We start from the raw sequence: 87,708 nt of genomic DNA, 5'->3' as shown, positions 1-87,708 counted from the left end.
GCCCCGGCCGGGGCCGGCGGGGCGGGGGGCGCGCCGGCCTTCGCGAAGGAGACCGCGGCCCCGGCCGGTTCGGCGGCCCCGGTTCCGGCTCCGGCCCCGGTTCCGGCCCCGACCGCCGCGTCGGCTCCGGCCCCGGCGGCGCCCGTGCGGAGCGAGTGCTCCAGCGCCGAGTTGAAGCCGAGCACCTCGTCCACGGCCCCGGTGAGCGCGGCCCGGGCCGCGGCGTCCTGCGGTGCGGCCTCGGCGGCCTCCAGCGCCTGCTGCCAGCGCGGCAGGCGCTGCAGTTCGTGGCGCACCCGGGCCACCGCCTCCGGGTCCAGGGCCGTGGCCCCGTCCTGCCGCAGCAGCGCACCGACCACGATGTCGGCCGACACGGCCCCGTCCCCCGAAACCATCGTCAATCTCCTGTCCGAGCCGTTGAGTTCGGCCACCAATGTGGCAGCCCCCGGCCACCACCCGCACCGGCCTGCGGGAATGGAGACGGAACCGCAACCCGAGCGGTTGCGCCCGGCTCGGATCGTTCGCAGCGGGCCGCACGGAGGTCGTCCGGAGATCGTCTGGAGATCGGGCGGAAGTCGGGCGGTGTGGCGCGGGGCTTCGCGGGAGTCCTGCGGGGGCCGGTCGAAGGGCGGCGGCCCGGATCCCCCCGCGCCCCTCCACCCCCACCCCTCGGAGGAGAGCTCTCACGGCACGCGGGCACGAGCGAGCGTGGATCGCGGAGGGCGCCCCGGCCGGCCGGTTCAGGCGCCCGGCGCGGGCTCCGCGGCGAGCCGGCCGGTGCGGACCGCGGCGAGCAGTGCCGCGTGGTCGGCCTCCGACTGGTCGGCGTAGGCGACCGCGAACCGGGCCACCGCGTCCTCAAGCCGGTCGTCCCGGCCGCAGTAGCCGGCGACCAGCGCCGCGTCCGCGGTGTGGGCGTGCGCGCGGGCCAGCAGTGCGCCGGTCAGCCGGCCGTAGTCGTCCAGCTGGGCGGGGGACAGCGCCGCCGGGTCGACGCTGCCCTTGCGGTTGCGGAACTGCCGTACCTGGTAAGGGAGTCCGGCGACGCTGGTCCAGCCCATCAGCGGGTCCGACACCACCTGCATGCGCTTCTGCCCGAGCACCACCCGGCGCCCCTCGTGCCCGCCCCCGTCCGGCACCGGGAACCCGGCCCGCACCAGGTGCGGCAGCAGCACCGACTCCCGGGCCTCCTTCACCTGCAGCACCAGCGGCCCGCCCCGCCGGTCGGTCAGCAGCACCACGTACGAACGGGTGCCGACACTGCCGGTGCCCACCACCCGGAACGCCACGTCCTGCACCCGGAACCGGGCCAGCAGCGGGTGCAGCTCCGCCGGGACGGTGTGCCGGTAGAACGCCAACGAGCCCGCCACCAGCTCGGCCTGACGGTCCGTCACCTCACTGAGCACCGGCGGGGCCGCGACGAACCGCCAACCCCCGTCCTCGGTGCGGACGGTGGAGCGCGCCGCGAACTTCGCCCCGGTGTTGCGCAGCGCCTTCGCCGAGACCGCCGCCAGCAGCCCGCTCAACTCGTGCGCGCCCGCGAACTCCACCAACTGGTGCTCCGCGATGGCGTCCCAGGCGTTCCAGGCGTCCAGCGCCGGGAGCTTCGCCAGCTGCCGCACCGTCCGCCGGTAGGTCGCCGCCGCGTCGAACGCCGCCTGCCGGCAGGCGACTTCGTCCGCGCCCGCCTGCCGCCCGGCCAGCACCAGGCTGGCCGCCAACCGCTTCAGGTCCCACTCCCACGGGCCCGACACCGTCTCGTCGAAGTCGTTCAGGTCCAGCGCCAGCCGACCCCTGGCGTCCCCGTACAGGCCGAAGTTGGCGGCGTGCGCGTCCCCGCACAGCTGCGCGGCGATCCCGCTCACCGGGGTGGTCGCCAGGTCGTGCGCCATCAGGCCCGCCGAACCGCGCAGGAAGGCGAACGGCGAGGCCGCCATCCGCCCGACCCGCAGCGGCACCAGGTGCGGCAGCCGGCCCACGTTCGCCGACTCCACCGCCGCGACCACCTCGGGGCGGGACGCCGAGAGCACCAGCCGCCCGTGCGACTCCAGCGGCACCCGTTCGCGCAGCAGCTTGCCGCGCCGCTTCGGGCCGTCCGCGAGCGAGAGCCCGGTCAGTTCCAGCAGCGCCGCCGACGGACGGGCCGGCACCGCCGAGGCGTCCCCCGCGAACCCGTCCACCGCGAACTCCCTTGACAGCCAACGCCCCTGTGCGTCCGCCGCCTCCGGACCCTCCGCCCACGCCTCGACCGCCGACACCCGAAAATCCCCTCCGCCCACGGCGGGGACCGCCCCCACCAGCGGCGACGCTACCGCTCCGCCCCACCGCCACCGCGCCCGGGTCCGCCCACCGGTCCCACTAGCATGCGGACCATGGCACACGACATCCGCAACCTCGACCCGGCCTACCTCGCCTTCTGGCGCGAGTACCAGCTGTGCACCCTCACCACGCTGCGCCCCGACGGCACCCCGCACGTCGTTCCGGTCGGGGCGACCTTCGACCCGGACACCGGCACCGCGCGGGTGATCAGCGACGGGGGGAGCCGCAAGGTCCGCAACGTGCTCGCCGCCGGCGAGGCCGGGCAGCGGGTCGCGCTCTGCCAGGTCGACCGGGCCCGCTGGGCCACCCTGGAGGGCCGGGCCGTGATCCGGCGGGACGCGGAGTCCGTCGCCGACGCCGAACGCCGCTACGCCGAGCGCTACCGGCAGCCCCGGGAGAACCCCGGGCGGGTGGTGATCGAGATCGCCGTCGACCGCGCGCTCGGCCGGGCCTGACCGGACGCCGGAGGAAGCAGCGGCAGGGAACAGCGGCAAGAAATAGCGACGGGGAACAGCAGGTCAGTGAGATCCGAAGGGGCGGGTGCCGTCGCCGTCACCACCTGGTGGGGCGCCAGCCAGCCCGCCCCCGGCGCCGACCTCGACTTCTGGGCCTGCACCTGGCCGCGAACGCGCGCGGCACCCTGCTGCTGGTACTGGCCCGGATCGAACGCGGCCGGGCACTGGCACTGTTCGCCCTCGGCTACCCGCTGGTCGAGCTCGTCCCCGCCGTCATCAGCTGGTGGGGCCACGGCCACGGCCACGGGCCCTGGCCCGCCGTCGTCCGGCACGGCATCCCCGCGCTCTACCTGCTCGCCGGCGCCCTGCTGTCCGGCCTCGCCATCCGCCGCCCCCGCCCCTGGATCACCCTCACCCCGGCCGGCGAACACGCCCTGCGCGAGCAGGTCGCCCAGCTCAAACGCCTGATCCGGCAGATCGAGGCCGCCGACGGCACCTGACGCCCCGCCGGGCCCCGCCGCATCCGGCCGCATCCGGCCGGGTCCGGCCCGGTCGTGCCCCGCCGGCTCAGTCCCGGCCCGGTCCCGGCTCAGCCCCCGGCCCGGGCGCAGGCCAGCAGGGCACCGAGCGCGGCGGCCCCCTCCAGCAGGGCCAGCGAACGGGCGGTCAGCCCCTCGTCCCGGGCCGCCAGCGCAGCCGTGACCGCCACCGGGCCACGGGCGCCGCGCAGTTCGGGCAGCAGGGCCCGCAGCGGCCCGATCCGGTGCCCGGCCAGGCGCAGTTGGTGGACGATCCGGGCGTCGCGGACCTGGGCCGGGGAGTAGCGCCGGGTGCCCCGCACCGGATCGCGGTCGGGAACGACCAGCCCCTCCGCGTCCCAGTGCCGCAGCGCGGAGGGGCGCACGCCCAGGGCGGCGGCCAACTCCGAGACGCCCATCGCGTCCGAGGCGCGCACCTCGCCGATCGGCTCCCCGACGATCGCCCCCGCCGCCTCCCGGGCCAGCCGCAGCCGGGTCCGCTCCGCGTCCAGCCGGGCGTGCGCCGCGTCCAGCAGCGCCAGCGCCTCCGCCCGGGGCGGCCGGTGGAAGGCCCGGACGATCCGCCCGGCCTCGGCCGGGCCCGCACCCGCCGCCAGCGCCCGGTAGGCCAGCGCGGAGTGCAGGTGCACCTCCGTGTGGACCCGGTACCCGGCCGGGGTGCGGTCGGCGGGCGGCAGCACCCCGTCCCGCTCCAGGTTGCGGACCAGCTGCACCGAGCACCCGGCGCGCCGCGCCACGTCCACCGTCCGCAGCACCCCCGAGTTGAGACTTTGCACCCGGATTCCCGCCTTTCGACCGCCGAAGTCTCCACAAGTACGTGAATGCCACGCTAGAGCACATGACCATGGACGAGATCATCGACTTCACGGCCGGCCTCGACGGCGTCCTGACCCTGCGCCCCGCCCCCGGCGACGGCACCCCGGAGATCAGCTGGGGCGATGCCTTCTTCTACTACGCGCCCGACGGCACCCTCCCGAGGACCGGCCAGCCGTTCGCGACGGTCGTCACCAAGGACCACCCCGACGACACGGCCTCCCGCCTGGACCGGCCCGGCGCCTACCGGGTCAACATCGCCGCCGGGAAGGAAGAACTCGCCCGCCGGACCGGCCCGGCTCCGGCCCCCGGCACCGACGGCACCGAGAACATCGACGACTCCGACGACCTCGACGACACCGTGATCGCCCACCCCGGCTACGCCGCCGCCGGATGGCTGGCCGTGGTGAACCCGGCCGGGCGCACCGCCGGTGCCGTCCGCGAACTCCTGTGCACCGCACACCGGTTGGCTCGTGCCCGGCACGAGCGGCGGGCCCGGCCGGGGGAGTGACGGCGGGTCGGCGGTAGGAGTGGGAGCAACTGGGGTTGACTGTGACAGCGTAGTCAACCTATGTTGCTCCCATGCCGCTGGATGACACCCCCCTCCCCGCCGACCCGGCCGACGCCCTGGCCGCCGTCGCCGCCCTGCGACGGCTCGCCGACCGACTGGAGGACGCCGCCGTCGAACAGGCCATGCGGGCGGGCTGGAGCTGGCCGCAGGTCTCCGAGGCGCTCGGCGTCACCCGGCAGGCCGTCCACAAGAAGCACGCCAAGCGGCTGATCGCCGGGGGCGTCACGCTGAGGAGGCGCGGCGAATGAGCGCGTTCGACCACTACCTGCACGCGGTCCTGCTCCGGGCCGGCGACGAGGCCAGGCTGGACGGGTCGGCCAGTACCGACGCGCACCACCTGCTGCTCGCCCTGGCCGCCGCCCCCGACCGGCAGCATCCCGACCGGCAGCCCGACGCCGCCGCCCGGCTGCTGGCCGCCGCCGGGCTCGACCGGGACACCGTGCGGGCCGCGCTGGACCGGGAGTTCGGGCACAGCCTGCGGACGGTCGGCGTCAGCCCGGACGCCCACGGCCTGCCCGCCCCCACGCCGAGCGGTGAGCGGCCCCGGCTGGGGGCCTCCAGCAAGCTCGCCATGGAACGCGGCTTCACCACCGCCCGCAAGAAGGACCTCACCCCCGCCCACCTGCTGCTCGGCATCCTGCGCGCCGAGGTCGGCACCGTGCCCAGGGCGCTGGCCCTGTCCGGCATCGACCGCGCCGAGCTCGCCCAGCGGGCGCAGGCCGCGATCGACCGCCGGGCCACCGACGGCTCACCCGACCGATGACCGGTCCTGCCGACCACCGGACCTGCCGTCGGTCGGGCCGACCGACTACCGAGCCGGCCAACCAGTAGAACGGGACGACGACCGAGTCGGCTGATGACCGGTTCTGCCGTCGGTCGGGCCGACCGACTACCGAGCCGGCCAACTGGAGAACCCGCTGATGGCCAAAGCGGCTGAGGGCGAGTCGGCTGATGACCGGTTCTGCCGGTCACCGGACCTGCCGTCAGTCGAGCTGGCCGACTACCCGGCCGGCCAACCGCCGAGCCGGTCGACTGCCGAGTCGGCTGATGACCGAGCCGGCCAACCGCCGATCCTGCCAACCGCCGAGCCGGTCGATGATCGAAGCGACCGACGACCGGGCCGACCGGCCGCCGACGGGCCGGCCGAGAACAGAGAAGAGAAGGGGGCCAACTGCCGTGCCACGACAGGACACCGGTGCCGGGGGTGCCGATCGGACGGAGGTCCGGCGGCTGCTCGAACGGGCTGTCACCGAGGGCGGGATCCCCGGCATCCTGGTCGAACTCCACGACGGTCCCGAGTGCTGGCGCGCCACCGCCGGGGCGGCCGACACCGCGACCGGACGGGGGCGCACCCCGCAGGACAGGTTCCGGGTCGGCAGCATCACCAAGACCTTCACCGCCACCGTCGTCCTCCAGCTCGCCGCCGAGGGGCGGATCGGCCTGGACGACCAGCTGACCGACCAACTGCCGCTCCCCGAAGCCGAACTGGCCGCCGGGGCGACCGTCCGGATGCTGCTCGACCACACCAGCGGCGTCCCCAGCCACACCGACGACCCGGCTGCCCTGGAGCGGTACGCCACCCACCCGCCCGGGACGCTGCTGCGGGTCGCCGCCGAACGCCCGTTCGCGTTCGCCCCGGGCACCGGCTGGGCCTACTCCAACACCAACTACGTCCTGGCCGGGCTGCTGGTCGAGCGGGTCACCGGCCGCACCCTGGCCGCCGAGATCGACCGGCGGATCAGCCGTCCGCTCGGCCTGACCGGCACCCGCCTGCCCGCCGCCGACGAGCACGGCCTGCCCGCCCCGCACGCCCGCCACTACACCAGGCTCTTCCGCACCGACCCCGGCGCGCCCGTGCTGGACGCCACCGAACTCGACCCCGCGCCGTTCTGGGCCTCCGGCGACCTGGTCTCCACCGCCGCCGACCTGAACCGCTTCCTCGCCGCCCTGCTGACCGGACGCCTGCTGCCGCCCGCCCAGCAGGCGCAGCTGCTCACCACCGTCCCCACCCGCGACTGGCTCCCCGGCGCCGCCTACGGCCTCGGCATCTGCGCCCTCACCCCGCCCGGCGGCGCCGGGACCCTCTGGGGGATGGGCGGCGCCACCTTCGGCTCCTGGACGTACGCCTTCGCCAGCGCCGACGGCGGCCGCCGGCTCACCGTCAACACCAACGGCGACTGGACCGATCCGGCGAGCGGCTGGGACGACCCGATCGGCGTCTTCACCGACCTGCTCGCCCTCGCCTTCTCCCCGGAGCCGACGGACGGGACGCTCAGGCCCGGGCCGTGACCACGTGGAAGGTGACGGTGGCCAGGAAGTGCCCGGTCGCCAGGTGGGTCAGCCAGCGGTCCGCGTCCTCGTCCGTGAAGTAGCCCGCCGCCACCGCCCGTCGGGTGACCCGCTGCAGGCCCAGCACCCGGTCGGCGGCCGACACCTCGCGGAACACCGGGGTGAGCGGCCGCACCTCCACCACGTCCAGCCCGGACTCGGCGGCCAGCCGCGGGAGTTGGCTGCCGATCCGGGCGTTGCGCACCGCCTGGTCGGTGACGTACCGGGTGTACGCGGCGGTCAGTGCGGCGTCCGGGTGGTCGACGGTCAGCGTCCCCCAGTCCGGCTCGCCCAGCACCAGCAGCCCGCCCGGCCGCAGCACCCGGCGGGCCTCGCGCAGCGCCAGCGCCGGATCGGCCACGTGCTGCAGCACCCGGTCCGTCCGGGCCCGGTCGCAACTCCCGTCCGCCAGCGGCAGTTCGTGCAGGTCGCCCAGCCGGACGTCGACCTGCAGCAGGTGCCCGGTCCGCTCGGCGGCGGTGTCCACCGCCTCCCGGTCGTGGTCCACGCCCAGCACGGTGCCGGTCGGGCCGACCGCCTCGGCCAGCGCCGACAGGTCGGCGCCAGGGCCGCAGCCCAGGTCGACCAGGGTTTGTCCGCGTCCGACCGCCAGTGCCGCCAGCATCACCGACTTGTACTCCCGGCCGAGTTCGGAGACGGCCAGCCGGTCCAGGTAGGCGATCGGATCGGGCGGCACGGACTCGAACACACGGGAGGTCATGACGGGAAGTCAACCAAACCAACCCCCGTCAGGGAAGATCCCCCCGCGGACCGGGGCCAGGGCAAGGGGCGTACGCCGTCACGAGGAGCGCACCCCCGCCCGGCGCGGGGAGCCGGCCCGGAAACCCGGGTGCGACGGTGCGCCCCCGTCCGCCAGGACGTACTCCGCCGACGAACGGAGAGGAGAACCCGGTGTCCTCGTACGACATGCTCGTCGTCCTGCCCCCGACGCCGCCCGCACAGTACCGCGAGGCCGCGGTCGCCCACGCGATGAACACCCGGACGGGCAGGAGCCCCGGTGACGACGGCCGCCGCCACGTCGACGAGGCCGGTCGCGGCTACTTGCTCGCCACCAGCAACCCGCCGCTGCGCGGCCCGGCCGGGCGCGGCGGCGTGTCCGGCCTCAGGACACCAGCGGCCCGTCCGCCGACTCGGTGAGCGTCACCGTGCACAGCCCGCCGCGCTCCGCGACCACGTCCGTCACCGTCAACTGGGTTCCCGGCAGCAGGATGTACTCCTCCTCCTCGGTGAACGCCGAGAACTGCCGGATCCCCACCGCCCGGGCCGGGCGCACCTCGAACAGGGTGCGCTTGCCGCGGCTGCCCAGGAACGAGCGGGCCACCGCCGGGCGCGAGGTGCACGAGGAGACGCCCCACCAGGTCACCGTCCGGCCCAGCGGGTACTGCGCCCGCAGGTCCAGCGCGACGCCGCGCCACAGCGGCTCCGGGCGGACCGGCAGCCGGCCCACCGCGTCGAACAGCAGCCGCAGGTACGGCAGGTACGGGGTCAGCCGGGCCCGGTCCGGGTGGCGCAGGGCCGCGTTCAGCTCGCGGTAGAACGCCGACTCGCAGGTGTACAGGTGCAGCGCCGCGACCGCCTCCGCGTCCAGCCCGCCCGCCGTAGAGCCCGTCGCGGAGCCCGCCGCGGCGTCCGCGTGCCGCTTGCCGAACTCGTGCGCCGAACCCACGTGCCGCTCCAGGCCGCGCAGCAGCGCCGCGACCGGCTCCACCGCCTCCCGGAAGCCCAGCCGTTCCAGGTCGAACACGCCCGTGACGGGCGGCAGTTCGAGCCCCTCGTCCTTCACCGAGGCGAGCCGCTCCAGGTACAGCTGGTGCTGCTCCATGGTGGAGGCGATGAACGCCCCCATCCGGGAGGCCGTCCCCTCGTCGGTGCGGCCCTCGGCCGCCGCCGCGGCCTGCCAGCCCGCGCTGGGCAGCCAGTCCACCGGATCCGCGCCCAGGCCCTCCAGGGCCGCGTTCACCCGGGCGAAGTGCTCGCCGTCGCAGAAGACGTCACCCTGCGCCGCCGGGTTCGGGTGGTCGATGTGCCGCACCCGCACGTCCGGGTAGCGCCGGGCGATCCACTCCACCGACTGCTTCAGCGCCCGCGCGTGCGTCCCCCACCAGGCGAACACCACCCCGCGGTCCTCCTCCGGGCCCTCCTGCTTGGCCCGCAGGATCTCCTCCACGATCGTCGTCGCCACCGGCTTCCAGAACTTGGTGTGCGCCGCGGGGGAGGTCGAACCGTCACTGCTCGCCGTCAGCGCCGCGTTCAGCAGCAGCACGCCCTGGGTCAGCATCGCCTGGAACCACTCCGGCGGCTGCACGGTGCCGTGCTGCGCCAGCAGCGCCCGCAGGTCGGCGATCGGCGTCTTCTTCGGGACGCCGTACTTCCACATCGCCGCCGCCTTGATGATGCAGCGGATGCTCACCACCCGGCCGAACTGGCTGTCCGCCCAGTTCTGGAAGGTGTTGTCGAACATCGCGATGCCGGTCGCGCTCTCCGGCCGCGGGTACGGGTTCTGCCCGAACACCACCACCTTCCACTTGCCCGGCGGGTTCGGCTTCAGTGCTTGGAAGGTCAACTCCCTCACCGGCACCACGTCCTGAGGACGGTTCGGCCCGATGAACGAGGCCGCGTCCCGGTGCAGCTCGATCGACCGCTTCAGCACCGGGAACCACTCCTCGCCGCCGCCCGCGAACAGCTCGGCGAGCGCCAGCGGGTCGTTCGGGTCGGCGGCGGACGGGGTGGGCTCGGACATGGCGGACTCCAACCGGGAGAGGGGAGGGGAGGCGGTGCGATCGAAGATCACGCTAGGCCACGCCGCCGACAGACCGCCGGCCCGGCCCTGTCGGTGCCCACCGATAGCGTCGGAACCGACAACGAGCCCCCGGCCGAACGGAGTTCGCCCGCATGACCGTCAAGCACGCCCCGAAGCCGCTGCGCGTGGTGCTGACCGACCTCAACACCGACGTGGTGGCCGCCTGGCGCACCGCGTTCGCCGGCACCCCGGGCGTGGAGATCCGCACCGGCTCGATCCTCGACGTGGACGCCGACGCCTGGGTCACCCCCACCAACTCCCGCGGCCTGATGAACGGCGGCCTCGACGCGGTGATCAAGCGGCACCTCGGCGCCGGCATCCAACTGCGCGTCCAGCGCGCCATCCGGGACGGCCACGGCGGCGAACTGAAGGTCGGCAGCGCCGTCTGCGTGCCCTCCGGCGCGGCCGTGCCCCGCTTCCTGATCTCCACCCCCACCATGCGCACCTCCACCCAGGACGTCAGCCAGACCCTGAACGTCGCCCTCGCCTGCGCCGCCGCCTTCCAGGCCGTGCACCGGCAGAACGCCGCCACCCCCGGCAGCATCGCCTCGGTCGCCCTGGTCGGCCTCGGCGCCCAGACCGGCCAGGTCCCGGCCCGGGTCTGCGCCAACCTGATGTGGACGGGCCACTCCCTGTTCGAGGACCACGAGTTCACCGACGCGGACGACCTGCGCGCCACCGTCACCGGCCAGCTCGACGACCTCCTCGCCGCCGACCGCCCGCACCGCCTCACCGTCCCCGCCACTGCCCGGGGCACCCGCCGCCGCTGACCCGCAGCCGCCCCGCAGCCGACCCGGAGCGCCCTGCGGCCGGCCCGGGGCGCCCCGGCCTGGCCGGTCAACTCGCGCCGCTGCCCTGTCACTTGACGGACCCCGCAGCAGGGTCGGGAGTTCACCCGGGTCCGTGACCATGAACGGTCATGAGCAACCTCAGTCGCCGCATCTTCCTCCTCGGCGGGCTCACCACCGCGGGTGCCGCCGCCCTCCAACTCGGTGCCACGGCCAGCTCCTCGGCCGCCGCCACCCCCTTCCCGTTCACGCTCGGCGTCGCCTCCGGTGACCCGGACGACAGCAGCGTGGTGCTCTGGACCCGCCTGGCCCCCGCCCCGACCAACGCGGACGGCCAGGGCGGCATGCCCGACGCCGACGTCGCGGTCGACTGGCAGGTGTCCACCAGCGAGAGCTTCGCCACCCTGGTCGGCTCCGGCACGGTCACCGCCCGCTACGCCCAGGCCCACTCGGTGCACGTGCTGGCCGGCGGGCTCGCCCCGGACGCCGAGTACTACTACCGGTTCCGGGCCCAGGGGTTCATCTCCCCGGTCGGCCGCACCCGCACCGCCCCGGCGCCCACCTCGGTCGGGCGCGACTTCACGATGGCCTTCGCCTCCTGCGCCCACTACGAGAGCGGCTACTACACGGCGTACCGCCGGATGGCCGACGACCGCCCCGACCTGATCCTGCACCTGGGCGACTACATCTACGAGGGCGGCGCCACCACCAACGGCGTGCGCCAGCACCTCGGCAGCGAGATCGTCTCGCTGGCCGACTACCGCCGCCGCTACGCGCTCTACCGCACCGACCCGGACCTGCAGGCCGCGCACGCGATCGCGCCCTGGCTGGTGGTCCCGGACGACCACGAGGTGGAGAACAACTACGCGAACATGGTCCGCGCCGACAGCAGCCCCGTCCTGACGGCCGCCCAGTGGACGGCCCGGCGCACCGCCGCCTACCAGGCGTACTTCGAGAACATGCCGCTGCGCGCCGCCGCCACCCCCGTCGGGAACAGCATCCAGCTCTACCGCCGGGTCCGCTGGGGCACCCTGGCGACCTTCCACATGCTCGACACCCGCCAGTTCCGCGACGACCAGGCGTGCGGCGACGGGTCGAAGGTCTGCGCCGACGCCGACCTGACGAGCCGTTCGATCACCGGCGCCGCCCAGGAGGCGTGGCTGCTGGACGGCCTCGGCCAGCACCTGAGCACCTGGGACCTGATCGGGCAGCAGGTGTTCTTCGCCCGCAACGTGAACGCGGCGGGCGCGATGAACATGGACGCCTGGGACGGCTACCGGGCCAGCCGGGCCCGGATCCAGCAGGGCATCACCGATCGGGCGGTGCGCAACCCGGTGGTGCTCACCGGCGACGTGCACGCCTCCTGGGGCAACGACCTGAAGGCCGACTACGCGAACCCGTCCTCGGCCACCATCGGCTCCGAGCTGGTCTGCACCTCGATCACCAGCGGCGGCAACGGCAGCGCCACCACGGCGGTCCCCAACGGGGCGCTCAACCCGCACCTGCGGTTCTACTCCGACCGGCGCGGCTACGTCCGCACCCGGATCACGCCCGCGCAGATCACCGCCGACTTCCGCTCGGTGGCGACGGTGACCGAGCACGGCGCGGCGGCCACCACCGCCCGCACCTTCCACATCCACGACGGACAGCCGGGGTTGGCCGATGCGTAAGCTCTCCGTGCTCGGCGCGTTCGCCGCCGCCTGCACCGCCGTACTGGCCCTGGTCGGCCCGGCCTCGGCGGCCGGCCCCACCTCCTGGACGACCGTCAACAGCGCCGCCACCGGTGACCAGGACACCTCCGCGGTCGCCGCCGACCGGATCGGCGACACCGCGGTGGTCTGGGAGGACGACCGCGACGCCACCGACCCGGCCGACGACGCGCACACCGACGTGTGGGTGCGGATGTTCCGCAACGGCACCTCCGCCTACGAGCAGAAGCTCTCGGCGGGCGGCACGGCGGGCACCGCCTGGCGCCACCTGCAGCCCGACGTGGGCCTCGACGACCGGGGCAACGCCGTCGTGGTCTGGGCGGAGGACCCGGACGGCAACGGCTACTACAACGTCGTCTACCGGGTGCTCTCCCCGACCGGCGCGCTGCTCGGCTCCGGCCGGGCCAACGCGGACGCCGACGGCCAGCAGATCCACCCGCACGTCGCGGTCGACCCGGACGGCGCGCCCGGCAGCGCCACCGCCGTCGCCTTCACCGTGGTCTGGGAGGACGTCCAGACCGGCGCGGCGGCCACCGTGAAGGCCGCCGGGTACACCGGGACGGCCACCAAGGCGTACGAGGTGACGGTCAACGCCACCGGCGGCGCGCACCACAACCCCGACGTGGCGACCTCCGCCTCGGGTAACGCCGTCGTGGTCTGGGACGAGGACACCGACGGCAACGGCTACTACCAGATCGGTCTGGTGGGGCTGGCCAAGGCGAACGGGGCCGTCACCCTCACCCGGCGCAGCGCCAACAGCGTCAGCGCCGGGCAGCAGCAGCACCCGGCGGTGGCCGCCGACTTCAACGGCGACTTCGCGGTGGCCTGGGAGTCCGACCACACCGGCACCCGCGGCGTGTGGGCCCGCTCGTTCACCGCGGCCGGCACCCCCGGCGCGGCCGAGACCGAGGTCTCCGCCGGCACCGGCGCGGGCAGCCCGGGCATCGGCATCGACGACCAGCGCGAAGTCGTGGTCGGCTGGAGCGTCGCGGGCACCGACCCGGCGGTGTGGGCCCGGGGCCTGAACCCCGACGGCAGCTCCACGGGCCGGCTCCCGGCCCAGTCGGTCAGCCAGACCACCACCGGCCGGCAGGAGCAACTCGCGGTGGCTTCCTCCCCGTTCGGCACGCTCACCCTGGCGTACACCGACGACGCCGACGGCAACGGCTTCGACCAGGTCCGGCTCTGCCTGGGGGCGAGCAACTCGGACTGGTGACACCGGCCCGACCACCCGCCGGGGCCCCCGCCGTGGGGCCCCGGCGGCGTTCCGCGGGCGGGTCAGCCCTCGGGCGAGGGGCGGTGCCGGGCGTTCAGCAGGGCGAGCAGGCGGACGAACTCGGTCCGCTCGGCGGGGGAGAGCGGGTCGAGCAGTTCCTGCTGGGCGGCGGTGACCAGGGCGTCCAGCCGCTGCAGCCGGGCCCGCCCGGCGGGGGTGAGGGAGACGACGTTGCGCCGCCGGTCGACCGGGTCGGGGTCACGGACCAGGAAACCGGCGTCGGCGAGCTCGTTCAGGACGGCGACCATGTCGCTGCGGTAGACGCCGGTGCGGCGGCTGAGCTCGGACTGGCTGGCGGGGCCGGTCTCGGCGAGCGCGACCAGGACCGCGAAGTGCCACTTGCGGGCGTCCTCGGCGGCCAGCCGGTCGTTCACCAGCCGGTCGGCCGCGGCGGCGGCCCCGGCCAGCAGGCGGCTGGGGACGGCGCGCAGCCGCTCGGGCGTGGCGTCGTCGGGGGCGGGGCTCATGCGGGGTCCTCCACTGTTGCGTTAGTGCCACTAACAGTCTACATTCGTTAGTGCGGCGAACGTTTATGGCGCTAACGAAAGCGCCGCCGACCGCACCGAGGTGACACCGTGATCGAGCCCTACCGCATCCACGTCCCGCAAGCCGACCTCGACGACCTCGCCGACCGCCTCGCCCGCACCCGCTGGCCCGACGAGATCGACGGCGCCGGCTGGGACTACGGCTTCCCGCTGGCCCGCCTCCGGGAACTCGCCGAGCACTGGCGCACCCGCCACGACTGGCGCGCCCACGAAGCCCGGCTCAACCAACTCCCGCACTTCACCACCGAGATCGACGGCCAGCGGATCCACTTCCTGCACCTGCGCGCCGAGAACCCCGACGCCCTCCCGCTGGTCCTCACCCACGGCTGGCCCGGCTCCTTCCTGGAGTTCCTGGACGTCCTCGAACCGCTGCGCCGCGACTTCCACCTGGTCGTCCCGTCCATCCCCGGCTTCGGCTTCTCCGGCCCCACCCGCGAACGCGGCTGGGACGTCGCCCGGGTCGCCCGCGCCTGGGCCGAACTGATGGACCGGCTCGGCTACCGGCGCTACGGCGCCCACGGCGGCGACTTCGGCGCGGGAATCTCCACCGCGCTCGCCGCGCACGCCCCCGACCGGGTGGTCGGCGTCCACGTCACCTACCTGCCGCTGCCGCCCGACCCGGCGGCCGGCGAACTGTCCGCCGCCGACGAGGCCCGGCTCGACACGGTCCGCGCCCTCCAGGCGAACCGGCCGCCGTACCAGGCCCTCCAGGCCACCGCCCCGCAGACGCTCGGGTACGCGCTCACCGACTCCCCGGTCGGCCAACTCGCCTGGATCGCCGAACGCTTCGCGCACTGGACCGACCCGGCCACCCCCGTCGACGACGACCGCCTGCTCACCAACGTCGCCCTGTACTGGCTGACCGCCACCGCCGCCTCCGCCGCCCGCCTCACCCGGGAGACCCCGCGCGGCGCCACCCCCTGCCCCGCCCCGCTCGGCGTCGCGGTCTTCGCGCACGACATCACCCTGGCCGTCCGCCCGCTGGTCGAACGCCGCTACCGGGTCGCGCACTGGTCGGAGTTCGACCGGGGCGGGCACTTCGCCGCGATGGAGGTGCCCGCCCTGCTCGCCGGGGACGTCCGGAAGTTCTTCACCACCCTCCCGGAGGCCACCCTCCCCGAGACCGACCTTCTGGAGGCCGCCCTCCCGGCGCCCGCCGCTACCGGCGCAGCACGCTCAGTTCCAGGCGCAGGTCCGCGTAGCGGGCCGCTTCGTCCTTGAAGTGCGGCACCACCTGCTTGGCGACCGCGTCCACCGCCGCGAGCAGGGCGTCCACCTCGGCCTTGGTGGTGGTCAGCCGGCGGGAGACGGCGGTCGCCTGGCCGACGTCGCGGCGCAGCACGGTGTCCAGGTGCTGCAGCGCCTTCCGCTTCTCCGGCGCCAGGGCCGCGGTGTCGGCGGCGTGGGTCGCCACCAGCTGCCAGCGGGTGGCGACGTCGGCCAGGATCGCCCGGGGGAGGGCCTGGGCCAGGGCGTCCCAGTCCTGCGCGGTGGTGGCCGGGACGGGCAGCGCGGTGAGGGCCCGCAGGAGCGGTTGCAGGGCCAGCCGTTCCTGCGGGCGGTCGTTCTCCACCAGCCAGTCGACGATGTCGCGCAGCCGCGACGCGTAGGCCGGCTGGTAGAAGCCGGCCGGGGCGACGGCCGCCAGCACCGCCTCCAGGATCCGCCCGCCGAGCCGCTGCACGTCCTCCCCGAACACGCCGCGCCACACCATCAGCGCCCCGGACGAGGCGTCGCAGGAGACGTGCCCGCCGTCGGCGGCCACCGGCACCACCTCCAGCCGGGACAGCAGCTGCTTCGCCCGCTCCAGGCAGTCCGAGATCCCGCGCACCGCCCCCTTCCCGAGCCAGCTCAGCCCGTGGGACCCGAGCCCCGAGTACCTGGCGGCGATCAGGCCCTCGCTCACCAGCTTCTGCTCGAAGGCCACCAGGGCGGCCTGGTCCGGGTCAGCGGACCAGGCCCTCTGCCGGGCCGCCAGTTCGGAGTCCGGGACATCGACCTCGGCGTGCGCGAGCGCGCCGGAGCCGCGGATCCACGCGCGGTTCAGCACCAGGTCGACCCAGGCCAACGCCGCCCCGAGGACGGTCCGCCCCGCCACGCTCCGCAGGTGCTCGCGCTGGGCCGGCAGCGGGCCGAGCTTGCCGTAGCGTCCCGGCCGCCCGAGCGCGCCCTCGGCCAGCCGGGCCGCCAGTTCGGCGTAGCTGTCCGCGTTGACCGCGGTCAGCGCGGGCGTCAGGTACCCCCAGGCCCACTCCGACCGGTACGCGTAGTCCTTGACCGGGAAAGCCCCGCCCTCCCGCAGCGTGTGGGAGAGCTCGTGGAGCACCGTCAGGGTGTTCAGGTGCGAGGACGTGACGGACTCCACCAGCTCCGGGCGCAGCTCCAGTCGGAGCAGCTGCGGGTTCGCCCCCGCGGTGATGGACGTGTTGGCCCCGACCGAGGGCGACAGTCCGGCCTCCGTCTGGACCAGGTCGCCCAGCGCCGCCAGCTCTCCGGACAGGGCCCGGAACCGGCGGCCGAAGTCGGCCTCCTCCGGCCCGCCGGGGGCGGCCCCGACGAGTAGCGCCCGCAGGTCGGCCGCGGTGAGTCGGCCGACCAGGGCGGTGATCTTGGCGTCCATGTCCTGGACGACCAGCTTCTGCTGGTCGGAGAGCTTCTGGGGCAAGGGGAGTCCTTCGCGGCTCGGTGCGGCAGGTGCGGCGTCCCCGAGTCTCGCCCACGGCGATGGACGTTCGATAAACGCGAGTTGACGACCCGTCAGGTAACGAGCGGATCGGTCAACTGGCTCTCGCCGTCGAAGGAGCGCGCCGCGCCGAACACCCCCTCTGGGTCCGGGCGGCGGCCCAGCAGCCGGTGCGCCGGCGCCAGCCCGTCCGGCTCCATCCGGCGGGTCAGGCCCAGGTGCGGCATCCAACGGCCCGGCGGATACGGCGGGTTGGGCTCCGGGGCGATCGCGCCGCACACCGCCAGGGTCAGGTGCGGGCGGTGCCCCGGGTGCGGGTTGTCCACGAGCGAGTCCGCCCACCGTCGGCCGGCTGCCGCCACACCGTCCGCACCGCCCGGTCGAACGCCGGATCACAGGTCAACTCGATGGTCCGCATGCCACCACGGTGGAACCGGCCCCCGGCGGCACCCGTACGCGCCCCGTGTGATGGGCTGTGCGGATGCGCACCACCGACCGGCGCCCGCCGCGCCGCCAGCACCCCCGCCCGGACGGCCACCGGACGCCCCTGGAAAGGGAAGTGACGTCCCGTCGGCCCGGCGCACCGGACGCCGCCCGGCGCCCCTCGCGGGGCTCGGGGGACACCCCGGGGGAGCGGCGGGCCCGGGCCGGGTGGCTGGCGGCCGCGGGCGCGGTGCTGCTGCTCGGTCTGGCCCTGCCCGCCCTGGTGCCGGACGGCGCGGCCGCCCTGCTCGGCGGGGCGCTGTACACCGCGCTGTTGCACACCGTGCTGATGGCCGCCGCGCCCCGGCTCGGCCCGTGGACCGCCGCCGGCACCGCGCTCGCCGCCAGCTGGGCGGTGGAGCTGTTCCAGGTCACCGGCCTGCCCGCCGACCTCGGCGAGCACAGCCGGCTCGGCCGGCTCGTCCTGGGCACCACCTTCGACCCGTCCGACCTGCTCGGCTACGCCCTCGGCGCGGCGGCGGTGCTCGCCGCCCACCACGCGCTCCGCCGCCGGGCGTGCGGGCGGACCCGCGAGCGGGACCGCCATCCGGCCGGGCGGTTCGACGCCCCGGAGGTCAAATAGGTACATTTGGGACATTCGGGAGCAGTAGCCAGGCTTCGCGCGTCCACGCACAGAAGACAGAAGGCCGAACGCCTTCGGAAAGGGTCTCCATGCACCCCGCCCTCACCCCCGCCGCCCTCGCCGAACTGCGCCGGCCCCGCCCCTACCCCGCGGTGTCCATCCTGATGCCCACGCACCGCCGCGAGCCGGACAACGCGCAGGACCCGGTCCGCCTGCGCAACCTGGTGGCGGAGGCGAAGGAGAAGGTCCAGGCCGACCCCGAGGTCTCCCGCGCCGACCGGATCGACGTCCTGGAGCAGCTGGACAAGGCGCTCGCCGAGGTCGACCTGGTGCACGCCGAGGACGGCCTGGCGATCCTGGTGGCGCCCGGCGAGCACCAGGTCTGGTCGCTCGGCCGCACCGCCCCCGCCCGGGTGGTCCTGTCCGACACCTTCCTGACCCGCAACCTGGTCGCCTCGCAGATCGCCGAACGCCCCTACTGGGTGCTCGCGGTCGCCGCCGACCGGGTGGTCCTGTGGGGCGGCGACAAGGAGCGCCTCACCGAGGCGAAGACCCACGGCTTCCCGCTGGTCCGGGTGTACGACAACCCCGACCCCGAACGCCAGGAACGCATCGGCGACACCCCCAGCACCTTCCGGGACGAGGAGACCAAGACCTTCCTGCGGCAGGCCGACAACGGGATCGCCAAGCTGATCGCCGCCGACCCCCGCCCGCTGTACGTGGTCGGCGACGCCCCCGCGCTCGCCCTGCTGGACGCCGCGGGCCCGATCACCAAGGCCACCACCTCCCAGATCCCGTACGGCGGCCTGGCCCAGGGCACCGCCGAAGCCGCCCTCAAGGTGGTCGAACCCGCCCTGCGCGCGCACGCCGACCAGGAGATCACCGACGCCCTCGCCCGCCTCGACAAGGCCCGCGGCCGGACGGCCTTCGCCGCCGGGATCGACGAGGTCTGGCAGACCGCCGCCGAGGGCCGGATCGCCCTGCTGGTGGTCGAGGAGAACTTCCGCACCACCGCCCGCGACGACGGCGACCACCTCGTCCCCGCCGAGGAGGGCCAGAGCGGCGCCCGCGAGGACGTCGTCGACGAGGTCATCGAACGCGCCCTCGACACCGGAGCCACCGTCAGCTTCGTCCCCGACGGCACCCTCTCCGACGCCGGCCGGATCGCCGCCGACCTGCGCTACTGAGCCCACCCGCACCACCGGCCCACCCGCACCACCCGCAGCCGCCGGGGGCCCGCACCGGACGCGTTCCGGTGCGGGCCCCCGGCGGCTGCGGGCGTCCGGCTCAGCCCGTCGAGGCCCCCAGCAGCACCCCCACCGCGTACGTCACGCCCATCGCGACCCCGCCGCCCAGCACGTTGCGCAGCACCGCCCGGCGCGGGTCCGCCCCGCCCAGCCGGGCACTCGCCCAGCCCGTCACCACCAGCGCCGCCAGCACCGCCAGCACCGTCACCCACACCCGCACCGACTGCGGCGGCAGCACGATCGCCAGCAGCGGCAGCAGCGCACCCACCGTGAACGCCGCGAAGGACGCCCACGCCGCGTGCCACGGATTCGTCAACTCGTCCGGATCGATGCCCAGTTCGGTCTCCGCGTGGGCCGCCAGCGCATCGTGCGCGGTCAGCTGCACCGCCACCTGCCGGGCCAGCTCCGGATCCAGCCCCTTCGCCTCGTACAGGCCCGCCAGCTCGGCCAGCTCCGCCTCCGGCGTCAACCGCAGCTCCCGCCGCTCCAGCGCCAGCGCCGCCTGCTCCGCGTCCCGCTGGGTGCTCACCGACACGTACTCGCCCGCCGCCATCGACAGCGAACCCGCCAGCAGCCCCGCCAGACCCGCCGTCAGCAACTCGGTCGACGAGGCGTTCGCCCCCGCCACACCCACCACCAGGCCGGCCGTCGACACCACGCCGTCGTTCGCCCCCAGCACCGCCGCCCGCAGCCAGTTCAACCGCCCGCCCAGCGCACCCCCGTGCGCCTCGTCGTGGTCCGGCGGCGGAACGGGGCCGGGGCCCTGGGTGCGGGAAGCGGTCATGCCGCCAGTCTGCCCGCCCGACACCGATCCACCCCGCACCCCGGGCGGTCCGCCGGAAAACGCGTTGCCGCAGGTGGTGACGGTGCGTCAGGATGGCGGGCATGTGCTTCCGAGGAGGGACGGGCAGCCGGCACCACGTGTGCCCGCCCTGCCGGGCGTCCTACAAGCGGCACGGGCGGCGGGCGGAGACCTGCCCGCGCTGCCGCGGCCCGCTGATCGACGCCGGGCAGGACCTGCACGTCCCGCGCCGCTCCGACACCGCCGCCTGGCGGGCGCTCACCGCGCTGCTGCAGTCCGGCGTCCGGTTCGCGTCCGGCTGCTGCGACGGGCCCGGCTGGCGCCCGCGCACCCCGCGCGAGGTCCGCGAGCGCCTGACCGCCTCGGCTGGCACCGGCCTGCCCGTCGCCCGCGCCCTGATCACCCGGGACGTCGCGGACCTCACCGAGCTGCGGCGCGGCGCGGGACGGGTGCCGAAGGCGGGTCGGCCGCCGCGCTGACGTGCGGGCGGCGCACCGGCCGGACGGCCCCGGCCGTGCCGGGTGGTTCGCGGTCCGACCGCCCCCGCCGTCGGACCCGGCTCGCCCGTCACCCCTCACCCGGGCCCGGTTCCCGGGCGGCAGGCAGCAGGAGCAGGCGGCCGGACGGCCTCGCCGCCGGCGCTCAGCCGGCCGCCGCGCCGAGCAGCTCGCGCTGCGCCCGCCGCGTCGTCAGGCCCAGCGCGTGCAGCGCCAGGCGGCCGGGGCCGACCGGCTCGCAGTCCAGGACGGCCAGCGGCAGGCGCGCCGCCAGCGGGCCCGGTCCGTCGTCGGCCAGCCGCCGACGGACCTCGCCCGCGTACCGGGAGAACGGGGGGAACTCGCCCGCCGGAACGGGGAAGCGCGGCCAGGCGTACGACACCAGGGCCTGCTCGACCGCCGCCGCCAGGGCGCCGGGCGTGACGCCGGGCAGCGGTTCGGGCAGGGCCAGCAGCAGGTGCCCGGTGGTGACCTCGTTGTGGCCCCGGGCCACCGCCAGGGCGCATGCCGCGTCCAGCAGGTCGTCCAACGCCTCAGCGTCGTCGGTCAGTTGGGGAGTGCGTTCCGTCATGCCGGTCAGGCTCCCCCGGGCGCGGCCGCCCGGTCAACCGGACCAGGTCAGAGCGTGGTCGGGGCCGGGTCGCCCTGCGGGCTGCCGGTCCACCAGTTGCCCGGGGCGGCGGGGTCGCGGCTGGTCCAGTACTCGATGATCGCGCTCTCGAACTCCCCGGCGGACAGCGTGCCGTCGCCGTCCCGGTCCAGGTGCGCGAACGCCGTGTCCGCGTCACTGCGGCGCAGCTGCGGGAAGTGGCCGCGCTGGAAGGCGAAGAACTCGTCCGCGTCGACCAGGCCGTTGCCGTCCGCGTCCGCCACCGCGAGGAAGGCCCGGGCCAGCGCCCCGAGCGTGGCCGCCGCGGCCGCCGGGTCGTCGGCCAGCGAGGCGGTGGACGCCAGGAACTCCGCCCGGTCCATCGCCTCCGCCCCGGCCGGCAGGTGCGGCAGGTGCAGCTCCCGCCAGATCGCCACGTACGCCCCGACGATCCGCTCCTCCTGCGCCGACCCGGCCGGGTGCCCCAGCGACTTCGCCACCGACTGCCCCATCAGGACGTGGTCCTGCTCGGTGAGCCGCCCGTCCCCGTCGGCGTCCAGGTGGTCGAAGCCGTGACTGATCTTCGCGATGAGCAGGTCGTCGGACACGATTACCCTCCGGTGGGCGATAACTGACGGAGCGTCATCCTATCCGCCGCCCCGGCCCGCCCGCCGCAGGGGCGGCCCCGTCATCCGGCGGGCCACCGGTCGGCGTCCTCCACCTCCGCGCGCAGCGCGTGCGCCCGGCGCAGCGCGTACGCGAAGAGCGCGGGGGCCGTCTCCGCCAGCGACTCCAGCCGGACGACGGCCTCCCCGGCGCAGGCGACGGCCTCCACCCGCCCGCGGCCGGTCAGCAGCCCGCTCCGGGCCCGGGCGAGCAGGGCCGTCACGAGGGCGATCCGGTGATTGTCGCTCTCCGGGGGGTCGAGCCGCCGGGCGGCGGCCAGCGCCTCCGCCGTGTCGGCGAGCGCCTGCTCGGCCGGCCCGCGCTGGGCCCGGGCGACCCCGAGCGCGGCCAGCGCGTTGACCGCCTGGGCGGCACGCGCGGCCGCCTCCGCCGCCGGCAGGCCCCGGTAGATCCGCACGGCCCGTTCGGCGTCCGCGACCGCTCCCGGGTGGGGCGGTTCGCACTCCGTGCGCACCTGGGCCCGGGAGCCGAAGGTGTCCGCGACGATGCCCTCGTACGCCTCCACTCCCAGGCCCTCGATCGCCAGGGCGGCGGCGACGGCCCGGTCCAGGTGCGCCAGCGCCGCCTCCGCCCCGTCCACCTCGACCGACAGCGAGCCGAGCAGGCCCAGCGACAGGGCCGTCCCGGCAGAGCGAGCCGGATGCGCCGCGGGCATCCGCTCGAACGACTCGGCGACTTCGCGGAACAGCGCCAGGGCGCGGGCGGACTCCCCGGCCGCCCACAGCGCGTTGGCGTGCGAGAGCGCGCTGAGGGCCGGGGCGGGCATCCGGGCGTCCCGCTCGGCGGGCGGCAGGGCCTCCCACAGCGCGACCGCCTCCGCCACGTGGTCGGCGGCCTCCGGACGGCGACCCAGCTGGGTCAGCAGGTCGCCGGTGCCGGACAGGGCGGAGGCGAGGCGGGCCCGGTGCTCGTCGGTCGGCTGCCGCTCCAGCTGGAGGCGGCGCAACCCCACCGCTTCGGTGGTGACTTCGAGGGCTTCGGCGTGCTTGCCCGCAGAGGCGAGCTGACTGCGGAACAGGTCGAGGGACTCCAGCAGCCTGTCACGGTGGCGCTCGGGGTCGATCCGCTCCAGCGCGCGCCGTGTGTCCACCACCAGCCGCAGTGCCGCATGCGCGGCCTCGTGCCGACGGGCCAGGCCCAGGACTGCGGCGAGGACGCCCAGCAGGGCGGCCGACTCCGGTAGGGCCGCGGTCGGGGCGGCGGCCGCGACCGCGGCCCCGGCGGCGTCCGCCGCCTCCTCCAAGCGGCCTAACCGGTGCAGGCACAGGGCCTGGGTGGTGACCAGTCGGGCGAACAGCGGATTGAACGAGTCGGGCTGCGCCTCGGCGAGTATCCTGCTCGCCGCCACGCCCTGCTCGGCCACCAGCAGCGCCTCGGTGTCGCGGCCGGCGTCGCGGTGCACCGACGCGATGTTGTTCAAGCAGCGCGCGAAGTCCGCCTGGACACCGGCCGGCCGGGGCTCGGGGACGGACCGGTACAGCAGGACGGCCTGTTCCAGCAGGGCGAGCCCCTCCGCACCCCGGCCGACGTCGCCGAGCCGCAGGGCCAGGGTGTTCAGGGCCATCGCGTGGTCGGCGGCGAACGCCTCGGGGTGGGCCCGGTGCAGCTCCGCGTAGAGGACGACAGCCCGCTCCGCCGCCTCGATCGCCTGCTCCGCCGCTCCCGCGTCGCTGAGTTCGTTGGACCAGGTGTTGAGGGTCATCGCCAGGGGCTCGCGGTACGCCCCGGGCTGTTCCTCCGCCAGCTCCTGGTAGTGCCCGACGGCCTCCTGGGAAGTGGCGAGGGCCTCGCGGCCGAAACCGGCCCGACTCAGGCCGATGGAAAGCGAGTTGAGGCCCTGGGCCAGCTCGCCCCGGTAGGCGGCCGGCCGGCCCTCGGCGAGTCGGCGCCGCAGGGCGACCACCTCCCGGGACACCTCCAGCGCCTCGGCCGGGTGGCCGGTGTCGCCGAGGCAGTTCGCCAGGGTGCCGAGCAGCTTCGTCAGCAGGGGCCGGTGGGCGTCCGGCCGCTGCCGGGCCAGCGGGCGCAGCAGCGCGAGGGCCTCCCGGCTGCTGCGCAGGCACTCCTCGCCCCGGCCCCAGCCGCGCTGGATCAGGGCGAGGTTGTTCAGGGCGAGGGCCAGGTCGGCCACGGCCGCCTCGGAGGCGTCCGCCGCCCGCCGGCGCCGACACTCGACCACTGTCGTCCAGTCCGCCAGTGCGCGGGCGAGGCCGCCGAGGTTGCCGCGGGCGGTGGCGCGGGTGCCCAGCGCGGTCAGCAGGTGTTCGGGCCGGTCCAGTTCGCCCTGCCGTTCGAGCAGTTCGAAGCCCTGGACGGCGAGGTCGGCTGAGGCGAGGGCCTGGCCCCACAGCCCCAGTTGGGTCTGGAAGGCCGCCTGGTTGTTGAGGCAGTCCGCCAGCGATCTCCGCAGGGCGATCCCGTGCGGTGTCCCGGGATCGTGCCGGGCCGTTGCGGCGGTCAGCGTCTCGACAGCCTCCCCTGCCGTCGACAGGGCCCGGAGGTGGTCCCCGATCTCGGAGTACCGCTTGGACAGCTCGCGCTGCGTCCGGGTGCGGGCCAGGAGTTCTTCGGGAGTGTCGATGTCGTTCCCGCCGGGCACCTGCAAGGTCCGTTCGAGCAGGCGCACGGCCCAGGGGGCGAGGTTGTACGAGGAGTCGGGCAGCGCCTCGACCCAGGAGGCGAGCCGCTCGGGGTCGGAGTACGGGGAGTCGAGCAGTTGCAGCAGGGCGTCGGTCAGCGGTGCCGCCTCCTCGACGTGGGTGGCGGCGGCGATCGCGGGCAGGGCCAGGACGTCGGGTGAGGCAGTGCACAACTCGGTTACCCGCGGGGCGAGTTCGGCGCGCAGCGGGCGGTGCTGGGCGGCCCGGGTCAGTACGGTCAGCAGCCGTTCGGCGTCGCCGGGCGCCAGGTCGGCACTCAGCGCGGGGAGCAGGTAGGGCCGTCCCAGCACCCGCTGCCCGGCGAAGCGCTCGGCGATCCGGTCGGGCTGGACGGCCCCCCACGGGCCGGTCGCCGCCCCGGCGGGAGGGTAGGCGTCGGTGAGGCACTTCTCCACGGTCCCGCGCCGGGCGTCGTCCGAGAGCCCCCGAACGCGCCGCAGCACGGCGTCCGCCCGGGCGTGGTCGCCGGGGTCCAGCAGGGCCGTGGCGGCGAGCGCGTCCCGGAACGCCTCCGCCTCCGGGCCGGTCGGGCCGACCCCGTTGCCCGCCAGGATCCCGTTCCAGTGCCGCTCCTCGTGCAGGAGCAGACGCGTCTCCGCGTCGTCGGGGTTTTCGGCGGGAACCTCCAGCAGCCCGCTGCGGGAGGGCCGCGGAGCCGTCGGCAGCGGACTGCCCGCGTCCAGCAAGTCGGCCAGCACGGTCATGTGCAGGGTCAGCGGGTTGGCGTAGCGGGCGTCCCCCAGGTCGCGCGGCGGCAGCGCGGCTGCCGCCGCGGCCCAGTCGACGTGCGCGCGGCCGGGCAGTAGGCGCAACTGCCCGGCGAAGGCGTCCGCGGCCCACCGGTACAGCGCCGGCCGCTCCCCGGCGTCCGCCACCAGCGCGGGCAGCACGACCCGGGCGACCCGCCCCAGCGCCTCCGCCACTGCCTCGCCGCGCTCCTTGGCCCGGTCGCGCCACTCGCCATCCGTCCGGGCGATCAGTACGACCTTGAACGGGAGGTCACGGCCGGGGGCCGACTCGATCAGCTTCGCCAACTGGCCGATCCGCTGCTCCGCGTAGTCGAGCACCACCAGGACCCGGTGGTGGGTCTCGGCCAGGGGAGCCAGGTCCGGGCCGTCCTCCCCGGGCGCCCCGGACGCCGCCCACACCGCGGTCCACCGGCCGTGCGCGGGGTCGGTGATCAGCCGTTCAGCCAGTTCGCGCACCAGCCGGGTCTTGCCCTGGCCGCCGGGCCCGTGTACCAGCAGCACGGCCACCCCGGGCTGCGCGCACCAGTCGACCAGGTCCTCCAGGAGCTCCCCGCGGCCGTGGAAGGGGACCACCTCCCGCTCCGGGCGCAGCAGCGCGGCCGGAGAGTTACCGGACCGGTTCGGATCGGTGGACTCGGGGTCGGTCAGCGGGACGAACTCCACGGGTTCCAGCCGTAGCGAGTCGGCCCCGTACTTCTCCAGGGCCGCGCGGAACGCGTCGTCCTTCGTCGCACGGAAGAGGTAGTAGGCCGGTACGGCTTCGATCGCGGAGTGCTCGTAGAAAGCGGCCTCGCTCGCGACCACGCCGATCAACAGGCCGTTCGACAGCAGCGCGGCCCCGGAGAGGCCGGCCCAGGGCAGCTCCCTGCCCGTCCAGCCCGAAGGGAACTTGGCGTTGTCGAGCACGTAGCGGTTGCCGACGGAGGAGTCACCTGGATTGACCGACCCCGTCAGCTGGGAGGTCTCCACGAAGCCCTTGGGCTCCCCGGGCGATCGGCCGTCCGGGGAGCCCGTGTACTGGGCCACCTCGGGAACGCCCATCACCTCGCACCGCTGCCCCGTCCGCAGGGTGACGAACTCGCCCCAGCGGACGCCCGCCGAGGCCGGCGGGGTCCACCCGTCGTCGTCGACGTGCAGCAGTGCGGCGTCGTCGCGCCCGCCCGGGCTTCCCCGCCACACCACGGTCGCCCGGAAGTCCCGGCCGGTGCCGGGGCGGCGCAGCGACACCGTCGCCGCGGTGCCCACGACGTGTGCGGAAGTCAGTACCAGCCCGGGGCCGACCAGGTAGCCGGAGCCCCGGGTGCCCAGCCGGTAGACGATCACCACTCGGTCCTTCAGCACGCTTCCCCCCGCGCTCCACCGCCCCGGTCGCGTCTCAGCCCTCGTAGTAGCCGTCGAGGTCCTCCGGCGGGCGCGTGCCGCCGCCCTCGCTGGAGATCAGGAAGTCCGCCCGGCCGGCCTGCCGGGGCGTCAGGGTGAAGGAGATCCGGTGGGTCCTCCCGCGCGAAACGCTTCCCCCGGCCTCCGCGGACAGCGCCCAGACCTTGAACTTCCCGCCGGCCTTCGCGTCCGCCCGGAGCTCGACCTCGAACGTCATCTCGATCGGACCGACCTCGAAGAGCAGTTCCTGCCCGGTCCCGAGTCGCTGGGCCTTCAGCAGTTCGTTCCGCACGGCGGCCACGGCGTCCGCCAGTTCGATGTCCAACGTCATTCTCCCCTGGTCGAGTTGACGGCTCGATGGTCACCCTAGGGGGAGCGCGCGGGGCCGGCCGGGCGGACCCGTGAAGTAGGTCATTCCGATTTCGAAACGCCCGGGGGCTCAGTGGGCGGCCAGCGCGTCCGCGGACTTGGACCAGTTGTCGTGCAGCTTGGTGAGGTAGGCGCCGGCCTCGGGGCCGGGCTTGGTGCCGCGGGCGAAGGCGAGCATGTTGCCCGCGCCGGTGTTGTAGCCCAGCGCCATCAGCTCGTCGCGGGACAGCGAGGTGGCGGGGTGGGCCGGCAGTTGGGCGCCCAGGTCGTGCAGGTGCCAGGCGGCGGCGCGGACGGCGAGTCCCGGGTCGTCGGGCAGGTCCTCCCAGGGGCGGTCGGCGAAGGGGCGGTTCCGGCGGGTCTCGTCGTAGGCGGCGCGGTGCATGTTGGCCACGCCGAACGAGGCGTCGGGCTTCATCTTCTGCCAGGCGCGCTCGACGTCCGGGCCGTGCGGCTTGTACGCCTCGTTGAACAGGATCGCCATCACCAGTTGCGGGTTCACCCCGGCCTCGGCCGCGTACTGCTCCACCTGGGCGGCGAAGCGCGGCGGCGAGTAGTCGCCCAGCTGCCCGGTGGCGGCGGGCGAGGGCGAACCGGCGGGGGAGGAGCCCGGGCCGGCGGTGGTGGCGGAGCTCGCGGCCGGGGCGGCGGCGGGCGGCGGGGCGGGGTCGCCGCCGCGCTCGTAGGCCCAGATCCCCAGGACGGCCAGGGCCAGGACCAGCCACGGCCACTTCGCGCCGCGTTCCGCCACCGGTGGCTCCTTCCGTCCGTCGGATCGTGCGTGCCGCCGCGGATTCCGTGCCACCGGGCGACCGGTGGCCGTGTCCTGGCGCCGGGCTGTCGCGTTCTGCCAGATGTCGCCCGGTGCCGGGCGGCACCTGGGGGCGAGCTTACGTACCCGGAGCGGATTTGTATGCTTCGCCCGAACCTCTACAGCTATGTAGAGGAACCGGGAGGCGCCCGCCCGGCGTCTGACAGCCCGGAACGGTCGGACGCCGCAGGCACGGCGCGGCAGTGGACGAGAGGTGTCGATGACGGGGAGAAGGACCGCGGGCGCGCGCGACGACGCGCCGCTGTGGCGGGACGAGCGGAACGAGCGGGACGAGCAGGACGAGCAGGACCGGACGGACGCACGGAACCGGCGAGACGCCCAGGGCCCCCGGCCGGACGGGCGGGCCGGGGGCGGCACCGGGAGCGCCCGGCCCGGCCACCCCGTCCCCGCACAGCGCGGCCCGCACCGGGACGAGCGGCGCACCCCCGGCCCCGACGGCGGCCCCGACGGCCGACCGGCCCGGCGGGCCGCCCGCGGCGGAGCCGCCCGGGAGGCCGCCCGCGGCCCGGAGTCGAACCGGATGCCCGCCGTCCTGCCCGCACTCGGACTGCCGGTGCTCGGCGCGCTCGCCGACGAACTGCTCACCCCCGGCCTCGGCCCGGTGTACGCCGGGTGCGCCGTCCTGGGAGCGGTCCTGGCCGCCCTGGTGAGCAGCCGGGCCGGCTGGTGGTGGGTGGTCAGCGGCGCGCCCGTGGTGACCCTGGCCACCGCCTGCGGCGCCGACTACCTGGCCCGCGGCGACGAGTACCACGGCGCCGGACTGGGCACCGAGGGCCTCAAGCTGGTCAGCGCCCAGTTCCCGTGGATGCTCGCCGCCCTCGCCGCCGCCCTGCTGGCCGTCGGCCTGCGCAAACTCCGCGCCCGGAGGTCCCGCCGTGACTGAACGCCGCACCCCGCGCCGGGTCGTCCGCCGCCGCCCCGCCCCCGGGGTGATCGCCGGACGCGCCCTCGCCTGCGGCCTCTCGCTGACCGTCCTGGGCATCAGCGGCTTCGCCTGGTACACCACCGAGCAGCTCAACGGCGTCAACCGCTCGCACGCCCTCGACCAGGCCAAGAAGAACGCGCCCCCGCACCTCGACTCCTCCGTCAACATCCTGCTGATCGGCCTGGACAGCCGGAAGGACATGGACGGCAACGACCTCCCCAAGGAGTTCGTCCAGGACGAACTGCACGCGGGCTCCAGCGAGATCGGCGGGTACAACACCAACTCGCTGATCCTGCTGCACATCCCGCCCAGCGGGAAGGCCCAGGCGGTGTCCGTCCCGCGCGACGACTGGGTGCAGACGTACAACGCGGACGGCACCGAGGGCAAGATGCACAAGGTCAAGGAGGCGTACGGCTACGCCAAGGACGCCGCCGAGGAGAAGCTCCGGGCCAAGGGCCTCAAGGGCGCCGAACTGGAGCAGCAGAGCCGCGAGGCCGGGCGCTCCGCCACCATCCAGACCGTGCAGAAGCTCCTCGACGTCCCGATCGACCACTTCGCCGAGGTCAACCTGATCGGCTTCTACGACATCGCCAAGGCGCTCGAACCGATCCCGGTCTGCCTCAACAAGGCCGTCGACGACCCGATCGTCTCCCGGGTCACCGACAGCAAGGGCAACGTGATCAAGCCCGGCGGCGGCACCGGACTGAAACTCCCGGCCGGCGTCAGCCAGTTGAACGCCGCCGACGCGCTGTCCTTCGTCCGGCAGCGGCACAACCTCACCAACGGCGACCTCGACCGCACCCACCGGCAGCAGGCGTTCATCGCCTCCGTCGAGTACAAGCTCAAGCAGCAGGGCGTGATCGGCGACCTCGGCAAGATGCAGGACCTGCTGAACGTGGTCAAGAAGGACGTGGTGATAGACGACCAGTGGCAGATCCTCGACTTCGCCCAGCAGGCGCCCAACCTGACCGGCGGCAACGTCGAGTTCAACACCCTGCCGATCGACAAGTTCGCCACCATCGGCGGCCAGGAGGTCAACCAGGTCGACCCGGTCAAGCTCCGCCGGATCGTCAAGCAGCTGTTCGGCCAGCCGCTCGACGCCGACCCGGCCCCCGCCGGTACGACCGGACCCAGCCCCAGCCCCAGCGAGGCGCCCGCCGCCGACGCCACCGTCGACGTGCTCAACGGCTCGTCGGTGACCGGCGCCGCCGGGGACGAGTCCAAGGCCCTGACCGCCCTCGGCTACCGGGCCGGGAAGACCGGCACCGCCGACACCCACCCCAAGGCCACCACCGTCAAGTACGGCACCGGCGCCCAGGACGCCGCCCGGCAGATCGCCGCCCGCTACGGGGCCACCGCCACCGCCTCCACCGCGATCGCCCCCGGCCACGTCCAGGTCCTGCTCGGCACCGGCTACACCCCCGTCACCGCCACCCCCGGCGCCGACGGCGGCACCGGCCAGCCCGCCCCCACCGCCACCCTGCAGATGCAGGGCCCGCCGGTGAAGGCCGGCGGCGTCCCCTGCGTCGACTGAGCCGGGCCCGCGACCGTCCTCCGCACCGGCTCCCGTCCCCGCCGCCGGGCCCCGCCCGCTACCAGGGCGTGGCGGCCTTCACCAACAGCAGCAGCGCGACCGCCGCGTTCAGCGCCGAGACCGCCGAGACCGCCGTCCCCGCCGCCGCCACCATCGCGGCCAGCCCCGCCGGAGAAGCCGGCGGCGGCCAGGACTCGCCCAGCGCCGGACTCAGCAGCGCCGTCACCCGGCGCGGCACCGGACCCGGCGACGCGAACGCGGCGAAGGACGGGGCCGGACCACTGCCCCGGGTCACCAGCGCCGCCCGGGCCACCGCCCGCGCCGTCAACCGCCGGTCGCCCACCGAACCCGCCGCCTCCTCGTCCGCCCAGCGCTCCGTCGCGTACCCCACCGCCTTCTGCAGCGGCCGCAGGAACGGGTTCACGCAACTCGCCAACTGCGCCGCCAACAGGAAGCGGTGGTGCCGGTTCGCCAGGTGCGAACGCTCGTGCGCCAGCAGCGCCCGCTGCTCGTCCGCGTCCAGGCTGTCCATCATCGCCGTCGACACCACCACCCGCCCCGGCACGCCCGGCACCGCGTACGCGTACGGCTCCGGGTCCGGCAGCACCGCCAGGTCCGAATCCAGCGGCATCGGCGCCAGCACCCGCTGCGCCCGGGCCCGGATCCGCAGGTGCCGGCGCAGCGAACGCGAACACGCCGTCAGCACCGTCACCAGACCCACCACCGCCGTCGTGCCCACCGCCTCGTGGAACGGCACCGCCGTCCGGATCTCCGGGTCCGACCAGCTGTCCGGCAGCGGGTTGCCCGGGATCTGCGCGGTGCCCACCACGAACAGCAGACCCAGCGCCAGCGTGCTGCACACCGCCATCGTCACGCCGATCCAGGACAGCAGCCGCACCGCGTTGCGCGGATGCAGGTGGTGCTCGGCCAGCCGCGCGATCGGCAGCGAGGTCAACGGCAGCACCAGCGGGAGGAAGACGAAGAAGCCCATCGCTCAGCGCCCGTCGTTCCGGCCCCCGGCACCGGGGGAGGGCTCCGCCGCGTTCAGCAGCGCCCGCAGCACCTGCTCGTCCTCCGGCGTCAGCGCCGTCACGAACGAGGCCAGCACCGCGTCCCGGTCCGGCTCGGTGTCCAGCAGCCGCCGCATCCGGCGGGCCGTCAGCCCCGCCGCGTCCGCCGCCGCCGACCACACGTACGCCCGGCCCGCCCGGCTGCGCACCACCGCCTGCTTCGCCAGCAGCCGCGACAGGATCGTCATCACCGTGGTGTACGCCAACTCGCCGCCCAACTGCTCCTGCACCCAGGACGCCGTCACCGGCCCCGGCGCCCGGTGCAGCACCGACAGCACCTCGGTCGCCAACTCGCCCTGCCCGCGCCGCCGGGGACGCCCGCCCTCGCCGCCCTCGCCGTGCCCCGGGTCGACACCCGCCAACTCCATGGGAGACTCCCTCCGGCACGGCCGCCCCGCGCCCGACTCGGACAGTTCGACCCTCATCCTAGGCCCTGCCCCCGGACCTCCCCGCTGGTCGCGGGCCTCCCCGCCCCCCGGCGGGGAGGCGGCGACCAGCAGCCGTTCGACGGCGGCGGTGTGCCGCTCCTTCACCCGTTAGGGTGTGCCGAACCATCCGCAAGATCAGATACCGCCCCGTGGAGAGCACGTGTCGCACCGCCGCGCCCGCGAATCGTCCGGACGCCGTCCCCAGGGCCGCCGCGCCGTCCTGCTCTCCGCCGCCGCCGTCCTGGTGATCGGCGCCGGCGCCGCCGCCCTCGCCGCCGGCGGCGGGGACGACCACCCCGCCTCCGCCGCACCCGCCGCCACCGCCGACGGCGCCACCGCCACGCCCGAACCCGCGCCCGGCGAGAGCACCGGAGCCTCCGCCTCGCCCAGCGCCTCCGCGTCCGCCTCGGCGTCCGGGTCCGCGTCCGCGTCCGCCTCCGCGTCGGCCTCCGCCTCCGGCAGCGCCTCCGCCCCGGCACCGGCCACCGCGTCCGCCTCCGCCGCCGGGTCGAGCCCGGCGGCCAAGGGCGCCGCCACCCCGCCCGCCGCGCCCGTCGCCAAGCCCGGCACCGCGCCCGCGACCTTCACCGGCCTGGCCTTCGACACCTGCACCGCACCCGCCCTCGCCACCATGAACGCCTGGCGGGGCGCCAGCCCCTACGGCGCCGCCGCCGTCTACATCGGCGGCAAGAACCGCGGCTGCGCCCAGCCCCAACTCACCGCCGGCTGGGTCAAGTCCGTCAGCAGCAGCGGCTGGAAGCTCGTCCCGCTGTACGTCGGCGCCCAGCCCCCGTGCCAGACCGGCAACAGCCCCGAGAAGCTCACCGCCGACACCGCCGTCCCGCTCGGCACCACCGACGGCAACGACGCCGTCGCCAAGGCCGCCGCCCTCGGCATGCGCCCCGGCAGCACCCTCTACCTCGACGTCGAGGCGTACAACACCGCCGACACCTCCTGCGCCGACGCCGTCCTCGCCTACGTCCGGTCCTGGAACCGGGCCGTGCACGGCTCCGGCTACTGGGCCGGGTTCTACGGCTTCTCCTCCTCCAGCGCCGCGGGCATCGCCAAGGCCGCCGGGGAGAACACCCCCGACCTGCCCGACGCCATGTGGTACGCCAAGTACGACGGCGCCGCCGACACCACCGGCAGCTTCCCCTTCGCCGCGGGCCTGTGGAGCGGGCACCGCCGCGCCCACCAGTACCAGGTCAACCAGAAGGAGACGTACGGCGGCGCCACCGTCACCGTCGACCGCAACGCCTGGGACGCCCCGGTCGCGATCGTCGGCTGAGCCCGGCGGGGCCCGCCGCCCGCCCCGAGCCCGCCCGCCCCGAGCCCGCCCGCCGACCGCCGGTTCCGTCCGTTCACCCGGGGGACACCGGGCGAACGGCCGGGCGTGGGCGGCGGTTCGGACCCGGCTGGCAGGGTGCGGCGGTCGACCGGGACGGACCCGGCCGACCTCCCCGAGAGGCTCCCCACCGTGAAGCGCACCGCTGCCCTCGCCGCAGCCCTGGCCACCGCCCTGGCCGCCACCCTCGCGACCGCCGGCACCGCCGCCGCCCAGGGCGCCGCCCGGGCCGACTCCTACGGCACCAAGACCCCGTACGCCCCGCAGCAGGACCTCCGCCGCTACCAGCCCGTCCCCGCCGGCTACGTGCCGGTGTTCACCGAGAACGTCGCCCGGCACGGATCGCGCGCGATGAGCGACAGCGAGGACGGCGACGCCGTGCTCGCCCTGCTCGACCAGGCCGAGCAGGCCGGCGGCCTGACCGGCCTCGGCGCCCAACTCGCCCCGCAGGTACGGGCGCTGCTCGACGCCGGCGCCTCGATCGGCTACGGCAACCTGTCCGCCCGGGGCGCCGACGAGCAGCGGCGGACCGCCCTGCGGATGGAACAGCGGCTGCCCGGCCTGTTCGACGCCATCGCCGCCCAGGGCGCCCCGATCGTGGTCGAGACCTCCGGCGTCGCCCGGGCCACCGCCAGCGCCGACGCCTTCACCGCCGGACTGGTCGAGGGCGAACCCGCCCTGGCCGGCTCCGTCGGGGCCCCGATCACCGACAAGAACCTGCTCTACTTCCACAAGCAGCCGCAGAACGCCGCCTACCAGGCGTACGTCGCGAACGACCCGCAGCTCGCCGCCGCCCTCGCCGCCGTCGACGCCGACCCGCGCACCGCCGAGGCCGCCCGGCACACCGTCGGGCGCCTGTTCACCGCCGCCTTCGCCGCCACCCTCACCGCCGAGCGGCAGACCGCCTTCGCCCGCTCGCTGTACGCGCTCTACAGCGCCGCGCCCGACCTGTCCGTCGAAGCCCGCGGCACCGACCTGGACCGGTTCCTGACGCCCCCCGACGCCCAGTGGTTCGGCTACCTCGACGACGCCGAGGAGTTCTACCAGAAGGGCCCCGGCTTCACCGGGCGCACCATCACCTACGAGATGGCGGGCGTCCTGCTCGACGACCTGTTCGCCCAGGTCGAGCACAAGGCCGCCGGCACCAGCAGCGCCGGCGCCGTGCTGCGCTTCACCCACGCCGAGGAGATCGAGCCGCTGGCCGCCCTGCTCGGCCTGCCCGGCAGCACCCGGCAGGCCGACCCGGCGCACCCCTACAGCTACGCCGACAACCCGTGGCGCGGCGCCGAGGTGGCGCCGATGGCCGCCAACCTCCAGTGGGACCTGTACCGGACCGCCGCCGACGCCGCGGGCAGGCCCGGCTACCTGGTGCGGATGTTCTACAACGAGAAGGAGACCGCCTTCAAGGACGCCTGCCACCCGATCGCCAAGGGCTCCTCCTTCTACGACCTGGACGAACTGGAGCGCTGCTTCGGCCGGAGCTGACCCCGCCACCGGAACGGGGGCCGGGGCGGCCCACGGGGACGGCCGTTCGGTGCGCGTAAGGTGGAACCGGCTGGTGCCCGTCGGCAGGACCGGCAGGTGACGCGGCGTCGGCACCGCCGTACGGCTGAGCACTGACGGAAGGACGACCTGCGCCATGGCAGTTGACATCCGGGTGGAGCCCCTGGGCGACCGCGAGTACCTGGTCCGGGTCGAGGACGGCCCGGTCGGGGCCGAGACGCGGATCCGGGTCACCGACGGGGTGCTCGAACGGCCCGGCCTGGCCGGCGGCGACGAACGGCGCATCGTGCACGAGACGGTGGCGTTCCTGATCGAGCGCCAGCCCGTCATCGACATCCCGCCGATGATCGACCTGGACGACCTGGCCGACGCGTACGGGGACGCCTTCCCGGAGGAACTGGCCCGCCGGCTCGCCCGGGCGTAGCGGCCGAAACGCCCGGGCGCGGCACCCGTGCGCCCGGGCCGTTCGTGGGCAGGACGAACGGGGTGTCACCGATCGGGCCCGGCGTCGTTGTCCTGACGTGCAGGTTCGAGAGGCGTTGCGGCGCGCAGCGGGTTGCCGGGTACCAAGTGAAGAATCGTTTCTCCGCTGTGCGGGGCGGGAGACGAACGGCGGTGGGGCCAGGTGAACCCGGACCAGGAACCCGCCCCGCCCGCCGTCCCCCCGCAACGCTGCACCACCACCCGGCCCACCGTGCACCTGGTCGTCGAAGTGGTCGTCACCCCCGGACTCCACGTCCCGGTCGCCGCCCGCCTGCGCTACCGCGCCGACGAGCCCTACACCGTCCACCTCGACAACCACGTCGACCTCCCCCACCCGGTCACCTGGGCCCTCTCCCGCGACGTCCTGCTCGCCGGACTCACCCGACCCGCCGGACTCGGCGACATGTCCGTCACCCCCGGCCACGGCCCCGACCACGGCCACGTCCTGCTCGCCCTGCACGGAGAGGAGACCAGCGCCCTGCTGCGCCTGCCCGCCCCCGCCCTGCGCGACTTCCTGCGCCGCACCGAATGCGTGGTCCCGGTCGGCTGCGAACGCGACCACGTCGACCTCGACGCACTCGTCCGACGGCTCCTCGACGACCACGACGACCACGACGAGGAGGGGTGACCCACCGTCGACCCCGCCCCCGCCCCTACCGCTGCTCCCGTCCCTACCGCTGTTCCCGCCCCTGCTCCCGGAGCCGCAGCGCCGCGTCCAGTTCGTCGAACAGCGCGGTCGGCGCGGAACGCCCGTGCCGGGCCGCGATCACCGGCCACAGCCGGCGGCCCAGCTCCAGCGCACCCCGCAGCGCCCCCAGCAGACCCGGCGCCGACGCCGCCGAGGTCGCCGCCCGCAGCCCCGCCACCGTCCCGGCCGACAGCTCCCGCTCGGCGCCCCGCGACGGGGTCAGCCAGTGCTCCACCGCCCCCTCCGCCAACCGCGCCATCCACAGCAGGTGCCGCTGCGCGTGCCCCAGCGCGTCCCAGGCCCGCAACTCCTCGCCCCGGGCCGTCAGGTGGAACGCCAGCACCAGCCAGTTCGCGAACGGATCGCAGTACTCCGCGATGATCCGGGGCTGCTCCACCGGCGGAACGTACCGCAACGGCAGCCCCGCCAGCACCGGCCGCAGCGCCCCCCTGCGGTCCACCAGCACCATCCGCTCGACCTCCGCGCCCCGGGCCGGCCACTTCGCCACCTCCGCGATCCCCTCCACCGTCGCGAAGTGGAACTCCCCGCGCACCAGCCCCGGGAAGAACGCCACGTACGAGCCGAACTCGTTCAACAGGCCGTAACTCAGCGGCGCGATCCGCGAGCACCACCCGTGCGGATCGACCTCGGCCAGCCGGGCCTCGGTGAAGAACAGCCAGAACTCGATGTCGCTGTGCTCGTCCGCCTCCCCGGCCGCGAACGACCCGTACATCAGCGCGGCGTCCAACTCCCGGTCCGCCTCGCACACTTCACGGACCCGCCCGATCAACTCCTGCTGGAACAACATCCTCCCACCCAAGCACCGGCCGCCCCCGCCCGGCAACGCGATATCCCACCCTCCGGGTGGTCCGGACGGACTGGTCGACCGCCTGCACGCCAGGGCCCGCACCGACGCCCGGCCCTCCGTCGCCCACCGCCTGCGCCACCTGTTCGGCCCGGCGGCCTGCCCGGACTGCGACACCGCCTTCCGGATCGCCGACCGGGTCGCGGCGTACTCGACGTACTGAACGCGCTCGACGTACTGAACGCGCCGCACGTGCCGCACGCGCGGCCCCGCGCCGGGCGGGGCTTCAGGCCGGGAGGGCGGCGCGGAGCAGGTCGCGGGACGGGGCGTCGAAGGCGACCAGGCGGACCAGGGTGACGTCGGTCGGGGTGGTGGTCAGGGTGTCGACGGCGATCCGGGCGGCGAGGTCGGGCGGGAAGCCGTACACGCCGGTGGCGATGGCGGGGAAGGCCAGGCTGCTGACACCGAGCCGGTCGGCGACGGCCAGGCAGCGGCGGTAACAGGACGCCAAGGTCCGGGCCTCGCCGTACCCGCCGCCGTCCCAGACCGGGCCGACGGTGTGGATCACGTGCCGGACGGGCGGGAACAGGTCGAACGCCGGGGTCGCCACCGCGTCCCCCGGTTCGCACGGGGCCAGCGCCCCGCCCGCCTCGGCCAGCCGGGGCCCGGCCGCCCGGTGGATCGCCCCGTCCACCCCGCCCCCGCCCAGCAGCGACTCGTTCGCGGCGGTGACGACCGCCTCGGTGTCCTGCTCGGTGATGTCGCCCAGGACGACCTCGATGCGCGCTCCCATGCCCCCACTCTCCCGCAGCCCGGCCCGGGAGGGTCCGCCGATCGCTGTGGGCGGACGGCGGACGGCGGAGGGACCGGGTGCCGGGGCCGGGAAGGGGCGGGCCCCGGCCCCGGCGGGTGTCAGCAGGGGATGACGGTGTCGATCCGCGCCGGGTGGGGGCCCAGCGGGTAGGAGGACACCGAGAAGCCGCCCCGGACGGGGACGTCGCAGGGGACGGTGCCGATGAGGTCGCCGACCTGCTGGGCGGAGCCGGTGAACAGGACGTACTGGCTGACCGTGCCGGCGGGGGCGGTCCCGGTCAGGCTGACGGTGACGTCCTTGCGGTACGGCAGCGGGGTGCCGGGGGAGGGCGGGCCGGCCAGGCCGAGGGTGCCGTACAGCCGGACCTGGTCGCCGGTCCGGTCCGCGCAGATCTGCGTGGCCAGTCCGCCCTGGAGGACGGACGGGCTGCACGCGGTGGTGGTCCGCGGGGTGTCGGAGGTGGTTGCCGCCGCCGGGACGGTGAGGGCCGCCGACAGGGCTGCCGCACCGGCCAGAACGGCCAGGGGCTTGGTCATGAGGGTTCTCCCGTTGCTACGCCAGCCGGGGCCGTCCCGGCTATGCAATGTCATATTGCATCATAAGTGGGGGCGGAAGGTGGCCGAACGGCTACGGAACGGAGTACTCCGTCCAACGAGAAGGTCCCGCCCGGCCCGGCCCGGATCGAAGCGGATTGCGTGATTTGCGCGGGTCCGGGGCCCTCCCGCACGCTCTAGGCATGACCTCACCCGTGTACCGGGGCCCCGCCCTGCTGCTGGCCGACGGACTGGAGATCCCGGTCCAGGCCGAACTCACCGGCAACGTCCCGGAGGTGGGCCTGCCCGGCTGGACCGGCATGCTGGAGAGCGGCGACACCAGGTTCAGCGCCGGCGCCGTCCGTTTCGGCCGACTGCGGCTGCCCGGCGGCTGGGAGGGCGGCTTCGCGGTGATGCGCCGCCTGCTCGGGGTCTCCACCGTCTGGGTGCGCGGCAACGACGTCGAGGCGTCCCCCGCGGACTGGCCGGACGCGACGCCGGAGCAGCCCGACGCGGCACGGGTCCGGCCGGACGCGGTGCGGACCCGGCCGGATGCGGTGCGGGCCCGGCCGGGCGCCGAGGGGGAGCGTCCCGCGACGGGCTGAACCCGGCTCGTCGGGTGGGAGACATCCATCAATTGTCGATGATCAAACAGTTGATGATCCTCGCCCCGACGGACGTCAATCAATTGATCAGTCAGTCACCGCCCGGTCGTCCGCGTGCGCGCCGAACTCCGCCGAGCGGATCTCGGCGATCTGCTCGTGCCGGGCGATCCGGTCGGTCCAGGCGGTGTCGACGCCGAAGGCGGTGCCCGCGAAACCGAGCCGCCCGATCGCCTGCGGCACCTCGGGGTCGCCCGGTGCCAGCAGCCGCACCGGCTCGCCGAGGGCCGTGGTGTACGGCGGGACGAAGTACTCGGGCGGCAGCACCGTGCGGGTGTGCACCAGGGCGGCGACCGCGACCACCGAGCCGGTGCCCACCACCGCCTCCTGCAGCACGCTGACCGAGGTGGCCAGGTAGCAGGCGCGCTCCACGGTGCAGCCCAACAGGGTCGCGTGCGGGCCGACGAACACGTGGTCGCCGACCAGCACCGGCTGGTCGGCGGCGACCGCGGAGGCGCGCAGGACGGCGTTCTCGCACACCACCGCCGCCTCGCCGACCTCGATCCGCGAGCCCTCCGCGTCCAGCACCGCGCCGTACATCACCCGGGCTCGCGGACCGATCCGGACGTCGCCGACCAGGGTGGCCGTCGGCGCGACGTAGGCGGTGGGGTGGACCCGGGGGACGGCGCCGCGGTGCTCGAACCGTCGGCCCTGCGCGTGTGTGGTCATGGGCGCGATCATCGCGCACCGCCGACCGGCCGGCTGGCGGGAATCGGACACGCTGTGCGGGCCGCCGCACCGGCGCGCCGCCCACCGTCCGCGCCCCGGGCGTTGCGGGAGCGAGGCCGTGAGCGGGTGCCGGGGCGAGGTCGGAGCGGGCGCGGCTGCGGCGGCAGCTGACGCGTCGTCCGAACACGTGGACGGCCGGCCGGTGGGGCCGGGCAAAGCTTGAGCGTGGTCCGAGGGCGAACCGGTGTCGCGGACGGGGGTCGGCGCGCTACGGTCTGTGGTCTGGAGGTGGCCGATGGCGGAGCAGCAGACTTGCCCGGGCTGCGGCGGGGCGCGCGGGACGGAGAAGACGGAACACACGGTGGAGACCGATCCGCAGGGGAGACAGCAGCCGGTGCGGCGCAGCTACTGGTCGCCCTGCACGGTCTGCGGCGGCTCGGGGGTGGTGCAGCGATGAGACTGCTCTTCGTCTGCCAGACCTGCGGCTGCCACTACCTGGTGCCGGTGGGCCTGGACTACCCCGACGGCGGCCGGGCCAGCGCGGTCTGGTGCTCGACCTGCCAGCACGCCGCCGCCGAACGCGGCGCCACCGAACCCGCCGAACTCGCCGCCGTCGCCGTGCTGCTGGCCGTCCGCGCGCTCAAGGCCGCCCTCGCCGCGCGGTCCGCCCCCGCCGACGGCGCGCCGGTGACCAGGCCCGACCGCCGCCCCAGCCGCCCCGCGATCAGCTCCCGGGGCCGCACCCACCCGGCCGCGGCCCGGACCAGACTGGCCTGAGCGGCCAGGCCCGCGCCGAGTCGTGCGGCCGCGCCGAGTCGTGCGGCCCGCGCTGACTCGTCAGGCCCGTCCGAACGGGCGGGCCGCCAAGCGGAATCCGGCCGTCAGTTTGCTTGCTGGGCAATTCGGCTGGCGCGGTGTCAGTCCGACGGGAGGTCAGTCGGACGAGGCGGTCGGTCCGTCCGGCCGGGGCGATCGGGGGAGGGGCGGCGGACCGTGCGCGGGCCGAGCGGCTCCGCGCCCAGGGCGGCGACGCGTCCGCGCAATTCGCGGTCGGCCGTCACCACCAGCAGTCGGCGGTCCGGCGCGGACGCGGCCTCCGCCGCCACCAGTTCCACGATCCGGTCGTCGCCGCTGCCCGGCGCGGACACCACCCGCACCCCCGGGACCCCGGCCACGTCGCGCGCCGCGCCCTCCACCACCAGCACCACCGCCAGCGGCCCCGGCACCCCGGGGACCCCGTCCGCCGCCGTCTCCACCAGCGCGTCACGCAGCCGCTCGGCCGCGCCCGGCCGGTCCCGCCACCACCCGTCCGGGACGGAGCCGACCACGTTGGCCCCGTCCACGACCAGCAGCGGGAGTGATGCCCCCGGGGGCGCTTCCGGTGGTGCCACGGGTCGGCCGTGCCGTTCCGGGGACTGCTGCGAGTGCTGCTGCTCCACGTCTCGTTCCACGGCCGTCAGCCTGCCACGGGAAGCCGGGGGAGCGGGGGACGAGTACGGGGTGGGTACGGGGGTCGGGGCGGGGGCCGGAGCGGGAAATCGCGAAGGCGGGGAATTGCGGAGACGGGGAAAAGGCCGGGTAAAGGCCGAATACGGACCTTGGTGCGGACCAAGCTTCGGAGGGCGGTATTGTCTCTGCGGCAAACTCGCACGTGCATTCGTTTCCGATCGGACCCCCCATGAACCACGGCACCATGGCCCACCTCAACGGCTTTCAGTACGGGTGGGTGAACCCCGTGGTGGCGTACCTCATCGCCTGCGCGGGGGCCGCCATCGGCCTGCGCTGCACCGCCCGGGCCATGACCCTGAAGCCGCAGAAGCGCTTCGGCTGGCTGGCGTTGGCCGCCGGGGCGTTCGGGTGCGGCATCTGGTCCATGCACTTCATCGCGATGCTCGGCTTCATGGTCGACTCCTCCAGCCTGGTCTACGACATCCCGCTCACCCTGCTCAGCCTGCTGGTGGCCGTCGTCGTGGTCGGCCTCGGCATCGGCGTCGTCGGCTACCGGGGCAAGAGCACCGGCACCCTGCTGCTCAGCGGCCTGCTCACCGGCTGCGGCGTCGCCGTCATGCACTACCTCGGCATGGCCGCGATGCAGGTCGAGGGCAAGGTCTCCTACGACAGCCTGCTGGTCGTCGCCTCGGTGCTCATCGCCATCGCCGCCGCCACCGCGGCGCTGTGGATGACGCTCAACGTCAAGGGCCTGCCCTCCGCGCTCGGCGCCGCGATGATCGCCGGTGTCGCGGTGGTCGCCATGCACTACACCGCGATGGCCGCCGTCACCGTCGACCTCGACGGCCGCCCCCTCGGCGGCGGCACGCCCGCCTCGCAGTTCATCCTCCCGCTCGCCGTCGGCATCATGGTCGTCCTCGCCGTCGCGGGCATCGCGATCGCCCTCTCCCCGCAGGACCCGGAGCCGGGCGAGCGCCCCGCGGTCGAACCGATCCGGGTCGACCTGTTCGGGCAGGACCGCCACTGACCGCACCGCGCTCCGCACCCCGCACCACCACCGGCAGGGCCCCGGAACGGACGGACGACCGTCCCCGGGGCCCTGCCCGTGCGTCAGGGCCCGACCGGCGACCGGCGACCGGCGACCGGTGACCGGCTGACGACCGACCGGCGACCGGCCGGACCGGCCTGCGGTGGCCGGAGCGCCCCGCCCATCGTCGGCGCCCCAACGTGACGGGCCGGGACGGCAGTTCGGCGTCCAGTCGGGTGCCCCCGTTCCGGCGGGCGGTGCGCGGGGCGGGGGATGGCCGGATCCGACAGAACGGTGTCATTGCGGACGCCGTCCGGGGCGGCCGAGGATGGGGGCATGCCCAGCAACCGCCGCGTGGTGATCGCGGTCTTCCCGGACGTCGACCTGCTCGACGTCACCGGCCCGGCCGAGGTGTTCGCCCTGGCCGGGCGGGAGAGCGGCGGCCGGGCCGGGTACCGGGTGGAACTGGCCGGCCCGGCGGAGGGGCTGGTCCGCACTTCGGCCGGGGTCCGGCTGGCGGTCGACCTGACGTTCGAGCAGGTCACCGGGGCCGTCGACACCCTGCTGGTGCCGGGCGCGGTCGAGCCAGGAGCGGACGGGGCGGGTCCCCGGGCGCGGATCGACCGGGAGGTGGTCGCCTGGGTGGAACGGCTCGCGCCGTCCGCCCGGCGGGTCGCCTCGGTCTGCGTCGGCGCGCACCTGCTGGCCGCCGCGGGGCTGCTCGACGGCCGGCGCGCCACTACCCACTGGTCGACGGCGGCCCAACTCGCCGCCGACCACCCGGAGGTGACGGTCGACCCGGATCCGATCTTCGTCCGATCCGGCAGGATCTGGACCGGCGCCGGGATCAGCGCCTGCATGGACCTCGCCCTGGCCCTGGTCGCCGAGGACCACGGTGAGGAACTGGCGATGTCCGTCGCCCGGCACCTGGTGATGTACCTCAAGCGGCAGGGCGGCCAGAGCCAGTTCTCCGTCCCGCTCAGCACCCCGCCCACCGCCCGCCGGGACATCGACGACCTGCGCCTGCACATCGCCGAACACCCGGACGCCGACCTCTCCGCGGCCGCGCTGGCGGCCCGGATGTGCCTCAGCGAACGCCACTTCGCCCGGGTGTTCCGGCAGGAGACGGGTACCACCCCGGCGGCGTACGTCGAAGCGGTGCGACTGGAAGCCGCCCGGCGCCTCCTGGAGGGCACCGACCGGCCGCTCGAACAGGTCGCCGCCGCCAGCGGCCTCGGCTCCGTCGAGACCCTGCACCGCACGCTGCGCCGCCGCCTCGGCACGACACCGGCCGCGTACCGCAAGCGCTTCCGGGTGACCGGCGGCCCGTAGGCGGCAAGCCGCGCACCCCTGATTCCGCCTTCCGGCACCATGACGAGGAGATGAGTGACATGAGCACGCAAGAAGTGTCCAGCACGCTGCGCACCGTGATCGGCCTGGACGGCACGCCGCCTCGGCTCGCGGAGTCGACGCTGGTGCTGATCGACTACCAGAACACCTACCGCGAGGGCGTCATGGCCCTGGAGGGCGCCGAGGAGGCGCTCGCGGCCGGGGCCCGGCTGCTGGCGGCCGCCCGGGCGGTCGGCGCGCCGGTGGTGCACGTGGTCAACGACGGCGGGCCGGGGACGCCGTACGACGTCCGGGCCGAGATCGGGGCGATCAGCCCGCAGGTCGCGCCGGTGGCCGGGGAACCGGTGGTGGTGAAGACCTTCCCGGACGCGTTCCACGGGACCGACCTGGCGAAGGTGCTGGCCGACGCGGACGGGGAAGGGCCGCGCCGCGACCTGGTGCTGGCCGGGTTCATGACGCACATGTGCGTGGCCTTCACCGCCCAGGGCGCGTTCCGCGAGGGCCGGCGGCCCGCGGTGGTCGCCGAGGCGTGCGCGACCCGCGCCCTGCCCGGGCCGGACGGCCGGGTCGTACCGGCGGCGCACCTGCACGCCGCGGCGCTGGCGACCGTCGGGGACCTGTACGGGACGGTGCTGGCCGAGGTCGCCGACCTCACCGCGCCGGTCGGGCCCACCGCGCTCGCCGGGGACCGTCCGACCGGATGACCGTCCGACGGACGGCCGCGCGGTCGAGCAGTCGTGCGGTCGAGTGGTTGAGCAGTCGAGTGGACGAGCTGTGGAGCGTGCGTGTCGGTGGCCACGGCTATCGTCCTCCCGAGCCGGTCCGGCGGTTGTCACGTGCGAGGGGGAAGCGATGGGCGAAGCAGGAGACGTGCGGGAGGCGTGGGCCCGGGTGACCGGGTGGCTCGAACGGAACGACCCCGCGGTCTTCGCCGCCCTCGGCGGTCCGGGCAGCCGGGAGGCCCTCGACCGGGCCGAACTGCGGATGGGCCTGGAGCTCCCGGCGCAGCTGCGGCAGTGGCTCCTGCTGAACGACGTGGATGCCGACGGGCGCACCGATCGCCGGGCCGGCCGGGTGCGGCGGGGGTGCCCGCTGCCCGGCCTGGGCGGGCACCTCCTGCTCGGCCTGGCGGACATCCAGCGGGTCTACCTCGGCAAGACCGACCCGGAGCGGAGCACGCCCGCCACGGACCCCGACCGCCCGGTCTGGCGTCGGGAGTGGCTGCCCGTCGTCGCCGAGTGCGACGCCCTCCACGGGACGTTCCTGAACACGGCCGACGGGACGGTCGGGACGTGGGGCGAGGCGGACGGGCCGTTGGAGGGGGAGTACGCCTCGCTGGCCGCCTTCTTCCACCGGACGGCGGACCTGCTGGAAGGAGTCAGCACCGGGGACTGGAGCGGCCCCGGTGCCCGCGCCCGGCGCGCCCCGCGCCAGGCACTCCGCCCGGACCCCGAGGGGGTGCGCCGATGGGCCCTGGGCCTGGAGCGGCCGGAACCGAGCCGGTCCGCCGGCGAGCCGGAGCCGTTCGAACCGGACGATCTCCCGACTCCGGGCACCAGCCGAGTGGTCATTCGTCTGACCGGCTCCAGGCTCGGCGGACCCGGCGGACCCAGCGGGATCAGCGGCTGAGGGACAGCCGCCCGGCGCCGTAGTGCCGCTGGGCGTAGGCGGCCGCGGTGGTGGCCGCGCCGAGGGTGAGCCAGCCGAGCGGGCCGGTGGCCAGGACGGCGCCGGTGAGCAGCAGCGGGCCGGCGGCCTTCTCGGTGGAGTGGGCCATGCCCGCGACGCCGAGGTACTCGGGGCGGGCCCGCTCGGGGGCGAGGGCCACCGACAGCTCCCAGGAGACCACCGAGCGGACCAGTTCGGCCAGCGTCACCAGCACCGCGGCGAGCAGCAGCAGCGCGGAGGCGGCCGGCACCCCCGTCCGGTGGGCCAGCGCCGCCGCCGCGCAGCAGCCGAGGATCGCGAACCCGTACAGCGGGACCACCCGGACCGCCTGGCGCGGGGTGCGCACCAGCGCGGAGACCCGCAGTTGGGCGAGCACCACGACGACGGTGTTGATCGCCAGGAAGGCCGGGATCAGGGCGTGCGGGGCGCGGGTGGAGTGGATCAGCCACAGCGGCAGGCCCACGTTGAGGATCGCGTCGTCGATGGTGAGCACCGCGTCCAGGGCGACGAAGCGCAGGTAGCCGGCGTCCCGCCAGGGGTTGGGCCGGGGCTCGCGGTCCGGGGCGGCCGGTTGCTCGGCGGACCCGGCCCGGCGCGGCTCGTGCAGGGAGGCGACCAGCGCGCCCGCGACCAGGAAGGAGAGCACGTCGGCGACCACCAGTGTCCGGTACGCGGCCGCGGTGCCCACCGCCAGGCCGATCGCGGCCAGGCCGGCGCCCGCCGCGTACCCGGCGTTCATCGCGGTGCGCGACAGCGCCCGGTAGGCCGACTGCCGCTCGCCCGCCACCTCGGTGGCGTACAGGATCTCCATCGAGCGGGCCGCCCGGTCGCCCAGCGTGGCCAGCCCCACCACCGGCAGCAGCGCCGCGAACGAGGAGCACGCCAGCACCGCCGCCAGCGCCGCCACCCGCAGCAGGTGGCACCCGATCAGCACCCGCCGGGCCCCGTGCGCGGCGGCCAGCCGCCCCGCGAGCGGGGTGCCGGCGATGCCCGCCACCGAGGACAGGCCCAGCAGCAGGCCGATCTGGGCGGCCGTCAGCCGGCTCAGCTCGGTGAAGTACAGCACGCAGACCGCCGACCAGACCCCGGTCCCGGTGCGGTCGACGAACAGCGTCAGCAGCATCGTCCGCCCGTCCCGCCCGCCCGGTGGCCGGCGCAGCTGGGCCACCAGTCCTTCGCTCCGCGCTCGCTCGCCCATGGTGCTCCCCGTTCTCCGCAGCGGGCCGTTCGTCCGTGCGGGGAGCAACTCTGCCCGAGAAGTCTCTCGATATCAAGATGCTTGATGTCGAGACGATTCCCCGGCCCGGGGTGAGTACGCTCGGCGCATGACCGATCACGAACACGCGGAACACCCCGGCGCCGTCGGCCCGGTGACGGCGGACGACCTCGCCGAGGGCGTCCGGCTGGTCGTCGCCCTGCTGGGCGGGCCGGCCGCGGCGGCCGCCGACTGGGACCGGCCCGCCGGGACGCTGGAGTGGAGCTGCTGGGAGACCGCCGAGCACCTGGCGGACGACCTGTTCGCCTACGCGGCCCAGCTCGGACCGCAATCGCCGCCCGCCGAGGACTCCGTGCCCTTCGTCTACCGGCGGGAGGCGCCCGGCAAGCCCGCCAGCGTGGTCTTCGCCCAGCGGGAGGCCGGACCGCGCGGCCTGGCCCAGGTGCTGGAGGCGTGCGGGGCGCTGCTGGTGGCGATGGTCCGCACGGCCCGGCCGCAGGACCGCGCCTTCCACGGCTTCGGGACGGCGGACGCCGAGGGCTGCGCCGCCATGGGCCTGGTCGAACTCTTCGTCCACGCCCGGGACCTGGCGCTCGGCCTGGGACTGGAGTGGACGGCCCCCGCCGGGATCACCGCCCGGGTGCTGCACCGGCTCTTCCCCGGCGCGCCCACCGGCACCGACCCCTGGCCCACCCTGCTGTGGGCCACCGGCCGGGGCGACCTGCCCGGCCTGGAACGCCCCACCGAGTGGCGCTGGTACAGCGCCCCGCGCGACTGAGCACCGCCCCGCGCGACTGAGCACCGCCCCGCACGGCCGGGCGCCGGCCCCCGCCCCGGCCCCCGCCCCGGCCCCCGCGCGGGTCACAGCAGCGGCTGGATGTCCCCCGTGGTGACGGTCGGGCCGGTGCCGCGGGTGCTCAGGTCGCCCGGGGGGATGCCCGGGTGGTGGCGGGAGTCGCCCGGGGTGGCGGGGGACGGGTCGGCGAGCGAGATCCGGGAGACGATCCGGTAGCGGTCGCCCCGGTAGAGCGAGTGGACGTACTCGACGGGGCCGCCGGAGGCGTCGGTGGTCAGCCGCTCGAAGCGCAGCGCGGGGGAGAGGGCGGGGACGGCCAGCAGCCGGGCCTCGCGGTCGCTGACCACGGTCGGCTCGATGGCCTGCACGGCCTGGTGGACGTGCACCCCGCGGGCGGCCATCAGCTGGTAGAGGTCGCCGCGCTCCAGGTCGGCGGGGGCCAGGCCGGGCAGCAGGGCGGCCGGGATGTGCAGGTGCTCGATCGCCATCGGCTCGCCGTCCACCAGCCGCAGCAGGACGATGTGCAGGATCGGCGTCGGCGGTGAGAGCCACAGCTTGCGGCCGATCGCCGCGCCGGCCGGCATCGAGCTGAACTCCAGCACCCGGCTGGTCCAACTCCCCGACGCCCGGGGCACGCTGAAGGACGGCCCGCCCCCGCCGGACGGGGTCAGCTCCTGGACGATCTTGGCGGGGGCGACGAACATGCCGCGCCCGTGCTCGCGCACCAGCAGCCCCGCGGCCACCAGTTCGTCCACCCCGGCGCGCAGCGTCGGCCGGGAGACGCCGAGTTGGGCGCAGAGCGTCCGTTCGGAGGGGACCGGGTCGCCGGGGGTCAGCGACTCGACCAGTTCGCGCAGGTACTCCCTGACCTGATCGCGCTTCAATCCCGCTCCGCCGGACGAATCCGTCGCCATCGTTCCATCCCTTCGCTTCGAACTGGTCAGACCATACCAGACCAGTTCGCGGACCTTACCAGTGCCGCCCCGGGCCCCGGAAGCCCCGAACTGGAAGGTTTCCTTGCAGGTCGGAGGCCCGATGAAGTGGGCGCGGGGGCCTTGACGAGCCGTGGCGGCTGTGCGAACTTCTCTTACCACCGACCGGACCAGTTCACTCTACTGGTAAACAGTCGGCCTCCTTCGAGCACCCCAGCGCACGTCAGAACCCCCCACAGGCGTTCCCAGTCACCTTGAGGCGGCACCCACCGTGAGATCCACCGCACTTCCGACCACCCTGCGCTCCGCGATCGCCCTGCTGCTCGGCGCGGCCACCCTGACCGCCTGCTCCTCCGGCTCCGGGGCCGGCTCCCAGGAGACGGCCGGACCGGCCGAACTGACGGTCTGGATCATGAAGGACAGCGTCACCGACACCTTCCTGAAGGACTTCGAGACCGACTTCGAGTCCTCCCACCCCGGCACCACCCTGAAGGTGCAGATCCAGGAGTGGGACGGCATCGGCCAGAAGGTCACCAGCGCGCTGGCCAGCAACGACGCCCCCGACGTGATCGAGGTCGGCAACACCCAGGTCGCCCAGTACGCGGCCAGCGGCGGCGTGCACGACCTCAGCGACAAGACCGCCGAACTCGACGGCGCGCACTGGATCCCCGGCCTCGCCGAACCCGGCAAGATCGGCGGCCAGCAGTTCGGCATCCCCTGGTACGCCGCCAACCGGGTGGTCATCTACCGCAAGGACCTGTTCCAGCAGGCCGGCATCACCACCCCGCCCAAGACCCGGGAGGAGTGGATCAGCGACACCCAGAAGCTCAACACCGGCGGCAACGAGGGCATCTACCTGACCGGCCAGACCTGGTACGTGCTGGCGGGCTTCCTCTGGGACGAGGGCGGCGACCTCGCCGCCAAGGGCTCCGACGGCAAGTGGGCCGGCACCCTGGACACCCCGCAGGCCAAGGCCGCGATCGGCTTCTACCAGCAGCTCCAGGCGCTCGGCAAGGGCCCCAAGGACGCCGACGAGGCCAAGCCGCCGCAGGCCGAGGTGTTCGCCCAGGGCCACACCGCGCAGGTGATCTCCACCCCCGGCGGCGCCGCCGCCATCCTCAAGGCCAACCCGGAGCTCAAGGACAAGCTCGGCTTCTTCCCGATCCCCGGCAAGACCGCCGACAAGCCCGGCGCGGTGTTCACCGGCGGCTCCGACCTGATCGTCCCCGAGTCCTCCCACCACCAGCAGGCCGCCTACGAAGTGGTCAAGGCACTGGCCGGGGACAAGTGGCAGACCGAGATCGCCAAGCAGATGAACTACGTCCCCAACCGGACCACCCTGGCCTCCGTGCTCAGCGGCGACGAGGGCGCCGCCGCGATGGCGGCCGGCGCGGTCAACGGCCACGCCACCCCCAACTCGCCCGACTGGGCCGCCGTCGAGGCCGACAACCCGATCAAGCAGTACATGACCCAGGTCCTCACCGGCGCCGACCCGGCCGCCGCGGGCAAGACCGCCAGCCAGGCCATCACCAAGGCGCTCAGCGGCAACTGACCCCGGCCAGGCCCCGCCCGGCCCGCCCGGTCGGGCCCCCGCCCGGCCCGCCCCCGGGTCCGCAGCACCGTCGAACAGGAGTACACCCCGCCGTGCCCACCAACGCGTCACCGCCGCTCCGCACCCGGATCCGGCCCTACCTGCTCATCGCCCCGACCCTGGTGGGCGCGGCGTACCTGCTGCTCTACCCCGTCGCCCGCAACCTGGTGATCTCCCTCCAGCACTTCCGGCTGGCCGAACTGATCCGCGGCGGCGCCCCCTTCGTCGGGTTCGACAACTACACCACGCTGCTCACCGACCCCAAGTTCTGGACCGTCGCGCTGCGCACCCTCGGCTGGACCGCCCTCAACACCGTGCTGATCACCGGCCTCGGCACGCTGGTCGCGCTGATGCTGGTCCGGCTCGGCAAGCGGATGCGGCTGGCCGTGATGAGCGCCCTGGTGCTGGTCTGGGCCACCCCGGTGATCGCCGCCACCACCGTGTTCCAGTGGCTCTTCCAGTCCCGCTTCGGGGTGGTCAACTGGGCACTTGACCAGTTGGGCCTGCACGGCTACCACGACTACGCCTGGTTCGCCCACTCCGGCGCCACCTTCACCGTCCTGGTGCTGCTGGTGGTCTGGCAGTCCGTCCCGTTCGCCGCGCTCACCCTCTACGGCGGGCTGACCACGATCCCGAACGAGCTCTACGAATCCGCCCGGATCGACGGCGCCGGCGCCTGGCAGACCTTCCGGCTGGTCACCGTCCCCGTGCTGCGGCCGCTGTTCGCCCTGGTCACCTCGCTCGAAGTGATCTGGACCTTCAAGTGCTTCGCCCAGATCTGGGTGGTCAGCCAGGGCGGCCCCAACGGCGCCACCACCACGCTGCCCGTCTACGCCTTCCAGATCGCCCAGAACCTGCACAAGTACGACCTCGGCGCCGCCGCCTCCACGCTCACCGTACTGATCCTGCTGGCCGCCCTCGTCAACACCCTGCGGCGGATGCACCGCCAGGAAGGAGCCGAGGCGTGAACCCCCTCGCCCCCCGCCAGCTCCTCGCCCCCCGCCGACTGCGCCGGCTGCCGCTCAACCTCGCCGCGCTCGCGGTCCTGGTCACCGCCGCGTTCCCGGTCTACTGGATGGTGGTCACCGCCTTCAAACCCACCGCCGAGATCCAGTCCGCCACCCCCGCCTTCCTGCCGCTGCACCCCACCCTCGAACACTTCTCCACCGCGATCCACGCCCCCGGCTTCGGCGGCTACTGGCGCAACAGCCTGCTGGTCACCCTCAGCGCCGTCCTGCTCTCCCTGGTCGTCGCCCTGCTCGCCGCGTACGCCGTCGGCCGGCTGCGCTGGCGCGGCCGCCGGGCGTTCCTGCTGCTGGTCTTCACCGCCCAGATGGCGCCCTGGGAAGCCCTGCTGATCCCGATGTACGTGATCGCCCGCGACACCGACATGCTCGACAACCTCAGCATGCTCACCCTGGTCTACTTCATGACCACCCTCCCCTTCACCATCGTCACCCTGCGCGGCTTCCTCGCCGCCGTCCCCGCCGAACTGGAGGAGGCCGCCCAGGTCGACGGCTGCACCCGGGCCGCCGCCTTCCGCCGGATCACCCTCCCGCTGCTCGCCCCCGGCCTGCTCGCCACCTCGCTGTTCGGCTTCATCACCGCCTGGAACGAGTTCGCCTTCGCGAACACCCTGATCATCAAGAACCAGGACGCCCGCACCCTCCCGGTCTGGCTCTCCTCCTTCGCCAACGTCTTCGGCACCGACTGGGGCGCCACCATGGCCGCCGCGAGCCTCTTCATGCTCCCCGTCCTGCTGGTCTTCCTGTTCCTGCAGAACAAGGTCACCACCGGCATGACCGCCGGCGCGGTCAAGGGCTGAGCCCCCGCCCGGCCGCCCCGGCCCCCGTCCCACCCGCAGGACCCCGCCCGCCTCCCTACCCCCGGAAGAAGACCACCCCGTGATCCTGCCGACCCCGGTCGATCTCGTTCCCGCTGCCGGACGGTTCACCCTGACCGAACGGACCACCGTGCGCGCTGACGGCGAGGCCGCCGCCGTCGCCGACCTGCTGCGCGACCTGCTGCGCCCCGCGACCGGACTGCCGCTGGCCGCCGGGGCGGAGGGCACCGTGCTGCTGGCCCTGGACCCCGCCGCCGGGCCGGAACTGGGGGAGGAGGGGTACCGGCTGACGGTCGACCCGTTCCAGGTGACGCTGCTCGCGGCCCGCCCGGCCGGCCTGCGGCACGGGGTGCAGACCATCCGCCAGCTGCTGCCGCCCGAGGCGCTCTCGCCGGAGCCCGCGCCCGGCGTCGAGTGGAGCCTGCCCGCCGTGCGGATCACCGACCGGCCCCGGCACGCCTGGCGCGGGTTCATGATCGACACCGCCCGGCACTTCCAGCCCCTCGAACGCCTGCTCGCCGCCGTCGACCGGATCGCCCTGCACAAGCTGAACGTGCTGCACCTGCACCTGACCGACGACCAGGGCTGGCGGCTGCCGGTCGACGCCTACCCCCGGCTCACCGAGGTCGGCGCCCGCCGCGAGCGCAGCATGGCCGGCCACGCCGGCTCCACCGCGTACGACGCGCTGCCCCACCAGGGCGCGTACACCAAGGCCGAACTGCGCCGCCTGGTCGGGTACGCCGCCGAACGCGGCGTCACCGTCGTCCCCGAGATCGACATGCCCGGCCACACCCGGGCCGCCCTCGCCGCCTACCCGCACCTGGGCAACCAGCCCGGCCGGCAGCTCGACGTGTGGACCGACTGGGGCGTGTGCGAGACGGTGCTCGGCGTGCACGAGGAGGCGCTCGCCTTCTGCCGCGCCGTGCTGGACGAGACGATGGAGCTGTTCCCCTCCCGCTACGTCCACCTCGGCGGGGACGAGTGCCCCACCACCGAGTGGGAGAACAGCCCCGCCGCCCGCCGCCGGGCCGCCGAACTCGGCCTGGCCGCCCCCGCCCAGCTGCGCGGCTGGTTCCTCGGCCAGGTCGGCCGGCACCTGCTGGACGCCGGACGCGTCCCGGTCTGCTGGGCCGAGACCGACGGCGCCACGCTGCCCGTCGAGTTCACCGTGATGCCCTGGCGGGACGCCGAGCACGGCCGGGAGGCCGCCCGGCGCGGCCACGACGTGGTGATGGCCCCGCACCGCGCCACCTACCTCGACTACCCGCAGAGCGAGCTCCCCGACGAACCGCTCGGCCAGGCCGGGTACGTCGTCGACCTGCCCACCGCGCACGCCCACCAGGCCGCCCCCGCGCACTGGGACGAGAGCGAGCGGGCCCGGGTGCTCGGCACCCAGGCCCAGCTGTGGAGCGAGTTCGTCAGCACCCCCGAGCACTTCGACTACCTCGCCTACCCCCGGCTGTGCGCCATCGCCGACCGGGCCTGGAACCCCGACAGCGACTACGCCCGGGACTTCCTGCCCGCCCTCGCCGCGCACCGCCCCCGCCTGGCCGCCCTCGGCGTCCACCGCACCGGACGCGTCCCCGACGCGCCCTGACCGGCCCCGGCCGCCCCGACCGACCGGCCCCGGCCCGACCGGACGCGCCCTCGACGCGCCCCGGCGGACCCCCCACAGACCCGGCCGCCGACCCACCGTCAGCGGCCGCCCGCAGCACGCGGACCACCTCCGCCGCCGCACCCCGCACGTGCACCGCCGGAACGTCCCTCCGCCCCGCCGCACCGCGGGGCACTCCCCCCACGGAAGGAACCACCGTGTCCGCACGCCCCCGCACCACCAGCCGGCGCGCCCGGCTCGCCGCGGCCGCCGCGATCGCCGCGGCCGGCCTGGCCGCCACCGCGCTGACCGTCGCCCCGGCCTCGGCCGCCGACGCGTTCAGCGTCCAGTACCGCACCAGCGCCTCCGGCGCGACCGCCGACCAGTCCGAGCCCTGGCTGCAGGTCACCAACACCGGCAGCAGCACCGTCGCGCTCAACCGGATCACCCTGCGCTACTACTTCAAGGCCGACGGCCCGTCGACCACCTACCGCTTCGCCTGCTCCTGGGCGGTCAAGGGCTGCGGCAACATCACCGGCACCTTCGGCACCCTGGCCAACCCCACCGCCACCGCCGACCGCTACCTGGAGATCGGCTTCACCGCCGGAGCCGGCTCGCTCGCCCCCGGCCAGTCCACCGGCGACATGCAGCTGCGCTTCTACCGCTCCGACTGGCAGACCCTCACCCAGTCCGACGACTACTCCTTCAGCGGCACCCAGACCGGCTACGCCAACTGGCAGAAGGTCACCCTGCAGGAGGACGGCGCGCTGATCTGGGGCACCGCCCCGGCCGGCAACAACCCCTCCCCGTCGCCGAGTTCGTCCCCCAGCTCCTCCCCGTCCGGCTCGACCTCCACCCCGCCGGTCGACCCGAACGCGCCCGTCCTGTTCGACGACTTCTCCTACAACACCAGCGCGGACGCCGCCGTCCAGCAGCACGGCTGGACCGTCAAGTCCGGCCAGGGCGGCCCCGGCGTCTCCGGCGCCACCTGGTCCCCGGCCGACGTCACCTTCCCCACCGTCGGCGGCAGCAAGGTGCTCAACCTGCGCCTGACCACCGACGGCACGGCCTCCGGCACCAAGGAGACCGAGATCCAGACCACCGCGCGGAAGTTCAAGAACGGCACCTACGCGGCCCGGGTCAAGTTCGCCGACGCCCCCAACAGCGGCCCCGACGGCGACCACGTCAACCAGACCTTCTTCGCCTTCACCCCGCTCAACGCCCCGATGGACCCGAACTACAGCGAGCAGGACTTCGAGTACCTGCCCAACGGCGGCTGGGGCGAGCAGAGCAACATCATGTACGAGACCAGCTGGGAGACCTACAACCCCGACCCGTGGAACGCCGTCAACACCCACGGCGAGCAGCGCCAGTCCTACGACGGCTGGCACCTGCTGCAGTTCACCATCGACAACAGCAACATCACCTACTACATCGACGGCCAGGTCGTCGCCACCCACGGCGAGCCCTACCTGCCCGAGACCCCGCAGTTCATCGACTTCAACCACTGGCTGATCGACCTGGCCGGGCAGTACTCCACGACGCCGCGCTCGTACGACCAGCAGGTCGACTACGTGTACTTCGTCAAGGACCAGGTGCTCAGCCCCGCCCAGGTCGCCTCGAACATCGCCGCGCTGCGCACGGCCGGCACCGCGTTCAAGGACACCGTCCCCGCCAACTGACCCCGCACCAGGTGCCCCGCCCCGCCCGCCAGGCCGCTCGGCCGGCGGGGCGGGGCACCGTCCGTTCCGCCCCCGGCGGACGGGGGAGCCGGCGCGGGGCGTGGCGCTCAAGGGGCGCTCAAGGGGCACTTGAGCGGTCGCGCACCCGGATCCGCCCCCGCGCGGCCTCCGGACCAGCCGGGGAACGGGGCCCGGTCGGCGAGCGCGCGAACTCCTCGAAAAGCAGACGGCCCCGGCGGTCCGCGGACCGTAGGATCGCGAATCATTTCGATCATGGGGGATGCCATGTCCGAGTTCCGGGAACCACCCCGCTGGCCGCTGATCGCCCTCCGGGTGACGGCCGGCCTCACCGCCCTGCTGGCCCTGCTCATGCCGTTCCTGGCCGGCGGATTCCTGCAGGGCTACTACCCGCTGCTGGACGCCCACCGGCAGACCGCGATGGCGCTGTCCGGCACGGCCCTGCTGACCGCCGTCGCGGGCCTGCTGGTCCGGAGCCTCTCGCGCGGCCCCAGCGGCCCGGCCGTCCAGTACGGGGTGCTCACCCTGCTGTGCATCGTGCAGTACGCCTTCGGCGACGAGCGGATCCTGCTGCTGCACGTCCCGCTCGGCGTCGGCGTGTTCGTGATGGCGGAGAAGTTCGCCGTCGAGGCGTTCAAGGCCCGGGCCGGAACCGCCGATGCCGACCCCGACGCCGTCACCGGGCCGCAGGCGAAGGCCGGGACCGCCGTCGGCACCGAGGCGGGTGCCGAATGAGCGGGCCGCTGACCAGGCGCCAACTGCTCGGCGCCGGCGGCGTCGCCGCGCTCGGACTGGGCGCGGCCGTCGGCCTGCCGCCGCTGATGAACCGGCTGCTGCCCGGCGGCGAGCCCGGCAGACTGCTGCGCAGCGCCCTACCGCTGCCCGCCCGCCACGCGGTCGAACTGCCCGTCCCCGCCGTGCTGCGGCCCGTCCGCAGCGACGCCGGCGCCGACTACTACGAGATCACCGCGCGCCGCGCCACCGCCCGGCTGCTGCCCGGCCACGACACCGAGGTCTGGGGCTACCAGGGCACCTTCCCGGGCCCGACCGTCGAGTCCCGCAGCGGCCGGCGCACCGTCATCACCCACCGCAGCGAACTGCCCCGCCCCACCGCCGTCCACCTGCACGGCGGCCACACCCCGCAGGACAGCGACGGCTACCCGCTCGACCTGGTCGGCACCGGGCAGCACGACATGGCCGGCATGGCGGGCCCGCCGGGGACGGAGGGCGCCACCGTCCTGCCGCAGCGCGAGCACACCTACCCGATGGCGCAGCGCGCCGCCACGCTCTGGTACCACGACCACACCATGGGCTTCACCGGCCCGCAGGTCTACCGCGGCCTGGCCGGGTTCCACCTGGTCCGGGACGAGGAGGAGGCCGCGCTCGGGCTGCCGCAGGGCCCGCGCGAACTGCCGCTGATGATCGCCGACCGCTCGTTCGCCGCCGACGGCTCCTTCGCCTACCCCGAACTCCCCGGCGGCGCCCCCGGCGTGCCGGACGCCTACATGAACGGCGTACTGGGCGACGTGGTGCTGGTCAACGGCGCGCCCTGGCCGCTGGCCCGGGTCGACCGGGCCTGGTACCGGCTGCGACTGCTCAACGCCTCCAACGCCCGACGGCTGCGCCTCGCCCTGGACCCGCAGCCGTCCGGCGGCGGGGCGCTGGTGCAGATCGGCTCCGACGGCGGACTGCTGGAACGCCCGCTGCGCCACGACTCGGTGGACCTCGCACCCGCCGAACGCTGCGACGTGCTGGTCGACTTCTCCCGCTACCCCGCCGGGACGCGGGTGCGGCTGCGCAACCGGCTCGGCGACGGCCCCGCCGGCGAGGTGATGGCCTTCGAGGTCGGCTCCGCCGCCGAGGACGGCTTCCGCCTCCCCGGGAAGCTCGCCACCGTCGAACGCCTCGACCCCGCGAAGGCCGTCAACACCCGCACCTTCGTCTTCCACAAGGGCAAGCAGCACTGGACCGTCAACGGCCAGGAGTACCGGCCCGGCCGCTCGCTGGCCGCGCCCAGGCTCGGCCAGATCGAGGTCTGGCGCTTCGTCACCGACTTCCACCACCCCGTCCACCTGCACCTCGACCCGTTCCAGGTGCTCGGCCGGGCCGGCGGCGGGCCCGGCGGCAACGACGCCGGCTGGAAGGACACCGTCGACGTGCTGCCCGCCCAGGGCGTCGAGGTCGCCGTCCGGTTCACCGATTACGCCGGGCGCTTCCTGGTGCACTGCCACAACCTGGAGCACGAGGACATGGCGATGATGGCCGAGTTCACCACCACCGAGTAGCGGCCCCCGCGCGGACACCCCCGGCCGGACGGCGCCTGCCGGCCGGGGGAGCGGGGCGGGCTACTCCGCGGTGGCGGCGACCACGGTCCAGGTGTCGGCCGAGGCGTCGTCCATCCGCAGGTCGAACGCGAAGGCGAGCGGCCGGCGGGTGCGGGCGTCGCCGCGGAGCACCTGCTCGGTGCGCCGGTCGACCTCGTAGTAGACGCCCTCCGCGGCGACCGCGACCCGGAAGGCGATCGGCTCGCGGGAGAGCAGCGAGCGCACCGTGACCGACTTGATCGCGGCCTCGCGCATCACGGTCCGGTTGGGCGTGCGCACGGGGGTGAAGTCCAGGCTGCCGTCGTTCATCACCCACTCCTCCAGGAAGCGCTCCACGGCGACCTCCAGGACGGCCCGGTCGAACCGGCCGTCGAGCACGCTCAGGTCGCCGACGGCGGCGTCGGCGTCCGCGCTCCACGAGACGTTGGTGAGCGAGAGGATGTCGCCCGCGCCCCGGACCGCCGTCCGCCCGGCCACCTCCAGCACCGCCTCGCGGGCGACCTCCCGCTGGTCCCAGCCGTCGGTCTCGATCGCGTTGGTCAGGTGGTGCGCGCCCTCGGCCGCCTGCTCGATCGAGGAGACGATCCACTCGCCGGCCTGGTTCTTGCGCAGCGTCCAGTACTCGACCGGGCGGGTCGAGCCGTCCTTGCGCGCCGAGTCCGAGCCGTAGCCGGTGCGCACGTAGTCGTTGAGCGTCGCGGTGATCCGGAAGGTGACGGTGTCGTTCACCTCGCCGGTGCGGTTCGCCAGGTCGACCAGCTCGACCACCGGACCGGAGAGGACCTCCACCACGTTGACCTCGCCGCGCGAGGCGTAGTCCTGCAGCTCCTCGGCCCACTTGCCGTAGAGCACCGGGGACAGGATCTGCTGCAGCATCGCGTGGTCGTTGCGGGTCCACGCCTGCTGGGCGGTCGTGTACAGCCAGGCGGCCCGGGCCTCCAGCGCGCCGCGCTCGAAGGTCGGATCGGTCTCGGCGAGGGCGTCGACCCGGGCCCCGACCTGGACGGCCCGCTCGCGGGCCTGCTCGTCGGCGCGGTGCGCCGTGCGGTCCGACACGGTGTTCAGGTCGGAGCCCTGCTTCGCCTTCCGGCGCCGGGACCTGATCCACAGGAACAGGACCACCAGGAGCACGATGATCAGCAGGGCGAGGAACCCGCCGCCACCGGCCCCGTAGCCGAAGCCGACCCCGTGGCCGAAGCCGAAGCCGCCACCGGACGAGCCGTGGCTGCCGCCGCCGCCGCTGTGGCTGCCGCCGCCGCTGAACCCGTGGCTGCCGCCCCCGCCGCGGGCGTACGCGAGCGTCGGGCTGCTCAGCGCGACGACTCCACCGACCACAGTTATCCAGCGACAGGCGCGCACCGGGTTCCCCCTTCAAGATTTCAGAGCTGTTCCCCGCGAGCCTACAAGCCGGGAGGCCCGGGGGGACCGTTCGGGGGCGGAGCCGTGCGGGCCCGCGGCCGGTGCGGGGCCGGTCCCGGGGCCGGTCAGCGCGGGCGGGAGACCAGCCAGGACGGCAGCAGGGCGGTCGCGGCGGACACGAACAGGTGGCGCTCGCGCGGGGCCGGGAGGGACAGCCAGGCCTCGACGATGCCGACCTCGCCGTGCGCCAGGAAGCGGCTGCTCGCCTCGACCCGCCAGGCGAGCGGGCCGTCCCGGCCGGGGACGGCCGCCGGGTCGCGCTCCAGCAGGGTGGCCACCGAGACGGTGAAGTGGTCGACCAGCAGCTGGTGGAGGGCCGCGCTGCGGTGGCCCGCGAGCCCGGTGGTGTAGAGGGCGTCGTGGCGCTCCAGGTGGTCGAGCAGCGCGTTCGAGGCCCGCTCCCAGACGACCGGCACCGGCAGCCCGCCCGCCAGGACGTCGGCGATCCAGTCGGCGCGCAGCCGGTCCAGCTCCTCGTACAGCACCTGCTCCAGGACGGCCGCCGGGCTGGCGGCGTGCTTGTAGAAGGTGGTGCGGTTGACGCGCGCCTCGCGCACCAGGTCCGCCACCGCGATCTCCTCCACCGGCCGCGCGGAGGCCAGCCGCAGCACGGCCTCCCGCAGCCGGTCCCGGGTGCGCCGGACCCGGGCGTCGAGCGGCTCCGCGCCGTCGTCGGCCGGGGGAGCGGGCCGGGGTGGGGGAGCGGGCTGGGGGAGCGGCTGCTCGGGGGGCTTTCCTGACACGGGGGGAGTTTATCGTACCTACTCTGACATGCACTTATCGACAGGTGTCTCTTTTCTTTTCGGTGATCCGGTGCCACACTCGGGGAAGTGGCGGAGCGGCCCGAAACCTCCCGAACCGGGCGTGCCACGACCGCGCCCGGCGACGTCGGCGGGGCGGACGTACGGACGAAAGAGGCAACACCGTGAAGGCATCCGTCACCAAGGGCCTGGGCCAGGGCTTCGTCGTGGAGGAGATCGACCTCGCCGACCCGATCGGGCAGGAGGTCCGCGTCCAGGTGCGGGCCTCCGGCCTGTGCCACTCCGACCTGAGCGTCGCCACGTTCATCGGCGGCGAGTTCCCGGTCGTCCTGGGCCACGAGGTGGCCGGCCTGGTCACCGGGGTGGGGCCGCAGGTCACCCAGGTCCAGGTCGGCGACCACGTGGTCGGCAGCCTGATCCAGTACTGCGGCTCCTGCGTGAACTGCCTCAGCGGCCGCACCCACATCTGCCTGCGCCCCGAGGCCACGCTGCGCACGCCCGACCAGGGCCCCCGGCTGAGCCGGAACGGCGCGCCGGTGGCCCAGGGCATGGGCCTGGGCGGCTTCGCGCAGGAGGTGCTGGTCCACGAGAACCAGCTCGCCGTGGTGCCCGACGAGATGCCCTGGGCCCCCGCCGCACTGATCGGCTGCGGCGTGCTCACCGGCGCCGGGGCGGTCCTCAACAGCGCGGACGTCCGCCAGGGCGACACGGTCGTGGTCATCGGCGCCGGCGGCGTCGGCATGAACGCCGTCAGCGGCGCCCGGATCGCCGGGGCCGGCACCATCGTCGTGACCGACATCGAGGACGCCAAACTGGAGCGCGCCAAGGCGTTCGGCGCCACCCACGTGGTCAACTCCCGCACGGCCGACCCGGTCGAGGCCGTCCGCGAGATCACCGGCGGCGGCGCGGACCACGTCTTCGACTTCGTCGGCGCCCGCCCCGTCACCACCCAGGGCCTGCGGATGCTCGGCAAGGGCGGCGGCCTCTACCTGATCGGCGTCGGCGGCAGCGACGCGGGCGTCGAGGTCTCCGCGCTGGTCGCGCTCTCCCAGTCGCAGAAGGTGCAGGGCGTCTACATGGGCTCCTCCCACCTCAAGCGGGACATCCCCTTCTACGCCTCGATGTACCTCCAGGGCCGGATGAACCTCGACGACCTGGTCTCCAAGGAGATCGGCCTCGCCGACATCGAGGCCGGCTACGAGTCGCTGAAGGACGGCAGCACCGCGCGCGTCGTGATCACCGACTTCTCCTGACCCCCCGAGGACCCGGCCGGAGGCGGTTCCGGCCGGAGCCTCAGGCGCCGCCCGTCAGGGCCAGCGCCGCGGTGGCCAGGGCCACGCCGCCGACCGCGAGGACGGCTCCGGTGCCGGCCACGCTGCGCAGCGGCACCCGCAGGCCCGCGGAGCGGCAGCGCTCGTACCAGAGCAGGGTGGCCAGCGAGGCCCAGGGGGTGATCAGCGGGCCGATGTTGGTGCCGATCAGCAGGGCCAGCAGCTGCTGGTGGTTGCCGGGCGGGACGGCGGCCTCGCCGGCCAGGTAGACCGGCAGGTTGTTGAGCAGGTTGGACAGGCCCGCGCCGACCGCCGAGGCGCGGAACATGCCCACCGTCCCCGGATCGGTGCCGATCGCGGAGGCGAGCAGCCGGTGCAGGCCGTGCGCGTCCACGGTCTGCACCACCAGGAACATCCCGGGGACCATCACCAGCAGCCGCCAGGGCACCAGCGAGGCGCGCAGCGCCGCCGGGCGACGCACGGCGTAGGCCGCGACGGCCACCGCCGCCGCCCCGCCCGAGGCCGCCCACAGCGGGACGGCGGCCACCAGGCTGCAGACCAGGAACCCGGCGCAGGCCAGCGCGCAGATCCGGAACAGCACCCGGTCCGCGGGCGGCTGCACGGCCGGCGGCAGGTAGCCGTCCGCGCCCCGCCGCCCGCGCCGCCAGTAGAACCCCCACAGGCAGGCCGCGGTGGCGAGCAGCGCGGCCAGCTGCGGCGCCCACATCGCCCGGGCCAGCCCGGCACTGGAGAGCGCGACCCGGTCGGCGGCCAGCAGGTTGGTCAGGTTGGAGACCGGCAGCAGCAGGCTCGCCGTGTTGGCCAGCCAGACCGTGGTCATCGCCAGCGGGAGCGGCGCGATCCCCACCCGGGAGGCGAGCGCCAGCATCACGGGGGTGAGCAGCACCGCGGTGGTGTCCAGGTTCAGCACGGTCGTGGTGAGCGCGGCGAACCCCACGCACAGCACGAACAGCAGCGGGTAGCTGCCCCGGCCGGCCCGCGCCACCCGGGCCGAGATCACGTCGAACACCCCCGCGGCGCTGGTCAGCTCGGCCAGCACGATCACCGAGGCGAGGAAGGCGAGCAGCGGAGCGACCCGCTGCACCGCCGCCCCGGCGGAGTCCGCCGGGAGCAGACCGGTGGCGAGGAAGAGGAGGCCGAGGGCGAGCAGCCCGCCGGCCAGCAGGTCGAGCGGGTGCAGCCGCCGAACGGCGGGCCAGTACGCGAGCACGGGTGCCAGGGTCGCACAGTCGCCCCAGCAGGATCGACACGGCCCCGCCGGGACGCCCGCCCGCGCTGCCCGGGTGATGCGTGAACGCTCGCAGGGGTCGGGGTGAGTTCGACGGCTTGGTCCCACCGGCTTGGCGGCTGTCCCGGCCTGCCGGTCGGCGCCTGCTCGGTCCGCCCGCACCGGCCGTCCCCGTTCGGAGGGCTCGCTGTCCGCCGGTGGCGGCGAGGAGCGGCGGCCGCCGGGACGCCCGCCCGCGCTGCCCGGGCGGCGCGCGATCACCCGCAGGGGTCGGGGTGAGCTCGACGGCCTGGTCCCACCGGCTTGGCGGCTGTCCCGGCCTGCCGGTCGGCGCCTGCTCGGTCCGCCCGCACCGGCCGTCCCCGTTCGGAGGGCTCGCTGTCCGCCGGTGGCGGCGAGGAGCGGCGGCCGCCGGGACGCCCGCCCGCGCTGCCCGGGCGGCGCGCGATCACCCGCAGGGGTCGGGGTGAGCTCGACGGCCTGGTCCCACCGGTCCGGCGGCTGTCCCGGCCTGCCGGTCGGCGCCTGCTCGGTCCGTCCGCACCGGTCGGATCCGCCGGGGCGTCCCCCGTCCGGACGGCTCCGCCACCCTGCCCGGTGCCCCCCGACGGCTGGGCGGGCCTGCTGCCGTCCGGCGCTCACCAGTACGAGGCGGCGTGGCCGGGGGCGCCGGCACGTCGTCGGCCTGTGCCGCCCTGGGCCCGGCGAACCGGACCCCGGCGCTCGACCGGGTCGTCCGGCGAGATCCGGCCCTCGGCGGAGAGCTGCAGCACCACCGTGGCCACGAACGGCCGTCCGGCGCACCCCGCGCGAACGCGAGGTGCCGGCCCTGAGGGCCGAGGGGGAGGACGGCGCGGCCATCGCGGCCCGGCCGGTCATCACCGACAACGCCGTCCACCAGCGCATCGGCAACATCTTCGCCAAGCTCCACCTCCCCCCGACCGGCGGCGGCCACCGCCGCGTCCGCGCCGTGCTCGCCCACCTCGGCCGCGGCTGAGCGGGCGGCCGGACCCGGCGGCCGACGGAGTGTCGGCGGGGGTCGATAGGGTCGGCGGGACGGGTGGACGAACCGGGGGAGCGGGGCATGGAGGCGGAGCACGCGGAGCTGGTCCGGCAGGCGCGGGCCGACGGCATCGAGGCGCTGCTGGGCGGAGTGGCCGTCCTGGACGCGGGCGGGCGGGTCCTGCTGGTCCGGCGCCAGCCGGGCGACTACCTGGGCGGCCGGTGGGAGATCCCCGGCGGCTCGCTCGACCCCGAGGAGGCGCCGCGGGCCGGCGCGGCCCGCGAACTCGCGGAGGAGACCGGCCTCACCGGCCTCCCCCTGGCCTACCTGCACGCCGCCGACTTCACCGGCCGGGCCGGCGTCCGGGCCCGCCAGTTCGCCTACACCGCCACCGTCCCCGACGGCGCCCCCGTCACGCTCACCGAGCACGACGCCCACCGCTGGGCACCGCTCGACGCCCTCCCGGAGCTCAGCCCCCACCACCGGGAGATCCTCGACCGCCTGCCGAGGGCCTGACCGCCCACCAGGGGCGGCGCGGGTCCTGCGGCGAGGTGCGGTACCCGGCGGGCCCGGGGGATGCCGTCGACCGCGGCAGGCCGGGATCCGGCGGACACCCCCCGTCCGACGGCCGCGAACCGGCCGCTCCGCTCGCGCCCGGCCGGCTGCTGACCTTCCGTCACCGGCCCGAGCGGGACGGATCCCCCGGGCGGGGCCGGGTGCTGTCCGATCGGGTGACAGTGCGTCAACGAAGCGATAGGCGGGCCACCGCCCTGGTGATGACTGAGAGTGACCGTCGATCGGTTCGGCGGCCGTCCCGTCCCACGGGCGCCCCACCCCGGCAGGACCCGATCAGGAGAGACATGCCCCGCACACCCCGCCGCCTCCCGGCGGCCCTCGCCGTCCTCGCGAGCGTCCTCGCGCTGACCGCCGCCGCCCCGGCCCCCGCCCTCGCCCCCGCCGTTCCCCCCGGCCCGGCCGCCGCCGCGATGCCGCCCGCCGCCCGCGACGCCGACCCGGTCTGCACCGGCGCCGCCGGACCCGCCCTCCCGGTCACCGGCGGCACCGTCACCTGGTGCGAGACCGCCGCCGGCGGACGCCTCACCTACACCAACACCGGCCGCGCCCCCGCCGACCTCTCCCTGGTGGTCTACGACTGCGACGGCGGCAGGTCCCCCAACACCGACCCCGCCAAGTGCGCCGCCACCCTGCGCGGCACCAGCGACGTCATCTGGCGGCAGATCAAGCCCCAGCAGACCGTGTACGCCGACTTCGCCATCAAGAAGGGCTCCGACGCCCAGGTCTGGTACACCACCGACAGCACCGACCAGGCCACCGCCCTCCGACTGCTGGGGACGCCGTGGAACTCCTGACCCCCCGGCGCCCCGGGCGCGTCCTCGCCGCCGCCGTGCTGCTCACCGCCACCGCCCCGCTGGCCGCCGCCCCGCCCGCCGGGGCGCAGGAGTCCACCGTCCAGTGCGACGGCCAGTGGCACTTCGAACCCGACGGCGAACCCGTCTTCAAACGGGAGGTCGCCGACGAGTTCACCCTCGACAACCGCGACGGAACCGTCCCGATGGAGCGGACCGTGCGGACGAAGGAGGCCCTCAGCCGCAGCTACACCCGCCAGGCCGACCTCGGGCTCTCGACCGGCGCCGAGGCCGGGGCCGGCTTCCGGGCCTTCTCCGCCGGCCTGCAGGCCGCTCTCGGCGCCGACCACGGCTTCTCGGTCACCGAGAGCAACGCGATCGAGAAGGAGACCGAGCTCCGGCTGACCGCCGGGCCCGGCGTCGGCTACATCCGCTACGTCGGCCTCGAATCCGTCCAGGTCACCGGCGCCTACGAGCGGATCCTCGACTGCGACAAGCGGACCCGGCGCTACCAGCGGATCGGCCCGGTCACCGAAGAGGCCCCGCTCCGGGGCAAGGCCGTCTGGACCGAGACACTCCCCAACTCCAAGTGAGGAACCGCCCGATGCGCCCACGCCCGCTCGCCCTCGCCGCCGCCCTGCTGCTCGGCGCCGCCCCCGCCCTGGCCACCCCCGCGCTGGCCAGCCCCGCCCCCACGCCCCCCGTCCGGACCACCGGCGTCAGCAACCCGCCCGGCGTGCACGTCCTCAACGGCGACAGCCGCGCCGCCCGGCACGTCGACTGCCCGGCCGGCTGGGTCTGCCTCTACGACGGCGTCCACTACGACCACGCCGCCGTCGCCCTGCTGCCCGGCACCGAACTCACCGACACCGAACGCCTCGAACTCCCCGACGGCTCCCGGTTCACCGGCGCCGAGGGCATCTCCGCCTGGGTCAACAACTCGCCCGTCGCCTACTGCTGGTACCCCGGCAAGGACTACGCGGGCACCGCCACCGCGATGGCCCCCGCCGCCTCCGGCAACGCCTACAACGACGCCCTCAAGTCGCTCCGCCCGTGCTGAACCGATCCTGCTCCAGGAGCCGCATGAACCCCCTCCACCGGCGCGCCGCCGCCGCGGCCGCCGCCCTCGCCGCGGCCGCCGTCCTCACCGCCACCAGCACCCAGGCGCACTCCTCGCCCGTGCGCGCCACCCCGGCCCCGGCCCCGGCCGCCACCGTCGCCGCCGCCGACCCCGGCGCCCGGGCCGAACGGCTGTGGGCGGTCGAGGGCGACGGCCAGCGGGTGCCCGCCGGACAGCAGGCGCCCGTCCGGCTCAAGGTGCGCGCCGTCGACGGCGACCGCCACCCCGTACCGGGCGCCACCGTGCACTTCTCCGCCCCCGGATCCGGCCTGAAGTTCCCCGACGGCGGCGCCGACGCGGACGCCGTCACCGACGCCGACGGGTACGCCCTCGCCCCCGCGCTGAGCGCCGCCGGGGCGCCCGGCCCCGACCTGGTCACCGCCGCCGTCGGCGAACGGGCCCAGGTCGCCTTCGAGGTCACCGTCCAGTGACCGGGAACGGCAGCAGCGCGAACCGGCCCCCGCGGCGCCCCACCCGGTCGCGCCACCTGCGGCTGGCCGCCACCGCCGCCGCGACCGCCGCGGTCGCCGTCGGCACCACCGCCGCCGCCCTCGCCGACCCCGCACCGGGCGCCGCCCGGACCGTCGCCCCGCGCTGGGAGTACCGCTGGGCCGTCGTCCAGCCCGGCGGCCGCACCGTCGGCGACCTCGAACGACTCGGCGCGGAAGGCTGGGAGGCGGTCGGCCCCGTCAACGAGGACGGCGCCGACCGGTGGAACCTCCTGCTGAAGCGGCAACTCCCCGGCAGCTGACCCCGCACCGCGCGCCACCCGCCGCGCACCCCGTGCCGCACGCCCCGTACCGTGACGCCCCGTCGGCCCCGCGCCCCCGCCCGGCCGCCGGGGCGTCAGCGGTCCGCAGCCGACCCTCGGCGAGCCGTCAGCGGTCAGTGCCCCGGATCGTCGGGGCGCAGCGCGATGTGGTCGGCGGCGAGGTCGGCGGCGACCCGGTGCTCCATGCCGAGGGCGGCCAGGAAGGCGGCCGGGAGCTGGACCCGGCCGGTGCGGTCGAGCATCACGTACTCGCGTTCGCTGGTGGTCTCGGTGCCGTGCTCGTCGACCTCGGTGCGGCGCAGCACCTCGCTGGCGGTGCGGCCGTCCCGGATCGCCACCGAGCGGCGCACCTCGCCCGCCACCATCGGGTCGTGGGTGACGATCACCACCGTCGCCCCCAGCTCCCGGTTGACGGTCCGGAAGGCGTGGAAGACGCCCGCCGCCGTCTCGGTGTCCAACTCGCCGGTCGGCTCGTCCGCCAGCAGCACCGACGGGTCGTTGGCCATCGCCACCGCGATCGCCACCCGCTGCTGCTGCCCGCCGGACAGCTCGGCCGGGCGGCGGTGCGCCAGATCGCCGATCTCCAGCGCCTCCAGCAGCTCGGCCACCCGCTGCCCGCGCCGCCGGGCCGCCGCCGGGGTCGAACGCCCGCCGCGCAGCTGCACCGGCAGCGCCACGTTCTGCGCCGCCGTCAGGAAGGGCATCAGGTTGCGGGCGGTCTGCTGCCAGACGAAACCCACCACCTCGCGGCGGTAGCGCAGCCGCTCCTTGGCCGACATCGCCAGCAGGTCGCAGCCGTCCACCCGGGCCGAACCCGCCGTCGGCGTCTCCAGACCCGCCAGGATGTTCAGCAGCGTCGACTTGCCGCTGCCGGACGCGCCCACCAGCGCCACCAGGTCACCCCGGTCCACCGTCAGGTCCAGGCCCTGCAGCGCCTGCACCTCCACCTTGTCCGCGGTGAAGATCTTCACCACCCGGTCGCAGGCGATCGCCGCGTCCGCCCCGTAGCGCCGGGGCGCGGCCGCGGCCAGGGCCCGGCCGCGCAGCTCGTCCAGGCTCGGGACGGCCGGGCCGCCGGAAGTGGGTTCGGTGCTCAACGTTCTCCTCCTGCAAGGAAGTCGGGACGGGGGACAGCGAGGGGGCCGGAGGTCAGCGGTCCTCCCCGGCCCGGAGCTCGACCGCGATCTGGCGGCGGCCCGACACCAGCGCCTCCACCAGCACGGTGGCCGCGAACAGCGCCGCCAGCGCCAGCGACCAGGTCGCCGCCGCCCGCACGGACGGGGAGACGCCGCCCGGAGCGGGCAGCCCCACCAGCGCCGACAGGTCCACCGCCGGACCGAGCAGCAGCGCCGCGCCGACCGCCAGCAGGCCGCCCGCGCCCGCCGCGCCCAGCGCCGTCGGCAGCGACTCCAGCAGCACCACCGCCAACGCCTGCCGGGGCCGCAGCCCCATCGTGCGCAGCCGGGCCAGCACCGCCGCCCGCTCCGGACCGGACCGCACCAGCGTCAGCAGCACCGCCAGCACCGCGAACGCCCCCGCCGCCGCCACCGACCAGGCGAACACCCGGGCCGCCGAACGCTGCAGCGGATCCGCCGCCAGCCGCTCCACCTCCTCCGCGCCCGTGCGCACCGCGTACGCCCCGCCCTCCGGCGCCGCCGCCGGATCCAGCCGCCCCAGCAGCTCCCGCAACTGCGGCGCGCGCAGCTCGCCCGAGCCCAGCCACAGGTTGGCCGCCGCCAGCGACGGGACCAGCGCCGAAGCCTGCCGCACCGGCAGCACCACCGCCTCACCGGTGCCCAGCGCCGGAGCACCCCCGGCCGGCAGCGTCCCCGCCAGCCGGAAGGACAGCACCGACTGGCCGGTGTGCAGCGGGTGCGAGGCCGTCCCCAGCCGCCCGGCCAGCCCCGGCGTCACCAGCGCGGGCACCCCGTCCGCCCCGCCGCCCGCCAGCGCGCCCGCCGCCACCTCCGGCTGCCCGTTGCGGCGGGCCAGCGCCGCGTACTGCTCCGGATCGACCACCAGCAGCGTCACGCCCGACAGCACCGTCCCGTCCGGCGCGGCCACCGACGCCGCCCGGTCCGCCCACGCCGACACGCCCGCCCGGGCGCCCGGCAGCCCGGCCGCCGCCCCGGCGAACCCGTCCGGCAGCACCGTCCGGGCCGTCACCCGGGCGTCCGCGCCGGTCTCCGCCCGCACCGCGCGCAGCCGGCCCGCGTCCACCGAGGACAGCACCGTCGCCCCGAAACCCGCCGTGGTCACCGCCAGCAGCAGCGCCAGCAACGGCAGCACCGCCGGACGCGAGCCCCGCGCCAGCGCCAGGAAACCCACCGCCCCCGGACGGCGCGCCGCCCCGCGCGAGGCCGCGCCCACCAGCAGCGGCAGCACCCGGGCCAGCAGCACCGCGCCCGCCAGCGCGATCAGCAGCGGCGCCGCCACCAGCAGCAGGTCCACGCCCCCGCCCGCCGGCGCCACCCCGCGCCGGCGCACCGCGACCACCGCCGCCACCGCCAGCACCAGCACCGACAGCTCCGCCACCACCCGCCGCCGGCCCGCCGCCGCACCCGCCCGCGGGAACAGCGCCGCCCGCACCGGGAACACCAGCAGCGCCACCGCCGCCGCCACGCCCGCCGCCAGCACCGACCCGCCCCAGCGCGGCGAGGGCAGCAGCACCAGCGCCGCCGCGGTGCCCAGCACCGCCGCCGGCAGCACCGTCACCGCGCCCTCGCCCAGCAGCCGCCGCAGCACCCCGCCGCGCGAAGCCCCGCGCGCCCGCAGCAGCCGCAACTCGCCCGCCCGCCGCTCACCGGCCAGCGCCGCCGCCAGCAGCAGCACCGTCAACGCCACCCCCGCCGCGCCCGCCGGGCCCAGCACCGCCAGCGGCGCCACCGCCGCCCGCCGCCCGGCCGCCGTCTCCAGCAGCGCCGACAGCTGCGAACGCACCTGCAGGTCCGGCCGCTCCGAGGCCACCTGCAACTCGGTGCGCTGCGGGCCGCCGGTCAGCGCACCGACCGCCGCCCGCCACTGCGGCAGCTCGTCGGCCCGCGCCGCCGACACGTCCACCGGCACCCGGACGAAGTCCTGCGGCGACTTGCCCGACCAGAACCCCAGGTCCGCCAGCTCGCCCGGCCCCACCAGGGCCGCCGCCCGCCAGTACTGGGTCCGCTCGCCCAGCGCGACCGTCGAACTCAGGCACGCCTCGACCAGGCAGTCCGTGCCCGCCCAGAACGGCGAGGTTGGATCGGCGGCCGCGAACAGCCCCACCACCGTCGCCCGGAAGTGCTTCGGTGGCGACAGCGAGGCGTCCGTGCCCGCGTCCAGCACCGCGCCCACCGACACCCCGAAGGTCCGCGCCACCCGCTCCGACAGCGCCACCTCGAAGTCCGCGCCGTCCGTCGCGGCCGGCCAGCGGCCCGCCGTCAGCGCCGAACGGCCGTCCACCCCGTGCAGGTACGCCAGACCCAGCACCGGCGCCATGCCGTTCGGACGCGGCAGCTCCGGGCCCGGCAGCGAACGGTCCGCCAGCGTGGTCGAGCCGTACACCGCCCCCAGCCCGGTCGGCCGCAGCGGCCCCGACAGCCGGCGCACCGTCTCCTGCGCCAGCACGTCCAACTGCCGGGCCGGGGAACCGCCGCCCTGCGCGCCCAGCCGCAGCGAGGTCGCCGTCACCACCGCGCCGTCCCGGCCGGCCGCCCGCAACTGCTCGCGCAGCGCACCGTCCGCACTGCGGTCCAGCGCCCGCGGCAGCGCCGCCGCCAGGAACACCGCCACCAGCACCAGCGCCGCCGTCAGCCACGCCGACGCCCGGGCCGCGCGCAGCCGGGTGCGGACCCACGGCGCCACGGCGGGCGGGGTGCTCACATCTCCTCCAGGTCGGACGGGTCGGACAGGGCGGACGGGGCGGACGGTGGAACGCTTCGACGGGGACGGCACGCTCACGGCTCCTCCACGCCGCGCAGCCGGGCACCCAGGTCGCGCCCGCGCCGCCCCACCAGCAGGGCCGGCAGCAGCAGCGCCGCCGCCGTCACCACCGCCAGCGCCGCCACCTGCCCCAGCGGCAGCCGCACCAGCACCGCCGGCAGCGGCCGGGCCGCCGCCGGAGTCAGCACCACCAGCGGCACCACCAGGTGCACCAGCGCGGTGCCCAGCAGCAGACCGGTGCCCACGCCCAGCACCGCCAGCACGCCCTGCTCCGCCGCCACCGTCCGCAGCAGCCGCCGCCGCGGCGCGCCCAGCGCCGCCAGCACCGCGAACTCCCGGGCCCGCTCCGCCACCGCACCCGCCGCCGACGCCGCGCAGCCGATCGCCGCCAGCACCACCGCCGCCACCGCCAGCGCGGCCAGCGCCGACTGCGGGGCCGCGCCCAGCGGCTCGCCGCGCAGCGCCGCCGCGACCGCCTCCTGCTCCAGCGCGCGCTGCGCGAACGGCGCGGCGCGCAACTCGGCGGCGGCCCGGCGCGGGGCGTCGTCCCCCGCCCCGGCGGCGGGCAGCCACCACTCGGACGGGGCCGCGGCGGGCTCCCCGCGCGCGTCCAGGTTGCGGTCGACGGCCGCCAGGTCCAGGGCGACGCCCGGCCCCTCGGTCGCGGGCAGCGCCGCCACCGCCGCCGTCACCCGCGCCTGCAGGGTCACCGTGCCGAACGGCACCGGGACCTGCTGGCCGACCTTCGCGCCCACCGCCGCCAGGTACGACTCGGTGGCCACCGCGGACAGCTCCGGCGCGGCGGGCAGGTCGGCGGGGGCCAGCACGAGGTGCCGGGACCCGCCGGAGGCCGCCGGCCAGGACACCGAGGGCAGCCGGTCGGCGCCGGTGGTGACCGTCGCGCCGGAGCCGCCGGAGCCTCCGGAACCCCCGGAACGGCCCGCGGCACCCGAGGCGCCCGCGGCACCCGACCCGCCCGAGCCGTCCAGCGACCAGTCGGCGGTGGGCGCGGCCGCCGCCGAGAGGCGGTCCACGCTCAGCCGCCCGGCCGACCCCGGCACCTCCAGCGCCAGACCGACCAGGGTCAGCGGGCCCGCCAGGCGCCCGTTCGGACCGTCCGCCGCCAGGTCCACGCCCACGTGCTGCGCGCCGCCGGTCAGCGCCGGCACCGCCACCGGGTAGGTCAGCCCGAAGCGGTCGCGCACCAGCAGCGACAGCGCGGGCGACCCCTGCGCCGTGACGTCCAGCTCCACCCGCTCCGGCAGCGGCACGCCGCCCCGCGCGGTGGAGGCCAGCGGGCCGAACACCTGCCGCGCGTCCCGCCCGCCGAACAGGTCGGCCCGCACCGGCAGGTGCGCGGCGGCCCGCCCCGCGTCCAGCAGCAGCACCGTCGCCGCCGCGCCCTGCGGCAGCGGCACGTCCCGCCGGGCCACCGGCACGATCCGCTCCCCGCCCGGCAGCGCCGCGTAGACGCCGCCCTGCCCGGCCGCCGGGAGCGAGGAGGCGGTGATCCGCAGACCGCCCGCCGTCGCGAACGCCGCCCGGTCGTGCTGCGACCCGGACCAGGACGCCCGCTGGCCGATCGCCAGCATCCCCACCGACACCGCCAGCACCAGCAGCAGCACCGGCCCCGCCGCCCGGCCCGGACGGCGCGCCAACTGCCAGCCCGCCAGCGCCGACCCCAGCCCCGTCGTCCGCGCCGCCCACCGCTCGCCCAGCCGCGACACCGGCGGCAGCAGCCGCAGCACCAGCACCGTGCCCGCGCACAGCGCCAGCGTCGGCGCCACCACCAGCAGCGGATCCACCCCGTGCGAGACCCCCGAGTACCGCGCCAGCTGCCGGTACGCCACCACCGCCAGCGCCAGCAGCGCCACGTCCGCGCCCGAACGCAGCACCGAGGACACCCGGGCCTGCCGCCGCCCGGCCCGGCGCAGCACCGCCGCACCCGCCGAACGGGCCAGCGGCGGCAGCGCCGTCAGCAGCACGCACCCCAGCGCGCAGGCCACCGCCACCGGCCACACCAGCCACGGCAGCGCGCCGTCCGGCCCCGCGCCCGCCAGCGGACCGGTCGCCGCCAGCAGCCGCACCAGCCACGGCGTCAGCAGCGGCGCGAGCAGCGCCGCCGGCACCGCCAGCAGCACCGCCTCGCCCGCCGCGAACGCGCCCACCCGCCCGCGCGAGGCGCCGCGCGAGAGCAGCAGCCGGTTCTCCGCCTCCTGCCGGTCCGCCAGCAGGTGCACCACCAGCAGCAGCGCCGCGCCCGCCAGCACCGCCAACTGCAGCGCGCCCACCAGCAGCGTCGAACGCGCCACCTGCGCGCCCGACTCCAACTCGCCCAGCAGCACGTCCAGTTCGGTGCCCGCGGTCAGCGCCGCGTCCCGCTCCAGCGCCGCCCCCGCCGGGGCGACCCGCTCGCGCAGCGCCGCCGCCGCGCCCGGGGTGAGCCCCGCGAAGTCCGCCCGCAGCAGCCAGCCGCGGCTCGCCTGCGCCACCGCGCCCGAGGTGAACACCGCGTCGTCCACCAGCAGCGGCCCGTACGTGGTGTACGCCAGCACCTGCACGCCGCGCCCCGCCGCCGGGTCGGTGCGCCAGTACGGGTCGGACGGGTCGGCGGCCCGGTAGACGCCGGTCACCTCCACCGCCAGCGGCGCGCCGGTGAAGCGGTCGGTCAGTTCCAGCCGGGCGGGCAGCACCGCCGCGTCCAGGCCCAGGCCCGCCAGCGCGTTCTGCGGGACGGCGGCCTGGACGAGGGGCGTGCCGCCGGTCGGCCAGCTGCCGGAGAGCAGCGAGGCGCGGTCGCGGTCGAGGGCGGCCAGCACCGTCAGGTCGGGCCGGTCGGCGGCCCCCGGCAGGCCGTAGGAGCGGCTGCGGGCCACGCTCTCCACGTCGACCGGCAGCGGGCCGAACAGCCCGCGGGCGTAGTCGGCGACCGCCGCGTCGTCCCGGGAGCGGTCTGCCGCCGGGCGGTCGCCGCCCACCAGCACGGTCGCCCGGGTCGCGCCCGCGCCCTGCAGCGCGCGCCGCAGTCCGGCCTCCGCCGCCCCGCGGTCGAAGGCGACCAGCGCGGTCAGCACCGAGGTGGTGATCAGCACGGTCAGCAGCGCGGCCGCGGCCAGCGGCAGCCGCCCGCGCAGCCGGCGCACGACGAAGCCGGTCATCGCTGTCCTTCTCCCGTTCCCCCGGCGCCCTCCGGTGCCGCGTGCACCGGATAGCGGACGATGGTGTCACATCGAACGGACGATCGAGAAGGATCTTGGGCGAACCGTTGCCGAGGGGAGACCTGCGGGCCAGGCGCGTGACGTGCGGGGACGGGGGAGCGGCGAGGGTCCGGCGGGCTTCGGCGGGTCGGCGGGAAAGGGCGGGGCGAGGGTAGGGGGAGGTTCGAGGGGCGGACGGCACGGGCAGGTCCCCGCCGATCCCGTCCACTGCTCGAACTCCCACCACTCGCGGAGGCCGTCGAATGAAGCGCACGACCTGGGCTGCCGGACCGACCGTCCTGGCCATGGTGTCGCTCGCCCTGTCCACCACCGCCGGCCCGGCGTCCGCGGCCCCCGCGGCCGGAGGCGCGACCGGGAGCACGGCCGCCGGGTGCACCTACACCGCGGCCGTGCCCGCCGACAACTTCAAGGGCATCCCGGTCTTCGACGCCGAGCGGGCCGCCAAGCCCTACAGCGCCACCCTCCGCACCAGCCAGGGCGCGATCACCTTCCGGGCGCTCACCGACCAGGCCCCCTGCACCACCTACTCGTTCCGCTTCCTCGCCGAGCGCGACTACTTCGACCGCACCCACTGCCACCGCCTCACCACCCAGCGGCTCTACGTCCTGCAGTGCGGCGACCCGACCGGCACCGGCAGCGGCGGCCCCGGCTACTCCTTCCCCGACGAGAACCTGACCGGCGCCACCTACCCCGCCGGCACCGTCGCGATGGCCAACGCCGGGCCGGACACCAACGGCAGCCAGTTCTTCATCGTCTGGAAGGACACCAAGCTCTCCCCGGCCTACACCCCCTTCGGCCGGGTCACCGCCGGACTCGACGTCCTGCAGAAGATCGCCGCCGGCGGCGAGGACGACCAGAACGGCCCCGGCGACGGCTTCCCGACACTGCCCGTCGACATCCGCGACGTCCGGATCTCCAAGCGCTGAGCGGGCGCGTCACGCCCCGGCGGCACCCGCCGCCGGGGCCAGCGCCCCGCACAGGTGGTTGCCCGGGTCCGCCGGATCCGCGCTGATCCAGAACTGCGCCCACAGCTCGGTGAACTCCGCCCGGGAGAGGAAGCCGTCGCCGTCCAGGTCGACCAGCTCGAACACGCCGGTGGTGTCGGTCGGCCGCCCGTTCCACACCTCCACCAGGCGGCGGTGCTCCTCCCGGGAGATCCGGCCGTCGCCGTTCTCGTCGATCGCCTCGAAGACGGTGTCCGCCGTCGTGGTCACCGCCTCCCGCATCTCCGGCAGCCGGTCCACCATGGCCAGGATCTCGTCCATGTCCACCAGCCCGTCGCCGTTGGTGTCCGCCGCCTCGTACAGCGCGTCCCACCAGCCGAGCATCACCCGCTCCACCCGGGCCGCCAGCTCCGGATCCGCCGCCACCCGGGGCAGCCGCCCCCAGCGGTCCGCCAGCGCCCGGAAGTCCTCCTGATCGAGGTAGCCGTTCCCGTCCGCGTCGAACGCGTGGAACATGCCGGTCAACTTGTACCGCTGGAACTCGCTCGCCATGGCCGTGCCCTTCCCTGGAACCGCTCGCGACCTGCGGGGGTGATCCTTTCCACCGCGGCCCGGGCTACGGCAGCGCGCGGTCGCACGCCGCACGGACCCCCGCGCGCCGGGGGAGCGCGGAGCCGCCCGCACGCCGGTGCCCCCCCGCACGCCGGTGCCCCGCGACCGCGCCGACGGCGCCGAACCCCGCCCGACCGGGACCGGCCTGTCGGCGGGTCCGGAACTGCGGCTATTGTGGCCCGCGCGCCGCACACACGGCGTCAAGTACCGGTGCTACAGCAAGAAGAGGGGTGGGTCCGGTGGCGGACATCGAAGCGGCACGGACGGCATTCGCACGCCTGGACGTCGACGGCGACGGGCGGGTCACCGCGCGCGAGTACAAGACGGTCATGGCCCAGCTCGGCGACTACCACGTCACCGAGACGGTCGCCCAGGCGATCATCAACGCCAAGGACGCCAACGGCGACGGCAAGCTCTCCTTCGAGGAGTTCTGGGCCTCCGTCCAGAACTGACCCCGGCCCCGTCCCGCCCCCCTCCGCCCGGAGGGGGGCGGTGAGGCGCGCCACACCCCACCGCCCCGACCAGGCACAACGCCCCGGCCCCGGCCGCCGGGCTTGGCGGCCGGCCCCCGACCGTCGTACAACTGGCGGATGCGCCCGAAGGACCCGCGCCAACGCCACCTCGCCGCCAGCGCCGCCGCGCCCAGCTACCCCGAGGTCGGCGCCACCGCGGCCGCCGCCCTGCCGCCCGGCTACTCCTGGCTGCGCCGACGCGTCCACCTCGGCCACGGCCGGGCCGTCCTGGAGCGCGCGGGCGGGTACGTCCTCGGCTGGGGCGCGCAGCTCGGCTCGGGCTTCGCCGTCCACCCGGCAGCGGCCCGCACCGCCCCCGGAACCACCGTCCTGCTCCGGATCGGCCTGCCCGGGCTGCGCCTGCCCCGGCTGGTCATCCCCTGCCGGGTGGTCTGGGCCGTCGAGACCCCCGACCGGATCGGCTTCGCCTACGGCACCCTGCCCGGGCACCCCGAGTGCGGCGAGGAGTCCTTCACGGTGAGCATGGACGCGGACGGCGAGGTGTGGTTCGAGGTCGTCGCCTTCTCCCGGCTCGCCGCCTGGTACGCCCGGCTCGGCCGCCCCGTCGCGCTCCTCCTCCAGCACCTGGCGATCGAACGCTACCTGCGGGTGGTCGCCCGCGCGGCCGCGGCGCCCTGAGCGGGACGGCCCCGCCCTACTCCCGGGCGGCGTCCGCGAAGGACGACACCGCCGCCGAGGCCACGGACTCGACCAGCGCGATGCCCGCCTCCTTGCTCGCCGAACCGTCGCTCAGCACCGACACCAGCAGGCTCCGGCCGCCGTACTCGACCAGGCCGATGCTGTTGACCACCCACAGCCCGGTGCTGTCCCGGGACAGCCAGCCGTTCTTCAGCTTCACCGCACCGCCCTGGTCCGCCGCGGAGACGCCCCAGTCCTGGTCGTCCGCGACCAGGCCCATCAGCTTCGCCAGGTAGGCGCGGGAGGCGGAGCCCAGCGGCGAGTCCTCGGTGAACACCACCCGCAGCAACTGCTCCTGGTCGGCCGCGGTGGTCTCGGTCAGACCCCAGAAGCCGTCCGTCCCGGCGGTGGTCCCGGTCAGCCCGAAGGCCGCGTTGGCCGCGTCCAGCCCCGGCGCGCCGCCCACCGCGTCGAACAGCGTGGTGGCCGCGGCGTTGTCGCTCCGCTCGATCATCAGCGCGGCCGCGGCCTGCTGGTCGCCGGTCAGCACGCCGTCGTTCCGCAGCAGCAGCGCGGCCAGGATGTCGACCTTGACGATCGAGGCGGTGACGAAGGAGTCGTCGCCCCAGGCCGCGGACGTCCCCGCGTCGGGATCGGCCACCGTGACGGCGAAGTGCCCGTCGAGGGCGCCGACCGCCGCGGCGAGCGCGGTGTCCGCGGCCGTCGCGGCGGTGCTCTCCGTCGCGTCCTCCGTCGCGCCGCCCGGGGTGCCGTCCGCGCTGTCCTCCGTGCCGTCCGCCGTCGCGCCCTCCGCGCCCCCGCCGCCCGCCGTGACCGTCGCGGAGGCCACCGCGCCCGCCGGGGCGCCGGTCGTCGAACGGGAGACCACCAGCCACGAGCCCAGCGCCGAGAGCACCAGCGCCACGACCGCCGCCCGCCTGATCCGCCGGGTCCGCCTGGTGTGACGCTCCCGCCTGCGGGAGGAGGTCCGTGATTCGGGTGGTGCTGTCATGCGGACGATGCTCCGCCGCCCGTCTTGGCCCGCGATGAGTCCCGGCTGAGCGGGTACTGAGAAGCCGCAGCGGGCGCCTCCGCAAGAACTTGACAGGATTCTCGCGCAGTGACGCAAGGATCCGTGCCGACACCGTGGTCCAGGCAGTCTGCGGAGGGACCTTCCCGGTGGCAGCGACCGCCGCCATGGCGGGAATCGGGTCGGTACGTCCCTGCTGAGCTGCTGGGATCCGCTATGACCGGGCTCGGGCCGGGGCGGACAGGCAGTAGGAATCTTGCAGTGATCGCTATACTTGTTGCTCCACTCCGCCTGCCGCGGGAGGGCAGGTCGCTCAGCCGTAGCCGAACGGATTCCCCAGGCCCCTCGCTTCCGCCCCGCCTCCCGGCCCCGGCCGTCCCCGTCCGTCCCCGTCCGCCGTGCGGCCGGGTGCCAGCTCGATCCGCAGCCCGGCACCCGGGGTCGCCCGTGCCCGCCAGGGCGGGCGACCCCGGCTGTTCCGCATACGCACCTTCTTTACGGTCCGTTGACACCCCGATCACCCCTCTGTAACTCTTGAGTGCCCTCACGCAAAAAACGAACAGATGTCTGTTGGTTTTTCGACTCTTCTCGCCCCACTCATTCCGAGACAGAGGACGCCATGAGATCCAAGCTCCCCCTGCCACGCCTGACGGCCGCGTCAGCCCTGGCGGGCATGCTCCTGCTGGCCGGCCCGGTGCTCCCGGCCCGCGCCGCGGGCGGCCCCGACCTCGCGGCCGGCAAGGTCGTCACCGCGAGCAGCACCAACGGCCAGTACACGGCCGCGAACGTGAACGACGGCAACCAGGCCAGCTACTGGGAGAGCGGCAGCGCCGCCCTCCCGCAGTGGATCCAGGTCGACCTCGGCGCCGCCGCCCAGGTCGACCAGGTGGTGCTGAAACTGCCCGCCGGCTGGGGCGCCCGCAGCGAGACGCTCACCGTCCTCGGCTCCACCGACGGCAGCACCTTCGTCCCGCTGGCCGCCTCGACCGGGTACGCCTTCGACCCGGCGAGCGGCAACACCGTCCGGATCGACTTCCCCGCCGCCACCGCCCGCTGGGTGCGCGTCCAGGTCTCCGCCAACAGCGGCTGGCAGGCCGCCCAGATCTCCGAGTTCGAGGTCCACGGCACCAGCGCCGCCGCCGCCAACCTGCTCGCCGGACGCACCCTCACCGCCGGCAGCAGCTCGCAGAACTACGCGGCGGGCAACGCCGGCGACGGCAACCAGGCCAGCTACTGGGAGAGCGCCAGCGGCGCCTTCCCGCAGTGGATCCAGGGCGACCTGGGCTCCGCCGCCAAGGTCGACCGGCTGGTGCTGAAGCTCCCGCCCGGCTGGGAACAGCGCACCGAGACCTTCAAGGTGCAGGGCTCCACCGACGGCAGCACCTTCACCGACCTGCTCGCCCCCGCCGCCCACAGCTTCGACCCGGCCGCCGGGAACCAGGTCACCGTCTCGCTGCCCGCCGGCACCACCCGCTACCTGCGGCTGGTGTTCACCGCCAACTCCGCCTGGCCCGCAGCCCAGTTGGCCGAGTTCGAGGCGTACGGCCCCACCTCCGGCGACACCCAGGCCCCCAGCGCGCCGACCAACCTGGCGTACACCCAGCCCGAACCCGGCAAGATCAAGCTGACCTGGAGCGCGGCCACCGACAACACCGCCGTCACCGGCTACGAGGTCTACGCCGACGGCCAGTTGGCGGCCTCGGTGGACGGCACCACGCTGACCTGGACGGACACCCGCCCGGCCGCCGCCACCGTCACCTACACCGTGCGGGCCAAGGACGCCGCGGGCAACCGGTCCAACCCCAGCGCCCCCGTCACCCGCACCGGCGAGGACCCCGGCGACACCGTCAAGCCCAGCGCGCCCGGCAACCTCGCCTACACCGAGCCCGCCGCCGGACAGATCAAGCTGACCTGGGACGCGGCCACCGACAACACCGCCGTCACCGGCTACGAGGTCTACGCCGACGGCCAGTTGAAGGCGTCCACCGCCGCCACCGTCCGCACCTGGACGGACACCCAGCCCGCCACCGCCACCGTCACGTACACCGTGCGGGCCAAGGACGCCGCGGGCAACCGGTCCGACCCCAGCGCGCCCGTCACCCGCACCGGCACCGGCGGCGGAACCGGCGGCAGCAACCTCGCCGCGGGCAAGCCGATCGAGGCGTCCGGGCAGGCGTGGACCTTCGCCCCGGCCAACGCCAACGACGGCAGCCTGGCCACCTACTGGGAGGGCAGCGCGGGCGTCCCCAACACCCTGACCGTCCACCTGGGCACCGACGCCGACCTGCAGAGCGTCGTCGTCAAGCTCAACCCCGACCAGGCGTGGGCCGCCCGCACCCAGAACATCCAACTGCTCGGCCGGGCCGCCGGAGCCACCGACTACACCAGCCTCAAGGCCGCCGCCGACTACCGCTTCGACCCCGCCGCCGGCGGCAACAGCGTCACCGTCCCGGTCACCGGCCGGGTCGCCGACCTCCAACTGAAGTTCGCCTCCAACACCGGCGCCCCCGCCGGACAGGTCGCCGAACTCCAGGCCATCGGCACCCCCGCGCCCAACCCCGACCTCACCGTCACCGACGTGGCCTGGTCCCCGGCCGACCCCGACGAGGCCACCGCGATCACCCTGCGCGCCACCGTCAAGAACACCGGCAACCTGCCCGCCCCCGCCAGCAGCGTCGACCTGCTGCTCGGCGGCGCGCTCGCCGACAGCGCCGCCGTCCCCGCACTGGCCGCCGGCGAGTCCGCCACCGTCGGCAAGGAGATCGGCACCCGCCCGCAGGGCAGCTACCTGCCCGCCGCCCGGGTCGACCCCAAGAACACCGTCCGCGAACGCAACGAGGACAACAACCTGCTCGCCGCGGGCACCCCGATCACCGTCCGCCAGGCCCCCGGCCCCGACCTCGAAGTCCTCGACGCCACCCCCAACCCCACCAGCCCCGCCGCCGGCGCGGTCACCTCCTTCACCGTCAAGCTCCACAACCGCGGCATCGACCCGGCCCCCGCCACGGTCACCCGGCTCACCGTCGGCACCGCCACCCTCGACACCGCCACCCCCGCCCTCGCCGCCGGACAGACCCTCAACCTGCCCGTCACCGGCACCTGGACCGCCGTCGCCGGCGGCGCCACCGTCACCGCCACCGCCGACGCCACCAACACGGCCAAGGAGACCAACGAGGGCAACAACACCTACAGCCGCTCCCTCGTGGTCGGCCGCGGCGCCGCCGCCCCCTTCACCTCCTACGAGGCCGAGGACGGCAACTACCAGGGCGAACTGCTCCAGGCCGACGCCACCCGCACCTTCGGCCACACCAACTACGCCTCCGAGTCCTCCGGCCGGAAGTCCGTCAGACTCACCGCCACCGGCCAGTACGTCGAGATCACCTCCACCGTCCCCACCAACTCCATCGTGGTGCGCAACTCCATCCCCGACGCCCCCGGCGGCGGCGGCACCGACGCCACCCTCAGCCTCTACGCCGACAACGTGTTCGTGCAGAAGCTGAACCTCACCTCCAAGTACAGCTGGCTGTACGGCAACACCGACCAGCCCGAGGGCCTCACCCAGACCCCGCAGGCCGACGCCCGCCGGCTCTTCGACGAGACCCACGCCCTGCTGCCCAAGAGCTACCCCGCCGGCACCAAGCTGCGCCTGCAGCGCGACGGCGGCGACACCGCCTCCTCCTACACCATCGACCTGATCGACCTGGAGCAGGTCGCCCCGCCCAAGGCCAAGCCGGCCGAGTGCACCTCGATCACCGACTACGGCGCCGTCGCGGACGACGGCAAGGACGACACCGCCGCGATCCAGGCCGCCGTGACGGCCAACCAGAACGGCAGCATCTCCTGCGTGTGGATCCCGTCGGGCCAGTGGCGCCAGGAGCAGAAGATCCTCACCGTCGACCCGCTGCACCGCGGCACCTACAACCAGGTCGGCATCCGCGACGTCACCATCCGCGGCGCGGGCATGTGGTACTCGCAGTTCTACACGCTCACCGAACCGCAGAACGTCGTCGGCGGCATCAACCACCCGCACGAGGGCAACTTCGGCTTCGACATCGACGACAACACCAAGATCTCCGACCTCGCGATCTTCGGCTCCGGCCGGATCCGCGGCGCCTCCGACGGCTCCGAGGGCGGCGTCGGCCTGAACGGCCGGTTCGGCAAGAACACGAAGATCGAGAACGTCTGGATCGAGCACGCCAACGTCGCCGTCTGGGTCGGCCGCGACTACGACAACATCCCCGACCTGTGGAACCCCGCCGACGGACTCCAGTTCAGCGGCATGCGGATCCGCGACACCTACGCCGACGGCATCAACTTCGCCGACGGCACCCGCAACTCCACGGTGTTCAACTCCACCTTCCGCACCACCGGTGACGACTCGATGGCCGTCTGGGCCAACAAGTACGTCAAGAACACCTCGGTCGACGTCGGCCACGACAACGCCTTCGTCAACAACACCGTCCGGCTCCCGTGGCGCGCCACCGGCATCGCGGTCTACGGCGGCTACGGCAACCGGATCGAGAACAACCTGGTCTACGACACCGCCAACTACCCCGGCATCATGCTCGCCACCGACCACGACCCGCTGCCCTTCTCCGGACAGACCCTGATCGCCGGCAACGAGATCCACCGCAGCGGCGGCGCGTTCTGGAACGAGGCCCAGCAGTTCGGCGCGCTCACCCTGTTCGCCGCCAACCTCGACATCCCCGGCGTCGTCATCCGCGACACCGAGATCCACGACAGCACCTACGACGGCATCCAGTTCAAGACCGGCGGCGGGACGATCCCCGACGTCAGGATCAGCAACGTGCGGATCGACAAGTCGAACAACGGCGCGGGCATCCTGGCGATGTCCGGCGCCCGCGGCAGCGCCGTCCTCACCAACGTGCAGGTCGGCAACTCCGCCACCGGCGACATCGTCCGCCAGCCCGGCACCACCTTCACCCTCACCAACGGGTAGCCGCCACCACGCCGGGGCCCGGCCGGGCGGAGCACTCCTCCGCCCGGCCGGGGCCCGGTCCGCGCCCGGGAACGTACTCGCTCCGCGCCCGGGAACGCACTCGGTCCGGACCCGCGATCGGGGTCCGGACCACGTTCACGCCCGGGTGTCGGCCGCGTGCAGGTGCGGGGGGCCGTCCGGCGGCCGGTGCCAGGAGGTGCGCAGCCCGCAGGCGGTCAGGGCGGTGCCCACCGCGTGGTGCATCGCCTCCCGGACGGCCGTGGCCACGGGCGGGCTGCCGGGCAGCTGCGGGGAGGAGCGCCAGGCGACGTCCACGACCGGATCCGCCGCCGCCCCGGTCTCCGCGTCCGCCGCCGCTGCCGCCGCCTCCGCCTGGAGGGGTGCGCAGACCGCCAGCGCGACCCCGGCCGCCCGGGGGCCCAGGGCCAGCGGCAGCCCCGCCAGGGCGGCGCTGCGGCGGACGGCCGCGACGGCGTCCGCCGGGAGCGTCGCGGCTCCGGTGGGGGCCACGACGCTCCCGGACGCACCGGGCGCGTCGGGCGCGTCTGCTTCCCCGGCTCCCGGGTCCGCTCCGGGACCGACCAGGGTCGGTCCGTTCGAGGTGGCCCGGGTGGCGCGCAGGCCGAGGGACGGCAGGAGTTCGGCGAGCGCCGTCTCCAGGCTGTCCACCACCACCTGCCGGGTCCGGGGCCACGGACCGTCACCCCCCGCCGCCGCGGCGTCCTCCAGCCGGGCGGAGCACAGCCAGCGCAGGGTGATCGGCCACCGCTCCGGGTCGGAGCCGCCCGCGGCGGCGTCGGCTCCGGTGGGGAGCAGGTGGACGCCGGGCCCGTGCCCGCCGTGCGCGACGGGCAGGCCGACCAGCAGCAGCGCCTCGACGACCCGGTCGCTCAGCCGCGGATCCACCCGCGCCTCCCGCGCACCGGACACCGTCAGCCCGTCGACTCCCATTCCGCCACCCCTTCCCACCCGCGGGGCGCTCCCGCGCGTGAGACTATCCATGAACACGTAAAGCCCGTCAACAGCCCCGGTCGGCCCGGGGAACGGCCCGTCAGGCGCTCGGCTCGCCGGCGGTCTGCGGGGCCGCGGGCGCGGCGGCCGGCGGCACCGGAGCGCCGGGCTGCTGCGGCACCGGGTAGCCGGCCTGCGGCGGCACGGGGGCGCCGGGCTGCTGCGGCACCGGGTAGCCGGCCTGCGGCGGGACCGGGTAGCCGCCCTGGGGCGGGACCGGGTAACCGGCCTGCGGCGGAACGGGCGCGCCGCCCTTCTTGCGGTTGCTCAGCGAGCGGAAGAAGTTGACGAGCAGTGCGATCGGCACGATGAACGCCTTGAAGATGATGGTGTAGCGCTCGCCCTCGAAGAAGAAGGCGAGGTAGACGCCGTAGCCGAAGAAGGCGAGACCGGCGAGCACGGTGAGGACCCGCCAGCCGACGCTCAGCCCGGAGGCGGGCACCAGGCCGACGATGAGGGTCAGCAGACCGCTGATCAGAAGCAGGACGACGTACCAGGAGAACGTCGGGTCGAGGCTGAAATCGATGTTCACGGAAACCCCAAGTATGGACATAAGGTATGCATAAAGAGCCGTACGGCTGACGTACCGTACCGGAACACCGGCCCCGTCCACACCACTTGTCCCACCCGCACCCTGATAGCGTCCCGCCGTGCCCCCTTCACCCGCCCCGCTGTACGCGGCGGCCGACGTCCACGGCCACCGCGCGGAGTTCCTGGACGCACTGCGGGGCGCCGCTCTGGCCGACGCCGACGGCCACTGGTGCGGCGGCCGGGCACGGCTCTGGATGCTCGGCGACTACGTCGACCGCGGCCCCGACGGCATCGGCGTCATCGAGGACATCCGCCGCCTCGCCGCCCAGGCCCGCGACGCCGGCGGCCGGGTCGGCGCCCTGCTCGGCAACCACGAGGTGCAGCTGCTCGCCGCCCACCGCTTCGGCACCGCCCCCGTCCCCGGCTGGGACCAGCCCGGCGGGTTCCACGGCGGCTGGTCCCGCTTCGGCGGCCAGGAGGACGACCTGCGCCGACTGACCCCCTCCCACCTCGCCTGGCTCGCCGCGCTGCCCGCCGTCGCCCTGGTCGAGGACCACCTGCTGGTCCACTCCGACACCACCCAGTACCTCGAACTCGGAGCCGGCGTCGCCGCCGTCAACGCCGCCGCCGCCCGCGCGCTCACCGACGAACGCCCGGAAGCCTGGCTGGAGTTCAGTCGCCTGATGAGCTCCCGCGGCGCCTTCCGCGGCGCCCGGGCCGGCCACCCCCACGACCCCGTCGCCCGGGTCCTCGGCACCCTCGGCGGCACCGTCCTGGTGCACGGCCACAGCACCCTCACCAAGCACTTCGGCATCCCCCCGCAGCACGTCCGGGAAGCCCTGCGCTACGCCGGGGGCCGGGTCGTCGCCATCGACGGCGGCGTCTACGAAGGCGGCCGGATCCTGCTCACCCGCCTGCGCTGAACACCCCCGGCCCCGACGGCGGTCGGGCCCCGCCGGGAAGCCGTCCCGGCGGGGCCCGACCGCACCGGGCGGTGCCGGCGCGTCAGGAGGTCGGGCAGTGGGTGCCCGCGGCCGGCATGACCCCGTTCACCAGGAAGCCGTTCACGGCGTCCTTGATGCAGGTGCTCTTGTTGTACGCGGTGTGGCCGTCGCCGTCCCGGGTCAGCAGGGTGGCGTTGGCGAAGCCGGAGGCCAGCTTCTCCGACCAGGCGTACGGGGTGGCCGGGTCGCCGGTCGAGCCGACCACCAGGATCGGCGCGCTGCCGGTGGCCTTGACGACGTGCGGCTGCTCGGTCGAGCGGTACGGCCAGGAGCGGCAGTCCGGGTCGAAGAGGTTCGCCTCGGTGAAGTGCGCGCTCACCAGCGGGGCCTGCTCGTGGGCCTCGGCCAGCGCGGCCTGCAGCCGGTCGGCGCCGGGGGTCTCCGCGCCCGGGTCGTCGCAGTGGATCGCGGTGTAGGCGTCGAACATGTTGCTGTAGTGGCCCTTGTCGTCGCGGCCGTTGTACCCGTCCGCCATGTTGAGCAGGTAGTCGCCCTTGTCGCGGAGGATCGCCCAGTCGATCGCGTTGCGCAGGTACGTCCAGGACTGCTGGTTGCCGTAGAGCATGCTCAGCGTGGCGGTCCAGCCCGCGGTCTCGGTCAGCTCGCGGTCCTTGCCGACCTTCAGCGGGTGCTCGCGCAGGCCGTCCAGGAAGGAGGCGAGCTTCTGCGCCGCCTTGTCCGGGTCCTTGCCGAGGCTGCACTGGGACTGCTTGGCGCAGTCCGCGGCGAAGGCCTTCAGCGACTTCTCGAAGCCCGCGAACTGCTGCACCAGCAGGTCGAGCTGGTCCGCGGTGGGGTCGACGGCGCCGTCCAGGACGAGCCGGCCGGTGCGGTCGGGGAACTGCTCGGCGTAGCTGGCGCCCAGGTAGGTGCCGTAGGAGAAGCCCAGGTAGTTGAGCTTCGGGTCGCCCAGCGCGCCGCGCAGCACGTCCAGGTCGCGGGCGGCGTCCGTGGTCCCGACGTGCGCGAGCAGCTTGCCGGAGTTGGCCGCGCAGGCGTCCGCGTACGCCTTGCCCCGGTCGTCCGCGCGGTCGTCGGACAGCGCCCAGGTGTCGTGCGCGGCGTCGTCCAGGCAGTGCACGGCGGTGCTGGCGCCGACCCCGCGCGGGTCGAAGCCGACCAGGTCGTAACGGGCGTTCAGGTCCTTGTAGGCGTCGCCGCTGTACTGGAGCTGCTCGATGCCGGAGCCGCCCGGGCCGCCCGGGTTGAGCAGCAGCGAGCCGAGCCGGTCGGAGCCGGTGGCTGGCTTGCGGGAGAGCGCGACCTCGATGCCCTCCCCGGCCGGGGCGGCGTAGTCCAGCGGCACCTTCAGGCGGCCGCACTGGAGCGCGGACTCGTCGACCTTGTCGGTCGCCGGGTCGTCCGCGCACGGCGCCCAGGCGATCTGCTGGGTGTAGAACCCCTTCAGCGCGGGGTCGTCGGCCCCGGTGGGCTTCGGGCTCGGGCTCGGCGAGGCCGAGGGGCTCGCCGAGCCGGTGGGCTGAGCGGCGTTCTGGTGGGAGGAACTGCCGCAGGCGGCGAGCAGGAGCGCCAGGGCGGCGGCAGGGAGCACCCGGCGGATCGACCGGGAGGTATGCATGATCACCGCGTATGAGTACCATCCGACCGCCGCCCGAGTCCTCTGATTATCAATTCGTCATCAAACCGCCGCCGTACGGCCTCCGCCACCCCTCCCTCGACCCCTCCTCCGGAGCCGCCCACGCCCGCTGACCTCCCCTCAGCCGACGCACCCTCACCCGGTGCCGCTCCCCAGCGTGCCGAGCACCTCGTGCAGCCGCCGCGCCGTCCCCCGCGGGCGGAAGGCGTACCCGTTGTGCCCGCCGGGGAAGACCGCGCAGCCGGTGCCCAGCTCCGCGGCGAGCAACTCGCCGCACCGGTGCGGCCAGAAGCGGCCCGAGTTCTCGCCGACCCCGGCCACCACCCGCACGCCCGAACCCTTCAGCGCGGCCAGGTCGAGCCGGTGCTCCCGGAGCGACGCGAGGTCGTACCGCAGCAGGAACTCCGCGTTGCGCACCTGCTCCGGCCCCCGCGCCCGCACCGGGGCGTCGGGCTCGCGATCGGTCGGATCGATGCCCGCGAACTCCGCGAACCCGCGCAGCGCGGCGTCGACGCCCGCCGCCTCGAACGCCTCCCGGGCCCCCGCCAGGTCCCGGAGCGCCACGGCCCGCTCCGGCCCCGGCAGCAACCGGACGGCCGCCGGCTCGTGCGCGACCACCGCGCGGGCCCGCCCGGGGTGCCGGAGCGCGAACTCCAGCGCGACCAGCCCGCCGAGACTGCTGCCGAAGACCAGGGCGGGCTCCCCGGTGACCGCCGCCAGCAGCCGCGACACGTCCTCGGCGTGCACCGCCACCGTCGTCCGCCCCGGCTCGTCCACGGCGCTGCCCGACAGCCCGCGGCGGTCGTAGGTGACCACGGTGTACCGGTCGGCCAGCCGGGCGGCCAGCGCGTCGGTCACCCCGGCGTCCCCGTGGCCCCCGGCGACCAGCGCCAGCACCGGCCCCGTCCCGCGGACGAAGTACCGCAGCCGCGCACCGGGCACCTCCAGCACGGATCCCCTCATCGGACGCACTCCTCCCACTCGTTGCCGCCGGTCCCTCCCGGCCCGCTCCGAGCATGGCCGCCCGCCCGGCGCGGGGGGAGCGGAGCGCCCGTCCTGGGAGCGGCGCTCCCAGGCAGTGGCGCCCGGCAACCCCTTCCGCTCCGGCAACCTGACGCGTGGTCGGGCAGCCGGGCTCAGTCGTCGTCCCGCTCCGGGCCCGCGGTCCCGGTGCCGTCCGCCGCGGCGCCCTCGGTGTCCACCGCGGCGCGGATGCGTCCGAGCAGGGCGCGCAACTGCTCGCGCTCGGCGCCGCTCAGCGCGCCGGTGGCCGCCGCGAGGGCGGCCCGGTCCAGCTCCTCCGCCTCCCGGTGGCAGCGCGCGCCCTCCTCGGTGAGGGTCAGCAGGAACGCCCGTCGGTCCGAGGGGTGCCGGACGCGCTCGACCAGCCCGTCGCGCTCCAGGCTGTCGACGATGGTGGTCGTGGTGCGGGGGGCGTTGCCCACGTGCTCGGCGAGGTCGCGCATGCGCAGCGGCTCGCCCGCCAGGGCCAGTACCCGCAGGGTGCGCAGCCGGGCCACCGAGGCGCCGTGCTCGCGCAGCCTGCCGTCCACGAAGACGCGCAACCGGTGGGTGGTGGCGAACAGTTCGTCCACCAGGACGTCGCTGCTGCCGAACCGCTGTCGCGCAGCCGCTTCCTCTGCCATGCCGTGACTTCTCCATCCGCTTCGGGTCCGCCGGCCCCCGAAGACCTCGGGTTCCGCAGTCCCGCAGGTTTCCTGAGCAACATCATAGTGAGTATGCTCAGCTTCTATGAGCACCCGCCTGGGCCAGCGCCGTGTCGTGCCCATCATGGCTGTCCTGACCACCTTCATCTGCATCATCGACGGCGCCATCACCACCGTCGCCCTCCCCAGCATCGCCCGGCAGTTCGACCTGACCCCGGCCGCCCTCACCGGGGTCGTCGTGATCTACCCGGTCTGCCTGGGCATGATGATCCCGGCCTCCGCCTGGTTGATCGAACGCCACGGCGGCCGCCGCACGCTGCTGCTCTCCCTCGCCGCCTTCACCGCCGCCAGCGGCCTGTGCGGCGCCGCCCCGAACCTCACCGCCCTGGTCGGCGCCCGCGCCCTGCAGGGACTCGCCGCCGGCCTGCT

85 protein-coding genes and 1 pseudogene (1 of these 86 cut by a window edge) are annotated in these 87,708 nt (G+C 75.3%); 49 read left to right on the top strand and 37 right to left on the bottom strand.

Features of this window, described 5'->3' with window-relative positions:
* Together ABD345_RS14460 and ABD345_RS14455 are read right to left on the bottom strand one after the other, a co-directional pair.
* Positions 1 to 395 (bottom strand): annotated as a pseudogene (locus ABD345_RS14460) (hypothetical protein); the annotation flags it as partial.
* A 345-nt stretch (positions 396 to 740) separates the two neighbouring features.
* Positions 741 to 2,180 (bottom strand): DUF2252 domain-containing protein, encoded by a 1,440-nt coding sequence (locus ABD345_RS14455; protein ID WP_380271668.1) that lies wholly within the window; start codon positions 2,178 to 2,180, stop codon positions 741 to 743.
* 192 nt (positions 2,181 to 2,372) lie between these two features.
* Here ABD345_RS14455 and ABD345_RS14450 point away from each other — a divergent pair, with 192 nt between their 5' ends.
* A complete protein-coding gene (locus tag ABD345_RS14450) occupies positions 2,373 to 2,774 on the top strand; it encodes a pyridoxamine 5'-phosphate oxidase family protein (RefSeq protein ID WP_344552450.1) in 402 nt (133 codons plus the stop codon).
* A gap of 107 nt (positions 2,775 to 2,881) precedes the next feature.
* Positions 2,882 to 3,274, top strand: a complete 393-nt coding sequence (locus ABD345_RS14445; RefSeq protein ID WP_344552448.1) for a hypothetical protein — start codon at positions 2,882 to 2,884, stop codon at positions 3,272 to 3,274.
* Between the two features lie 89 nt (positions 3,275 to 3,363).
* Here the strand turns inward: ABD345_RS14445 and ABD345_RS14440 are convergent, their stop codons facing one another.
* Entirely contained in the window at positions 3,364 to 4,089 is a 726-nt protein-coding gene (locus ABD345_RS14440) for a MerR family transcriptional regulator (RefSeq protein WP_344552446.1), read from the bottom strand.
* Positions 4,090 to 4,151: 62 nt separating this feature from the next.
* Between ABD345_RS14440 and ABD345_RS14435 the strand changes: the two genes are divergently transcribed.
* The 4 genes from ABD345_RS14435 (at position 4,152) to ABD345_RS14420 (ending at position 6,986) form a co-directional block, all read left to right on the top strand.
* Positions 4,152 to 4,637, top strand: a complete 486-nt coding sequence (locus ABD345_RS14435) for a DUF6194 family protein (RefSeq protein WP_344552444.1) — start codon at positions 4,152 to 4,154, stop codon at positions 4,635 to 4,637.
* A 71-nt stretch (positions 4,638 to 4,708) separates the two neighbouring features.
* A complete protein-coding gene (locus ABD345_RS14430; RefSeq protein ID WP_285740591.1) occupies positions 4,709 to 4,945 on the top strand; it encodes a hypothetical protein in 237 nt (78 codons plus the stop codon).
* On the top strand, positions 4,942 to 5,460 hold the full coding sequence (locus ABD345_RS14425; RefSeq protein ID WP_344552441.1) for a Clp protease N-terminal domain-containing protein: 519 nt from the start codon (positions 4,942 to 4,944) through the stop codon (positions 5,458 to 5,460). The genes ABD345_RS14430 and ABD345_RS14425 overlap by 4 nt, the downstream gene beginning before the upstream one ends.
* A 413-nt stretch (positions 5,461 to 5,873) precedes the next feature.
* Complete coding sequence (locus ABD345_RS14420; protein ID WP_344552440.1) at positions 5,874 to 6,986, top strand: serine hydrolase domain-containing protein; 1,113 nt, start codon at positions 5,874 to 5,876, stop codon at positions 6,984 to 6,986.
* On the opposite strand, the gene ABD345_RS14415 is transcribed toward ABD345_RS14420, so the two are convergent.
* A complete protein-coding gene (locus ABD345_RS14415) occupies positions 6,970 to 7,746 on the bottom strand; it encodes a methyltransferase domain-containing protein (RefSeq protein ID WP_344552439.1) in 777 nt (258 codons plus the stop codon). The two genes, ABD345_RS14420 and ABD345_RS14415, sit on opposite strands and share 17 nt — an antisense overlap.
* 191 nt (positions 7,747 to 7,937) lie before the next feature.
* Here ABD345_RS14415 and ABD345_RS14410 point away from each other — a divergent pair, with 191 nt between their 5' ends.
* The gene (locus tag ABD345_RS14410; RefSeq protein WP_344552438.1) at positions 7,938 to 8,183 is read left to right on the top strand and encodes a hypothetical protein; all 246 of its coding nucleotides are present in this window, start codon (positions 7,938 to 7,940) and stop codon (positions 8,181 to 8,183) included.
* Here ABD345_RS14410 and ABD345_RS14405 read toward each other — a convergent pair.
* Complete coding sequence (locus ABD345_RS14405) at positions 8,149 to 9,786, bottom strand: ADP-ribosyltransferase domain-containing protein (protein WP_344552437.1); 1,638 nt, start codon at positions 9,784 to 9,786, stop codon at positions 8,149 to 8,151. The two genes, ABD345_RS14410 and ABD345_RS14405, sit on opposite strands and share 35 nt — an antisense overlap.
* Before the next feature lie 152 nt (positions 9,787 to 9,938).
* Here ABD345_RS14405 and ABD345_RS14400 point away from each other — a divergent pair, with 152 nt between their 5' ends.
* From ABD345_RS14400 to ABD345_RS14390, 3 genes are all read left to right on the top strand, one after another.
* Positions 9,939 to 10,616, top strand: coding sequence for a macro domain-containing protein (locus ABD345_RS14400; protein WP_344552436.1), 678 nt, complete (start codon positions 9,939 to 9,941; stop codon positions 10,614 to 10,616).
* Positions 10,617 to 10,765: 149 nt separating this feature from the next.
* A complete protein-coding gene (locus tag ABD345_RS14395) occupies positions 10,766 to 12,304 on the top strand; it encodes an alkaline phosphatase D family protein (RefSeq protein WP_344552435.1) in 1,539 nt (512 codons plus the stop codon).
* Entirely contained in the window at positions 12,297 to 13,559 is a 1,263-nt protein-coding gene (locus ABD345_RS14390) for a hypothetical protein (RefSeq protein ID WP_344552434.1), read from the top strand. Before ABD345_RS14395 ends, ABD345_RS14390 begins: the two co-directional genes overlap by 8 nt.
* A gap of 62 nt (positions 13,560 to 13,621) precedes the next feature.
* Here the strand turns inward: ABD345_RS14390 and ABD345_RS14385 are convergent, their stop codons facing one another.
* Positions 13,622 to 14,086: a MarR family winged helix-turn-helix transcriptional regulator gene (locus ABD345_RS14385; RefSeq protein ID WP_344552433.1), complete on the bottom strand. Its 465-nt coding sequence runs from the start codon at positions 14,084 to 14,086 to the stop codon at positions 13,622 to 13,624.
* Positions 14,087 to 14,194: 108 nt separating this feature from the next.
* Between ABD345_RS14385 and ABD345_RS14380 the strand changes: the two genes are divergently transcribed.
* Entirely contained in the window at positions 14,195 to 15,385 is a 1,191-nt protein-coding gene (locus ABD345_RS14380) for an epoxide hydrolase family protein (RefSeq protein ID WP_344552432.1), read from the top strand.
* Here ABD345_RS14380 and ABD345_RS14375 read toward each other — a convergent pair.
* Together ABD345_RS14375 and ABD345_RS14370 are read right to left on the bottom strand one after the other, a co-directional pair.
* Positions 15,324 to 16,829: a hypothetical protein gene (locus ABD345_RS14375; RefSeq protein ID WP_344552431.1), complete on the bottom strand. Its 1,506-nt coding sequence runs from the start codon at positions 16,827 to 16,829 to the stop codon at positions 15,324 to 15,326. The genes ABD345_RS14380 and ABD345_RS14375 overlap by 62 nt on opposite strands.
* 92 nt (positions 16,830 to 16,921) lie before the next feature.
* Positions 16,922 to 17,173 carry a hypothetical protein gene (locus ABD345_RS14370; protein ID WP_344552430.1) on the bottom strand — a complete coding sequence of 84 codons (252 nt, stop codon included), beginning with the start codon at positions 17,171 to 17,173 and terminating at the stop codon, positions 16,922 to 16,924.
* A gap of 233 nt (positions 17,174 to 17,406) precedes the next feature.
* Here ABD345_RS14370 and ABD345_RS14365 point away from each other — a divergent pair, with 233 nt between their 5' ends.
* A complete protein-coding gene (locus ABD345_RS14365) occupies positions 17,407 to 17,913 on the top strand; it encodes a ribosomal maturation YjgA family protein (RefSeq protein ID WP_344552429.1) in 507 nt (168 codons plus the stop codon).
* Between the two features lie 89 nt (positions 17,914 to 18,002).
* Positions 18,003 to 19,100, top strand: a complete 1,098-nt coding sequence (locus tag ABD345_RS14360) for a baeRF3 domain-containing protein (protein WP_344552428.1) — start codon at positions 18,003 to 18,005, stop codon at positions 19,098 to 19,100.
* A 100-nt stretch (positions 19,101 to 19,200) separates the two neighbouring features.
* Here ABD345_RS14360 and ABD345_RS14355 read toward each other — a convergent pair whose 3' ends face one another.
* Complete coding sequence (locus ABD345_RS14355; RefSeq protein ID WP_344552426.1) at positions 19,201 to 19,944, bottom strand: VIT1/CCC1 transporter family protein; 744 nt, start codon at positions 19,942 to 19,944, stop codon at positions 19,201 to 19,203.
* A gap of 101 nt (positions 19,945 to 20,045) precedes the next feature.
* On the opposite strand from ABD345_RS14355, the gene ABD345_RS14350 reads away from it, so the two are divergent.
* Positions 20,046 to 20,441 (top strand): hypothetical protein, encoded by a 396-nt coding sequence (locus ABD345_RS14350; RefSeq protein ID WP_344552425.1) that lies wholly within the window; start codon positions 20,046 to 20,048, stop codon positions 20,439 to 20,441.
* Positions 20,442 to 20,604: 163 nt separating this feature from the next.
* Here the strand turns inward: ABD345_RS14350 and ABD345_RS14345 are convergent, their stop codons facing one another.
* The 5 genes from ABD345_RS14345 to ABD345_RS14325 form a co-directional block, all read right to left on the bottom strand.
* Positions 20,605 to 21,030, bottom strand: coding sequence for a Clp protease N-terminal domain-containing protein (locus tag ABD345_RS14345; RefSeq protein ID WP_344552424.1), 426 nt, complete (start codon positions 21,028 to 21,030; stop codon positions 20,605 to 20,607).
* Positions 21,031 to 21,077: 47 nt separating this feature from the next.
* The gene (locus tag ABD345_RS14340; RefSeq protein ID WP_344552423.1) at positions 21,078 to 21,656 is read right to left on the bottom strand and encodes an EF-hand domain-containing protein; all 579 of its coding nucleotides are present in this window, start codon (positions 21,654 to 21,656) and stop codon (positions 21,078 to 21,080) included.
* A gap of 80 nt (positions 21,657 to 21,736) precedes the next feature.
* Positions 21,737 to 26,485, bottom strand: coding sequence for a P-loop NTPase (locus ABD345_RS14335; RefSeq protein WP_344552422.1), 4,749 nt, complete (start codon positions 26,483 to 26,485; stop codon positions 21,737 to 21,739).
* Between the two features lie 34 nt (positions 26,486 to 26,519).
* A complete protein-coding gene (locus ABD345_RS14330; RefSeq protein ID WP_344552421.1) occupies positions 26,520 to 26,855 on the bottom strand; it encodes a trypco2 family protein in 336 nt (111 codons plus the stop codon).
* A 108-nt stretch (positions 26,856 to 26,963) separates the two neighbouring features.
* A complete protein-coding gene (locus ABD345_RS14325; protein ID WP_344552420.1) occupies positions 26,964 to 27,644 on the bottom strand; it encodes a lytic transglycosylase domain-containing protein in 681 nt (226 codons plus the stop codon).
* Between the two features lie 280 nt (positions 27,645 to 27,924).
* On the opposite strand from ABD345_RS14325, the gene ABD345_RS14320 reads away from it, so the two are divergent.
* On the top strand, positions 27,925 to 28,608 hold the full coding sequence (locus ABD345_RS14320) for a DUF6542 domain-containing protein (protein ID WP_344552419.1): 684 nt from the start codon (positions 27,925 to 27,927) through the stop codon (positions 28,606 to 28,608).
* On the top strand, positions 28,601 to 30,184 hold the full coding sequence (locus tag ABD345_RS14315; protein WP_344552418.1) for an LCP family protein: 1,584 nt from the start codon (positions 28,601 to 28,603) through the stop codon (positions 30,182 to 30,184). The genes ABD345_RS14320 and ABD345_RS14315 overlap by 8 nt, the downstream gene beginning before the upstream one ends.
* A gap of 58 nt (positions 30,185 to 30,242) precedes the next feature.
* On the opposite strand, the gene ABD345_RS14310 is transcribed toward ABD345_RS14315, so the two are convergent.
* Both ABD345_RS14310 and ABD345_RS14305 read right to left on the bottom strand, forming a co-directional pair.
* Complete coding sequence (locus ABD345_RS14310; RefSeq protein WP_344552416.1) at positions 30,243 to 31,175, bottom strand: M56 family metallopeptidase; 933 nt, start codon at positions 31,173 to 31,175, stop codon at positions 30,243 to 30,245.
* A 3-nt stretch (positions 31,176 to 31,178) separates the two neighbouring features.
* A complete protein-coding gene (locus ABD345_RS14305; protein WP_344552415.1) occupies positions 31,179 to 31,622 on the bottom strand; it encodes a BlaI/MecI/CopY family transcriptional regulator in 444 nt (147 codons plus the stop codon).
* A gap of 220 nt (positions 31,623 to 31,842) precedes the next feature.
* Here ABD345_RS14305 and ABD345_RS40290 point away from each other — a divergent pair, with 220 nt between their 5' ends.
* From ABD345_RS40290 to ABD345_RS14285, 4 genes are all read left to right on the top strand, one after another.
* The gene (locus ABD345_RS40290; protein WP_380271642.1) at positions 31,843 to 32,970 is read left to right on the top strand and encodes a glycoside hydrolase domain-containing protein; all 1,128 of its coding nucleotides are present in this window, start codon (positions 31,843 to 31,845) and stop codon (positions 32,968 to 32,970) included.
* Positions 32,971 to 33,159: 189 nt separating this feature from the next.
* Positions 33,160 to 34,512, top strand: coding sequence for a histidine-type phosphatase (locus ABD345_RS14295; RefSeq protein ID WP_344552414.1), 1,353 nt, complete (start codon positions 33,160 to 33,162; stop codon positions 34,510 to 34,512).
* Positions 34,513 to 34,666: 154 nt separating this feature from the next.
* On the top strand, positions 34,667 to 34,954 hold the full coding sequence (locus ABD345_RS14290; protein WP_344552413.1) for a hypothetical protein: 288 nt from the start codon (positions 34,667 to 34,669) through the stop codon (positions 34,952 to 34,954).
* Positions 34,955 to 35,155: 201 nt separating this feature from the next.
* A complete protein-coding gene (locus tag ABD345_RS14285; protein ID WP_344552412.1) occupies positions 35,156 to 35,641 on the top strand; it encodes an SsgA family sporulation/cell division regulator in 486 nt (161 codons plus the stop codon).
* 43 nt (positions 35,642 to 35,684) lie between these two features.
* Here ABD345_RS14285 and ABD345_RS14280 read toward each other — a convergent pair whose 3' ends face one another.
* On the bottom strand, positions 35,685 to 36,434 hold the full coding sequence (locus tag ABD345_RS14280) for a hypothetical protein (protein WP_344552411.1): 750 nt from the start codon (positions 36,432 to 36,434) through the stop codon (positions 35,685 to 35,687).
* Here ABD345_RS14280 and ABD345_RS14275 point away from each other — a divergent pair.
* Positions 36,388 to 36,729, top strand: a complete 342-nt coding sequence (locus ABD345_RS14275; RefSeq protein ID WP_344552410.1) for a hypothetical protein — start codon at positions 36,388 to 36,390, stop codon at positions 36,727 to 36,729. The genes ABD345_RS14280 and ABD345_RS14275 overlap by 47 nt on opposite strands.
* 63 nt (positions 36,730 to 36,792) lie before the next feature.
* Here ABD345_RS14275 and ABD345_RS14270 read toward each other — a convergent pair whose 3' ends face one another.
* A complete protein-coding gene (locus ABD345_RS14270) occupies positions 36,793 to 37,299 on the bottom strand; it encodes a macro domain-containing protein (protein WP_344552408.1) in 507 nt (168 codons plus the stop codon).
* A gap of 119 nt (positions 37,300 to 37,418) precedes the next feature.
* On the bottom strand, positions 37,419 to 37,856 hold the full coding sequence (locus tag ABD345_RS14265; RefSeq protein ID WP_344552407.1) for a hypothetical protein: 438 nt from the start codon (positions 37,854 to 37,856) through the stop codon (positions 37,419 to 37,421).
* 200 nt (positions 37,857 to 38,056) lie between these two features.
* Between ABD345_RS14265 and ABD345_RS14260 the strand changes: the two genes are divergently transcribed.
* On the top strand, positions 38,057 to 38,458 hold the full coding sequence (locus tag ABD345_RS14260) for a hypothetical protein (RefSeq protein WP_344552406.1): 402 nt from the start codon (positions 38,057 to 38,059) through the stop codon (positions 38,456 to 38,458).
* Positions 38,459 to 38,545: 87 nt separating this feature from the next.
* Here the strand turns inward: ABD345_RS14260 and ABD345_RS14255 are convergent, their stop codons facing one another.
* Positions 38,546 to 39,184 carry a gamma carbonic anhydrase family protein gene (locus ABD345_RS14255; RefSeq protein WP_344552405.1) on the bottom strand — a complete coding sequence of 213 codons (639 nt, stop codon included), beginning with the start codon at positions 39,182 to 39,184 and terminating at the stop codon, positions 38,546 to 38,548.
* A 453-nt stretch (positions 39,185 to 39,637) separates the two neighbouring features.
* Here ABD345_RS14255 and ABD345_RS14250 point away from each other — a divergent pair, with 453 nt between their 5' ends.
* On the top strand, positions 39,638 to 39,961 hold the full coding sequence (locus tag ABD345_RS14250) for a hypothetical protein (RefSeq protein ID WP_344552404.1): 324 nt from the start codon (positions 39,638 to 39,640) through the stop codon (positions 39,959 to 39,961).
* 140 nt (positions 39,962 to 40,101) lie between these two features.
* Here ABD345_RS14250 and ABD345_RS14245 read toward each other — a convergent pair whose 3' ends face one another.
* A complete protein-coding gene (locus tag ABD345_RS14245; RefSeq protein WP_344552454.1) occupies positions 40,102 to 40,575 on the bottom strand; it encodes a PIN domain-containing protein in 474 nt (157 codons plus the stop codon).
* 287 nt (positions 40,576 to 40,862) lie between these two features.
* On the opposite strand from ABD345_RS14245, the gene ABD345_RS14240 reads away from it, so the two are divergent.
* The 4 genes from ABD345_RS14240 (at position 40,863) to ABD345_RS14225 (ending at position 44,639) form a co-directional block, all read left to right on the top strand.
* Positions 40,863 to 41,660 carry an MHYT domain-containing protein gene (locus ABD345_RS14240; protein ID WP_344552402.1) on the top strand — a complete coding sequence of 266 codons (798 nt, stop codon included), beginning with the start codon at positions 40,863 to 40,865 and terminating at the stop codon, positions 41,658 to 41,660.
* A gap of 336 nt (positions 41,661 to 41,996) precedes the next feature.
* Positions 41,997 to 42,992 (top strand): GlxA family transcriptional regulator, encoded by a 996-nt coding sequence (locus tag ABD345_RS14235; protein WP_344552401.1) that lies wholly within the window; start codon positions 41,997 to 41,999, stop codon positions 42,990 to 42,992.
* Between the two features lie 59 nt (positions 42,993 to 43,051).
* Complete coding sequence (locus tag ABD345_RS14230; RefSeq protein WP_344552400.1) at positions 43,052 to 43,714, top strand: isochorismatase family protein; 663 nt, start codon at positions 43,052 to 43,054, stop codon at positions 43,712 to 43,714.
* Between the two features lie 148 nt (positions 43,715 to 43,862).
* Positions 43,863 to 44,639: an SMI1/KNR4 family protein gene (locus ABD345_RS14225; RefSeq protein WP_344552399.1), complete on the top strand. Its 777-nt coding sequence runs from the start codon at positions 43,863 to 43,865 to the stop codon at positions 44,637 to 44,639.
* On the opposite strand, the gene ABD345_RS14220 is transcribed toward ABD345_RS14225, so the two are convergent.
* Positions 44,629 to 45,876 carry an MFS transporter gene (locus tag ABD345_RS14220; RefSeq protein ID WP_344552398.1) on the bottom strand — a complete coding sequence of 416 codons (1,248 nt, stop codon included), beginning with the start codon at positions 45,874 to 45,876 and terminating at the stop codon, positions 44,629 to 44,631. The genes ABD345_RS14225 and ABD345_RS14220 overlap by 11 nt on opposite strands.
* A gap of 127 nt (positions 45,877 to 46,003) precedes the next feature.
* Here ABD345_RS14220 and ABD345_RS14215 point away from each other — a divergent pair, with 127 nt between their 5' ends.
* Positions 46,004 to 46,672: a maleylpyruvate isomerase N-terminal domain-containing protein gene (locus ABD345_RS14215; RefSeq protein ID WP_344552397.1), complete on the top strand. Its 669-nt coding sequence runs from the start codon at positions 46,004 to 46,006 to the stop codon at positions 46,670 to 46,672.
* A gap of 83 nt (positions 46,673 to 46,755) precedes the next feature.
* On the opposite strand, the gene ABD345_RS14210 is transcribed toward ABD345_RS14215, so the two are convergent.
* A complete protein-coding gene (locus ABD345_RS14210; RefSeq protein WP_344552395.1) occupies positions 46,756 to 47,604 on the bottom strand; it encodes a GntR family transcriptional regulator in 849 nt (282 codons plus the stop codon).
* Between the two features lie 289 nt (positions 47,605 to 47,893).
* On the opposite strand from ABD345_RS14210, the gene ABD345_RS14205 reads away from it, so the two are divergent.
* The 7 genes from ABD345_RS14205 to ABD345_RS14175 all read left to right on the top strand — a co-directional run bounded on the left by ABD345_RS14205 (position 47,894) and on the right by ABD345_RS14175 (position 56,635).
* Complete coding sequence (locus ABD345_RS14205; protein WP_344552394.1) at positions 47,894 to 49,174, top strand: extracellular solute-binding protein; 1,281 nt, start codon at positions 47,894 to 47,896, stop codon at positions 49,172 to 49,174.
* Between the two features lie 92 nt (positions 49,175 to 49,266).
* The gene (locus ABD345_RS14200) at positions 49,267 to 50,181 is read left to right on the top strand and encodes a carbohydrate ABC transporter permease (RefSeq protein ID WP_344552393.1); all 915 of its coding nucleotides are present in this window, start codon (positions 49,267 to 49,269) and stop codon (positions 50,179 to 50,181) included.
* Positions 50,178 to 51,038, top strand: a complete 861-nt coding sequence (locus tag ABD345_RS14195; RefSeq protein ID WP_344552391.1) for a carbohydrate ABC transporter permease — start codon at positions 50,178 to 50,180, stop codon at positions 51,036 to 51,038. Before ABD345_RS14200 ends, ABD345_RS14195 begins: the two co-directional genes overlap by 4 nt.
* A 79-nt stretch (positions 51,039 to 51,117) precedes the next feature.
* A complete protein-coding gene (locus tag ABD345_RS14190) occupies positions 51,118 to 52,653 on the top strand; it encodes a beta-N-acetylhexosaminidase (RefSeq protein WP_344552390.1) in 1,536 nt (511 codons plus the stop codon).
* 215 nt (positions 52,654 to 52,868) lie between these two features.
* A complete protein-coding gene (locus ABD345_RS14185) occupies positions 52,869 to 54,332 on the top strand; it encodes a cellulose binding domain-containing protein (RefSeq protein ID WP_344552389.1) in 1,464 nt (487 codons plus the stop codon).
* 273 nt (positions 54,333 to 54,605) lie between these two features.
* Entirely contained in the window at positions 54,606 to 55,085 is a 480-nt protein-coding gene (locus ABD345_RS14180) for a hypothetical protein (RefSeq protein ID WP_344552388.1), read from the top strand.
* Positions 55,082 to 56,635: a multicopper oxidase family protein gene (locus ABD345_RS14175; protein WP_344552387.1), complete on the top strand. Its 1,554-nt coding sequence runs from the start codon at positions 55,082 to 55,084 to the stop codon at positions 56,633 to 56,635. The genes ABD345_RS14180 and ABD345_RS14175 overlap by 4 nt, the downstream gene beginning before the upstream one ends.
* A 60-nt stretch (positions 56,636 to 56,695) precedes the next feature.
* Here the strand turns inward: ABD345_RS14175 and ABD345_RS14170 are convergent, their stop codons facing one another.
* Positions 56,696 to 58,009 (bottom strand): TIM44-like domain-containing protein, encoded by a 1,314-nt coding sequence (locus ABD345_RS14170; protein WP_344552386.1) that lies wholly within the window; start codon positions 58,007 to 58,009, stop codon positions 56,696 to 56,698.
* 149 nt (positions 58,010 to 58,158) lie between these two features.
* A complete protein-coding gene (locus ABD345_RS14165) occupies positions 58,159 to 58,836 on the bottom strand; it encodes a TetR/AcrR family transcriptional regulator (protein ID WP_344552385.1) in 678 nt (225 codons plus the stop codon).
* A 182-nt stretch (positions 58,837 to 59,018) separates the two neighbouring features.
* Between ABD345_RS14165 and ABD345_RS14160 the strand changes: the two genes are divergently transcribed.
* On the top strand, positions 59,019 to 60,107 hold the full coding sequence (locus ABD345_RS14160; protein ID WP_344552384.1) for a zinc-binding dehydrogenase: 1,089 nt from the start codon (positions 59,019 to 59,021) through the stop codon (positions 60,105 to 60,107).
* A 40-nt stretch (positions 60,108 to 60,147) separates the two neighbouring features.
* Here the strand turns inward: ABD345_RS14160 and ABD345_RS14155 are convergent, their stop codons facing one another.
* Together ABD345_RS14155 and ABD345_RS14150 are read right to left on the bottom strand one after the other, a co-directional pair.
* Positions 60,148 to 61,356, bottom strand: a complete 1,209-nt coding sequence (locus ABD345_RS14155; RefSeq protein WP_344552382.1) for an ArsB/NhaD family transporter — start codon at positions 61,354 to 61,356, stop codon at positions 60,148 to 60,150.
* Positions 61,357 to 62,012: 656 nt separating this feature from the next.
* On the bottom strand, positions 62,013 to 62,159 hold the full coding sequence (locus ABD345_RS14150; RefSeq protein WP_344552381.1) for a hypothetical protein: 147 nt from the start codon (positions 62,157 to 62,159) through the stop codon (positions 62,013 to 62,015).
* 35 nt (positions 62,160 to 62,194) lie between these two features.
* On the opposite strand from ABD345_RS14150, the gene ABD345_RS14145 reads away from it, so the two are divergent.
* The 7 genes from ABD345_RS14145 (at position 62,195) to ABD345_RS14115 (ending at position 65,615) form a co-directional block, all read left to right on the top strand.
* Positions 62,195 to 62,371, top strand: a complete 177-nt coding sequence (locus tag ABD345_RS14145) for a hypothetical protein (RefSeq protein ID WP_344552380.1) — start codon at positions 62,195 to 62,197, stop codon at positions 62,369 to 62,371.
* A gap of 87 nt (positions 62,372 to 62,458) precedes the next feature.
* A complete protein-coding gene (locus ABD345_RS14140; protein WP_344552379.1) occupies positions 62,459 to 62,893 on the top strand; it encodes an NUDIX hydrolase in 435 nt (144 codons plus the stop codon).
* Between the two features lie 344 nt (positions 62,894 to 63,237).
* Positions 63,238 to 63,747, top strand: a complete 510-nt coding sequence (locus tag ABD345_RS14135; protein ID WP_344552378.1) for a hypothetical protein — start codon at positions 63,238 to 63,240, stop codon at positions 63,745 to 63,747.
* Positions 63,735 to 64,337: a hypothetical protein gene (locus ABD345_RS14130; RefSeq protein ID WP_344552377.1), complete on the top strand. Its 603-nt coding sequence runs from the start codon at positions 63,735 to 63,737 to the stop codon at positions 64,335 to 64,337. Before ABD345_RS14135 ends, ABD345_RS14130 begins: the two co-directional genes overlap by 13 nt.
* 11 nt (positions 64,338 to 64,348) lie before the next feature.
* Positions 64,349 to 64,804: a peptidase inhibitor family I36 protein gene (locus tag ABD345_RS14125; protein ID WP_344552376.1), complete on the top strand. Its 456-nt coding sequence runs from the start codon at positions 64,349 to 64,351 to the stop codon at positions 64,802 to 64,804.
* 23 nt (positions 64,805 to 64,827) lie between these two features.
* A complete protein-coding gene (locus tag ABD345_RS14120; protein ID WP_344552375.1) occupies positions 64,828 to 65,295 on the top strand; it encodes a hypothetical protein in 468 nt (155 codons plus the stop codon).
* A complete protein-coding gene (locus ABD345_RS14115; protein ID WP_344552374.1) occupies positions 65,292 to 65,615 on the top strand; it encodes a hypothetical protein in 324 nt (107 codons plus the stop codon). Before ABD345_RS14120 ends, ABD345_RS14115 begins: the two co-directional genes overlap by 4 nt.
* Before the next feature lie 134 nt (positions 65,616 to 65,749).
* Here ABD345_RS14115 and ABD345_RS14110 read toward each other — a convergent pair whose 3' ends face one another.
* From ABD345_RS14110 to ABD345_RS14100, 3 genes are all read right to left on the bottom strand, one after another.
* Positions 65,750 to 66,733: an ABC transporter ATP-binding protein gene (locus tag ABD345_RS14110; protein ID WP_380271617.1), complete on the bottom strand. Its 984-nt coding sequence runs from the start codon at positions 66,731 to 66,733 to the stop codon at positions 65,750 to 65,752.
* 52 nt (positions 66,734 to 66,785) lie between these two features.
* Complete coding sequence (locus ABD345_RS14105; protein WP_344552373.1) at positions 66,786 to 69,494, bottom strand: hypothetical protein; 2,709 nt, start codon at positions 69,492 to 69,494, stop codon at positions 66,786 to 66,788.
* Between the two features lie 74 nt (positions 69,495 to 69,568).
* The gene (locus ABD345_RS14100; protein ID WP_344552372.1) at positions 69,569 to 72,712 is read right to left on the bottom strand and encodes an FtsX-like permease family protein; all 3,144 of its coding nucleotides are present in this window, start codon (positions 72,710 to 72,712) and stop codon (positions 69,569 to 69,571) included.
* A 302-nt stretch (positions 72,713 to 73,014) separates the two neighbouring features.
* On the opposite strand from ABD345_RS14100, the gene ABD345_RS14095 reads away from it, so the two are divergent.
* A complete protein-coding gene (locus tag ABD345_RS14095; RefSeq protein ID WP_344552371.1) occupies positions 73,015 to 73,698 on the top strand; it encodes a peptidylprolyl isomerase in 684 nt (227 codons plus the stop codon).
* A gap of 9 nt (positions 73,699 to 73,707) precedes the next feature.
* Here the strand turns inward: ABD345_RS14095 and ABD345_RS14090 are convergent, their stop codons facing one another.
* Entirely contained in the window at positions 73,708 to 74,268 is a 561-nt protein-coding gene (locus ABD345_RS14090; RefSeq protein ID WP_344552370.1) for an EF-hand domain-containing protein, read from the bottom strand.
* Between the two features lie 299 nt (positions 74,269 to 74,567).
* Between ABD345_RS14090 and ABD345_RS14085 the strand changes: the two genes are divergently transcribed.
* Both ABD345_RS14085 and ABD345_RS14080 read left to right on the top strand, forming a co-directional pair.
* Entirely contained in the window at positions 74,568 to 74,780 is a 213-nt protein-coding gene (locus ABD345_RS14085) for an EF-hand domain-containing protein (protein ID WP_344552369.1), read from the top strand.
* Between the two features lie 138 nt (positions 74,781 to 74,918).
* Complete coding sequence (locus ABD345_RS14080; protein WP_344552368.1) at positions 74,919 to 75,479, top strand: DUF1990 domain-containing protein; 561 nt, start codon at positions 74,919 to 74,921, stop codon at positions 75,477 to 75,479.
* Between the two features lie 16 nt (positions 75,480 to 75,495).
* On the opposite strand, the gene ABD345_RS14075 is transcribed toward ABD345_RS14080, so the two are convergent.
* Positions 75,496 to 76,491, bottom strand: coding sequence for a serine hydrolase (locus ABD345_RS14075; protein ID WP_344552367.1), 996 nt, complete (start codon positions 76,489 to 76,491; stop codon positions 75,496 to 75,498).
* 637 nt (positions 76,492 to 77,128) lie between these two features.
* Between ABD345_RS14075 and ABD345_RS14065 the strand changes: the two genes are divergently transcribed.
* Positions 77,129 to 81,469, top strand: a complete 4,341-nt coding sequence (locus tag ABD345_RS14065) for a galactose-binding domain-containing protein (RefSeq protein WP_380271608.1) — start codon at positions 77,129 to 77,131, stop codon at positions 81,467 to 81,469.
* Between the two features lie 135 nt (positions 81,470 to 81,604).
* On the opposite strand, the gene ABD345_RS14060 is transcribed toward ABD345_RS14065, so the two are convergent.
* Both ABD345_RS14060 and ABD345_RS14055 read right to left on the bottom strand, forming a co-directional pair.
* A complete protein-coding gene (locus tag ABD345_RS14060; protein ID WP_344552366.1) occupies positions 81,605 to 82,420 on the bottom strand; it encodes a hypothetical protein in 816 nt (271 codons plus the stop codon).
* Between the two features lie 100 nt (positions 82,421 to 82,520).
* Entirely contained in the window at positions 82,521 to 83,012 is a 492-nt protein-coding gene (locus ABD345_RS14055) for a hypothetical protein (protein ID WP_344552365.1), read from the bottom strand.
* A gap of 118 nt (positions 83,013 to 83,130) precedes the next feature.
* Between ABD345_RS14055 and ABD345_RS14050 the strand changes: the two genes are divergently transcribed.
* Complete coding sequence (locus ABD345_RS14050; RefSeq protein WP_344552364.1) at positions 83,131 to 83,934, top strand: metallophosphoesterase; 804 nt, start codon at positions 83,131 to 83,133, stop codon at positions 83,932 to 83,934.
* Between the two features lie 82 nt (positions 83,935 to 84,016).
* Here ABD345_RS14050 and ABD345_RS14045 read toward each other — a convergent pair whose 3' ends face one another.
* The 3 genes from ABD345_RS14045 to ABD345_RS14035 form a co-directional block, all read right to left on the bottom strand.
* Positions 84,017 to 85,594 carry an alpha/beta hydrolase gene (locus ABD345_RS14045; protein ID WP_344552363.1) on the bottom strand — a complete coding sequence of 526 codons (1,578 nt, stop codon included), beginning with the start codon at positions 85,592 to 85,594 and terminating at the stop codon, positions 84,017 to 84,019.
* 153 nt (positions 85,595 to 85,747) lie between these two features.
* On the bottom strand, positions 85,748 to 86,575 hold the full coding sequence (locus tag ABD345_RS14040; protein WP_344552362.1) for an alpha/beta fold hydrolase: 828 nt from the start codon (positions 86,573 to 86,575) through the stop codon (positions 85,748 to 85,750).
* 173 nt (positions 86,576 to 86,748) lie between these two features.
* Positions 86,749 to 87,258: a MarR family winged helix-turn-helix transcriptional regulator gene (locus tag ABD345_RS14035; RefSeq protein WP_344552361.1), complete on the bottom strand. Its 510-nt coding sequence runs from the start codon at positions 87,256 to 87,258 to the stop codon at positions 86,749 to 86,751.
* Between the two features lie 145 nt (positions 87,259 to 87,403).
* On the opposite strand from ABD345_RS14035, the gene ABD345_RS14030 reads away from it, so the two are divergent.
* A protein-coding gene (locus ABD345_RS14030) for a DHA2 family efflux MFS transporter permease subunit (protein WP_344552360.1) crosses the window boundary here: on the top strand, positions 87,404 to 87,708 show its beginning. 1,126 nt of this gene lie beyond the right edge of the window; only the first 305 of its 1,431 coding nucleotides appear in the window; its start codon is at positions 87,404 to 87,406; the stop codon falls past the right edge of the window.

The organism is Kitasatospora saccharophila (genome assembly GCF_039529925.1).
Taxonomy (GTDB): Bacteria; Actinomycetota; Actinomycetes; order Streptomycetales; family Streptomycetaceae; genus Kitasatospora; species Kitasatospora saccharophila.
The sequence above is the reverse complement of the archived record's forward strand: the minus strand, read 5'-3'. Positions and strand labels throughout refer to the sequence as shown.

Coding starts and splice junctions, on each gene's coding strand:
- ABD345_RS14140 (WP_344552379.1), top strand. CDS start 62,459: ATGGAGGCGGAGCACGCGGAGCTGGTCCGGCAGGCGCGGGCCGACGGC.
- ABD345_RS14065 (WP_380271608.1), top strand. CDS start 77,129: ATGAGATCCAAGCTCCCCCTGCCACGCCTGACGGCCGCGTCAGCCCTG.
- ABD345_RS14250 (WP_344552404.1), top strand. CDS start 39,638: ATGAGACTGCTCTTCGTCTGCCAGACCTGCGGCTGCCACTACCTGGTG.
- ABD345_RS14220 (WP_344552398.1), bottom strand. CDS start 45,876: ATGGGCGAGCGAGCGCGGAGCGAAGGACTGGTGGCCCAGCTGCGCCGG.
- ABD345_RS14415 (WP_344552439.1), bottom strand. CDS start 7,746: ATGACCTCCCGTGTGTTCGAGTCCGTGCCGCCCGATCCGATCGCCTAC.
- ABD345_RS14120 (WP_344552375.1), top strand. CDS start 64,828: ATGAACCCCCTCCACCGGCGCGCCGCCGCCGCGGCCGCCGCCCTCGCC.
- ABD345_RS14330 (WP_344552421.1), bottom strand. CDS start 26,855: ATGACGTTGGACATCGAACTGGCGGACGCCGTGGCCGCCGTGCGGAAC.
- ABD345_RS14175 (WP_344552387.1), top strand. CDS start 55,082: ATGAGCGGGCCGCTGACCAGGCGCCAACTGCTCGGCGCCGGCGGCGTC.
- ABD345_RS14210 (WP_344552395.1), bottom strand. CDS start 47,604: ATGGCGACGGATTCGTCCGGCGGAGCGGGATTGAAGCGCGATCAGGTC.
- ABD345_RS14360 (WP_344552428.1), top strand. CDS start 18,003: ATGCACCCCGCCCTCACCCCCGCCGCCCTCGCCGAACTGCGCCGGCCC.
- ABD345_RS14435 (WP_344552444.1), top strand. CDS start 4,152: ATGACCATGGACGAGATCATCGACTTCACGGCCGGCCTCGACGGCGTC.
- ABD345_RS14280 (WP_344552411.1), bottom strand. CDS start 36,434: ATGTACGGGTCGTTCGCGGCCGGGGAGGCGGACGAGCACAGCGACATC.
- ABD345_RS14385 (WP_344552433.1), bottom strand. CDS start 14,086: ATGAGCCCCGCCCCCGACGACGCCACGCCCGAGCGGCTGCGCGCCGTC.
- ABD345_RS14290 (WP_344552413.1), top strand. CDS start 34,667: ATGGCAGTTGACATCCGGGTGGAGCCCCTGGGCGACCGCGAGTACCTG.
- ABD345_RS14450 (WP_344552450.1), top strand. CDS start 2,373: ATGGCACACGACATCCGCAACCTCGACCCGGCCTACCTCGCCTTCTGG.
- ABD345_RS14305 (WP_344552415.1), bottom strand. CDS start 31,622: ATGGAGTTGGCGGGTGTCGACCCGGGGCACGGCGAGGGCGGCGAGGGC.
- ABD345_RS14060 (WP_344552366.1), bottom strand. CDS start 82,420: ATGGGAGTCGACGGGCTGACGGTGTCCGGTGCGCGGGAGGCGCGGGTG.
- ABD345_RS14180 (WP_344552388.1), top strand. CDS start 54,606: ATGGGGGATGCCATGTCCGAGTTCCGGGAACCACCCCGCTGGCCGCTG.
- ABD345_RS14255 (WP_344552405.1), bottom strand. CDS start 39,184: ATGACCACACACGCGCAGGGCCGACGGTTCGAGCACCGCGGCGCCGTC.
- ABD345_RS14240 (WP_344552402.1), top strand. CDS start 40,863: ATGAACCACGGCACCATGGCCCACCTCAACGGCTTTCAGTACGGGTGG.
- ABD345_RS14035 (WP_344552361.1), bottom strand. CDS start 87,258: ATGGCAGAGGAAGCGGCTGCGCGACAGCGGTTCGGCAGCAGCGACGTC.
- ABD345_RS14090 (WP_344552370.1), bottom strand. CDS start 74,268: ATGGCGAGCGAGTTCCAGCGGTACAAGTTGACCGGCATGTTCCACGCG.
- ABD345_RS14225 (WP_344552399.1), top strand. CDS start 43,863: ATGGGCGAAGCAGGAGACGTGCGGGAGGCGTGGGCCCGGGTGACCGGG.
- ABD345_RS14395 (WP_344552435.1), top strand. CDS start 10,766: ATGAGCAACCTCAGTCGCCGCATCTTCCTCCTCGGCGGGCTCACCACC.
- ABD345_RS14350 (WP_344552425.1), top strand. CDS start 20,046: ATGTGCTTCCGAGGAGGGACGGGCAGCCGGCACCACGTGTGCCCGCCC.
- ABD345_RS14125 (WP_344552376.1), top strand. CDS start 64,349: ATGCGCCCACGCCCGCTCGCCCTCGCCGCCGCCCTGCTGCTCGGCGCC.
- ABD345_RS14260 (WP_344552406.1), top strand. CDS start 38,057: ATGACCTCACCCGTGTACCGGGGCCCCGCCCTGCTGCTGGCCGACGGA.
- ABD345_RS14345 (WP_344552424.1), bottom strand. CDS start 21,030: ATGACGGAACGCACTCCCCAACTGACCGACGACGCTGAGGCGTTGGAC.
- ABD345_RS14135 (WP_344552378.1), top strand. CDS start 63,238: ATGCCCCGCACACCCCGCCGCCTCCCGGCGGCCCTCGCCGTCCTCGCG.
- ABD345_RS14080 (WP_344552368.1), top strand. CDS start 74,919: ATGCGCCCGAAGGACCCGCGCCAACGCCACCTCGCCGCCAGCGCCGCC.
- ABD345_RS14095 (WP_344552371.1), top strand. CDS start 73,015: ATGAAGCGCACGACCTGGGCTGCCGGACCGACCGTCCTGGCCATGGTG.
- ABD345_RS14355 (WP_344552426.1), bottom strand. CDS start 19,944: ATGACCGCTTCCCGCACCCAGGGCCCCGGCCCCGTTCCGCCGCCGGAC.
- ABD345_RS14215 (WP_344552397.1), top strand. CDS start 46,004: ATGACCGATCACGAACACGCGGAACACCCCGGCGCCGTCGGCCCGGTG.
- ABD345_RS14405 (WP_344552437.1), bottom strand. CDS start 9,786: ATGTCCGAGCCCACCCCGTCCGCCGCCGACCCGAACGACCCGCTGGCG.
- ABD345_RS14265 (WP_344552407.1), bottom strand. CDS start 37,856: ATGACCAAGCCCCTGGCCGTTCTGGCCGGTGCGGCAGCCCTGTCGGCG.
- ABD345_RS14235 (WP_344552401.1), top strand. CDS start 41,997: ATGCCCAGCAACCGCCGCGTGGTGATCGCGGTCTTCCCGGACGTCGAC.
- ABD345_RS14430 (WP_285740591.1), top strand. CDS start 4,709: ATGCCGCTGGATGACACCCCCCTCCCCGCCGACCCGGCCGACGCCCTG.
- ABD345_RS14425 (WP_344552441.1), top strand. CDS start 4,942: ATGAGCGCGTTCGACCACTACCTGCACGCGGTCCTGCTCCGGGCCGGC.
- ABD345_RS14400 (WP_344552436.1), top strand. CDS start 9,939: ATGACCGTCAAGCACGCCCCGAAGCCGCTGCGCGTGGTGCTGACCGAC.
- ABD345_RS14075 (WP_344552367.1), bottom strand. CDS start 76,491: ATGACAGCACCACCCGAATCACGGACCTCCTCCCGCAGGCGGGAGCGT.
- ABD345_RS14275 (WP_344552410.1), top strand. CDS start 36,388: ATGTCGCTGTGCTCGTCCGCCTCCCCGGCCGCGAACGACCCGTACATC.
- ABD345_RS14045 (WP_344552363.1), bottom strand. CDS start 85,594: ATGCATACCTCCCGGTCGATCCGCCGGGTGCTCCCTGCCGCCGCCCTG.
- ABD345_RS14310 (WP_344552416.1), bottom strand. CDS start 31,175: ATGGGCTTCTTCGTCTTCCTCCCGCTGGTGCTGCCGTTGACCTCGCTG.
- ABD345_RS14390 (WP_344552434.1), top strand. CDS start 12,297: ATGCGTAAGCTCTCCGTGCTCGGCGCGTTCGCCGCCGCCTGCACCGCC.
- ABD345_RS14230 (WP_344552400.1), top strand. CDS start 43,052: ATGAGCACGCAAGAAGTGTCCAGCACGCTGCGCACCGTGATCGGCCTG.
- ABD345_RS14320 (WP_344552419.1), top strand. CDS start 27,925: ATGACGGGGAGAAGGACCGCGGGCGCGCGCGACGACGCGCCGCTGTGG.
- ABD345_RS14270 (WP_344552408.1), bottom strand. CDS start 37,299: ATGGGAGCGCGCATCGAGGTCGTCCTGGGCGACATCACCGAGCAGGAC.
- ABD345_RS14040 (WP_344552362.1), bottom strand. CDS start 86,575: ATGAGGGGATCCGTGCTGGAGGTGCCCGGTGCGCGGCTGCGGTACTTC.
- ABD345_RS14100 (WP_344552372.1), bottom strand. CDS start 72,712: ATGACCGGCTTCGTCGTGCGCCGGCTGCGCGGGCGGCTGCCGCTGGCC.